Annotated in this window: 109 protein-coding genes, 1 pseudogene and 1 riboswitch (2 of these 111 cut by a window edge); of the genes and pseudogenes, 55 read left to right on the top strand and 55 right to left on the bottom strand. The window is 64.6% G+C overall.

The annotated features are described in order from the left end of the window. From E5162_RS06430 to E5162_RS06405, 6 genes and pseudogenes are all read right to left on the bottom strand, one after another. Window positions 1-1,021, bottom strand: partial view of a dicarboxylate/amino acid:cation symporter gene (locus E5162_RS06430; protein ID WP_135944087.1) — the 5' portion only. 338 nt of this gene lie to the left of the window's left edge; only the first 1,021 of its 1,359 coding nucleotides appear in the window; its start codon is at window positions 1,019-1,021; its stop codon lies beyond the left edge, outside the window. A 108-nt stretch (window positions 1,022-1,129) separates the two neighbouring features. Continuing rightward, window positions 1,130-2,080 (bottom strand): GGDEF domain-containing response regulator, encoded by a 951-nt coding sequence (locus E5162_RS06425; RefSeq protein ID WP_233342164.1) that lies wholly within the window; start codon window positions 2,078-2,080, stop codon window positions 1,130-1,132. A 168-nt stretch (window positions 2,081-2,248) separates the two neighbouring features. Further along, window positions 2,249-3,751 (bottom strand): UbiD family decarboxylase, encoded by a 1,503-nt coding sequence (locus E5162_RS06420; RefSeq protein WP_135944086.1) that lies wholly within the window; start codon window positions 3,749-3,751, stop codon window positions 2,249-2,251. A gap of 31 nt (window positions 3,752-3,782) precedes the next feature. After that, on the bottom strand, window positions 3,783-4,355 hold the full coding sequence (locus tag E5162_RS06415; protein WP_135944085.1) for a hypothetical protein: 573 nt from the start codon (window positions 4,353-4,355) through the stop codon (window positions 3,783-3,785). A 105-nt stretch (window positions 4,356-4,460) separates the two neighbouring features. After that, window positions 4,461-4,595, bottom strand: a pseudogene (locus tag E5162_RS15185) (hypothetical protein); the annotation flags it as partial. Window positions 4,596-4,665: 70 nt separating this feature from the next. Further along, window positions 4,666-6,147 (bottom strand): amino acid permease, encoded by a 1,482-nt coding sequence (locus tag E5162_RS06405; protein ID WP_206751052.1) that lies wholly within the window; start codon window positions 6,145-6,147, stop codon window positions 4,666-4,668. 277 nt (window positions 6,148-6,424) lie between these two features. Here E5162_RS06405 and E5162_RS06400 point away from each other — a divergent pair, with 277 nt between their 5' ends. Then, the gene (locus tag E5162_RS06400; RefSeq protein WP_206751051.1) at window positions 6,425-7,750 is read left to right on the top strand and encodes a PQQ-dependent sugar dehydrogenase; all 1,326 of its coding nucleotides are present in this window, start codon (window positions 6,425-6,427) and stop codon (window positions 7,748-7,750) included. 105 nt (window positions 7,751-7,855) lie between these two features. Further along, on the top strand, window positions 7,856-8,149 hold the full coding sequence (locus E5162_RS06395; RefSeq protein ID WP_135944083.1) for a hypothetical protein: 294 nt from the start codon (window positions 7,856-7,858) through the stop codon (window positions 8,147-8,149). A 117-nt stretch (window positions 8,150-8,266) separates the two neighbouring features. Here the strand turns inward: E5162_RS06395 and E5162_RS06390 are convergent, their stop codons facing one another. The 10 genes from E5162_RS06390 to E5162_RS06345 form a co-directional block, all read right to left on the bottom strand. Continuing rightward, entirely contained in the window at window positions 8,267-8,575 is a 309-nt protein-coding gene (locus E5162_RS06390) for a GNAT family N-acetyltransferase (protein ID WP_135944082.1), read from the bottom strand. Further along, entirely contained in the window at window positions 8,572-8,868 is a 297-nt protein-coding gene (locus E5162_RS06385; RefSeq protein ID WP_135944081.1) for a GNAT family N-acetyltransferase, read from the bottom strand. The genes E5162_RS06390 and E5162_RS06385 overlap by 4 nt, the downstream gene beginning before the upstream one ends. Window positions 8,869-8,899: 31 nt before the next feature. After that, on the bottom strand, window positions 8,900-9,676 hold the full coding sequence (locus E5162_RS06380; protein ID WP_135944080.1) for an enoyl-CoA hydratase: 777 nt from the start codon (window positions 9,674-9,676) through the stop codon (window positions 8,900-8,902). A 90-nt stretch (window positions 9,677-9,766) separates the two neighbouring features. After that, window positions 9,767-10,804, bottom strand: coding sequence for a strictosidine synthase family protein (locus E5162_RS06375; RefSeq protein ID WP_135944079.1), 1,038 nt, complete (start codon window positions 10,802-10,804; stop codon window positions 9,767-9,769). A gap of 79 nt (window positions 10,805-10,883) precedes the next feature. Then, window positions 10,884-11,315, bottom strand: a complete 432-nt coding sequence (locus E5162_RS06370; protein ID WP_135944078.1) for a MarR family winged helix-turn-helix transcriptional regulator — start codon at window positions 11,313-11,315, stop codon at window positions 10,884-10,886. Between the two features lie 49 nt (window positions 11,316-11,364). Then, entirely contained in the window at window positions 11,365-12,021 is a 657-nt protein-coding gene (locus E5162_RS06365) for a class I SAM-dependent methyltransferase (protein WP_233342162.1), read from the bottom strand. A gap of 4 nt (window positions 12,022-12,025) precedes the next feature. Further along, a complete protein-coding gene (locus E5162_RS06360) occupies window positions 12,026-12,604 on the bottom strand; it encodes a beta-class carbonic anhydrase (RefSeq protein WP_135944076.1) in 579 nt (192 codons plus the stop codon). 29 nt (window positions 12,605-12,633) lie between these two features. Further along, the gene (gene msrB / locus E5162_RS06355; protein WP_135944075.1) at window positions 12,634-13,209 is read right to left on the bottom strand and encodes a peptide-methionine (R)-S-oxide reductase MsrB; all 576 of its coding nucleotides are present in this window, start codon (window positions 13,207-13,209) and stop codon (window positions 12,634-12,636) included. Between the two features lie 979 nt (window positions 13,210-14,188). After that, window positions 14,189-15,562 (bottom strand): glutamate--cysteine ligase, encoded by a 1,374-nt coding sequence (locus tag E5162_RS06350; RefSeq protein ID WP_135944074.1) that lies wholly within the window; start codon window positions 15,560-15,562, stop codon window positions 14,189-14,191. Window positions 15,563-15,644: 82 nt separating this feature from the next. Continuing rightward, window positions 15,645-16,421: a 16S rRNA (uracil(1498)-N(3))-methyltransferase gene (locus E5162_RS06345; RefSeq protein ID WP_135944073.1), complete on the bottom strand. Its 777-nt coding sequence runs from the start codon at window positions 16,419-16,421 to the stop codon at window positions 15,645-15,647. A 91-nt stretch (window positions 16,422-16,512) separates the two neighbouring features. Between E5162_RS06345 and E5162_RS06340 the strand changes: the two genes are divergently transcribed. The 3 genes from E5162_RS06340 (at window position 16,513) to E5162_RS06330 (ending at window position 20,782) form a co-directional block, all read left to right on the top strand. Then, the gene (locus tag E5162_RS06340) at window positions 16,513-17,877 is read left to right on the top strand and encodes an NAD-dependent succinate-semialdehyde dehydrogenase (protein WP_135944072.1); all 1,365 of its coding nucleotides are present in this window, start codon (window positions 16,513-16,515) and stop codon (window positions 17,875-17,877) included. A 56-nt stretch (window positions 17,878-17,933) separates the two neighbouring features. Then, the gene (gene ubiA, locus E5162_RS06335) at window positions 17,934-18,863 is read left to right on the top strand and encodes a 4-hydroxybenzoate octaprenyltransferase (protein ID WP_135944071.1); all 930 of its coding nucleotides are present in this window, start codon (window positions 17,934-17,936) and stop codon (window positions 18,861-18,863) included. Between the two features lie 107 nt (window positions 18,864-18,970). Further along, window positions 18,971-20,782: a peptide MFS transporter gene (locus E5162_RS06330; RefSeq protein WP_233342161.1), complete on the top strand. Its 1,812-nt coding sequence runs from the start codon at window positions 18,971-18,973 to the stop codon at window positions 20,780-20,782. A 76-nt stretch (window positions 20,783-20,858) separates the two neighbouring features. Here E5162_RS06330 and E5162_RS06325 read toward each other — a convergent pair whose 3' ends face one another. From E5162_RS06325 to E5162_RS06310, 4 genes are all read right to left on the bottom strand, one after another. Next, the gene (locus tag E5162_RS06325) at window positions 20,859-21,728 is read right to left on the bottom strand and encodes an aspartyl protease family protein (RefSeq protein WP_135944070.1); all 870 of its coding nucleotides are present in this window, start codon (window positions 21,726-21,728) and stop codon (window positions 20,859-20,861) included. Between the two features lie 61 nt (window positions 21,729-21,789). Next, entirely contained in the window at window positions 21,790-23,907 is a 2,118-nt protein-coding gene (locus E5162_RS06320) for a TonB-dependent receptor plug domain-containing protein (protein ID WP_135944069.1), read from the bottom strand. 153 nt (window positions 23,908-24,060) lie between these two features. Beyond that, window positions 24,061-25,473, bottom strand: coding sequence for a metalloprotease TldD (tldD, locus tag E5162_RS06315; protein WP_135944068.1), 1,413 nt, complete (start codon window positions 25,471-25,473; stop codon window positions 24,061-24,063). A gap of 91 nt (window positions 25,474-25,564) precedes the next feature. Further along, on the bottom strand, window positions 25,565-26,227 hold the full coding sequence (locus E5162_RS06310; RefSeq protein ID WP_135944067.1) for a hypothetical protein: 663 nt from the start codon (window positions 26,225-26,227) through the stop codon (window positions 25,565-25,567). 247 nt (window positions 26,228-26,474) lie between these two features. Between E5162_RS06310 and coxB the strand changes: the two genes are divergently transcribed. The 10 genes from coxB (at window position 26,475) to E5162_RS06260 (ending at window position 34,791) form a co-directional block, all read left to right on the top strand. Further along, window positions 26,475-27,344, top strand: a complete 870-nt coding sequence (coxB, locus tag E5162_RS06305; protein ID WP_135944066.1) for a cytochrome c oxidase subunit II — start codon at window positions 26,475-26,477, stop codon at window positions 27,342-27,344. 12 nt (window positions 27,345-27,356) lie between these two features. Further along, complete coding sequence (ctaD, locus tag E5162_RS06300; protein WP_135944065.1) at window positions 27,357-28,991, top strand: cytochrome c oxidase subunit I; 1,635 nt, start codon at window positions 27,357-27,359, stop codon at window positions 28,989-28,991. 25 nt (window positions 28,992-29,016) lie between these two features. Next, window positions 29,017-30,057, top strand: a complete 1,041-nt coding sequence (locus E5162_RS06295; protein WP_135944064.1) for a heme o synthase — start codon at window positions 29,017-29,019, stop codon at window positions 30,055-30,057. Next, the gene (locus tag E5162_RS06290) at window positions 30,054-30,290 is read left to right on the top strand and encodes a hypothetical protein (protein WP_135944063.1); all 237 of its coding nucleotides are present in this window, start codon (window positions 30,054-30,056) and stop codon (window positions 30,288-30,290) included. The genes E5162_RS06295 and E5162_RS06290 overlap by 4 nt, the downstream gene beginning before the upstream one ends. Before the next feature lie 5 nt (window positions 30,291-30,295). Then, entirely contained in the window at window positions 30,296-30,877 is a 582-nt protein-coding gene (locus tag E5162_RS06285) for a cytochrome c oxidase assembly protein (protein WP_135944062.1), read from the top strand. Between the two features lie 120 nt (window positions 30,878-30,997). Next, window positions 30,998-31,891: a cytochrome c oxidase subunit 3 gene (locus E5162_RS06280; RefSeq protein ID WP_135944061.1), complete on the top strand. Its 894-nt coding sequence runs from the start codon at window positions 30,998-31,000 to the stop codon at window positions 31,889-31,891. A gap of 3 nt (window positions 31,892-31,894) precedes the next feature. Further along, window positions 31,895-32,266 carry a DUF983 domain-containing protein gene (locus E5162_RS06275; protein WP_135944060.1) on the top strand — a complete coding sequence of 124 codons (372 nt, stop codon included), beginning with the start codon at window positions 31,895-31,897 and terminating at the stop codon, window positions 32,264-32,266. Window positions 32,267-32,275: 9 nt separating this feature from the next. Then, entirely contained in the window at window positions 32,276-32,965 is a 690-nt protein-coding gene (locus E5162_RS06270; RefSeq protein WP_135944059.1) for an SURF1 family protein, read from the top strand. A gap of 87 nt (window positions 32,966-33,052) precedes the next feature. Beyond that, window positions 33,053-33,631, top strand: a complete 579-nt coding sequence (locus E5162_RS06265; protein ID WP_135944058.1) for a GNAT family N-acetyltransferase — start codon at window positions 33,053-33,055, stop codon at window positions 33,629-33,631. After that, window positions 33,580-34,791, top strand: a complete 1,212-nt coding sequence (locus E5162_RS06260) for an EAL domain-containing protein (RefSeq protein WP_135944057.1) — start codon at window positions 33,580-33,582, stop codon at window positions 34,789-34,791. Before E5162_RS06265 ends, E5162_RS06260 begins: the two co-directional genes overlap by 52 nt. Window positions 34,792-34,804: 13 nt before the next feature. Here E5162_RS06260 and E5162_RS06255 read toward each other — a convergent pair whose 3' ends face one another. Beyond that, complete coding sequence (locus E5162_RS06255; protein WP_135944056.1) at window positions 34,805-35,386, bottom strand: YqgE/AlgH family protein; 582 nt, start codon at window positions 35,384-35,386, stop codon at window positions 34,805-34,807. A 146-nt stretch (window positions 35,387-35,532) separates the two neighbouring features. On the opposite strand from E5162_RS06255, the gene E5162_RS06250 reads away from it, so the two are divergent. Together E5162_RS06250 and E5162_RS06245 are read left to right on the top strand one after the other, a co-directional pair. Further along, window positions 35,533-36,015, top strand: a complete 483-nt coding sequence (locus tag E5162_RS06250; RefSeq protein ID WP_135944055.1) for a peroxiredoxin — start codon at window positions 35,533-35,535, stop codon at window positions 36,013-36,015. A 189-nt stretch (window positions 36,016-36,204) separates the two neighbouring features. After that, window positions 36,205-37,578 (top strand): MBL fold metallo-hydrolase, encoded by a 1,374-nt coding sequence (locus E5162_RS06245; protein WP_135944054.1) that lies wholly within the window; start codon window positions 36,205-36,207, stop codon window positions 37,576-37,578. 8 nt (window positions 37,579-37,586) lie between these two features. On the opposite strand, the gene rnhA is transcribed toward E5162_RS06245, so the two are convergent. The 4 genes from rnhA to ispH are packed head-to-tail and all read right to left on the bottom strand — an operon-like array spanning window position 37,587 to window position 39,832. Next, the gene (rnhA, locus tag E5162_RS06240; RefSeq protein ID WP_135944053.1) at window positions 37,587-38,042 is read right to left on the bottom strand and encodes a ribonuclease HI; all 456 of its coding nucleotides are present in this window, start codon (window positions 38,040-38,042) and stop codon (window positions 37,587-37,589) included. After that, on the bottom strand, window positions 38,039-38,413 hold the full coding sequence (locus E5162_RS06235; protein WP_135944052.1) for a nuclear transport factor 2 family protein: 375 nt from the start codon (window positions 38,411-38,413) through the stop codon (window positions 38,039-38,041). Before E5162_RS06235 ends, rnhA begins: the two co-directional genes overlap by 4 nt. After that, complete coding sequence (locus E5162_RS06230; protein ID WP_135944051.1) at window positions 38,410-38,838, bottom strand: DUF1801 domain-containing protein; 429 nt, start codon at window positions 38,836-38,838, stop codon at window positions 38,410-38,412. Before E5162_RS06230 ends, E5162_RS06235 begins: the two co-directional genes overlap by 4 nt. 49 nt (window positions 38,839-38,887) lie before the next feature. Further along, window positions 38,888-39,832 (bottom strand): 4-hydroxy-3-methylbut-2-enyl diphosphate reductase, encoded by a 945-nt coding sequence (ispH, locus tag E5162_RS06225; RefSeq protein WP_135944050.1) that lies wholly within the window; start codon window positions 39,830-39,832, stop codon window positions 38,888-38,890. Between the two features lie 137 nt (window positions 39,833-39,969). Between ispH and E5162_RS06220 the strand changes: the two genes are divergently transcribed. The 7 genes from E5162_RS06220 to gcvPB all read left to right on the top strand — a co-directional run bounded on the left by E5162_RS06220 (window position 39,970) and on the right by gcvPB (window position 47,791). Further along, window positions 39,970-40,542, top strand: a complete 573-nt coding sequence (locus E5162_RS06220; RefSeq protein ID WP_135944049.1) for a hypothetical protein — start codon at window positions 39,970-39,972, stop codon at window positions 40,540-40,542. A gap of 18 nt (window positions 40,543-40,560) precedes the next feature. Beyond that, a complete protein-coding gene (argS, locus tag E5162_RS06215) occupies window positions 40,561-42,324 on the top strand; it encodes an arginine--tRNA ligase (RefSeq protein ID WP_135944048.1) in 1,764 nt (587 codons plus the stop codon). A 97-nt stretch (window positions 42,325-42,421) separates the two neighbouring features. Then, window positions 42,422-42,512: riboswitch (glycine riboswitch) on the top strand. Between the two features lie 190 nt (window positions 42,513-42,702). Then, window positions 42,703-43,800: a glycine cleavage system aminomethyltransferase GcvT gene (gene gcvT / locus E5162_RS06210; RefSeq protein WP_135944047.1), complete on the top strand. Its 1,098-nt coding sequence runs from the start codon at window positions 42,703-42,705 to the stop codon at window positions 43,798-43,800. A 35-nt stretch (window positions 43,801-43,835) separates the two neighbouring features. Continuing rightward, a complete protein-coding gene (gene gcvH / locus E5162_RS06205) occupies window positions 43,836-44,207 on the top strand; it encodes a glycine cleavage system protein GcvH (RefSeq protein WP_135944046.1) in 372 nt (123 codons plus the stop codon). A gap of 6 nt (window positions 44,208-44,213) precedes the next feature. Continuing rightward, complete coding sequence (locus E5162_RS06200; protein WP_135944045.1) at window positions 44,214-44,855, top strand: FMN-binding negative transcriptional regulator; 642 nt, start codon at window positions 44,214-44,216, stop codon at window positions 44,853-44,855. A gap of 9 nt (window positions 44,856-44,864) precedes the next feature. After that, window positions 44,865-46,208 carry an aminomethyl-transferring glycine dehydrogenase subunit GcvPA gene (gcvPA, locus tag E5162_RS06195; protein ID WP_135944044.1) on the top strand — a complete coding sequence of 448 codons (1,344 nt, stop codon included), beginning with the start codon at window positions 44,865-44,867 and terminating at the stop codon, window positions 46,206-46,208. A 2-nt stretch (window positions 46,209-46,210) separates the two neighbouring features. After that, window positions 46,211-47,791 (top strand): aminomethyl-transferring glycine dehydrogenase subunit GcvPB, encoded by a 1,581-nt coding sequence (gcvPB, locus tag E5162_RS06190; protein WP_135944043.1) that lies wholly within the window; start codon window positions 46,211-46,213, stop codon window positions 47,789-47,791. Between the two features lie 3 nt (window positions 47,792-47,794). Here gcvPB and E5162_RS06185 read toward each other — a convergent pair whose 3' ends face one another. Further along, window positions 47,795-48,898 carry an acyltransferase family protein gene (locus tag E5162_RS06185; RefSeq protein WP_135944042.1) on the bottom strand — a complete coding sequence of 368 codons (1,104 nt, stop codon included), beginning with the start codon at window positions 48,896-48,898 and terminating at the stop codon, window positions 47,795-47,797. A gap of 213 nt (window positions 48,899-49,111) precedes the next feature. Between E5162_RS06185 and E5162_RS06180 the strand changes: the two genes are divergently transcribed. Further along, the gene (locus E5162_RS06180; protein ID WP_135944041.1) at window positions 49,112-49,414 is read left to right on the top strand and encodes a hypothetical protein; all 303 of its coding nucleotides are present in this window, start codon (window positions 49,112-49,114) and stop codon (window positions 49,412-49,414) included. 192 nt (window positions 49,415-49,606) lie between these two features. On the opposite strand, the gene E5162_RS06175 is transcribed toward E5162_RS06180, so the two are convergent. The 8 genes from E5162_RS06175 to E5162_RS06140 all read right to left on the bottom strand — a co-directional run bounded on the left by E5162_RS06175 (window position 49,607) and on the right by E5162_RS06140 (window position 57,226). Beyond that, entirely contained in the window at window positions 49,607-50,101 is a 495-nt protein-coding gene (locus E5162_RS06175) for a F0F1 ATP synthase subunit B family protein (protein WP_135944040.1), read from the bottom strand. Window positions 50,102-50,104: 3 nt separating this feature from the next. After that, window positions 50,105-50,659 carry a F0F1 ATP synthase subunit B gene (locus E5162_RS06170; RefSeq protein WP_135944039.1) on the bottom strand — a complete coding sequence of 185 codons (555 nt, stop codon included), beginning with the start codon at window positions 50,657-50,659 and terminating at the stop codon, window positions 50,105-50,107. Window positions 50,660-50,762: 103 nt separating this feature from the next. Continuing rightward, window positions 50,763-50,996 (bottom strand): F0F1 ATP synthase subunit C, encoded by a 234-nt coding sequence (locus E5162_RS06165; protein ID WP_135944038.1) that lies wholly within the window; start codon window positions 50,994-50,996, stop codon window positions 50,763-50,765. Window positions 50,997-51,043: 47 nt separating this feature from the next. After that, window positions 51,044-51,820 carry a F0F1 ATP synthase subunit A gene (locus tag E5162_RS06160; protein ID WP_135944037.1) on the bottom strand — a complete coding sequence of 259 codons (777 nt, stop codon included), beginning with the start codon at window positions 51,818-51,820 and terminating at the stop codon, window positions 51,044-51,046. 40 nt (window positions 51,821-51,860) lie between these two features. Further along, on the bottom strand, window positions 51,861-52,208 hold the full coding sequence (locus tag E5162_RS06155; protein WP_135944036.1) for an AtpZ/AtpI family protein: 348 nt from the start codon (window positions 52,206-52,208) through the stop codon (window positions 51,861-51,863). A 121-nt stretch (window positions 52,209-52,329) separates the two neighbouring features. Then, the gene (locus tag E5162_RS06150) at window positions 52,330-55,767 is read right to left on the bottom strand and encodes an AAA family ATPase (protein WP_135944035.1); all 3,438 of its coding nucleotides are present in this window, start codon (window positions 55,765-55,767) and stop codon (window positions 52,330-52,332) included. Between the two features lie 73 nt (window positions 55,768-55,840). Then, complete coding sequence (locus tag E5162_RS06145) at window positions 55,841-56,572, bottom strand: DsbA family protein (RefSeq protein WP_135944034.1); 732 nt, start codon at window positions 56,570-56,572, stop codon at window positions 55,841-55,843. Window positions 56,573-56,677: 105 nt separating this feature from the next. Then, complete coding sequence (locus tag E5162_RS06140; protein WP_158291220.1) at window positions 56,678-57,226, bottom strand: DciA family protein; 549 nt, start codon at window positions 57,224-57,226, stop codon at window positions 56,678-56,680. 121 nt (window positions 57,227-57,347) lie between these two features. Between E5162_RS06140 and E5162_RS06135 the strand changes: the two genes are divergently transcribed. After that, complete coding sequence (locus E5162_RS06135; RefSeq protein WP_371872220.1) at window positions 57,348-58,436, top strand: A/G-specific adenine glycosylase; 1,089 nt, start codon at window positions 57,348-57,350, stop codon at window positions 58,434-58,436. Here E5162_RS06135 and E5162_RS06130 read toward each other — a convergent pair. The 3 genes from E5162_RS06130 to E5162_RS06120 all read right to left on the bottom strand — a co-directional run bounded on the left by E5162_RS06130 (window position 58,433) and on the right by E5162_RS06120 (window position 61,500). Further along, window positions 58,433-59,575, bottom strand: a complete 1,143-nt coding sequence (locus E5162_RS06130) for a diaminopropionate ammonia-lyase (RefSeq protein ID WP_158291219.1) — start codon at window positions 59,573-59,575, stop codon at window positions 58,433-58,435. The two genes, E5162_RS06135 and E5162_RS06130, sit on opposite strands and share 4 nt — an antisense overlap. Before the next feature lie 20 nt (window positions 59,576-59,595). Then, entirely contained in the window at window positions 59,596-60,687 is a 1,092-nt protein-coding gene (locus E5162_RS06125; protein ID WP_135944031.1) for a site-specific DNA-methyltransferase, read from the bottom strand. Between the two features lie 174 nt (window positions 60,688-60,861). Further along, on the bottom strand, window positions 60,862-61,500 hold the full coding sequence (locus E5162_RS06120; protein ID WP_135944030.1) for a ribonuclease HII: 639 nt from the start codon (window positions 61,498-61,500) through the stop codon (window positions 60,862-60,864). A gap of 170 nt (window positions 61,501-61,670) precedes the next feature. On the opposite strand from E5162_RS06120, the gene E5162_RS06115 reads away from it, so the two are divergent. Beyond that, entirely contained in the window at window positions 61,671-61,910 is a 240-nt protein-coding gene (locus tag E5162_RS06115; RefSeq protein ID WP_135944029.1) for a DUF2188 domain-containing protein, read from the top strand. Between the two features lie 15 nt (window positions 61,911-61,925). Here the strand turns inward: E5162_RS06115 and E5162_RS06110 are convergent, their stop codons facing one another. After that, entirely contained in the window at window positions 61,926-62,759 is an 834-nt protein-coding gene (locus tag E5162_RS06110; RefSeq protein ID WP_233342172.1) for a PA0069 family radical SAM protein, read from the bottom strand. Between the two features lie 374 nt (window positions 62,760-63,133). Here E5162_RS06110 and E5162_RS06105 point away from each other — a divergent pair, with 374 nt between their 5' ends. The 5 genes from E5162_RS06105 (at window position 63,134) to E5162_RS06085 (ending at window position 70,076) form a co-directional block, all read left to right on the top strand. Then, window positions 63,134-63,493: a hypothetical protein gene (locus tag E5162_RS06105; RefSeq protein WP_158291218.1), complete on the top strand. Its 360-nt coding sequence runs from the start codon at window positions 63,134-63,136 to the stop codon at window positions 63,491-63,493. A 46-nt stretch (window positions 63,494-63,539) separates the two neighbouring features. Continuing rightward, entirely contained in the window at window positions 63,540-64,850 is a 1,311-nt protein-coding gene (locus E5162_RS06100; protein WP_135944026.1) for a TolC family protein, read from the top strand. Next, window positions 64,847-66,136, top strand: a complete 1,290-nt coding sequence (locus E5162_RS06095; RefSeq protein WP_135944025.1) for an efflux RND transporter periplasmic adaptor subunit — start codon at window positions 64,847-64,849, stop codon at window positions 66,134-66,136. The genes E5162_RS06100 and E5162_RS06095 overlap by 4 nt, the downstream gene beginning before the upstream one ends. Further along, a complete protein-coding gene (locus E5162_RS06090) occupies window positions 66,120-69,275 on the top strand; it encodes an efflux RND transporter permease subunit (protein ID WP_135944024.1) in 3,156 nt (1,051 codons plus the stop codon). The genes E5162_RS06095 and E5162_RS06090 overlap by 17 nt, the downstream gene beginning before the upstream one ends. Window positions 69,276-69,350: 75 nt before the next feature. Then, window positions 69,351-70,076 (top strand): ZIP family metal transporter, encoded by a 726-nt coding sequence (locus E5162_RS06085; protein WP_135944023.1) that lies wholly within the window; start codon window positions 69,351-69,353, stop codon window positions 70,074-70,076. Window positions 70,077-70,099: 23 nt separating this feature from the next. Here E5162_RS06085 and E5162_RS06080 read toward each other — a convergent pair whose 3' ends face one another. The 5 genes from E5162_RS06080 to E5162_RS06060 all read right to left on the bottom strand — a co-directional run bounded on the left by E5162_RS06080 (window position 70,100) and on the right by E5162_RS06060 (window position 72,966). Then, the gene (locus E5162_RS06080) at window positions 70,100-70,453 is read right to left on the bottom strand and encodes a SpoIIAA family protein (protein WP_206751050.1); all 354 of its coding nucleotides are present in this window, start codon (window positions 70,451-70,453) and stop codon (window positions 70,100-70,102) included. A gap of 162 nt (window positions 70,454-70,615) precedes the next feature. Beyond that, complete coding sequence (locus tag E5162_RS06075; RefSeq protein ID WP_135944022.1) at window positions 70,616-71,968, bottom strand: dihydrolipoyl dehydrogenase family protein; 1,353 nt, start codon at window positions 71,966-71,968, stop codon at window positions 70,616-70,618. A 10-nt stretch (window positions 71,969-71,978) separates the two neighbouring features. Continuing rightward, window positions 71,979-72,203, bottom strand: coding sequence for a GDCCVxC domain-containing (seleno)protein (locus E5162_RS15125; protein ID WP_135944158.1), 225 nt, complete (start codon window positions 72,201-72,203; stop codon window positions 71,979-71,981). Window positions 72,204-72,227: 24 nt separating this feature from the next. Then, on the bottom strand, window positions 72,228-72,563 hold the full coding sequence (locus tag E5162_RS06065; protein WP_135944021.1) for a cation transporter: 336 nt from the start codon (window positions 72,561-72,563) through the stop codon (window positions 72,228-72,230). 10 nt (window positions 72,564-72,573) lie between these two features. Further along, the gene (locus E5162_RS06060) at window positions 72,574-72,966 is read right to left on the bottom strand and encodes a mercuric transporter MerT family protein (protein ID WP_135944020.1); all 393 of its coding nucleotides are present in this window, start codon (window positions 72,964-72,966) and stop codon (window positions 72,574-72,576) included. An 80-nt stretch (window positions 72,967-73,046) separates the two neighbouring features. Between E5162_RS06060 and E5162_RS06055 the strand changes: the two genes are divergently transcribed. After that, window positions 73,047-73,487: a MerR family transcriptional regulator gene (locus E5162_RS06055; protein ID WP_135944019.1), complete on the top strand. Its 441-nt coding sequence runs from the start codon at window positions 73,047-73,049 to the stop codon at window positions 73,485-73,487. 414 nt (window positions 73,488-73,901) lie between these two features. Here the strand turns inward: E5162_RS06055 and E5162_RS06050 are convergent, their stop codons facing one another. Together E5162_RS06050 and E5162_RS06045 are read right to left on the bottom strand one after the other, a co-directional pair. Continuing rightward, window positions 73,902-74,468 (bottom strand): RNA polymerase sigma factor, encoded by a 567-nt coding sequence (locus tag E5162_RS06050; RefSeq protein ID WP_158291217.1) that lies wholly within the window; start codon window positions 74,466-74,468, stop codon window positions 73,902-73,904. Beyond that, a complete protein-coding gene (locus E5162_RS06045) occupies window positions 74,455-74,883 on the bottom strand; it encodes a Spy/CpxP family protein refolding chaperone (RefSeq protein ID WP_135944017.1) in 429 nt (142 codons plus the stop codon). Before E5162_RS06045 ends, E5162_RS06050 begins: the two co-directional genes overlap by 14 nt. Before the next feature lie 562 nt (window positions 74,884-75,445). Here E5162_RS06045 and E5162_RS06040 point away from each other — a divergent pair. The 9 genes from E5162_RS06040 to E5162_RS06000 all read left to right on the top strand — a co-directional run bounded on the left by E5162_RS06040 (window position 75,446) and on the right by E5162_RS06000 (window position 85,724). After that, entirely contained in the window at window positions 75,446-77,308 is a 1,863-nt protein-coding gene (locus E5162_RS06040) for a copper resistance system multicopper oxidase (RefSeq protein ID WP_135944016.1), read from the top strand. Continuing rightward, complete coding sequence (locus tag E5162_RS06035; protein ID WP_135944015.1) at window positions 77,308-78,090, top strand: copper resistance protein B; 783 nt, start codon at window positions 77,308-77,310, stop codon at window positions 78,088-78,090. Before E5162_RS06040 ends, E5162_RS06035 begins: the two co-directional genes overlap by 1 nt. Window positions 78,091-78,100: 10 nt before the next feature. Continuing rightward, window positions 78,101-79,201 (top strand): DUF2231 domain-containing protein, encoded by a 1,101-nt coding sequence (locus E5162_RS06030; RefSeq protein WP_135944014.1) that lies wholly within the window; start codon window positions 78,101-78,103, stop codon window positions 79,199-79,201. A gap of 35 nt (window positions 79,202-79,236) precedes the next feature. Next, window positions 79,237-79,797 carry a DUF305 domain-containing protein gene (locus tag E5162_RS06025; protein WP_135944013.1) on the top strand — a complete coding sequence of 187 codons (561 nt, stop codon included), beginning with the start codon at window positions 79,237-79,239 and terminating at the stop codon, window positions 79,795-79,797. A gap of 55 nt (window positions 79,798-79,852) precedes the next feature. After that, a complete protein-coding gene (locus tag E5162_RS06020) occupies window positions 79,853-80,071 on the top strand; it encodes an SHOCT domain-containing protein (protein ID WP_135944012.1) in 219 nt (72 codons plus the stop codon). Between the two features lie 33 nt (window positions 80,072-80,104). Next, a complete protein-coding gene (locus E5162_RS06015) occupies window positions 80,105-81,325 on the top strand; it encodes a permease (protein ID WP_135944011.1) in 1,221 nt (406 codons plus the stop codon). Between the two features lie 99 nt (window positions 81,326-81,424). Continuing rightward, the gene (locus tag E5162_RS06010) at window positions 81,425-83,644 is read left to right on the top strand and encodes a copper-transporting P-type ATPase (RefSeq protein ID WP_135944010.1); all 2,220 of its coding nucleotides are present in this window, start codon (window positions 81,425-81,427) and stop codon (window positions 83,642-83,644) included. Then, a complete protein-coding gene (locus E5162_RS06005; protein ID WP_135944009.1) occupies window positions 83,641-84,363 on the top strand; it encodes a class I SAM-dependent methyltransferase in 723 nt (240 codons plus the stop codon). Before E5162_RS06010 ends, E5162_RS06005 begins: the two co-directional genes overlap by 4 nt. A gap of 83 nt (window positions 84,364-84,446) precedes the next feature. Next, complete coding sequence (locus E5162_RS06000; protein ID WP_135944157.1) at window positions 84,447-85,724, top strand: APC family permease; 1,278 nt, start codon at window positions 84,447-84,449, stop codon at window positions 85,722-85,724. A gap of 573 nt (window positions 85,725-86,297) precedes the next feature. Here the strand turns inward: E5162_RS06000 and E5162_RS05995 are convergent. Both E5162_RS05995 and E5162_RS05990 read right to left on the bottom strand, forming a co-directional pair. Then, window positions 86,298-87,404: an acyltransferase family protein gene (locus tag E5162_RS05995; protein WP_135944008.1), complete on the bottom strand. Its 1,107-nt coding sequence runs from the start codon at window positions 87,402-87,404 to the stop codon at window positions 86,298-86,300. 336 nt (window positions 87,405-87,740) lie between these two features. Further along, window positions 87,741-88,016, bottom strand: a complete 276-nt coding sequence (locus E5162_RS05990) for a DUF5676 family membrane protein (RefSeq protein ID WP_135944007.1) — start codon at window positions 88,014-88,016, stop codon at window positions 87,741-87,743. A gap of 158 nt (window positions 88,017-88,174) precedes the next feature. Between E5162_RS05990 and E5162_RS05985 the strand changes: the two genes are divergently transcribed. The 7 genes from E5162_RS05985 to E5162_RS05955 all read left to right on the top strand — a co-directional run bounded on the left by E5162_RS05985 (window position 88,175) and on the right by E5162_RS05955 (window position 97,160). Next, window positions 88,175-89,260, top strand: a complete 1,086-nt coding sequence (locus E5162_RS05985; RefSeq protein ID WP_158291216.1) for an acyltransferase family protein — start codon at window positions 88,175-88,177, stop codon at window positions 89,258-89,260. Between the two features lie 62 nt (window positions 89,261-89,322). After that, on the top strand, window positions 89,323-89,769 hold the full coding sequence (locus E5162_RS05980; protein ID WP_135944005.1) for a hypothetical protein: 447 nt from the start codon (window positions 89,323-89,325) through the stop codon (window positions 89,767-89,769). A gap of 104 nt (window positions 89,770-89,873) precedes the next feature. Further along, window positions 89,874-90,269 (top strand): hypothetical protein, encoded by a 396-nt coding sequence (locus E5162_RS05975; RefSeq protein WP_159227577.1) that lies wholly within the window; start codon window positions 89,874-89,876, stop codon window positions 90,267-90,269. Window positions 90,270-90,338: 69 nt separating this feature from the next. Next, on the top strand, window positions 90,339-91,589 hold the full coding sequence (locus tag E5162_RS05970; protein ID WP_158291215.1) for a TolC family protein: 1,251 nt from the start codon (window positions 90,339-90,341) through the stop codon (window positions 91,587-91,589). Next, window positions 91,586-93,091 (top strand): efflux RND transporter periplasmic adaptor subunit, encoded by a 1,506-nt coding sequence (locus tag E5162_RS05965; RefSeq protein WP_135944002.1) that lies wholly within the window; start codon window positions 91,586-91,588, stop codon window positions 93,089-93,091. Before E5162_RS05970 ends, E5162_RS05965 begins: the two co-directional genes overlap by 4 nt. Then, the gene (locus tag E5162_RS05960) at window positions 93,091-96,237 is read left to right on the top strand and encodes an efflux RND transporter permease subunit (RefSeq protein ID WP_135944001.1); all 3,147 of its coding nucleotides are present in this window, start codon (window positions 93,091-93,093) and stop codon (window positions 96,235-96,237) included. The genes E5162_RS05965 and E5162_RS05960 overlap by 1 nt, the downstream gene beginning before the upstream one ends. Window positions 96,238-96,590: 353 nt before the next feature. Next, window positions 96,591-97,160 carry a hypothetical protein gene (locus E5162_RS05955; protein ID WP_135944000.1) on the top strand — a complete coding sequence of 190 codons (570 nt, stop codon included), beginning with the start codon at window positions 96,591-96,593 and terminating at the stop codon, window positions 97,158-97,160. 166 nt (window positions 97,161-97,326) lie between these two features. On the opposite strand, the gene E5162_RS14740 is transcribed toward E5162_RS05955, so the two are convergent. From E5162_RS14740 to E5162_RS14735, 4 genes are all read right to left on the bottom strand, one after another. After that, window positions 97,327-97,494 (bottom strand): hypothetical protein, encoded by a 168-nt coding sequence (locus E5162_RS14740; RefSeq protein ID WP_158291214.1) that lies wholly within the window; start codon window positions 97,492-97,494, stop codon window positions 97,327-97,329. A 156-nt stretch (window positions 97,495-97,650) separates the two neighbouring features. Then, window positions 97,651-99,729 carry a recombinase family protein gene (locus E5162_RS05950; RefSeq protein ID WP_135943999.1) on the bottom strand — a complete coding sequence of 693 codons (2,079 nt, stop codon included), beginning with the start codon at window positions 99,727-99,729 and terminating at the stop codon, window positions 97,651-97,653. Window positions 99,730-100,663: 934 nt separating this feature from the next. Continuing rightward, a complete protein-coding gene (locus tag E5162_RS05945; RefSeq protein WP_158291213.1) occupies window positions 100,664-102,433 on the bottom strand; it encodes a recombinase family protein in 1,770 nt (589 codons plus the stop codon). Continuing rightward, complete coding sequence (locus tag E5162_RS14735; protein ID WP_158291212.1) at window positions 102,339-102,758, bottom strand: radical SAM family protein; 420 nt, start codon at window positions 102,756-102,758, stop codon at window positions 102,339-102,341. Before E5162_RS14735 ends, E5162_RS05945 begins: the two co-directional genes overlap by 95 nt. Window positions 102,759-102,843: 85 nt before the next feature. On the opposite strand from E5162_RS14735, the gene E5162_RS05940 reads away from it, so the two are divergent. Further along, window positions 102,844-103,542, top strand: coding sequence for a glycosyltransferase (locus E5162_RS05940; protein WP_135943997.1), 699 nt, complete (start codon window positions 102,844-102,846; stop codon window positions 103,540-103,542). Beyond that, window positions 103,539-104,204: a TIGR04282 family arsenosugar biosynthesis glycosyltransferase gene (locus E5162_RS05935; RefSeq protein ID WP_135943996.1), complete on the top strand. Its 666-nt coding sequence runs from the start codon at window positions 103,539-103,541 to the stop codon at window positions 104,202-104,204. Before E5162_RS05940 ends, E5162_RS05935 begins: the two co-directional genes overlap by 4 nt. Here the strand turns inward: E5162_RS05935 and E5162_RS05930 are convergent. After that, window positions 104,201-105,049, bottom strand: a complete 849-nt coding sequence (locus tag E5162_RS05930; protein WP_135943995.1) for a uracil-DNA glycosylase — start codon at window positions 105,047-105,049, stop codon at window positions 104,201-104,203. The genes E5162_RS05935 and E5162_RS05930 overlap by 4 nt on opposite strands. A 165-nt stretch (window positions 105,050-105,214) precedes the next feature. Here E5162_RS05930 and E5162_RS05925 point away from each other — a divergent pair, with 165 nt between their 5' ends. From E5162_RS05925 to E5162_RS05910, 4 genes are read left to right on the top strand one after another with little or no spacing between them, the layout of a single operon-like run. After that, window positions 105,215-106,888 carry an electron transfer flavoprotein-ubiquinone oxidoreductase gene (locus tag E5162_RS05925; protein WP_135943994.1) on the top strand — a complete coding sequence of 558 codons (1,674 nt, stop codon included), beginning with the start codon at window positions 105,215-105,217 and terminating at the stop codon, window positions 106,886-106,888. 41 nt (window positions 106,889-106,929) lie between these two features. Further along, entirely contained in the window at window positions 106,930-108,600 is a 1,671-nt protein-coding gene (locus E5162_RS05920; RefSeq protein WP_135943993.1) for a tetratricopeptide repeat protein, read from the top strand. Then, window positions 108,597-109,484, top strand: a complete 888-nt coding sequence (locus E5162_RS05915) for a 4-(cytidine 5'-diphospho)-2-C-methyl-D-erythritol kinase (RefSeq protein WP_135943992.1) — start codon at window positions 108,597-108,599, stop codon at window positions 109,482-109,484. Before E5162_RS05920 ends, E5162_RS05915 begins: the two co-directional genes overlap by 4 nt. After that, entirely contained in the window at window positions 109,481-110,503 is a 1,023-nt protein-coding gene (locus E5162_RS05910; protein WP_135943991.1) for a glycosyltransferase family 4 protein, read from the top strand. Before E5162_RS05915 ends, E5162_RS05910 begins: the two co-directional genes overlap by 4 nt. 6 nt (window positions 110,504-110,509) lie before the next feature. Here the strand turns inward: E5162_RS05910 and E5162_RS14940 are convergent, their stop codons facing one another. From E5162_RS14940 to E5162_RS05895, 3 genes are all read right to left on the bottom strand, one after another. Further along, window positions 110,510-111,142 carry a hypothetical protein gene (locus tag E5162_RS14940; RefSeq protein WP_206751049.1) on the bottom strand — a complete coding sequence of 211 codons (633 nt, stop codon included), beginning with the start codon at window positions 111,140-111,142 and terminating at the stop codon, window positions 110,510-110,512. A 2-nt stretch (window positions 111,143-111,144) separates the two neighbouring features. Continuing rightward, window positions 111,145-111,375, bottom strand: coding sequence for a DUF2188 domain-containing protein (locus E5162_RS05900; RefSeq protein ID WP_135943990.1), 231 nt, complete (start codon window positions 111,373-111,375; stop codon window positions 111,145-111,147). A gap of 68 nt (window positions 111,376-111,443) precedes the next feature. Next, window positions 111,444-112,378, bottom strand: partial view of a polyprenyl synthetase family protein gene (locus E5162_RS05895; RefSeq protein ID WP_135944155.1) — the 3' portion only. Its footprint extends 16 nt past the window's final position; 935 of the gene's 951 nt are visible here — the last part of the coding sequence; the start codon falls outside the window, past its right edge; its stop codon occupies window positions 111,444-111,446.

The raw sequence follows: 112,378 nt of genomic DNA, 5'->3' as shown, positions 1-112,378 counted from the left end.
TCACGGTGGCGGCCAGCGGGATGAGAAAGCTGGCCACCGAGGAGGGCACGCGAAGCTTCTCCACCGCGGTCTCGATCGACAGCGGCATCACAGCCGCCGAGGAGGAGGTGGAAAAGGCGAGCAGTTGCACTTCGCCCACCGCGCGCTGGAAGCGCATCGGGGAAATCTTCCCGAAAACCGCCGCGAGGGTGATGTAGAGGGCGAGCAGGATGGCCAGTCCGATCAGGACGGTTGCCACGTAGGCGCCGAGAGCGGCGAGCGACTGCACGCCCAGACGGGCCAGGAGCTGAGCGGTGAGGCCGAAGACGGCGTAGGGCGTCAGGTACATCGCCCATTTGACCACGGTCATGGAGACTTCGAGCAGCGCTTCGAGCATTCCCATCAAGGGCGCGAGCTTGTCCTTGCTGGAGCTGGCCACGTAGGCGATGCCGACGAAGATCGAGAACACGACGATGGCGAGCATTTCATTGCCGACCGCCGCGGCGAGCGGGTTTTCCGGGACCAGCGAGACGAGCAGATCGGGCACTTCGGCCCCGATCTCGCCGAACCGGTCGACGGGTGAAGCCGGGGCGGAGACTGCATCCGGCTTGAGCCGGGGCACCGGAACGGGGCTGAGATTGACCAGCGCGCCGGGGCGCAGGAGGAGGGCCAGCCCCGCGCCAAGCACCGCGGCGAAGACAGTGGTTGCGCCCACGAAGACGGCAAACCGTCCGCCCACCCGCCGAAGCTTGGCCGGATCGGACGCGCCGGCGGCCAGACCCAGGATGATCGAGGACGCCACCAGCGGCATCAGGACCATCTTGATGAGGGAGAGGAAAAGCTGACCGGGCAGGGCAAGCCAGCGCCCGATCGTGTCGGCCAGAGCCGGATCGATCAGCCCGGTATCGGGACCGAGCGCCATGCCGACGGCGACGCCGGCCACGAGGCCGGCCAGGACCTGGGCCCAGAGCCGGGATCTGAGCCAGCTTTCCGCACGCGAAACCAGGCTGCGGTAGTGAATGCGCTTGACGTCGGGGGTCATGGCGGGGCGGGTGCCGTTCCAGGAAGTTGCAGCCGCGAGTGTTCCGCCGAGTGCCCGGCCGCGTCAAGGCAAGCGGGCCGGGCACATGCGCGCAGGGTGCGCGCTTGCCTAGCCGAAGGCGATGCGGTTGCGGCCCGAGGCCTTGGCGCGATAGAGCGCGCTGTCGGCGCGCGAGAGCAGCTCGTCGGGGGTGGCCATGTATTCCTGCGGCATGAGCACGGTCACGCCGAGACTGGCCGAGACCGGCACCGTGTCGCCAGCATCGTTCTCCACGACAAGGCTTTCGGTCGCCCTGCGCAGGCACTCCGCGCGCTGTTCGGCCTCTTCGCGGCAGCAGCGCGGCATAATGACACCGAATTCCTCGCCCCCGAGGCGGGCCAGCATCTCCTGCGACGCCAGCGCCGAGCGCATGGCGGAGACACACTGGACCAGCACCCGGTCGCCGGTTGCGTGACCGTGCGTGTCGTTGATCGCCTTGAAGTGGTCGAGATCGGCCATGATCAGGCTGAGCGGCTGGGTCTGGCGGTCGGCTTCGAACACGGCGCGCTCGAGCGATTGCATGAAGGCGCGCCGGTTGGCGGCACCGGTCAGGGAGTCGGTCTCGGCCTGGCCGCGAAGATCGCGTTGCAGGCGCACGATGCGGGCCGCGGCGCGGATACGCGCCTTCATCTCCACCGGGTTGAACGGCTTGGGGATGAAGTCGTCCGCGCCGACATCGAGCGCTTCGGCCACCTGGACCTCCTGGCCCAGCGCGGTCATCACGATGGTGTGGATATGGCTGGTTTCGGCCTCGGCCTTCAAACGCCAGCACAATTCCAGCCCGTTGACCTGGCCGACCTCGATACCGGTGATGAAGATGTCGCAGCCGCTATAGCGCAACAGGTGAAAGGCTTCCTGGGAGCCCCCGGCCTCGATGACGGTAAACCCGCCATCCTCCAGGATTTCGCGCAGGATGCGCCGCTGTACGCGGCTCGTCTCGCAGATCAGCACCGACAGGCGTGCACCTGCCAGGCCGGGACTGTCGATCGAACCCGCCATAATGGAGACGTGCTGGTTCACCGCGCGCCTCTCCCCCGTGTGTGTTCGTTGCCGAAATGCGCAGACTTTTTGTCCGCGTCGTGTTGTGTGAGGGGGTATGAGCCCAAGGCCTTAAGGAAGGGTGAGAAGCGGGCGCGAAAATGGCTTTTATAACTAAATAATGCGTGCGGCGGGGCCAGGCGTTGTCCGCTAGTCCAGCCCCAGCTCGTCCCACATCGCGTCCACCGCCGTCTTCGTCGCGTCGTCCATGTCCAGCTTCTCGCCCCATTCGCGGTTGGTCTCGCCCTCCCACTTGTTGGTGGCGTCCAGGCCGATCTTCGAGCCGAGGCCGGAGACCGGCGAAGCGAAGTCGAGATAGTCGATCGGCGTGTTTTCCAGCATCGTGCAGTCGCGCGCCGGATCCATGCGGGTGGAGATGGCCCACCAGACATCGTCCCAGTCGCGGGCATCGATGTCGTCGTCCACGACGATGACCCATTTGGTGTACATGAACTGGCGCAGATACGACCACGCGCCCAGCATCACGCGCTTGGCGTGGCCGGCATAGGCCTTCTTCATGGAGATGACGGCGATGCGGTAGCTGCACCCTTCGGGCGGCAGCCAGAAATCGACGATCTCGGGAAATTGCTGCTGGATGAGCGGGATGAAGACCTCGTTCAACGCTTCGCCCAGCACGCTCGGCTCGTCCGGCGGCCGGCCGGTGAAGGTCGTCAGGTAGATCGGGTTCCGGCGCATGGTGATGGCGCTGATCTGGAAGACCGGGAAGCGCTCGACCGAGTTGTAATAGCCGGTGTGGTCGCCATAGGGCCCTTCCGGCCCATCCTCGTCGAGCAGGACATGGCCTTCCAGGACGATCTCGGCCTCTGCCGGGACCTTGAGAGGGACGGTCTTGCAGTCGACCAGCTCGGCCTTCTTGCCGCGCAAGAGCCCGGCAAACTGGTATTCGGAGAGCGTGTCGGGGACCGGCGTCACGGCGGCCAGGATGGTGCCGGGATCGGCGCCCAGCACCACCGCGGCGGGCAGGGGCTCGGGCTTCTTGTCCTTCCAGCGCTGGTAATGCTGCGCGCCGCCGCGATGTTTCAGCCAGCGCATCAGCGTGCGGTCCTTGCCCAGCTTCTGCATGCGGTAGATGCCGAGATTGAAATCGTCTTCCTTGCCGTCACCCGGCCCTTTGGTGACGACGAGCGGCCAGGTGATGAGCGGGGCGGGTTCGCCCGGCCAGCAGCCCTGGATGGGCAGGCGATCCAGATCGATATCCTTGCCGGTGAGCACGACCTCCTGACAGGGGGCCTTCTTCACCGTGGCGGGGCGCATGCTCATCACAGTCCGGGCGAGCGGCAGCATGTCGAGCGCATCGCGAAAGCCGCGCGGCGGCTCGGGCTGGCGCAGGAAGGCGAGAAGCTCGCCGACCTCGCGCAATTGCGCAGCCGTGCGGCGCGGTTCGCCGCCCAGCGTGACGGCGCGGGCGACGCGCTCCACCGTGCCGAACAGATTGACGAGGGCGGGCATTTCCGACGGGCGGCCATCTTCATGGACCGGGTTCTCGAACAAGACCGCCGGGCCACCTTTGGCCAGCAGGCGGCGCTGGATCTCGGTCATTTCCAGGTGGGTGGAGACCGGGCGGGTGACGCGCACCAGATCGCCGTCGGCTTCGAGCTGCTCGATGAAATCCCGAAGTGATTTGTAGGCCATAGAAGACTTTCAGGACAGGAAGGAGATCGGCTCAATTCGCGCCCGGGAGCCGGACTACCTCGTAATCTGGATCGTTTCTAATTTCGTCAAGGCGCTCAAATGCTTCATTGAACGCCGAGACGTCATATTGGTTAACTTGCATGACTGGATGCTGACTGAAACTCAAGCGGTCGTACCGAGCGGTGAGGACCTCGCCGCGGCGCATCTGTTCCACAATGTCTTCATCTGCCAAGCCGCTGATATCTGGTCCGGAATCGATGTCTACCGCCATTTCAGTGACGCGCCGGCTGCCATTTCGCAGCTCGATGACGGGGCCCTGATCGTTGTAGAATGAGATGTGAAGGATGTCTGACGACCCAGTGCCGGAGATTGCGGCGAAGCACCGGATGGTGTCCTCTCGCTCCTCGCTCTCAACGCAATCAACCCGCCATCCGCTCTCCAGGCGTGTTTCGTTATCGCGCTGATAGGCTCCGCCGAGTCTGGCCCAATCTTCGGCGGTTCCTTCCCAGCCTCCAACGCGGATACGATCCTGCTGGGTTGCTTCGCACGCCGAGAACCCGAGGGCGGTAGAGATTGTAAGGCATGCACAGATAATACGATGCATCACCGTGTCTCCTCGTTTTGTCTATTCAGTCCGTTCGCAAAGCCATTATCCGCTTCTTCGGGAACATATCCGGAGGCTAAGCCTCTTATGCGTCAACGCCAAGCGCGGGCCCTTCTTCGCCAGCAGGCGGCGCTGGATCTCGGTCATTTCCAGATGGGTGGAGACCGGGCGGGTGATGGGTACCAGATCGCCGTCGGCTTCGAGCTGCTCGATGAAATCCCGAAGTGATTTGTAGGCCATAAGCGCGTCTCCCTTCGCCCGCCGGGAAACTAGGCCGGACGGGCGAAGGGGCCAAGCGTTCAGATGCGCGTCAGATGGACCCGGAGATCCGGCTGTGGCGCAGGCCGTAGAGGAAATAGACGATGATCCCGACCACCAGATAGCTGCCGATCAGCATGAAGTTGTGCAGCGGCATCTGGAGAATCAGGAAGGCGCAGGTCAGCACGCCCAGGATCGGGGTGACGGGATAGAAGGGCACCTTGAAGGGGCGGTGCAGTTCCGGGTGGCTGACCCGCAGATACATCACCGAGATACAGACCATGGCAAAGGCGGCGAGCGTGCCCAGGCTGACCAGGTCGCCCAGCACCTTGATCGGCGTGGTGGCCGCGGCGGCCGCCACCGCTCCGCCGACGATCACGGTGTTGATCCAGGGCGTCTTGCGTTTCGAGTGCAGGCGGGAAAAGAGCGGCGGCAGCAGCCCGTCCTTGCCCATCGTGTAGAAGATGCGGGTCTGACCGTAGAGCAGCACCAGCATGACAGAGGACAGGCCGAGGATCGCACCCGCCTTGATGAGGAAGGAGAACCAGCCCAGCCCGATCGCGTCGACCGCGGTGGACATCGGGTCGGGCACCGCCAGCAGGGTGAAGGGCACGATGCCGGTCAGGACCAGCGCGGTCAGCATGTAGAGCGCGGTGGAGATGCCCAGCGAGCCGATGATGCCGATGGGCAGGTCGCGCTGCGGGTTCTTCGCCTCGGCTGCGGCGGTCGAGACCGCTTCAAAACCGACATAGGCAAAGAAGATGATCGCGGCGGCCCGGAAGACACCCTGGATGCCGAATTCGTCGCCGCCCTGGTGGGGCGGGATGAAGGGCGTCCAGTTGGCTTTGTCGACATAGAAGAAGCCGATCACGATGAAGGCGAGCAGGACGGCGACTTTCAGGATGACGAAGAAATTGTTCGCGCGCGCCGATTCGCTGACGCCCAGCACCAGAAGGCCGGTTACCAGACCGACGCCGAGCAGGGCGGGCAGGTTGAGCAGGGCGGTCACGGTCGTACCGTCGGCCAGCGTCACCAGGCTGCCGGTCGGCGCGGCGAGCGTGGGCGGGACGACCACCCCTAGATCGGCCAGGAAGCTGACCAGATAGCCTGACCAGCCGACCGCCACGGTTGACGCGGCCAGTCCGTATTCGAGCACGAGCAGCAGGCCCATCACCCAGGCGACGATCTCGCCCAGCACCGTATAGGCATAGGTGTAGGCCGAGCCCGAGACCGGCAGAACGCTTGCCAGTTCGGCATAGCAGAGCCCGGCGAAGGCGCACACGAAGCCGGCGATGATGAAGGACAGGATGATGGCCGGGCCGGCATGGGCCGCGGCGGCCTGTCCGGTGATGACGAAAATCCCCGCCCCGATGATGCAGCCGACGCCGAGACTGGTCAGGTTGATGGGGCCGAGGTGTCGGTGAAGTTCTTCGCCATGAAACTGGGACTGGACGAGCGCGACCGATTTGCGCGCGAAAAGCCGTTGCCAGAGACGGCCGGGCCCGACGGAGGGGCCGATAGGTGTGTCGGTCAAGGATTGACCCTTAAAGAGCCCTCCCACGGCGGCAAGGCTTCAACGTGAAACCAATGTCGCCGGGTCGATCCGTGGGCCCGCCGCCGGCAAATCGTTACATCGGGCCGAAGCATTTGAAAACGGGATTTTTCTGTGCGCCTCGCCAGTCCGCCCTAGATCAAGACGGTGCGCTCACGGGACGTGCCGGGACGGGATCTGGACCGGCGGGGAACCAGAACACGCTTTGCGTGTTGGAAGCGCGACGACTTACTCATTCACTGCACCGGGACCTCTCATCATGCGACTCATGCTTCTTGCCTCCACCGCCCTGTTTGCCGTGGCCTGTCAGCCAGCCGACGAGCCGGCCGACAACGACACCGGCATGGCTGCCGGCTCGACCGAAACCGGCGCGATGACCGACGCGGACTCCGCCCCGGATACGGACGGCACGGACATGGCGTCGGCCGGCACCGGGTCTTCCATGGACGGCGATGCGCCCGAATACGAGGATTTCGGCCAGAAGCAGGTGCCCGAATTCGAGCCGGCCTTTGAAGGCCAGACGCGCGCGCCTCTTCCCGATGAAACCCACGACTGGACCATCGAAGAGGTCGCTGACGGTCTGGGCGAAGTCTGGGGCTTCACCTTCCTGCCTGACGGCACGATCCTGCTGACCGAGAAGGAAGGCACGATGCACACGCTGGCCACGGACGGGACGCTGTCCGATCCGATCAGCGGCGTTCCCGAGGTCTTCAACGACGACCAGGGCGGCCTGCTGGACATCGTGCTCGGTCCCGATTTCGCCGAGACCTCCATGGTCTACTTCTCCTACGCCGAGCCGCGCGGGAATGGCGAGAACGGTACGGCTGTGGCTCGCGCCCGCCTGTCGGACGACCGCACTGCGCTTGAAGACGTGGAAGTCATCTTCCAGCAGATGCCGTCCTGGGATTCGGGCAAGCACTTCGGCTCGCGCCTGGTGTTCGCGCCGGACGGCACGCTGTATGTGGGCCTCGGAGAGCGCTCGCTGCCCGAGCCGCGCCAGCTCGCCCAGGATCCGACCAATCACATCGGCACGGTCGTGCGCATCAATCCGGACGGTTCGGTGCCGGACGACAATCCGTTTGTCGGCAGCGACGAGGGCGCCGACGAAGTCTATGCCTACGGCATTCGCAACATCCAGGCCGCGGCACTTGGCCCGGACGGTGCGCTCTGGGAGATCGAGCACGGCCCGCGCGGCGGTGACGAGCTGAACCGCATCGAGGCCGGCGCGAATTATGGCTGGCCGGTGATCGGGTACGGCATGCAGTATGACGGCACGCCCCAGCACGAGATGACACAGCAGGACGGCATGGAGCAGCCGGTCTATTACTGGGACCCGGTGATCGCTCCGGCCGGCATGATCTTCTACACCGGCGACGCCTTCCCGAACTGGCAGGGCGACATCTTCGTGGGCGGGCTGGCCACCCAGAAGGTGGTGCGCCTGACGCTGGAAAACGGGCAGGTGACCGGCGAGGAATGGATCCCCGCCAATGGCCGCATCCGGGACGTGGTCCAGGGCCCGGATGGCGCGATCTACCTGTCCAACGAATCCGACGGCACGATCGAACGGATCGTTCCGGCAGACTAGGGCGAGCTGGCGCTGCGTCCGGATCGTCCGGGCGCAGCGCGCTCACCGCGGAACGTCATTGCGCGCCCCGCCGTTGTCTAGCCAGCTATGCAAGCGGGAGCCGGAATGAGTTTCGTCTACCAGTTCATCGGGATCGTGCTGATCGTGGCGGGCCTGCCGCTATTCTGGACCCCGATCCCCGTCGGTGCCGTGATGATCGCCACGGGGCTGGCCCTGCTTGTCTCCAATTCGAGCCTGGTGCGCGGCTGGGTCATTGCGGCGCGCGATGCGCATCCGCGCTTCGACCGCTGGATGCGTCAGGCTCAGAAAGCGATTCCCGGCCCGTTCTCTCGCGTCCTCTCGCGTACCGACCCGGACACTGACAGCGAGAGCGCCGATCAGAGCGACAAAATGCGCTGAACACATTCAGTTACCGAATTTAAAGAAAAGAGCGACAGGATGCTCGTGTGTTTACCCCTCGTGAGCACGCGAAAGCCGTAACTTGAAGGACCGGGCAACCCCAAGCCCGGTCCTTTTTTATGGCTTGCGGGGAGTGAGCACGTCCTGCCACTCGGGGTGCTTCTCGATCTGAGCCTTCGCGAACGGGCATAGCGGCACAATCTGAACGCCGTTGGCCCGCGCATCGAGCACCGCGCGTTCCACCAGGGCCTGCCCCACGCCTTGCCCGCGCCATGCGTCCGGCACGCCGGTGTGATCGATAATGATCAGGTGCGCATTGGCGATGGAGAAGGTGAGTTCGGCATCCGGCTTGCCGTCCGCCTGCACGAAATAGCGGCCCTTGGTCGGTGTGCGCTCTTCGAGGATTTCAAACTCGGCCACGCTCATGTTCCGGTCTCCCGCACATCGTTCATGGCCGGAGTGCGGTCCATCTTGATGCGCACATAGGGACAGACCGGATTGATGGTCCACCCGCGTTTTCTCGCGTCTTCGACCGCGCGCTCGACAAGGCGGGCGGCGATCCCGTGTCCGCGAAGGGCGGGCGGGGTGAAGGTATGGCCGATGACCATGACCTGACCCTGCAACGTGTAGGTCAGCTCGCTCTCGCCGTCTTTCCCATGAGAGACGGCATAGCGCCCGAGTGCCCCGTCACGCGTTTCGGTAATCGTCGTCTCGCCCATCCTGTCACCTCGCGCAGCTTGAGCCGGGACTTCAGCCGAACTTTGAAAAGTCCGGCTTGCGCCGCTCCATGAAGGCGCCGACCGCCTCCTCGAACTCCTCGGAACGCAGCAGCTCGGCGAAGAGTTCGCCTTCGCGCTTGATCCGCTCCATCAGATCTTCGGATGGCGAGGTCATCAGCGACTTGGCAGCGCGGATGGCGGAGGGCGCCTTGGCGGCCAGGGCGCGGGCGCGGGTCATGACCTCGTCCTCCAGCGTTTCGGCCTCGAAGACATCGCTGACCAGATGGCGCGCCTTGGCCGTTCCGGCATCCCAGCTTTCGCCCAGCAGCAGAAGCTCGCTCGCCACGCTGCGTCCGAGCAGGCCGGGCAGGATCTGGCTGGAGCCGAATTCCGGCGCCAGGGCAAGATCGACGAACGGTGTCTTGAACACGGCGCGGGTGGACGCATAGGCAAGGTCGCAGTGCAGGAGCAGGGTCGTCCCGATCCCGATGGCCATGCCGTCGACCGCCGCGATGACCGGCTTGCTGCAGCCCATCAGGGCGCGCATGAAATCCTCGACCGGCGGGGTATCCGCGCCGCCGATATGAGGCGGGGCCTCCATGAAGTCCACAAGGTCGTTGCCGGCGGTGAAGACACCGTCCTGCCCGGCGATCACCACCACGCGGATGGCCGTGTCGCCGCTCGCCTCTTCCAGGGCGCGGGCCATGGCCGAATACATGGCGCGCGTGATCGCGTTCTTCTTGGCTACACGGTCAAAGCGGATGACCCGGACCGGGCCGGTGTCCTCGACGCGAATATCGTCGCTCATGGGCAATGTCCTTGTTGAGTATTGACTGGCGGCGATCTGAACGGAGACCGGGCCTGCCGGTCAAGCGCGCGAGGTGTCACGCCTCGTCTGTCAGCTGCGCGGGCAGATCAGCACGCGATCATCGAACACGGCCCCGACGATGAGGTGGGTGCCGCTGATCGCGCCGACGCTGGAGGCATTCAGCTCGCCGTTCAGCGCCACCAGCTCGCGCGACACCGCGCCGGTCTCCGGGTCGACGCGGATGACCTCGGACGGCGCGATGGAGTCCGGGTCTTCGGCGTGGTCGAGGAAGGCGAAGACATCGGGATGGGCGCCGATCCACAGATCGCCCTGCGGTCCGATCTCGATATTGTCCGGGCCGGTGTGAACCGCGATGCGGTCGATGTGTTCCAGCCGCCCGTCCGCGCCATCGCGCCGGTAGACATTGACCCGGCGTGTGAGGAGCTCGGCGACATAGATCGTCCGCCCGTCCGGCGCCATGGCGATGCCGTTGGCATAGACCAGCCCGTCGGCGGCGATCGATCCGGTCTGGCCGTCAAAGAAGCTGACGCCCCCCAGCGGCAGGCCAAGAAATGCCTCCAGCGTGGACAGAACGCCGGTCTGATAGCGCCGGTCATTGGTGGCGTAAAAGCTGCGTGGCCCGACCGCCAGCAGGTCGTTGGGCGAAGAGAGGTCGGGGTAGGTGATGGATTCGATATGGGAGAGCGCGCCGTCCGTGCCGATCTCGAAAATCTCCACACGGTGCCCGCCTGCGCGCGGATGGTTGATCACGAAAAGGCGGTCTGGCGCGTTGTCGCGCGTCAGCAGCGAGATGCCGTGCGGGCGGAAATCCTCCGGCCCGTCGCTCACCTTGCGCAGGGTCGTCTGCGGATCTGCCGGGGCGAATGCCCAGATGCCGTTGGCGCCGCCATCGCCGCCGCGCCGCTCGGCCGCGGAGACATAGGCCAGGCCGGTGAACGGGTGGATCGTCACGTCCTCGGTGCCCGGCGCGATGGTGAGCGCCTCGCACCCGTCCAGCCCGGTTTGCTCAAGATCGGCGAAAGTGCCCGCCGCAGGCAGCACGATCCAGGCCGCGCGTGCCGCGAGTGCGATAACGATAATGACGAGCGCGATCAGCAGTGTGCGCATGTCGGCGTCCCCCAGACCCTTCAAGTCTTCAAGGGGAGCTTACACCCGCATTAACCTTTTCGCCAATGGCCTGGTTGGGTCAGCCGCCCGTGGCGATGCGGGTGAGGGCGCGGTGCACGGTGTCCGCATCCTCCTCCCCGAACAGAGCGGTCAGCTCGCTGTTGAACTCGCGCAGCACTGCGTCGGCGCGTTCGCCGGCTTCGCGGCCCGCCTCGGTCAGGGCGACGACGGCGCCGCGCCGGTCTTCCGGGTCGGGATGCTTGGTGACCATCCCGGCGGCCTCCATGCGCGTCACCAGCCCGGTGACGGCCGGCGCGCCGAGCGCCAGAACTTCGCCGATCGCGCCCATGCGCCGCTCGCCCCGGCGCAAGAGGAGGAAGAGCACGGCGGCCTGGCTGGCGCTGACCGTGGCGTGCTTGCGCAGCCGGGCGTCCGCGTCGCGATGGAGGCGCCGAGCGGCAATTTCGATCAGAAGGTAGAGCCGCCGGTCGACGGCGCGAACACGAGCCATGGCCAAACCCTGCGCCGATTCTTTCGGACCCGAAAGATTGGCGGCCGGCTCAGCCCTTGAAGCGCCAGACCCGGGCCAAGCGCACATCGCGGTCTTCAAGGTCGCGCGTGACCGGCGTGTCGTAGCGCGCCAGGGCCTCCAGGCGGTCCTTCGGCATGAAGGTGCGGCCAGGATCCCCGATCAGGACCAGAGCCCCGCGTGCGTGCAGGTCCGAGAGCCAGGCGGCGATGCGTGCCGCGCCGGGGCCTTCGTAGAAGACGTCGCCGGCCAGAACCACGTCCCAGCCTTCGTCCACGCCGACCAGGTCGACTTCGCGCGCGTGCAGCGCGACATCGTTCAGGCGCGCATTGGCGTGGGCTGCCTCGACGGCGAAGGCGTCGATCTCGCTGGCATCCACACGGGCCGCGCCGGCCCGGGCCGCGCCGATGCCGGCGACCGCGCAGCCGCAGGCGAAATCGAGCACGCGCTTGCCCGAGACCAGCGCCGGGTTGTCCAGACAATAACGCGCGAGCGCCTGACCGCCCGCCCAGGCGAACGCCCAGAAGGGCGGGGGCAGGCCCATCCGGCCCAGCGCCTCCTCGGTCTTCTCCCAGATCGCGATCGTTTCGTCGGCGAGGTGGAAGGAGAGCTCCGGCGTCAATGGCGCGCTCTGCACGCGGGTATTGTCCGCGATGAAGCGCGCCGGATCGAGCGCCGGAGCCCGCACGTGTCTAGCGGGCGCGCCCTGCGGCGCTGGCCGCTTCGATCTCGGCGAGCTTTCCGGTGTCGACGTCATAGATGAAGCCGTAGACGGGAATGCGGCCGGGCACCAGCTTGTGGTTGCGGATGCGCGTCACGTCCTCGGTCACCGCCTCGGCCGCGTCGGAGAAGGTGAGCCATTTGATGAAGCGGCCCTCTTGAGAACCATCGTCGCCGCCCGGGTCGGTCCAGCCGTCCGCGCCCGGTGTGGCGGTGTTCAGGCTGCTCTCCAGCAGGGTCTCCATCGTGGCCTGGTCGAACATTCCCATGCCGCAATCGGTGTGATGGATGACGTAGAATTCCTTCGTGCCGAGCAGCTTGTGGGAAATCACGAGCGAGCGGATCGCGTCGTCGCTGGCGCGACCGCCGGCATTGCGGATGACGTGGACATCGCCCAGCTCGAAGCCCAGCGCCTCGGCCGGCATGATGCGCGCATCCATGCAGGTCAGCACCGCAGCCTGCTTTGCCGGCGGGATCGGCTTGCCGCCCCGGTCGAAGCTCGCGGCATAGTCGTCATTGGCGCGCTTGATATGGTCGTAATTTCCGGACATGGGCGTGTTCCTCTGTGAAATCTAAGCGTTCAGGTGGCCGTGTCGGGCACGAAGTCCAGCGCGACGCCGTTATTGCACCAGCGCTCGCCGGTCGGTTCCGGCCCATCCTCGAAGACGTGGCCCTGATGACCCTCGCAGCGCACGCAATGATACTCGGTTCGCGGCGTCCACAGGCGCAGATCGGTCTTGGTCTCCAGCGCGCCCTCGATATGGGTATAGAAGCTCGGCCAGCCCGTGCCGGACTCAAACTTGGTCTCGGACCGGAAAAGCGGCAGGGCACAGCCCGCGCAGATATAGGTCCCCGCGCGGCTCTCCTCCAACAGGGGCGAGCTGCCCGGCCGCTCCGTGCCCTCGCGGCGCAGCACGTCGAACTCGGCCTCGGTCAGACGCGCGCGCCAGTCCTCGCGGGTAAAGCTCGCAAAATCCTCGCTCGCCTCGCCCATCGCGACGATGCGCGGCGCGCCCTCGCGGCGCGAAGGCGCCCCCGGCGCTGGCGTGCTGGCCGTCGTGCCGGCCGAGGTGTCGGGCTGGGCCTCGCTGGCCGAAGGACGCCCGCAGGCGGCGACGGCAGCGGCGGAGGCAAGGAAAATCCGGCGGTCGAGCATGGGGAGAGAAACTCCGTGAAGCAGCTTTCTGCCTAACCTAGTTTGACAGGGCCCGGCGTCCAATCACGCCTGTGTGTGCCCGCAGCGAGCGGATGTGAGAATGGGGAAGGCGCAGGGGTGACTCCTACTACTACCACGACTCTCATTCGGCCCCGGTGCGGGCTTGATGGCGCGGTGAATGAGCGTGAGGCGTCATGGCTGGCTCCGCTGACAGGACACAGGCGAGAGTAGGGCCGCGGGTGGCGGGGGCGGAGAAAGGGGGGTGAGACCCTTCATGTCCCCACTTTCGTCATCCCCGGCCTGACCGGGGATCCAGAGGGGTTGGGGCGCCGTCATCCAATGAAGGCGCCCTGTCCTTATTCAGGTCCCGGGTCCGCTTCGCGGCCCGGAATTTCAGGACATGTAATCTGATGAAACCCCGGCCGACCGAAGGGAGTGCCGGGGCCTCGGGGCGGTTTGGCTTCGAGAGGTCCCGGGTCTGCCCTGCGCTCCGCCCGGGATTTCAGAGCCTGTGATTGAGTACAGGGACTCGTGTCGTTCCGGTCGGCCCCGGCTCGGTTTTGGAAGGACTGCATCGGCGCTCCCCGGCGCAGGCCGGGTCCAGGGGAGACCCGAGCGGCGTGATCCGATGAGGGCGTTCCACGATCTCTGGATCCCGGCTTTCGCCGGGAGGCGATTGTTTTTATGTGATTTGTTGGTCGTCGATTTGGGATCGCGGAAGCCAGGGAACGTAGGGTGCCCCACGCTCTCTGGGTCCTGACTTTCGTCAGGAAAGAGAGGTGTTTGTTCTCTTGTCTGGACGAACTTGGCTGGACGCCGTCATCCGATCCTTCGAGGCCCGGTTTTCAACCGGGCACCTCAGGATGAGGGTGGGCTCGACATCAAGCTATTGTAATTAAAAAACATCGTAGGCCCCGCCTGCACCCTCATGCTGAGGTGCGAGCGAAGCGAGCCTCGAAGCATCGGACGGCAAGCGCCCCTAATACGCGCAGGCCTTGAACACCGGCTCCACGCTGTCATTCCACTCATTGTGGAAGCGTTCGATGAGGAGGTCGGCGGGCGAATGGCCGCTTCTGGCGATCTCGAACAGATCGTCGAGGAAGAGGGCTTCGTGTTCGCCGTGGGCGTTGACGCGGGCGCGGGCCTTCAGGCCTTCACGGGCAATGTCGAGCGCCTTGAGCGCCACGTCCTGGACCTTGCCGCCGCGGAAGGGGGCCTGGAGCGCGAGTTTCGCGGTGTCAGTGCGCAGGGCGATGCGTTCCTCGCTCGTCCAGTCCTTGACCAGGTCCCAAGCGGCATCGAGGGCGGTGTCGTCATAGAGCAGGCCGACCCAGAAGGCGGGCAGGGCGCAGAGCCGGCTCCAGGGGCCGCCATCGGCGCCGCGCTGTTCCAGAAAGGTCTTCAGGCGCACTTCGGGGAAGAGGGTGGAGAGGTGATCCTCCCAGTCGCTCAGCACCGGGACGGCGCCGGGCAGGGCGGGCAGTTCGCCCTTGAGGAAATCGCGGAAGCTCTGGCCCGAGGCGTCGATGAAGCGGCCCTCGCGCTTGACGAAATACATCGGCACGTCGAGCGCCCAGTCGACATAGTGCTCGTAGCCAAAGCCCTCCTCGAAGACGAAGGGGAGCTGGCCGGTGCGGTTGTTGTCGGTGTCGGTCCACACATGGGCGCGGTAGGAGCGATAGCCGTTCAGCCCGCCATCCTTGAAGGGCGAGTTGGCGAACAGGGCCGTGGCGATGGGCTGGAGCGCGAGCGAGACGCGGAATTTCTTCGCCATGTCCGCTTCGCTTCCAAAGTCCAGATTGGTCTGGACGGTACACGAGCGGAACATCATCTGATGGCCCATCGTGCCGACCCGGGCCATGTAGTTGCGCATGATCTGATAGCGCGCCTTGGGCATCATCGGGGTCTCTTCCAGAGACCATTTGGGCGAGAAGCCCAGCCCCAGAAAGCCGGCGCCGATCTCGTCGGCGACGCTCTTGACCTCGCGCAGATGGCCATTCACCTCCGCGCAGGTCTCGTGCAGGGTTTCCAGCGGCGCGCCGGACAGCTCGAACTGGCCGCCGGGCTCCAGAGTGATCGATCCGCCATCGCGTTTGAGCGCGACCGGCTTGCCGTCTTCCTCGATCGGGGTCCAGCCAAAGCGCACCAGGCCCTCTAGCATCTTGCGCACGCTCGGACCGTCGCTCTCGTAGGGCAGCGGGTTGTGGCCATCCAGGGTGAAGCCGAACTTCTCGTGCTCAGTGCCGATGCGCCAGGCCTCGCGCGGTTTTTCACCCGCCGCGATGGCTTCCACCAGCTGGGATTTGTGTTCGATCGGGGCGCCTTCGCCGCCAGCGTTATACGTGCCGCTCATGTCTCGCCCCGTGGTTTCAACCCTTTGGTGGGCAGACAGGTATGCGGGCAAAGCCCCTGCCGCAAGTGGGCGTATGCGCCAATCACAGGCTCGTGTTCCAGTCGCCCAGCACCGCCTGGTAGACGGTCAGGGCGGCCGCTGCCGCAGTGTCGGCGCGCAGGATGCGCGGGCCCAGCGTGACCGGCACGACGAAATCCTGATCGCGCAGTATGTCGCGCTCGGCCGGGTCGAACCCGCCCTCCGGCCCGATCAGGATGGCGAAGGGCGTGCCGCGCTCGAAGCGCTGCAAGGCCTCCAGAATGGGCCGGGCCCGGCCGGCCTCGCCTCCCCAGGGCTTGCCGCCCTCATCGCCCGCCTCGTCGCAGAAGAGGAGGGGGCGGTCCTTCGCCCAGCCATCGATCAGGGCGGCCAGCGTGCACGGCTCGCCGATCTGCGGCAGGTCCAGGCGCTCGGTCTGCTCGGCCGCTTCGCGCGCATGGGCGGCCAGCCGGTCGAGACGCACGGTCTCGGCCATGGTGCGCCGTGTCATCACGGGTGCGATCCGGGCCGCGCCAAGCTCGGTTGCCTTCTCCACGATGAAGTCGGTGCGCGCGCGCTTGACCGGCGAGAAATAGAGATGGACGTCCGGGCTCTCGCGCTGTTCGCGCAGACGGGTCTGGACTGAGAGACGGGCCGCGCGCTTGCCCGCATCGGCCACCTCGGCGCGCCATTCGCCGTCGCGCCCGTTGAAGACGCGCACGCCGTCCCCGGCTTTGCGCCGCATCACCGTGAGCAGGTAGTGACTCTCCTCCTTGCCCAGCGCAAGCTCGGCGCCGGCGGACAAGTCGGTATTGAGATAGAGGCGCGGTTCGACAGTCATCCTGCTCCTCTAGCGCGTTCGCAGCGGCCGGGAAACTGTCGGACGCGCCGGAGCGTTGTCGCCGTGACGGGCGAAGGAAAGGGAATATCCCATGGCGTTTGAATCGAGGAATCCGGCCAATGGCGAGGTCTTTGCGACCTATGAAGGGTCGGACAAGGACCAGATCGACAGCGCCCTGGAGCAGGCGGTCACGGCCGTCGGCACGCTGACGCGTCTCGGCTTCAAGGGCCGGGCCGAGCGCATGCGCCGGGCCGGCGACATCATGGAGAACGAGGCCGGCGAGCTGGCAAAGCTGATGTCGCGCGAGATGGGCAAGCCGGTCGCCCAGGCCAGGGCCGAGGCGGAGAAATGCGCTTGGGTCTGCCGCTATTACGCCGACAATGCCGAGGACTTCCTCAAGGACGAACCGATCGAGGCTGGCGACAAGGGACGCTGCGCGCTGCGCTACCTGCCACTGGGGCCGGTTCTGGCGATCATGCCGTGGAATTTCCCCTTCTGGCAGGTCTTCCGCTTTGCCGCGCCAAACCTGATGGCGGGCAATCCGGGTCTACTGAAACACGCCTCCAATGTGCCGGGCTGCGCGAAAGCCATCGAGGACGTGTTCAAGCGCGCCGGCTTCGAGCCGGGCAGCTTCACCAGCCTGCTGATCGACGGCAAGACGGCGAGCGGGCTGGTCGGCGACGCGCGTATTCGCGGCGTGACGCTGACCGGGTCTGAGGGTGCCGGGCGCAAGGTCGGCGAGGCGGCCGGCCAGGCGATCAAGCCCTGCGTGCTGGAGCTGGGCGGCTCGGACGCCTTCGTGGTTATGCCCAGCGCCGATCTGGAGACCGCCGCAAAGGTGGGCGTGAAGGCGCGCATCCAGAATAACGGCCAGTCCTGCATCGCGGCCAAGCGCTTCATCGTGCACGAAGACGTCTACGAGGCGTTCAAGGACCGATTCGTCCAGGAGTTGAAGGCCCAGACGGTGGGCGACCCGCTCGACGAGGACACCGATATCGGCCCGCTGGTCGGTCCTGACGCGGCCGAGGAGCTCGACGCCCAGGTGCGCGACACGATCAAGGCGGGCGCCAGGGCGGTGGTCGAGCCCGGACGGCGCGAGGGTGCGTGGTTCACGCCGGGCGTTCTGGAAGACATTCCCGAAGACAGCCCCGGCTACAAGGACGAGCTGTTCGGCCCGGTCGCGCTCTTCTTCAAGATTGGCGATCTGGAACAGGCGATCCATCTGGCCAATGACCATCGCTACGGGCTCGGTTCGTCCTTCTGGTCGAAAGACGAGGGCGAGATCGAAGAGGCGTGCAACCGGATCGAGGCGGGCTCGACCTATGTCAACCAGATGGTCGCCTCCGACCCGCGCCTGCCCTTTGGCGGTGTGAAGGCGTCCGGCCACGGGCGCGAGCTGGCCCGGGCCGGCATCCTGGAATTCACCAACCGCAAGACGATCGCGGTGAAAGAGTGAGGCGCGAACGGCGGCGCGAACTTTCGCGCGGGCGAGCGCTCGGCTAAGGCTACGCCATGAGCCTTGCCCGAGATCGCCGCGTCGCAGACAGCCTGCCGAAAACCTGGGTCGACCGGGCGCCCGGACCGGTGCGCCCGTATCTGAGGCTGGCGCGCTATGACCGGCCGGCCGGCTTCTGGCTGCTCGCACTGCCCTGTTTCCAGGGGCTGGCGCTGGCCGGGATCGGGTCCGGCTTAGGCTGGGTCGATCTCTACTACGCGCTGCTCTTCGCCATCGGGGCGGTCGCCATGCGCGGGGCGGGCTGCACCTATAACGACATTGTCGACCGCGATCTGGACGCGCAGGTGGCGCGCACCGCCAACCGGCCGCTTGTGGCCGGGACGGTCAGTTTAAAGCGCGCCTGGGTCTTCCTGGTGGCGCAAAGCCTGGTGGGCCTCCTGGTGCTGATCCAGCTGCCGCCGGTGGCCATAGCGACCGGGCTGGGCGCGCTGGTGCTCGTGGCCGGCTACCCCTTCATGAAGCGCATCACCTGGTGGCCGCAAGCCTGGCTGGGGCTGACCTTCAACTGGGGCGCGCTGGTCGCCTTCGCCGCCGGGGCGGGGGGATTCGCGCTGGAAGCCTTCCTGCTCTACGCCTCCGGCCTGTTCTGGACGCTGGGCTATGACACGATCTATGCCTGCCAGGATATCGAGGACGACGCGCTGGTCGGAGTGAAATCGTCCGCACGCGCGCTCGGCCCGCGAATCCTGCCTGGCCTGTGGATATTCTATGCCCTGAGCGCGCTTCTGGCGGTCGCGGCCGGCGTGGTGGCGGGCGCATCGCTTGTGTTTGCGGTGCTCGTTTCGCTGTACGCCGCCCATCTCTTCTCCCAGCTCCTGCGCGTGGACCTGAAGGATGGGGCGTCCTGCCTGTCCGCGTTCAAGTCCAACCGCACGAGCGGGCTGCTGCTGGTGCTCGCCTATGCTGCGGCAGCGTTCGCGATCTAGACCCGCCAACCGAAAAGCCCGCTTGGCCGCAGCGCGCCTGCATGCTCTATTGCGACCAAATTTTGACGCCCTGCGCGCGGGCGGACAAGTAAACGGGGGAGACCTGCGTGAGCGATACCACCACCCATGACCCGGTCCCGAGCGGACTGAAAGACACGAGCTTTTTCGGTCACCCGAAAGGGCTCGCCATCCTGTTCCTGACCGAGATGTGGGAGCGCTTTTCCTATTACGGGATGCGCGGCCTGCTGATCATCTACCTGACCCAGCATTTCCTGTTTTCCGATTCCCGGTCGACCCTGATCTACGGGGCCTACACCGCGCTGGTCTACGTCATGACCATTATCGGGGGCACGCTGGCAGACCGCTATCTGGGGCAAAGGAAGGCGGTGACCTATGGCGCCATCCTTCTGGTGCTCGGCCACGGCATGATGGCCTTCGAGGGCTCGGGCTCGCGCGAGATCTACACCTATGAAGGGGCCGAGTACGAGATCACGCTGGACGGGCGCGGCGGCGACGCGAACCAGATCCTGGTATCGGATATCGGCGAGTCGCAGATCAGCTTCGCCGAGGGCGGTCAGGTGATGCAGATTGCCGATCCGGACGCGGTCGGCCTGCCGGCTGAAGTGCCGTTCTCCAACGAGATGACGCGCATCGAGCAGCAACAGCTTTACGTCAACATTCTCTACTTCGCCCTGGCGCTCATCATCGCCGGTGTGGGCTACCTGAAGGCGAATATCTCCACCATTGTCGGGGAGCTCTACGAGCTGGGCGATCCGAGGCGGGATTCCGGTTTCACCCTGTTCTACATGGGCATCAATCTGGGCTCCTTCCTGTCCTCGGTACTCGTGGGCACAATCGGCATCGTCTATGGCTGGAAATGGGGGTTCGGCCTGGCCGGCATCGGCATGCTGATCGGCCTTTTGACCTTCCTGTTCTTCCAGGGCTGGCTCAAAGGTCTGGCCGAGCCGCCCAATCCCGCCAAGCTGAAGGAAAAAGTGCTCGGCATCGTGACGGTCGAGCAGGCCTGCTACCTGGCGGGCCTCGTGATCATCGGTGTCGCCATGCTGGCGGTGATGAACCCGCAATATGTCGGCGGCATTCTCGGCCCGATCGGCCTCATCATGCTGGCCTTCCTGGTCGGCTACGCGGTGTTCTTCACCAAGGGCCAGGAACGCGGCCAGATGCTGGCGGCGACCTATTTCATCCTGGCGCAGATCCCGTTCTGGGCGCTGTTTGAACAGGCGGGCTCCTCGCTCAACCTGTTCACCGACCGGCTGGTGGACCGCACCATGTTCGGCTGGTCGGTTCCCGCCCCGGTCTTCCAGGCGCTGAACGCGGGCTTCATCATCATCTTCGCGCCGATCCTGGCCTGGCTCTGGGTCTTCCTGTCCAAGCGCAGGTGGAACCCGTCCACGCCGGTGAAATTCTCGTTCGGCGTCTTCATGGCCGGCCTCGGCTTCTGGGTGCTGGTCGGCGGGATCCAGCTGTCCGGCGCGGCTCTGGTTCCGGTTTACTTCGTCTTCCTGATCTACCTGATCCACACGCTGGGCGAGCTGATGCTCTCCCCGGTCGGATTGTCGGCGGTGACCAAGCTTGCTCCGGCACGCGTGGTCGGTATGACGATGGGCGCCTGGTTCCTGTTCTCCGGCCTGTCCAACTTCCTGGCCGGCGTCATTGCCTCGACCACCGGTGCGGAAACGCTCGGCGGCCAGCTGACCGATCCGGCAGCGGCCAAGGCAGGCTACGCGGCGGTCTATTCCCAGGTCGGCCTGTACGCCATGGGCATCGCCGTGGTGATGTTGCTCATCAGCCCGCTCATCAAGAAGGCGATGGGCGATGCGGCCAAGGAGCTGCACTACCATCCCACCGAGACCGAGGCTTCCGGCCCGTCCATGGACCGAGAGTCCGACGCGCCATAAAGGCCGTCAGGTCTGACTTGAACGAGAACGGCCGCGGGGCATTCCCCGCGGCCGTTTTCTTTGGATGAAGCGCCGGTCAGCAGGCGAGCGCGTCGCGCCCGGTAATCTGGAAATCGCCGCTGTCGTAATCGATCACGAAATCGGTGAACTGAAGCAGGTCCATGCCCATGATCATGGCCGGCTCGTCCTGCCATCCCATCGCCTCGAACACGTAGACATCGGCGACGGGAAGCAGGAGGCGGCGCACGCAGGTTCCGCCCATCTCGAACTGATTGAGCCGGGCGTAGTCGTCGGTGCGGTCGATGCGGCTGGCAACCCCGCCCAGGCTGACGGGCCAGCCAGACTGGCGAACCGAGGCGTAGAGCTCGGCCAGCCGGCTGTTGGCGACCGACCGGGTTGCACCTGTGTCCACGAGCACGCGGACCGGCCGATTGAAATGATAAAGGGAGGCGTTCGCGATCAGCACGCGGCTCAGCTCGTGACGTGTGCCGTCGCGCGGCGCGGTCAATGCGTCGGTGATACACAGCGCGCCGCGGCTGAAATCCATGTCGATCGTGTCACCGCTGAAGAAGTCCGCGCCCAGCAGGCCGAGAATGGTGGAGCTTTCCTCCAGATCGGACTCCACGATGACCGCCTCAACCTCGCGCGCCTCGCCGGGGAAGACCGAGAGCGATACATCGACTGTGCCCGTGGCGAATAATTCGGTCAGGGTGATGACCTCGCGCGCCGTCACATCCTGCGCGTTCAATGCTTCCACGACGGAGCGCGCAAGGGCCGTGTTACTGGCCCCGGTATCGATCAGGAAACGGGCCGGTCCGAAGCCTTCGATCTCGACGGTCACGGCGGGCCGGTAATCGGCCGTCAGAGCGAGCGGGACGCACTGCCCGGCCTCTGCGGGCGCCTGCACGGCGGCGGCGAGTAAAGACAGGACGGGGAAGAGAGCCATGGCGAAACGCTCCGGACTTAGAGGATCGGACGATAACCCTACTCCTCCCGCCCGGATGCGCCTAGAGCGTGCCGCGAAGCTGGATGTAGACGCGCGCGCCCTCTGTAAAGTCACGCCGTTCGATCAGCGCGACCGGGCCGGCCGAGCGTGAACGGGCGTAGATGATACGTTCCCTCTGCGAGGGATCCTCGATGATGAAATCGGCGCCCAGGCGCGCCGTCAGACCGCGAAAGCGCGAGGTTTCCACATAGACGTCGAGATCGCCCTTGGTGAAGACCTCCTCGCGCAATTCGCGGGCGCGATAGATGCTGCGGTCGCTGAGCCAGTAATAGTCCCAGCCCCACGCCCATTGGGCCTCGGGGAAGGTCTGGCGGAAATCGAAGCTGAGCTCCCATTCCGCGGTATCGGAGAAGGGACGGTCCTCGCCGGTCAGCGGATCGTCGACATGGGTGTCGTACCATTCCACGAAACCGTCCAGCACCGCGTTGGACATGCCGAACAGGGCCAGGTTGGACGACCAATCCAGCGTCACGCGGTTACGGATTCCGTCACCGATATTGCCCGGCGCATCGAAGACGCCCCGGGGCGTGACGACGGGAATGTAGTCGTCCAGATCCTGGACCCAGTCGCGCCCGACGACGACCGAAACGGTGGCGTCATCGCCGAACCGGCGCTCCCATTCGGCTTCCAGCGTCCAGGTGTTTTCCGGGCGGTAGTCAGGATTGCCCAGTACGGCGACATCGTCGGTGAGATTGACCGAGCTGGCGAATTTGGAGAATTCCAGCTGGTCGACATCGCGAAGACCGGCCAGGCGCCAGCGCGTGACGCCGTCCGGGGTCCAGATAAACGCCATGGACGGTTTGAGAAAGCGGAACTGGCGTTCCTGCACCGCGTCGCCGCTCTGGCTGATTTCGGAGACCTCGTAACGCAAACCGCTTTCCAGCGAATAGGCCGTACCCATCGACCAGACATGGTTGAGCGAGGCTTCCCCGCGCACTTCCTCGACCCGCGTGTCGGAGACGGGCAGCTCGACCGGCGAGACGCTCATGCCGTCGTCGAAAAAGAGATCGAGCGCGGTCTCCCGGAAATTGAAGGCGCCTTCCAGCGCCGCATCGAAGGAATGGTTCGCGTTGGCGGTCCAGGAGATTTGCTGGCGCAAGGCGCGCTCGCCGCTCGCCCCGTCCAGCAAAAGCAGATCGGCGCCCTTCAGCCCGCCCGCATCGTAGATTTCATAGCGCTCCGGTCCGACATCCCAGGCGGATTCGCGCACGAAGGCGGTACTTTGAAGCTCTACCGCATCGGAAAGGCGGTGCGAATAGGCCAGCGTTGCCGACCCTTCGCGCTCGAGCTCCTTCGTGGTGAACAGCTCCAGTCCGATCACCTCCTCCGGATTGAGGCCGGATCTCACGCGTGTGGTGAAGTTGCGGCGCCAGTTGGAAAATTCGCCGCGCAGATCGAGGCGCACCCGGCCGTCGGCACCCACGGGGGTCGCGATCGACGCAGTGGGTGTGTACTCGTAATAGCGGCGCTGATCGATCCCGTCCTCGAAACGAAGGCGTTCGCCTTGCCCGTTGAAGACTGTCTTGTCCTGGCGGAATTCGGGTCCGTTCCAGTAGCCTTCCAGCCCGACCGTCACCTCGACTTCGCCGAACCGGTCGGTCAGGAAGATTTCACCATGGGGGACAACCCGGTGGGACCGAGTCTGGTAGAGGGCGCGGGCGGACCAGTTGATCGAGCGGCCCGCGCCGGCGCGCAGGATCACATTGGCCAGCTGACCGTGACCGCGCATGTCGAACTCGGCGACGGCTTCGCGCACGAGTTCGATGCGTTCGACATCGCCGGCCGGAATGCGGTCGAGAATATCGTGCAGCTCCTGGGACTTGTCGCTGGGCCGGCGGCCATTGATGAGCAGATTGCCGAAGGCGTCAGCCAGGCCCCGGCGGTCCGTATCGCCGCCCGAGAGCGAAAAGCCGGGCAGGCGCGTGACCATGTCGGCCGCGGTGACGGGCGTGAACTGATCGAAGAAGCTGCGCCGATACTGGACGATCGCCTCGCTGGTCGTGACTGCCGGCACGGCAGAGGCGGCACTGACACTGTCTTCACCGATCTGCTCCTCTTGCGCCAAGGCAGAGGCGCTGAAGAGCAAACAAATCCCGATCGGCGCGGTGAATCGCGTCAAGTGCATGATGATCCCCGAATGGCGAATTTTCCCGTCGGCGCCGCTGTCTATTGTGCCAATCGGCCAGCGAGCACGAAGTCAGGTCTAAACGCGCAGATCACCACGTCCAAGTTACTACACGGTAAGCTTTCGACAATTTCATGCAGGGGAAAGTCAGCCCGCGCCGCCGACGGTCAGGCCCTTGATCTTGATCGTGGGCTGGCCGACGCCCACCGGCACGCCCTGACCGGCCTTGCCGCAGGTGCCGACGCCGGGATCCATCATGAAGTCGTTGCCGACCATCGAGACCTGGGTGAGCGCGCTCGGCCCGTCGCCGATGAGGGTTGCACCCTTGATCGGTTCGACCACCTTGCCGTTCTTGACCCGGTAGGCCTCGGTGCAGCGGAAGACGAATTTGCCGGAGGTGATGTCGACCTGGCCGCCGCCGAAATTCTTCGCCCAGATGCCGTCCTTCAGGCTGGCCACAATCTCGTCGGGATCGTCATTGCCGGCGGTCATGATGGTATTGGTCATCCGGGGCATGGGCGCGTGGGCATAGTTCTCCCGGCGGCCATTGCCGGTCGGCTCCACGCCCATCAGGCGCGCATTCTGGCGATCCTGCATATAGCCGACGAGCACGCCGTCCTCGATCAGCGTCGTGCGCCGGGTCGGGGTGCCTTCGTCATCGAAGCTCAGCGAACCGCGGCGCTCGGAGATCGTGCCGTCATCGATGACGGTGACGCCCTTGGCGGCGACCTGCTCTCCGACGCGGCCGGAAAAGGCGCTGGTGCCCTTGCGGTTGAAATCGCCTTCCAGACCGTGTCCCACCGCCTCGTGCAGAAGAATGGCCGGCCAGCCGGCGCCGAGCACGACTTCCCATTCGCCCGACGGCGCATCGACGGCCTCGACATTGACCTTGGCCACCCGCAGGGCTTCGTCGGCGAGCGATTTCCAGGCATCGGGCGCGAGCCAGCGCTCGAATTCCGCGCGTCCGCCGGCTCCGGCCGAGCCGGTTTCCCGGCGCCCCTTGCGTTCCACGGTGACCGAGACGTTCAGGCGCACCAGCGGGCGCACATCGGCGCGCACATCGCCATCAGCGCGCACGATGCCGATCACGCGGCGTTCGCTGGAGAGCGAGCAGGAGACCTGGACGACCTCGCTGTCGCGGGCGCGGCAATAGGCATCGATTTCGGCAAGCAGCTTTGCCTTGGCCTCGAAGCCGGGCTGGCCGATCACATCGACATCGTCATAGAGCTTGATATTCGTGCCCGGCGGGGGCGGAGCCATGATGGCGCTTCGCCCCTTGCGCGCGGCCGCAGCCGTCTCGCCGGCGCGGCGCAGGGCGGCCAGGCCGCTATCGTTGGAATGGGCAAAGCCGGTGGTCTCGCCGAACACGCCGCGCAGGCCGTAGCCGCGCTCGGAATCGAAATTGGCGATCTTCAGCCGGCCATCGTCGAATGCAAGCGATTCCGATGTCGCCGTTTCCAGGAAGAGTTCGCCGTCATCGGCGCCGTCCAGATTGTCCGCCAGAACCTGGCGGGCATCGTCGGCGTCGAAATCGAAGGCGGCGAAGGGATTGGCGGTCATGGAAGGCTCCATCCTTGAGATTGCTCAAGACATAAAGCCTTCACACCCCCGATGCGAGGGCACGCCCTGTATTTTGCCGGTCGCGGCGAGGCTAGCGGTCTGTGTCTGCCGGGGGGAGCGCGTCGAAGCGGGCGGGCTGGCGGGCGATGAGCGCGTTCTGGCCGCCATCGAGCTCGGCGGCCTCGAGATAGGCGTCGCGCGCCTCGTGAAACCGGTCCTGGCCTTCGAGCGCGATCGCCAGGTTGAGCCAGGCCAGCGCCGGTTCGTTCAGCGTCTGGGAGAGGGCGGTGTTGGCGGCCTCTTCGGCGTCCTGGTAGCGGCGAAGCTCGATGAGGGCCGCGGCGCGGTTCAGCGCAACAGCGCCTGACTGGGGCAGCAGGTCCGCGGCCTGGTCGAGATCGGTGAGGGCGGCGGGCGCATTGCCGCGGCGAATCTGATTGACGGCGCGATTGACGAGGACCTGTCCGCGTTCGCTTTCCGAAAGTCTCGTGTCGCGCAGCAGGATATCGCAGGCGCCCAGCGCCCGCGCATCGCCGCGCTCGGTGCGTGCCCCCGATTCGCACTCCGTCCGGGGTCCGTCGGGCGCGGGTTGCGCCTGGTTCGTGGCCGAGACCGGCTGGCCGTAGCCTCGACCGGAGACGATCAGGACGAGGACCGCGGCCAGTACCAATGCGCTGAGGAGACCGCCTGCAGCGCCGATAACCGTTTCAGAAAAGACTTTAAAAGACCGTAGCTTGCGCTCACGCGTCGTCATGGTTATGCCCCTCGTTCAACAACCCGGCCTCACTGTAACAACAGGAGGCGGCTCGAACCAAGCGGGTAAAGACCTAGTTAAGACTGCAACTGAAACCCGAGGGTCCGGCAATGCTGCTGAAAAAACCTTGCGGGTTGCGACAAAAAGGCGCTTAAAGCGCCCTGACAGCCAGCGGTTGGCGCTCTATATTCCGCCGCAATTGACGGGAAGTACCGCCGTCGTCCTGTATCAAACCTTCGGGGGAGTCATGCGCTTGAAGGCCGCTCTTGGAGCACTCGCTTCGCTTTTCGTCCTGGTGACCGGGTCCGCATCCGCGACGCCGAATCAGGTTTATGCCCGCGACGGGCAGATCGGCTTCCAGCAAGCCGTGACCCCGATCATGGAAAACATCACCGCCTTCCACTCAATGGTGTTCTGGCTCATCGCGGCCATCACCCTGGTCGTGGTGGCGCTGCTGGCCTGGGTGATGATTCGCTACAACGCGAAATCGAACCCGACGGCGGGCCGGTTCAGCCACAACACGCTGGTCGAAGTCGTGTGGACGGCGGTGCCGGTCATCATCCTCGTGGTGATCGCCGTTCCCTCCTTCCAGCTTCTGTATTTCCAGGACGTGATCCCGGAGAGCGATTTCACCATCAAGGCGACCGGCAACCAGTGGAACTGGAGCTACGAGTATCCCGACCACGGCGGATTCTCCTACGTGGCCAACATGCTGCCTGAAGAAGAGCTGGCGCCCGGTCAGCCGCGTCTGCTCGCCACCGACCTGCCTGTCGTCGTTCCGGCGGGCGCCACGGTGCGTGTGGAAGTCACTGCCTCGGACGTGATCCACAACTGGGCGATGCCCTCCTTCGGCATCAAGATGGACGCCATTCCCGGCCGCCTGAACGAGACCTGGTTCGAAGTCGGCGACGAGGATATCGGCATCTATTACGGCCAGTGCTCGGAGCTGTGCGGCCTGCGCCACGCCTTCATGCCGATCGAGATCCATGTCGTTCCCCAGGACGTATTCGACGCCTGGGTCGCTGCGGCGAACGAGGATCCGTACGAAGCACCGAGCGTGCTCGCGGCCCACTACGATGCAACGGCGCGCGAGACCCGTCTCGCCGCGGCCGAGTAAGGAGAGGCAATCATGTCAGCTGAATCTGCTGTCCAACACGATCACACGCCGTCCATGTGGGACTGGAAACGCTGGGTCTTCTCCACCAACCACAAGGACATCGGCACGATGTACCTGATCTTCGCCATCGTGGCGGGGGTCATTGGTGGCGGCCTCTCCGGCCTCATCCGCTGGGAGCTGATGGAGCCGGGCCTCCAGGTCTTTACCGGTGAGAATACCGGCTGGGGCGCCATTTTCGGCAACGAGCACAACTATAACGTCGTGACGACGATGCACGGCCTGATCATGATCTTCTTCATGGTCATGCCGGCCATGATCGGCGGTTTCGGCAACTGGTTCGTGCCGCTGATGATCGGGGCGCCGGACATGGCGTTCCCACGCATGAACAACATCTCGTTCTGGCTTCTGCCCTTCTCCTTCGCGCTGGCGCTTCTGTCGATGTTCGTGCCGGGCACGGGGGGCGAGAACGGGTTCGGCGGCGGCTGGGTGCTCTACCCGCCCTTGTCGACCACCGGCCATAACGGGCCGGCCATGGACCTGCTGATCCTGTCCCTGCACATCGCGGGCATCAGCTCGATCCTGGGCGCGATCAACTTCATCACCACGATCTTCAACATGCGCGCGCCGGGCATGACCATCCACAAGATGCCGCTCTTTGCCTGGTCGGTGCTTGTGACGGCCTTCCTCTTGCTGCTCTCGCTGCCGGTTCTGGCCGGTGCGCTGACCATGCTGCTGACCGACCGCAATTTCGGGACGACCTTCTTCGATCCGGCGGGCGGCGGTGACCCGGTCATGTTCCAGCACCTGTTCTGGTTCTTCGGTCACCCGGAAGTCTACATCCTGATCCTGCCGGGCTTCGGCATCATCAGCCACATCGTGTCGACCTTCTCCAAAAAGCCGGTCTTCGGCTATCTGGGCATGGCCTATGCCATGGTCGCCATCGGCTTCATCGGCTTCATCGTGTGGGCGCACCACATGTATACGGTCGGTCTGAACGTGAACCTGAAGGCCTATTTCGTGGCGGCGACGATGATCATCGCGGTGCCCACCGGCATCAAGATCTTCTCGTGGATCGCGACGATGTGGGGCGGCTCGATTTCCTTCCGCACGCCGATGCTGTGGGCGATCGGCTTCATCTTCCTGTTCACCGTGGGCGGTGTGACCGGCGTGATGCTGGCCAATGCCGGCGTCGACCAGTCCCTGCACGACACCTATTACGTGGTGGCACACTTCCACTACGTGCTGAGCCTGGGTGCGGTGTTCTCGATCTTTGCCGGTTTCTACTACTGGTTCGAGAAGATCTGGGGCGTGAAGTACAACTCGGTGCTGGCCCGTATCCAGTTCTGGCTGTTCTTTGCCGGCGCGAACATCATCTTCTTCCCGCAGCACTTCCTGGGCCTGGCCGGCATGCCGCGCCGCTACGTGGACTATCCGGACGGCTACGCCTTCTGGAACATGGTGTCCTCGTGGGGCTACGTGATCATGGCTGTCGGCATGGTGGTGTTCTTCGTCCTGCTGATCGAAGCGGCCATCCGCCGCCGGCCGGCCGAAGCAAATCCGTGGGGTGAAGGCGCAACCACGCTGGAGTGGACGCTGTCCTCTCCGCCGCCCTTCCACCAGTTCAACGAGCTGCCGAAAATCAAGTAGGCGGCGCTCAAGCCAGAGGGCTTTTTTGACCCCAAGCTCTGTCGATAAAAGCGAGGGCGGCGCTGCACATGCGGCGTCGCCCCCGCCGTTTCAGGACGAAACGAAATCGGGCCCGTCCGCCGCGATCGCGGGGCCGCGCGACTATTTCGACCTGATGAAGCCGCGCGTCATGACGCTGGTGGTCTTTACCGGGCTGGCCGGCCTGGTGGCGGCGCCGGGTGAGATCAACCTGTTTGCTGCCATCATTGCCGTGTTCGCGCTGGCCGTCGGGGCCGGGGCGGCCGGGGCCATCAACATGGCTTACGATGCCGATATCGACGCGGTCATGCGGCGCACACGTCTGCGCCCGGTCGCGCGCGGGATCGTGCCGGTCTCGGAGGCCTATACCTACGGCATCGTCTTCGCGATTATGTCGGTGCTGGTGATGGCCATGGCGACGAACTATGTCGCGGCGGGCTTGCTGGCCTTCTCCATCGCATTCTACGGGCTGGTCTACACGGTCTGGCTCAAGCGCAGCACGCCGCAGAACATCGTGATCGGCGGCGCGGCCGGGGCGTTCCCGCCGATGATCGGCTGGGCCGCGGTGACTGGCGGGGTCGAGCTGAACTCGATCCTGCTCTTCGCGATCATCTTCCTGTGGACGCCGCCCCACAGCTGGGCGCTGGCGCTCTACAAGTCGGGCGACTATGCCGCGGCCGGCGTGCCGATGATGCCGGTGGCCAAGGGCGCCAGATCGACCCGCATCCAGATCATGATCTACACGCTGGCCTATCTGGCCGCGACCGCGGCGCCGCTGGTGACCGGGCTCGGCGGCATCGGCTATGGCGTGGCCGTGATCGCCGGGGGCGGGCTCTTCTTCCTGCTCTCCCTGCGCGTGCTGATGTCGAAAGCGGGCGAGGCGAACGCCGCAGAAGACGAGCTTTATGCCGTGCGGGCCGGCGACAAGGCTGCGCGCGACCTGTTTGCCTACTCGATCGCGCACCTGTCGCTTCTTTTCGCCGCATTGCTCGTCGAGCACGGAGCTGGTCTATATGTTCCGCTCAGCCGTATTGGATGGATTGGATGACACACCCCGGCGATTCGCCAGAGACCCACGGGAGCGATGAGACGCAGACCGGCGCGCACGCGGACGGTCCGGGCGCCGTCAATCCTGTCGAGCGCACCGATCTGAGCGCGCAGGACAAGGCTCAGCGCAACAAGCGCAATCTCGCGATCGCCTTTGGTTTGGTCGCGTTCGTGGTGCTGATCTTCTCGATCACCGTGATGCGCCTGGCCTCGAACATTTCCGCAGGGGGCTGAGAGCGATGCGCCTGCTTCCTGCCGACAAGAATTTGCGCGTTCTGACCGTGTGCGCGGTTGCTGCGGTCGGCATGGTCGGTGCCGCCTATGCAGCGGTGCCGCTCTATGACCTGTTCTGCCGGGTGACCGGTTATGGCGGGACCACGCAGGTGGCCCAGTACGACGCCGGGCAGATCATCGACCGCTCGGTGACGGTGCGGTTCGACGCCTCCATGGCGCGCGGTTTTCCCTGGGAGTTCGAACCCCAGCAGCGCTCGATGGAGCTGCAGCTGGGCGAGACGGCGCTGGCCTTCTACCGGGCGACGAATACCTCGGACCGCCCGATCACCGGCGTGGCCACCTATAACGTCACCCCGTTCAAGACGGCGCCTTATTTTTCCAAGCTGGAATGCTTCTGCTTTACCGAGCAGACTTTGCAGCCGGGCGAATCGATGGACATGCCCGTCCTCTTCTTCGTCGATCCCTTGATGGATGAAGAAGAAAGCCTGGACGATGTGCGCACCATCACCTTGTCCTATACGTTCTGGGAGGCAGGCCGCGATCGTGACCGCGCCGCGCCCGAAAACGCGGCAGGGCAGACGCGCTGACGCGCCAGAGAAACTGCTGACCCGGCAAAGCCGGACAGCGCGAAGGAATTGATAGGGGGCAAGGGCGCCGCTATAGGTGCGGTCAAACCCCCGTAAGACTGGGACTTGCAGGAGAGCACCATGGCCGGCGGAGCCGTTAAACACGACTATCACCTGGTAGAACCGAGCCCGTGGCCCTTTACCGGCTCGCTCGGCGCCTTTGTCATGGCTCTGGGCGCTGTCGTCCAGATGAAGGGCCTGTCCAGCAATGAAGAGAGCTGGGCCTATTTCTTCCTCCAGGACGGATCCTGGTGGCTGCTGGGCCTCGGCTTCCTGATCGTGGCATACACGATGATCGGCTGGTGGACCGACGTGATCAAGGAATCACGCCGCGGAGACCACACGCCCGTCGTCGATATCGGCCTGCGCTACGGCATGATCCTGTTCATCGTCTCCGAGGTGATGTTCTTCGTGGCCTGGTTCTGGGCCTTCTTCGAGATGGCGCTGTTCCACGAGGCGCGCGCGGGCGCGACCTGGACCGGCGAGGCGATCGGCGTCGACTTCTCGGCGTGGGAAAGCTGGCCGCCGCCGGGAATCGAAACCTTCGATCCCTTCCACCTGCCGCTGATCAACACGATGATCCTGCTCCTGTCGGGCACGACGGTCACCTGGGCGCACCACGCGCTCCAGCACGGTGACCGCAAGGGCGCCAAGATCGGCCTCCTGCTGACGGTCCTGCTGGGCCTGTGCTTCACCTCGCTGCAGGTCTACGAATACGCCCACGCCCATTTCGGGTTTGGCGGATCGCTCTACGGCGCATCCTTCTTCATGGCGACCGGTTTCCACGGGGCACACGTGGTCATCGGGACAGTGTTCCTGCTGGTCTGCCTGCTGCGCCTCATGGCCGGCCACTTCACGCCGCAGAAGCATTTCGGCTTCGAAGCCGCCGCCTGGTACTGGCACTTCGTGGACGTCGTCTGGCTGTTCCTGTTCGCCTTTGTCTACGTGGTCTTCGCCGGACAGGTCGCTCACTAGACCATGACCGAACCCAGCCCCTTCTCTGCAGGTCTCGCGGGACGGTGTCCGCGCTGCGGGGAAGGGCGCTTGTTCGAGGGCTTCCTGACCATTGCGCCGGAGTGCGAGACCTGCGGGCTCGATTTTTCCGGCGAGGATGCGGGGGACGGGCCGGCCGTCTTCATCATGTTCCTCGTCGGTGCAATCGTGGTCCCGCTCGCGCTTCTGCTACATCTCTGGCTCGCGCCGCCGACCTGGGTTCATCTCATCATCTGGATTCCGGTGGTAATCGGGTTGAGCCTCTGGTTCCTGCGCCCGTTCAAGGGCGTGATGTTTGCCCTCCAGTACAAGCATAGCGCCCGGGAAGCCCGGCTGGACGAGGACGGAGATGAGTAAGGGACCGCGATGAAGTTTCGTCCGCTCCTCGTGCTCACGCTGTTCACCCTGCCTGCGCTCGCCCTCCTGGTCTGGCTGGGAAGCTGGCAACTGGAACGCGCCGCCTGGAAACGCGCCGAAACCGACTCCTACCTTGCTGCGGGCCTGCGCCCGCCGGCCGATCTCGAGACGCTGTTGTGCGGCGATGAGGTGGTGGCCGGTCAGCGGGTGGCGCTGGAGCAGGAGCCGAGCGGCGAGGCCGTGCGTCTGTACGGCGTGGACGCGGGCAACCGCCCCGGCTGGCGCCTGCTTCGCCCGGTGGACGCGCCGGACTGTGCCGAGGGCTACGATACGGTGCTGGTCGAAACCGGCTTTGAACCCCTGAACGGGGAAGAGCGAGCGGCGACCGGCGAGTTCAGGCTTTCCCGCGCCCCGGGAACGGGCATGTTCACACCCGCCAATAGTCCGCAGGCCAACGAGTTCTATACGCTCGCCCCCGAAGCGATGGCCGCCCGTCTCGCGCCGTCGGGCACGCCCAGCGGCGACGTTCTGGTCGCGCGTGGTGCGCAGAGCCTGCCGCCCCACCTGTCCCAGACCCCGCCCTCGCGCCATTACGGCTATGCCATTACCTGGTTCGGTCTCGCCGCCGCGCTGATCGGGGTCTACCTGGCATTGCACATTGCGCGCGGCCGGCTGATATTCACGCGATCGAAAGACTGAACGGGTACAGTCATTTGCCTGAGCCGGTTTTCCGCGTGACTGCGTGCTGCGAAAACCCGATGATGGGAATAAAGAGGGAGGCGGGTCGTGGCACTGTGGCGGGACGACAATCCGGAAACAATTCTCTACAGCGAGAACATCTGTCTGCGCCATCCCAGCCTGGACGACTATGACAGCTGGGCCAAGCTGCGCTTTGCGAGCCGCCGCCATACCGAGCAGTGGGAACCGGCCTGGGCCGAAGACGAGCTGACCCGCTCCGCCTTCAAGCGCCGCCTGCGCCGCTACCAGAGCGATATCGAGAGCGGGCAGGGTTTTCCCTTCTTCATCTTCCGCGCCAGCGACGATGTGCTTCTGGGCGCCTGCAATCTGAACAATGTCCGGCGCGGCGTGCTGCAGACGGCGGATCTGGGATACTGGATCGGCATGCCCTATCAGCGCCGCGGCCATACGCGGGCAGCCGTGCGCCGCGTATTGTCCTACGCGTTCGAAACGCTGAAGCTGCACCGGATCGAGGCGGCGACCCGGCCGGAGAACGAGGCCTCGCGCGCCCTGCTCCTGTCGATCGGTTTCACGCCGGAGGGGGTCGCGCGCAAATACCTGAAAATCCACGGCGAATGGCACGACCATCTGAAATTCGCGATTCTGAAGGACGACCCGATCCGCTGATGACCCAGGGCGCGGACCTGTTCGCCGCCGCCGCCAGGGCCGCGGGCGCCATCGCGCTAAGGGCGGATCTGGACTCCGGCGCGCTCGGAATCGAGGGCGATGCAGCGCCGTTCGGTATCACTGCCACTCAACGCGCGGCGCATCTTTCCAGTCTCAGGGCCCAGATCGCCCAGACCGACGCCCACGCCTTCGACGGGCTGTACAGTGCCGGGCCGGTGGATGTGCGCCTGCGCCTGGTTGGCGAGGACCGCCATGTCCGTCATGTGCGCCTGACCGGGCGCACTCGCGATGGCGTCTTCGAGGGAATGCTGCTGATTGCCGGCGCGGCGCCGCGCGGCGGGACCGAGAAGCTCGACCGCGAAGCGGATCTGACGCGCGACCTGCAGGCCGGCCGCGTCATACCCTTCTACCAGCCCATCATCGACCTGGACTCGGGGCGTCTGGCCGGGTTCGAGGCCCTGGCAAGATGGCGCCGGCCCGGCGAATCGCTCGTGGCGCCGGATGATTTCCTGCCGCTGGCTGCGGAGATGAATCTGATCGCCGAAGTCGGCGCGCGCATCCGCGAAGGCGCGATCCGCGACCTGGCGGCGTGGCAGCAGGCCGGGCTGGAGCTGGGCGGGCTTTACATCGCCGCGAACGCCACGGCGGGCGAGGTCTCCGCCCCCGGTTTCGTGCGCGCCCTGATCGAGACAATCGATGCGGCGGACATACCGCGCGACCGGTTCAAGCTGGAAATCAACGAGAGCGAGCTGATGCTGGCCCCGGAGGCCGTCGTGCTGGCCTGCCAGGCGCTCAAAGAGGCCGGTATCTGCCTGGTGATCGACGATTTCGGAACGGGCTATTCCTCGCTCGCGCGTCTGGACCAGCTGCCTTTCGACGTGCTGAAGATCGACCAGTATTTCATTCGCGCCCTGGGCAGCGCCCCGGACCGCAATCCGCAGGCGCGCTCCATCGTCACCTCCATCGTGGAGCTGGCGCGCGCCTGTGAGATGGATGTGGTCGCCGAGGGCGTGGAGAGCGCGGCGAGCGCGGACGCTGTGCGCCAGCAAGGCGTCCGGTTCGCGCAGGGCTTCCAGTTCGGCAGCGCGGTGCCCGCCGACGAGGCCGAAGCCTGGATCATTGGAGGGGCCAGCGGGCGCTTCGCGGGCCCGGCGGCCTGATCGGGCGCCGTGTTCAGGCGTGTCCGCTCGACGCGCTCAGAAACTCCGGCGCGATGCCCAGCTTGCCCAGCGCCTTCTCCCACTTGCGGTCGAAATCCTCGGCAAAGAGCAGGTCCTCGTCCGGATCGACGACGAGCCAGGCGTTCGAGCCGATCTCGTCTTCCAGCTGGCCCTCGGTCCATCCCGCATAGCCCAGAGCCAGAAGGCAGCGGCGCGGCGGTGTGGAAGAGGCGATCGCCTCGAGAATATCCTTGGTGGCCGTCAGGCCGACGCCGGGGCCGATGCCGAGCGTGGTCTCGTCGCTGGCATAGTCGTCGGTGTGCAGGACAAAACCGCGGTCGCGATCGATCGGCCCGCCGAAGAGCACGGCCTGATCGGGGGCTTCGATTTCGGAGGTGACACCCAGCTGCTCGAACAGGGTCGGCAGGCGCAGCGCGTCCATCGGCTTGTTGACCACGAGCCCCATCGCGCTGTCATTGGAATGTGCGCAAACCAGCACGACGGACCGGTCAAAGCGCGGATCGCCGATGGCCGGACTGGCAATCAGCAGGCGTCCGGTCAGATAGTCGGGCTTGTGGTGCGTGTCCTCTGTCATGGGTCCAGTCTCGGCACGCGGCCCTGTCTTGTCCAGAGCCGGTGCAGTGCGCCGTGGCTTGGCGCGGAGGGGGCGCGCCTCTATCTGTGGAGAGACATCCCGTGCCGCCGGTTCGGGAAAGCGATGTTTCAAGCGGAGTTTTGACGATGGTGATCCAGGTAGGCGATACGCTTCCCGACGTGACTTTCATGACCATGACGCCCGACGGCCCGACGCCGGCCAGCACAGATGACGTCTTCAAGGGCCGCACCGTGGCGCTGTTCTCGGTTCCGGGCGCGTTCACCCCGACCTGCTCGGCCAAGCACCTGCCGGGCTTCATCGAGAAGGCCAGCGAGCTCAAGGCCAAAGGAATCGACCGGATCGTGTGCACGGCGGTCAACGACGTCTTCGTGCTCGATGCCTGGGCGAAGAATCAGAATGCCTCCGATCAGGTCATGATGCTGGCTGACGGCAATGCCGACTTCGTGCGCGCGCTCGGTCTCGTGATGGATGGCTCCAAGTTCGGCATGGGCGTGCGCGGTCAGCGCTTCTCGCTCGTGGTCGAGGACAAGGTGGTCAAGCAACTCCATGTCGAGGAAGCGGGCGACTTCAAGGTCTCCAGCGCCGAACACATGCTGGATAGCCTCTAGCGCCCCCACTACAGGCGTGACGAGACTGCCCCGGGCCGGATGCGGCCCGGGGTTTTTCGTGTCTGGACACGGCTCCGGGAATGGTTCCCGGGAATGGCTCTGGAGGTGTGCGGTATTGACCGGGAACGTTCGCCCGGCGGTTCGGGTTCTCGGCGTACCGGCTATGCTGAGAAGGGAGCTGCCCCCGCGATGTTCGTCGAGACCGTCAAGACCGAAGGACTGGCCCATCTCTCCTACATGGTGGGCGACGGCCAGTGCGCCGCCGTGATCGATCCGCGCCGCGATGTGCGCGTGTACGAACGCATCGCCCAGCGCCGCGGCGTGACCATCACCCACATCTTCGAGACCCACCGTAACGAGGACCTGCTCACCGGGTCGCAGAACCTGGCCAACCGCACCGGGGCCGAGGTGCTGCGCGGAACGACCGACGAGTATGACGTGCCCTACGCGCAGATGGTGCGTGAGGGCAAGCGGGTCGAACTCGGCCAGGCCAGCCTGACCGTCGTGGAGACACCCGGCCACACGCTGGATTCGATCTCGCTGGTGCTGCGCCACCACGAAACGGGCGAGAGCGCACTCGGCGTGTTCACCGGCGATGCGCTCTTCGTCAACGATGTGGGCCGCACCGACTTCTACCCGGACCGGGCCGAAGAGGTGGCCAACCTGCTCTACGATAGCCTGCACGAGAAGCTTCTGCCGCTCGGCGACCAGACAGTGGTTTATCCCGCCCACGGGGCCGGCTCCGTGTGCGGGCAGGGCATGGCGACGCGCGATTTCTCCACGCTGGGCTATGAGAAGGCGCATAACCCCCGTCTCCAGCTATCGCGCGAGGCCTTCGTCAAAGCCAAGACGGGCGAGCATCACGACTACCCGCCCTATTTCCGCAAGATGGAAGAGCTGAATGCGAGCGAGGGCCCTGGCTTGCGGGTCTGCCCGGTCCTGCCGGGACCGATCCCTGTCGATGCCTTCGCCCGCAAGCAGGAGGAAGGGATGCTGGTGGTCGACCTGCGCATGGCCGAAAGCTTTGCGGGGGGCCATGTGCCGGGCTCGATCTGCCTGCCGGCTGACATGATCGCCAGCTTTGCCGGCTGGGTGCTGCCCTACGATACGCCGCTGGGACTGGTCGCCGCGAGCGCGGAGCAGGCCGAACGCGCGGCGCTCGACCTTGCCCGCATCGGTTATGACCGGATCGAGGGCTATCTGAACGGCGCCGTGATCGGCTGGGCCAAGACCGGACGGCGGGTGGAGACTTTCGGGGCGATTGACGGGCCGGACTTCAAGGCGGCGCTCGATGGCCAGACGGACTTCACCGTGCTCGACGTCCGCTCCAAGCCGGAAGTGGAGGAGGCGCGGGTCGAAGGCTCGACGCATATCTTCATCGGCGAGCTGACCGGCCGCCTCGATGAGCTGGACAAGACAAGACGCGTCGTCACGTTCTGCGGCTCGGGCCAGCGCGCCGCCATCGCGGCCAGCCTGCTTCAGCGCGCCGGCTTTGAGGATGTGAGCGTGAACTGGGGTTCGATGGCGGCTTGCCAGGCCTTGGGGTGCCGTCTGGAGCGCTGAGCGCGACCCTAGCCGCCGTTCGCCGCCTCGGCGCGCATCGTCACAATGGCCTCGCGGGCCAGCGCGTCGGCGCGTTCGTTCTCCGCGTGGCCGGCATGGCCCTTGATCCATTCCCACTTGATGTCGTGGCGCTTCGCGGCCTCGTCCAGGCGCTGCCAGAGGTCGGCATTCTTGACCGGCTTCTTCGCAGACGTCTTCCAGCCATTGCGCTTCCAGTTGTGGATCCACTTCGTCACGCCGTCGCGGACATAGACGCTGTCGGTGACCAGACGGACCTTGCTCGCGCGCTTGAGCGTCTCGAGCGCCTGGATCGCCGCCATCAGCTCCATACGGTTATTGGTCGTCTCCGGCTCCGCGCCGGAAATCTCCTTCTCGTGACCGTTCCATTCGAGCAGCGCGCCCCAGCCGCCCGGACCGGGATTGCCCGAGCAGGCGCCATCGGTGTGAATCGTCACCAGAGTCATTCTTCAAGGGCCTTTTCCAGCGGCAGGCCCTGGGCCCGGTAGAAGCTGAGCTTGTCGAAATAGCCGCGCTGATGGACGATCCTGCCGTCTGCGACATGGAATATCCCGCAACCGCGCAGGCCGAGCGGATCGGACCATTCGAGAATGGCCCGGTCGCCATCCACGAACAGGTTCTCGATCACGCAGACCATTCGGGCGCGGGCAAATTCGCGCTCGAACAGGGCGCGGATGGCGCTGCGTCCGTGCAGGGGGTCGTACGCGACCTGGTGGTTGACGGCGTCTTCGGCGTAGAGCTGCTCCAGCGCGTCGACATTGCCGGCATTGAAGGCATCGACCCAGGCGCGAACGACCTGTTCAGGGCTGGCGCTCATGTCGGCTTGACCTCGTACTTCCCGGGAAGATCGCGAACGCCCGCTTCGATCAGTTCGGCCAGGATTTCAAGGTCGATATCGGCCAGCGTCTTCACATAAAGGCACGATTTGCCATGGCTATGCTTGCCGAGCCGGTCCAGCAGGGGCTGAAAATCGGCATAGCCGGGAAGGATGTAGATGGAGTGAGCGCTCTTGCGCGGCGAGAAGCCGGTCGCCAGGAAGTCGCCTTCGCGTCCGGACTCGTAACGGTAGTGATAGATGCCATAGCCGATCAGAGACGGGCCCCAAATCTGCGGCTGCCATCCCGTGACACGCCGGAAGAGCGCGTCCAGCGTGCGCGCTTCCTCGCGTTTGCGCTCAGGCTCCACCGCGTCGAGAAAAGTGTCCACGCTCTGCGCCGTTGGCTGGGTCTTGTTCCCTGACATTGCCGACATCCTCCCGAGGTTCAGGCGCCGCGCCGTGGTCCCGGCCTCGTCACGCCACTTCCTTGGGAAGCTTGAACACCACGTCTTCCTCGGCAACGCTGACGTCTTCGATCCGCACGGTGAAACGTTCGGCGACCGCGGCGAGCAGGTCCTCGACCAGATCTTCCGGCGCGCTGGCGCCAGCGCTGACGCCCACACGCTCGACCCCGTCAAACCAGGCCCAGTCCACATCCTCGGCCGAGGGGACGAGATAGGCCGCCCTGGCCCCGGCACGCTTGGCCACTTCGACCAGGCGGACCGAATTCGAGGAGTTCGCCGCGCCGACCACGAGTACCAGGTCTGCGCGCGCGCCAATGGCCTTCACCGCCTGCTGGCGGTTGGTGGTGGCGTAGCAGATGTCTTCCTTGTGCGGTGCCGCCATGTTCGGGAAGCGGCGCTGCAGCACCTCCACGATGGCGGCCGTATCGTCGACCGAAAGCGTGGTCTGGGTGACAAAGGCGAGATTGTCGGGATCGGCGGGGGTGAAGGCCTCGGCATCCTCGACGGTCTCCACCAGATGGATCGCGCCTTCGGGCAATTGGCCCATCGTGCCGATCACTTCGGGATGGCCGGCATGGCCGATCAGGATGATCTCGCGGCCGGTGCGGTCATGGCGCTGGGCTTCGACATGGACCTTGGACACGAGCGGGCAGGTCGCGTCGACGTAGAGCATGTTGCGTCTGGCCGCTTCCTGGGGCACGCGCTGCGGCACGCCATGCGCGGAGAAGACCACGGGCCGGTCGTCCGGGCACTGGTCCAGCTCCGACACGAAGATGGCCCCCATCGCCTTCAGCCGGTTGACCACATGCTTGTTGTGCACGATCTCGTGGCGCACATAGACGGGAGCGCCATAGCGTTCCAGTGCGCGCTCCACGATCTGGATGGCACGGTCCACACCGGCGCAGAAGCCGCGTGGGGAGGCGAGAAGGACAGTCAGGTCGCGCGTTCGGGTCATGATTTCTCAGCTCGGCGGAGCGCTTGGCGTTGCCCTTGGGACAGTGCCATCGTAGAGACGATGTAACAGCGCACGGGCGCGCCGCAAGGGGCGTGTCCGGCTTTGAGCATTCACGTTACGTCTTCGGGAGACGCTTCATGCGCCGCATTGCCGCTCTGATCTGCCTTTCCATGCTCGTTACGGGCTGCCAGTCGGTGCGTGGCGTGGTCGAAGGCGATCAACCCAACCCAGGACCGTGCCCGACGGCGCTTTCCCTGTACGACGCCCACCGTGTCGTCAATTTTCACGGCGACGGGGTTGTCTATTCCAATGTCGGGTTTACCGGCGAAATCCTCAACGTGGTCAGCTTCTGCGAATATACCGACCGCGATGCCAGCCCGATCTCGATGGATATGGGCATCCGGATGGCGTTCGGCCGCGGCCCGGCGGCCAGCGGCCGTTCGCACACCTATCAGTACTTCGTCGCCGTGACCCGGCGCGACCAGGCTGTGATCGAGCGTCAGGTCTATCCCGTCACCGTGGAGTTTCCCGCTGGCGTGGACCGGGTCGAGCTCGTGCAGGAATTCGAGAACATGGTGATCCCGCGGGCCGACGCCAGCACATCGGGTGCGAACTTCGAGGTGATCGTGGGTTTCGAACTGACCGAAGAGCAGCTCGAATTCAATCGCTCGGGCCAGCGTTTCCGCGTGACTGCGGGCAGCGGCAGCTAATAAAACGATACGCTTGATATGACCTCCATTACTGACACGCTGAGCGCCTCACTCGGGGCGTCCTTCGCCGCTATGGGGCTTCCGGCCGATCTGGGCCAGGTGGCCGAGAGCGACCGCCCCGACCTGGCGCCCTATCAGTGCAATGGCGCGATGGCGGCCGCGAAGCTCGCGAAGAAGGCGCCGCGTGCCGTTGCCGAAGAGGTTATTGCCGATTTCGCGCAGCGCGAGCCGGGGATCGAGGTCGAAATCGCCGGGCCGGGCTTCATCAACCTGACGCCGGCCGCCGGACTGTACAGCGCCCGGGCCAACCAGATCGCTGCCGACGACCGGCTGGGCGCGAGCCGAGTCGAGCGCGAGCGCATGGTGATGCTCGACTTCGGCGGACCGAACGTGGCCAAGCCGATGCATGTCGGCCATCTGCGCTCCTCGGTTATCGGCGACAGCCTTCAGCGCCTGTTCCGCTTCCGCGGCGACCGCGTGGTCAGCGATATCCATCTGGGCGACTGGGGCTATCAGATGGGTTTGCTGCTCACTGAGCTTCAGGACGAGCAGCCGGACCTCGTTTATTTCGACGAGACCGCCGAGGCGCCTTTCCCGGATGAGCCGCCGGTGACCATCGAGGATCTGTCGCGCCTCTATCCGCAAGCGGCCGCCCGGGCGAAGGAAGACGAAGCCCGCGCCGCGCGTGCGCGGTCCGCGACCGCCGAGCTTCAGGCCGGCCGCGCGGGCTATCGCGCGTTGTTGCGCCATTTCATCGAGGTCTCGATCGCGGCGCTGAAAGCCGATTTCGAGGCGCTGGGTGTCCATTTCGATCTGTGGAAGGGGGAAAGCGACGTCGATCCCCTGGTGCCGGACACGATCGCACTGTTCGAGGAAAAGGGGATACTCGAAGAGAGCGAGGGCGCGCGCATCGTCCGCGTGGCGCGCGAGGACGACAAGAAGGAGCTGGCGCCACTCATCCTGGTCAGCTCGAAGGGCTCCGCGCTCTACGCGACCACCGATCTGGCGACCATTCTCGACCGGCGGCGCGACTACGATCCCGACCTGATTCTCTACGTGGTTGATCTGGGTCAGTCCGACCATTTCGAGCAGGTCTTCCGCGCCGCGGTCCTGGCCGGCCTCGCCGGCGAAGGCGAGCTGGAGCACGTGAAGTTCGGCACGGTGAACGGGCCTGACGGCAAGCGTCTGCGTACCAGGGCAGGCGGAACGTTCCGCCTGGCCGACCTGATCGAGGAAGCCTATAGCCGGGCCCGTGCGCGCCTGAGCGAAGCCGGCCTGGGCGCCACGCTGGACGAGGCCGAGTTCGACCGGGTGGCGCGCATGGTCGCCAATGCCGCGATCCGCTTTGCCGATCTGCAGAATTACCGCACGACGAATTATATCTTCGAGCTCGACCGCTTCGTCTCGTTCGAGGGGAAGACCGGTCCCTACCTGCTCTACCAGGCCGTCCGGATCAAATCGATCATGCGCAAGGCCGCCGAGCAGGGGCTCGAGGCAGGCGAGATCGTCGCGGGCACGAAGGAAGAGACGGCGTTGATCCGGCGCCTGGACGGCTTCGACGCGGCGCTGACGCGCGCCTACGAGCTGCGCGCCCCGAACCATATCTGCGATCACGCCCACGCGCTGGCCCAGACGTTTTCCAGCTTCTATGCGGCCTGCCCGATTCTGCCGGAAAAGGACGAGTCTGTGCGCGCCAGCCGGCTCGCGCTGGCCGAGACCGTGCTCAAGCAGCTGGAACTGACGCTGTCCCTGATCGGACTGGAGACTCCCGAACGGATGTAGTGGCGCGTCCGCATCCCATCGCGATTGACTCCGCGTCCGGGCAAACTACCCTGCGGCGCAGCATCCGGGCCGTTCGCGGGCCGGGTACGAAAACTAAGGCCTCCTTGCGGGAGAGACCGGCCGAAGACGCCGGCGCCGAAGGCGCAACCGCCCCGGAAACGCTCAGGCAACAGGACCGCGAGGTATATGGCTGACGCTGGAAAGTGGATGCGAGCGGGTGACCGTCCGCCTCCCACCGAAGGAGCATGCGGCGCGGGCTGGTGAGCCCCCGGCCGAGGAATCTCTCAGGTCGATCAGACAGCGGGGGCGCGCCAACCGGATTTCCGTCACGGAATCCGGTTCGCCCCTGCGTGAACACATGTCTGGACCGGAGATGCCATGACCGACCAACCCCTGTTGCGAACCCCGCTATACGACCTGCATGTCGAACTGGGCGGGAAGATGGTCCCGTTCGCCGGCTACGAGATGCCGGTCCAGTTCGAGGGGATCATGGCCGAGCACAATCACACGCGTGAGGGTGCGGGCCTGTTCGACGTCTCCCACATGGGCCAGGCGCGCGTGACCGGTGAGGCCGGGGCGCTGGAAGCGCTGATCACCGCCGATCTCTCCGAGCTGGAGCCGGGCACCCAGAAATACACGCTGCTGCTCAATGACGAGGGCGGCATCATGGACGATCTGATGGTGTCGCGCCCGGACGAGGACGGCTTCTTCGTCGTCGTCAATGCGGCCACCAAGGGCGCCGATTTTGCCCATATGCGCGACCGGTTCGGACGCCGGGCCGAACTCATCGAGCTGAACGACCGCGCGCTGCTGGCCCTGCAGGGGCCGAAGGCGGGCGCGGTGATGGAAGCCCTCTGCCCGGACGCCGCCAAGCTGGTCTTCATGGAAGCGGGCCGCTTCACCCTGAACGGCGCCGACGTCTTCGTGTCGCGGTCGGGCTATACCGGCGAGGACGGGTTCGAGATTTCCATTCCCAACCACCAGGCCGAAGAGATTGCCCGCCTGCTGCTGGACGACGAACGGGTCAAGCCGATCGGGCTCGGGGCGCGCGACAGCCTGCGCCTGGAAGCCGGGCTCTGCCTCTACGGCCACGACATGGACGAGACCACGACGCCGATCGAGGCGTCCCTGACCTGGGCCGTGGCCAAGTCGCGCCGCGCCAGCGCCGATTTCCCTGGCGCGCGCAAAATCCTGAAACAGATCGAGGATGGCGCCTCGCGCAAACGGGTCGGATTCAAGCTGAAAGACAAAGCCCCGGCCCGCGAGGGCGCCGAGATCGCGCATGACGGCACGGTCGTGGGCGTTGCGACCTCGGGCGGGTTCGCCCCGACCGCGGGTGCGCCCATCGGGATGGGCTATGTGCCTGCCGAGCTTGCCAAGCCGGGAACCGAAATCGAGCTGATCGTGCGCGGCAAGGCGCGCCCGGCCGAAATCGTCAAAATGCCTGTCGTGGCTCACCGCTTCTATCGCGGCTGATCCCTTCGACGTTCACATTCTCACGGGAGAGTTTCATGAGCCAGACCCGCTTCACCGAAGACCACGAATGGATCAAGACCGAGGGCGACGGCCCGGCCACGGTCGGCATCACGCCCTACGCAGCCGAGCAGCTGGGCGACGTGGTCTTTGTCGAGCTTCCTGAAGTCGGCAAGTCCTTCAAGAAAGGCGACGAGATCGCGGTCGTGGAATCGGTCAAGGCCGCCAGCGAGATCTATGCGCCGGTTTCCGGCAAGGTGGTCGAGGTCAACGGCGCCCTGGAAGACGCCCCGGGCAAGGTGAATGAAGACGCGCACGGCGCGGGCTGGTTCTTCAAGCTGGAAGTCGCCGACGCCTCCGAGCTCGACGCGCTGATGGACGAAGCAGCCTACCAGAAACACGTCGACTAGACCGCGATGTTCAGCCCGCACCCCGCCTATGTCTGCGATAGCGCGGAGGCGGCTGCTTTCATGCACCAGCATCGCTTCGCGACGCTGGTGGTGCAGGGGCCGGACGGGCTGATCGCCGCACGCACGCCTATGCTGGTGGAATGCGGCGCTAAGGGCGAGGTGAGGGCGCTACGCGGCCATGTCGCCCGGGCCAACCCGATCTGTCCGGTCCTCGACGGTACATCTGAAGGACTGGTTCTGTTCTCCGGGGCCGACGCCTACGTCTCTCCGGGCTGGTATGCGAGCAAGGCCGAGACAGGCCGCGCCGTACCGACCTGGAATTACAGCTCGGCTGAGGCGCGCGGCATCGTGTCGCTTGAGACCGGGCGCGATCAGATCATCTCTGTCATCGACGCCTTGAGCGATGAGATGGAGGCCGACCAGAACCCGCCGTGGCGGCGAACCGACGCCCCGCCGGACTATATCGAGCGCCTGCTCAACGCGATCGTGGCGGTTCGCGTGCAGGTCAGCGAGGCGGCGCTGGTCAGGAAGCTGAGCCAGGACAAGACGCAGGCCGACTTTGCGGGCATCGCGGATGCCCTGGCCGGCCGGACCAACCGAATTGCGCGGCAGGTGGCCGCGGACATGAATGAATTGCCGAGAAGGTGAGAGTTGACGATGCGCTATCTGCCCCTGACTCCGGACGACCGGACCCAAATGCTCGAAACGATCGGTGTGTCGTCTATCGACGCGCTGTTCACCGACGTGCCTGAAAGCGCGCGTCTGGACGGACCGGTCGACCTGCCGCGCAAGGCCACCGAGCTGGAGGTGGAGCGGGCCTTCGCCAAGATGGCCAGGAAGAATCTTTCGGCCGGGGAAGCGCCCTTCTTCGTCGGCGCCGGGGCTTACAAGCACCATGTGCCTGCCACGGTGGATCACCTGATCCAGCGCTCCGAATTCTTGACGGCCTACACGCCCTACCAGCCGGAAATCAGCCAGGGCACGCTGCAGACCCTGTTCGAATTCCAGACCCAGGTCGCGCGCCTGACCGGCATGGCGGTCGCCAACGCCTCGATGTATGACGGCTCGACCGCCTGCGCGGAGGCCGTGCTGATGGCCAGCCGCGTGACCAAGCGCAAGAAGGCGGTGCTGTCCGGCAATCTTCATCCGCACTATTCCGCCGCCACCGCGACGCTCGCCAAATACATGGACATCGAGGTGGAGACCGAGGGCGCCGCGCCGGGCAGGGCCGACGACCTCGTCAAGTATATCGACGACGACACTGCCTGCATCGTGGTGCAGAACCCGGACGTGTTCGGCCATGTGCGCGACCTGACCGCGCTGGCCGAAGCCGCCCATGCCAAGGGTGCTCTGCTGATCGCGGTAGTGACCGAAATCGTGTCCCTGGGCCTGATGACGTCTCCGGGCGAAATGGGCGCAGACATCGTGGTGGGCGAGGGCCAGTCGCTGGGTGTCGGTCTGCAGTTCGGCGGGCCTTATGTGGGCCTGTTCGCCTGCCGCGACGACCGCAACTTCATCCGCAACATGCCGGGCCGCCTGGCTGGGGAAACCGTGGACGCGGACGGGCGCCGGGGCTTCGTGCTGACGCTTTCCACGCGCGAACAGCATATCCGGCGCGACAAGGCGACGTCGAATATCTGCACCAATTCCGGGCTGATGGCGCTCGCCTGGACGATCCATATGAGCCTGCTCGGCGAGAAGGGGCTGACCCAGCTTGCCCGCCTCAATCACGAGCGCGCCATCGAGCTGGCCGATCGCCTGGCCGGGATTAAGGGCGTGGAGCTGGTTACCGACGCCTTCTTCAACGAATTCACCGTGAAACTAACCCGTCCGGCCACAGAGGTAGTCGAGGCGTTGGCCCAGCGCGGCATCCTGGCCGGCGTCCCGGCCAGCCGGCTCTATCCGGGCCAGTTTGAGACCCATCTCATCCTTGCCGCGACCGAAACCAATACCGACGGCGATCTCGACGCGCTCGAAGCTGCTCTCAAAGAGGTGCTCTAACCATGGCCATGAACACGCAAGGACGCCCCTCCCGCCCCGTGCATGCCCCCGATCCGGGTGCGTATAGCGAGACGTTTTCCGGCTCCAAGGGGCTGGACCAGGCCGAGCCGCTGATCTTCGAGCGCGGCGATTTCGACAATTGCGGCGTCGACCTGCCCGAACCCAAGGGCCTGAAGACCCGGCTCGACGGGCTGGAGCGCAAGTCGGCGATCGGGCTGCCCGGCCTCTCCGAGCCGGAAACGATGCGCCACTATGTGCGTCTGTCGCGCAAGAATTACGCGATCGACCTCGGGCTCTACCCGCTCGGTTCGTGCACGATGAAGCATAATCCGCGCCTGAACGAGAAGCTGGCGCGTCTTCCCGGCCTGTCCGACATCCATCCGATGCAGCCGCAATCGACCGTGCAGGGTGCGTTCGAGCTGATCGGCGAGCTCGCTCACTGGCTGATGACGCTGACGAACACGCCGTGCGTGTCGATGAGCCCGAAGGCCGGCGCGCATGGCGAGCTGTGCGGCATGATGGCGATCCGCGCCGCGCTGGATGCGCGCGGGGAAACCGGGCGCCGCCGCGTGCTGGTGCCGGAATCCGCGCACGGCACGAACCCGGCCACAGCCGTGCAGTGCGGCTTCGTGACCGATGAAATCCCCGCCGATGCGTCGGGCCGGGTCGACATGGAGGTCTTCAAGTCGAAGCTGGGCGACGACGTCGCCGCGATCATGCTGACCAACCCGAATACGTGCGGCCTGTTCGAGCGCGACATCAAGGAAATCGCGGACCTCATCCACGAGGCCGGCGGCTATTTCTACTGCGACGGTGCGAACTTCAACGCGATTGTCGGGCGCGTGCGTCCGGGCGATCTCGGCATCGACGCGATGCACATCAACCTGCACAAGACCTTCTCCACGCCCCATGGCGGCGGCGGGCCGGGCTCTGGCCCCACCGTCTTCTCCGAAGCGCTCGCGCCCTTCGTGCCGGTGCCCTACGTGATCCAGGACGGCGAGACCTGGGCCATGGTCGAGCACGAACAGGAGGCGAGGGACCTGTCCGGCGGCGAGCCGTTCGGGCGTCTGGTCGCCTTCCATGGCCAGATGGGCATGTTCACCCGCGCGCTGTCCTACATGATGAGCCACGGCTCGGACGGGCTTCGCCAGGTAGCAGAGGACGCGGTCTTGAACGCCAACTACATCCTGGCGCGCCTGCGCGGTGAGATGACGGCCGCGTTCGAGGGCACGTGCATGCACGAGGCGCTGTTCGACGATACCTTCCTGAAGGATACCGGCGTTTCCACGCTCGATTTCGCCAAGGCGATGATCGACGAGGGCTATCACCCGATGACGATGTACTTCCCGCTGGTCGTGCACGGGGCGCTGCTCATCGAACCGACCGAGACCGAGAGCAAGGCTGGGCTGGATCGTTTCTGCGACACCCTGCTCAAGCTCACCGAGGCCGCCCGGGACGGGGATACTGGACGTTTCCTGAATGCGCCGGTCCACGCCCCGGCCAAGCGTCTTGACGAGACGCGCGCGGCGCGGTCCCCGGTCCTGACCTGGCGCGAGGACGAGACCGCGCAGGCGGCCGAATAGGCGCTACCAGATCCGGGCCGCAATCGGCGGTTCGCGCAGGAATGGGGCGGCCGGGAAGACCCGGTCGCCCCATTTTCGTGTCAGGGCCAGAACGGGCCGCTCGAACAAGCGGTAGGTGAGCCCGGCCACAGCGATGGAGGCGAGGCTGGCGGTCGCAATGAAGATCAGATTGGGCAGCGGGCCTGTGTCCGGCACGAAACGGTCGACCAGGCGCACCAGCAGCGCGACCACGGGCAGGTGGGCGAGGTAGAGCGCGTAGGACCAGTCGCCGAGCGCTACGAGGGGGCCGGGCGTCCTCATCCGGTGATCGATCTCGAGCGTGACGACGCCATAGGTCGTCAGCGCCGCAGGCACGCCCCAGATCCCCACACGCAGCCATCCCATGGGGATATCGGCAGGACCGGCCGGAGCGAGCCAGGCGAAGGAGCCGGCCCATAAGGCAAGCCCGGCCACAAGCGCCGCCGCGCCGAACCGGCGCCGTCCCGAGCAGACCAGCAAGCCGATTGCGCACCCTGCGATGAACTCGAGCGTGAGCGGATGGAAGGCCAGACCGGCGACCGCGCCCGAATAGGCCAGGCCGCTCCAGTGTGCCGCCAGGATGGCGGCGATCCAGACGACGAGCGCCGGAACAAACAGCCGGCCCGGCAGGAGAAGCAGCCCGGCGAAGACCAGGTAGAAATACAGCTCGTGAATGAGCGTCCAGGCGACGAGGAGCACGGGCGGGCTGCTGACCGGCCACAAGGTCAGCGAGGCGAGCAGGTTCAGCTCGTCGAGCCCGCGCGTCAGGCTGCCCGGCATGACGAGATACCCGATCAGCACGAGCCCGGTGAACAGCCAGTAGGCCGGATAGATACGCGCCGCACGCTGGTAGAGGAAGCGCGCGCTTTGTGCGGGTGCCGCGCGGCCCATGCCGCGGGTCACATAGACCATGACGAAGCCGGAGATAACGAAGAAGAGGTCGACGCCGCTGGCCCCGGCCTGCAACCAGGCGGGAAGGAGCGGGGCGTCGAGGAAGCGGATCTCGTTCTGGGCCAGATGTCCGGCCAGCACAGCGAGCGCCGCCACCGCCCGCAGGGCCTGGACTGAGTAGAGGCGCGATACGATCAAGACTGTCTCCCGAACCGAGGACCGCGCAGCTTAGCGCCGCGATGAGCCGGAACAACTGAGCTCTTTTTGCATCAATGCGATACGATTCTCACGGCCTGTGTGATTGGCCTCGAATTCGACACGCCCGGGTCTTTCTTCTTTCATCCTTGATCCCCATCTTCGCGGAGGTGGGTTCGCGGCAAGAGCGCGCGTAATACCGAAGGACTGAAGTGCGTGGCGATGAACGAACCCTTCAAGGACAGGTGGTCCAATCCACTCGCTGGCGTGCTTCTCGTGCTTGTGCGCGGGATTGGCGCGGTCGTGGGCCTGTTCCTTCTGGTGATCTCGATTCCGTTGACGATCAGCCCGATTCCTCTGGGCATTCCGCTTTTTCTGGTTTCGATGATCCTGCTCGCGGCGACGTCCCGGCGCGCGCATCGTCTGATTACCGGCTTTCTCAAACGTCACCCCAAGCTCTGGTCCCGCGTCAAACATGTGTTCGGCGGCGATCACGACGATGAGGCCAAATCGGGCTAGCGCATGACGCTGGTCCTGAGCCTGTTCTCTTTCTATCTCCAGTTCATTTACAAGGTTCGCCAGCCAAGATGCCGCCGGGTGCGGCCATTTGGCAGGCCTGGGTGAGCTCCGCCCCGTGCCTTGGCGCGCGACCCATGAAAAAAGCCCGGAGCGATTGGCTCCGGGCTTTTGTCTTCGGCGGGATCATCAGATCTAGTTCAGCCGGTCTTTCAGTGCCGCGAGGTCGTCTTTGACGATCGCGTTGCGCTGGGCCTTGCTGAGCTTGGACTGCATCAGCTGGCCGGCGGCATCGACGGCCAGATCGGCGGCCCGCTGGCGGATTTCCTTGATCGCGCTGGCCTCGGCCTGCTCGATCCGGCGTTCGGCGAGCGCGCGGCGGCGCTCGATCCGCTGGGCAATTTCCTTCTTCGCGTTATTGCGAAGATATTCGGCTTCCTGGCGGGCCTGCCGGATGATCTCCTCGGCCTCGTCAGCCGCTTCCTGCTGGCGCCGCTCGTAGGAGGCCAGACGCTCCTGCGCTTCCTCGCGCAGGCGGCGGGCTTCGTCGAGTTCCTTGCGGATCGTCTCGGCCCGGCTGTCCAGCGCGTTGCCGACCGTCTTGTGCACGCCCATGAAGAAGAGCAGGGCAAAGAAAGCGATCAGGCCCAGGAAGGACCAGAAAGTTGTATCGGCCAGAAGCGACATCATAGCTTACTCCTTCGCTCCGGCGAGGACTTTGCGGGCCTCGTCGTCGGTGACGTCCAGACCGGCCAGATGCTGAGCCACCGCCACCGCGGTTGTCGCGGCAATCGTGTCCAGCTCGCCCAGCGCCTTCTGACGAAGTTCGCCAATGCGGGCCTCGGCTTCGTCCTGCTCGGCCTGCAGCTCGGCATCGACGCGGCTCATTTCTTCGGAAATGGACGCATCGGCGTCGGCCTTGGCCTCGGCACCGACAGACTGAGCGCGCGCCCGGGCATCGGCCAGGGAGCGTTCGTACTGCTTCACAGCGTCGTCGGCCTGCGACTTCATCTGCGAGGCGGCATCCAGATCGTCGGCGATCCGGTCGCGGCGTTCCTCGATCGCACCGCCAATGCGGGGCAGGACCCAGCGTGACAGCAGGAAGTAGAGAACGCCGAACGTGATCGCCAGCCAGAAGATCTGGGACGCGAAATAGGTCGGATCGAACGGCGGGAAGGCTCCCTCGGCGCCCGAATGGGCGGCGTCGGCAGCGTATTCAGCCGTCTCGGAATGGGTCTGCGGCGCCATACTGGCGAGCTCCATTCGAAAAAGTCGTCAGATAATTCCGGGCCGGGCGTCCGCCCAAGGACGGATCCCGGCCAGGAACAAGGCTATCACACGAGAGGTGCGATTAACCGACGACGTTGAAGATCAGCAGAAGCGCGATCAGCAGCGAGAAGATGCCCAGGGCTTCCGTCACGGCGAAGCCGAAGATCAGGTTACCGAACTGGGACTGGGCTGCTGCCGGATTGCGCAGGGCACCCGTCAGGAAGGACGAGAAGATGTTGGCCACACCGATGGCGGCGCCGAGCATGCCAAAGCACGCCAGGCCGGCACCGATAAAACGAGCTGCATCCGCTTCCATGGTTTGCTCCTTGAACTTGGATTTGCGGTTGAAAGGATGGTCTGGTGTTAGTGCCCCGGATGGAGCGCATCGTTGAGATAGATACAGGTCAGGATCGCAAAGACATAGGCCTGCAGGAAGGCAACGAGGAACTCCAGCGCCGTGAGCGCCAAAAGCATGAAGAAGGGCAGGACCCCGATGACGGCGTAGCCTGCGCCCGCGGCGCCCAGCATCACGATGAAGCCTGCAAAGACCTTCAACAGGATGTGGCCGGCCAGCATGTTGGCGAAGAGACGCACCGACAGCGAGATCGGACGTGACAGGAAGGAGATGATCTCCACCGGAGTCACGATGATGTAAAGCGGAAGCGGGATGCCGGACGGCGCGAACAGTTTCAGGAATTTGAAGCCGTTCTTATAGATACCGTATCCCACAACGATGGCCATGACCAGCAGAGACAGGGCGAAGGTGACGATGATGTGGCTCGTCACCGTGAAGCCGTGCAGGCCCGGAGCGGGGAAATAGTGGAACATCCCCAGAAGGTTGGCCATCAGGATGAAGATGAAGAGTGTGAACACGAAGGGGAAGAAGCGCAGCCCTTCGGTGCCCGCCGTGTCGCGTATCATGCCCGCGACGAATTCGTAGAGCATCTCGGCCACGGACTGGCCGCGGCCCGGCACCAGCGCGCGGCGCGACATGGCCATCATCAGGCCTGCCACGGTCAGCGCGACGGCCACGACCATGAAGTAGCTCGAGTTGGTGAAAGACAGATCGAGGCTGCCGATTTTCAGCGGGAAAACCGGATGAATCTCAAACTGTGCAATCGGGTTGGTTGCGTCAGCCACGCCCGGCCCCTTGTCACGGCCCTTAAGAGCCGCCCTTCTGCTAATCCCGCGGGTCCTGACGCGATTCCGCGTCCTTGTCCCCTGCGGCGTTCACCTCTTGCGCCGCCCGCACCACATTCAGCGTGCCGGCCGCGAAACCCAGTAACGTCCCGACCATAATGCCCAGCGGCGCGGTACCGACAAACCAGTCGAAGGCAAAGCCCAGACCGATCCCCACCAGGACCCCCGCCATGAAGTCCGATCCATACCGAAGCCCAACAGCCCAGCCGCTCGCGCGGTTGCGGGCCTCTTCCTCGCTCCGGCGCGCATCGAGTTTGGCCTGAAGGCGTTGCTCGAAGTCGTCAGGATCTTTTGGAGCGTTGGACAGCGGTTTGTCTCGACAGGACATTGCAATCTGCGGCCTGCCGAGGGGGTCCCCGACAAGCGCGCGCACCGTATAAGCGAGGTTTGGCCAAGTCAAGCAAGGCCTGTGTGGAGCCAAATCTTTGATTTGAAATGTCTTTTTTAGTCTACTCGGCGGCCAGCATCTCTTCGGCGCGTGTGAGGTTCACCGAGACGAGCTGAGAAACGCCGCGCTCGCCCATCGTCACGCCGAAAAGCCGGTCCATGCGGGCCATGGTGACGGGGTTGTGCGTGATCACCAGGAAGCGCGTATCGGTCTGCTTGCGCATCGCGTCGAGCATCTTGCAGAAGCGGTCGACATTGGCATCGTCAAGCGGCGCGTCGACTTCGTCGAGCACGCAGACCGGGGCGGGGTTGACCAGGAAGACGGCAAAGATCAGCGCCGCGGCGGTCAGGGCCTGCTCGCCGCCGCTCATCAGGGCCATGTTTTCAAGTTTCTTGCCCGGCGGGCAGGCCATGATTTCCAGGCCGGCCTCCAGCGGATCGTCGCTCTCGGTCAGGCGGAGCTCCGCGCGACCGCCCCCGAACAGGGTGGAGAAGAGCTCGCGGAAATGACCGTCCACGATCTCGAATGCCTCCAGCAGGCGCGCCCGGCCTTCACGTGACAGCGTATCGACGCCCTTTCTCAGGCGCGCCACGGCCTCCATGAGGTCATCGCGTTCCTTCGTGAGCTCGTTGCGCTGGGTCTGCAGGGCCTCGGATTCCTCGTCGGCGCGCAGATTGACGGCGCCGAGACGTTCGCGTCCGAGCCGGGCTTCATCGAGACGGCGCTCGACCTCGTCGGTGCTCAGCTCGCCGTATTCGCTCTGGGAGACGCGCTGGGCCAGCGCCTGAGGTGTCTCGCCGGTGGCGTCCTCCAACCGTTCGGCCGTCTCGGTGCGCCGTTCGAGCGCCGCGGTCAGGCGTGCCCCCGCCGCCGCGCGGGCTTCGCGCGCACTGCCCGCTTCGCGTTCGGCTGCGCGCAAGGTTGAGTCGGCTTCACGCTGGGCGGTTTCGGCCTCGGCCACCTTGTCTCGCGCCAGGCGGGCGGACGACTCGGCCTCGGCGAGCTTGCCCAACAGAGCCTTGCGCTTTTCCTCGATGCCGGCCGGCAGGGCGCGGGCCTCTTCCAGCTGGCGTTCGGCTTCGCTGCGTTCGGTATCGATTTCCGTCAGGCGCTTGGCGGCCGATTGGGCCCGCCGTGTCCAGTCGGCATGTTCGCGTTCGATCGAGGCGATGCGATGGCGCCGGCCCTGACTGTCGCGCTTCACGGTATCGAGCGCCGCCCGCGCCTCGGCCGCCTGGGAGCGCGCGGTTTCGGTCCGCGCCCGGGCCTGGTCCAGGGCTTCCTCGCCGGCATCGCCGGTTTGGACGGTGCTCAGATGATCGCGCGCCTCGGTCAGCTCGGCGCGGGCCTGCTCGGCCTGTTCGGCCAGCGCCTGCGCGTTCTCCACGAGGCTCGCGCGCCGCGCTTCGTCGCGCACGGCCGCTTCGCGACCCTCCGACAGCGCCCGGTCAGCATCGCGCACGGCCCGTTCGCTGTTCTGGACGCTGCTCCGGGCCGAACCGAGCGCGGCTTCCGCTTCCTGCAGCCGTCCACGGCTTTCCTCTGCCTGCTCCTGCGCCAGTTTGGCGGCTTTGGTCGCAGCGCCCAGCTCATGTTCGATCTCGCGCAGGCGGTTCAGATTCTCCAGCCGCGCCGCGGCCGGGGAGGGCGCTCCGGCGCTCGCCGCAAAACCGTCCCAGCGCCGCAGGGCGCCGCTCCGCGTCACCAGGCGCTGGCCGGGCTTCAGTTCGGCGGCCAGGCGGTCGAGATCGTCGTCCTCGACCACGCCGATTGCGGCCAGGCGCAAGGCCAGGGCATCGGGGCCGTCCACTACGGCGTTGAGCGGAGTTGCGCCCTTGGGCAGCGCGCCGGCGCGCACGCCGGCCCCGCTCCAGCGGCGCGCGGCACCATCCTCCAGACCAGCTTCAAGATCGTCGCCCAGAGCAGCGGCCAACGCCGTCTCGAAACCGGAATCGGCGCGGACCGCGTCGAGTGCCCGGTCTTCGGATTCGCCGGTATCCAGCATGCGTTCCAGGCTCTGCGCCTCGCGCTGCAGCGCCTTGACGTCGCCCTCGGCCGCGCGCGCCACTTCCCGCGTCTCGTCGGCCCTCGTGCGTGCGGCGTCCAGCGCGGCTTCGCGGGCTTCAAACCCGGTGCGGGCCTTGTCCAGGGCGGACGAGGCAGACTTCACCCGGCCTTCCAGCTCCTCCAGAGCGGGACCGCCACTGCCGGTAAAATTCTCGACGCGCTCGCGCGCGCTCTCCAGGTCCTTTTCGATCCGCTCCAGGCGGCGTTCGGCCTGCTCGACATCGCGCTGTGCGCCGTCGCGGGCGGCACGTGCTTGGGCGACCCGGTTGGATTCGCGGTCCAGAGCGGCTTCGGCGTCGGCGCGTTCGGCCTCTGCCTCCTGAAGCCGGGCCTCGGCGGCGTCGACCGCCTCGCGATCACCACTGGCGGCGTCCTTCACCTCGGCCAGCGCGGCGTCGAGTCTTTCCAGCGCGGCTCTCGCTTCGCTCTCCAGCTCGCCTTCGCGGGTCTTCGACCCGGCCAGTTCGCTCAGCCGGGCGGTCAGGCGGGCCATCGTCGCCTCCAGCGTATCGAGCTCGCGCTCCAGCTGGTCGCGTTCGCGGTCGAGGCGGCGTTCCGCGGCGCTGGCTTCGGCCTCGGCCTCGCGCAGGGGCTGAAGCCCGGCCTGAACCCGCTCGGCATTGGAGGTGGCCGAAGCGGCCAGGCGAATCGCCTCTTCGGCGACGGCCTCGACCTGTTTCAATTCCTGCTCGGCTTGGTCCACGGCCTCGCCGGTATCGCGGTAGCGGCGCAGCCAGACCAGGGCCTCGAACTCGCGGATCTCGGCGGAGAGCTTGCGGTAGCGCGAGGCGTGGCGAGCCTGACGCTGGAGGGACTGGAACCGGCTTTCCAGGTCGTCCACGACGTCCTGCAGCCGGTCGAGATTGGCCTCGGCGGCGTTCAGGCGCAGCTGGGCTTCGCGTCTGCGCGCGCGCAAGCCAGCGACCCCGGCGGCTTCCTCGAGCACGCGGCGGCGGTTTTCCGGCTTGGCGGCAATGAGTTCGTTGATCTGGCCCTGACGGACCAGGGCTGGTGAGTTGGCCCCGGTGCCCAGATCGGCAAAGAGGAGCTGCACGTCTTTCGCGCGCACCTCCTCGCCATTGATCCGGTAGTCGGAGCCCTTGCCGCGCGTGATGCGGCGCACGACTTCCAGCGTGTCGGCGTCATTGAAGCGGGCCGGCGCGGTCTTGTCGGTATTGTCGACATGGAGGGTGACCTCGGCCTTGTCACGGGCAGGACGGCTGTCCGTGCCGGAAAAGATCACGTCTTCCATGCCGCCGCCACGCAGGGATTTGGCGGACGTCGCGCCCATCACCCAGCGCAGGGCTTCGAGAAGATTCGACTTGCCGCAGCCATTCGGACCGATCACGCCGGTCAGACCCGGGTCGATATGCAACTCCGCCGGGTCGACGAATGACTTGAAGCCGACCAGACGCAGCTGGGTGAACTTCAATCAGACCTCCAAGCGCACCGCCGCCGGGTTGACCCGGTCATGTCTTGCGGTGCCACATCCACGCATTTCGCGCCTAGCTTTCGGCGCGAGCCTTGAAGTAGGCAATGATTCGGTCGAAGGCGTCGCCTGTAAATTCGGCCGGGATGGTCCCGTCCGCGTCCTCGATCGGATCGCCGTCGACGGCGAACACGCTGCCATCGCCCTCGGGTGCGCGCATCATCTCGACGCGATCGCCGTTGATCACAAAGCTCGGTGTTGCGGTGATGCCGTTATCGACGGCGGTCTGGTTGGCGGCCTGAACCTCGGCCAGCAGGGATTCGTCCTGCATGCAGCCCAGGAATTCCTCCTCGGAAAGCCCGACAGAGCGGGCAATCGTGACGAGCTGGCTTTGCGCCGTGCCGTTCTGCATCGCGGTGAACAGCGCGCGCTGTTGCTCGAACAGGATGTCGAGCACGTCGAAATAGCGTTCTTCGGGAGCACACCGCGCCAGCATGAAGCCGGCCACGGCCAGTTGCGGCTGGCCGGTAATCATTTCGCGGAAGACGAAGCGGACATCGCCGCTTTCGACATGCTCCTCGATGGCCGGGTAGACGCTTTCGTGCCAGGTCGCGCAATGGGGACAGGCGACCGAGGCGTATTCGACAAACACGACCGGCGCGTCGGCATTGCCGATGGCATGGTCGCTTTCGGTCTCATAGCTGCTGCGCCCGGCCTCGTCGGAGCCGTTCGCGCCTCCGCCACACGCTGAAACAAGAAGGCCGGCGCCGAGAAAGGCTCCGGCAAAGAGGCGGCGGGTCAGGGTCATCGCGTCAACTCCGTTGGCGTCTTGGATCGTTCGAACCGTGAATATCGGACCGGACTTTAATCAAGCCCGAGCGGTCGGCGCCACCTCTTTGGTCACGCGAGCCGCTCACGTGCGGGTCGGGCCGGGCCCGGGCCAGTCGCCTTCCCGGGCGGTGATCTCGCTTTCCCAGCGGTTTAGCAGCGCCGAGAGCCGCGCCTTGGGGTCCTGGGGCAGGGCGGGACCCTCCACCACCTTGACCACGCGGGTGATGCGCGGCGCGCGCCGGCCCGGAGCCGGCGCCAGAGAGCCTTGAAGGATGCGCAGGCGGGCCGGCCGGCGCCCGGTATATTGCGCGACCCGGTCGAGAATCCGCGCCGATTGCGCCTCGATCAGGGCTGCCGCCGGGCCGCGCGCAGTAATCACCAGGGTCGACCCGGCCGCGCCGCCCTGGAATTTCTCCGGCTGGCTCCACTGGGCGAGCTTCTCGCCAACGATTTCCTTCCAGTGACCGCTCAATTCGTTGGCCGCTGTTCCAAACTGCTTGGCCAGCGGCTTTGCGATCCGTGCGGCCGCCCGTCCTGCGCTGGGTGTGAAGCCGCGCACCGGCTTGCCACGGTGTTCCTGCGCCCAGTCCAGGGCCTCGCGCGCGGCGTCGGCCTCGCGGCTGACGCTCACGCGGTGCCTCGCGCCGGTGCGCGCCGTGATTGATGGACGTCGTGACTTCATGCTTTCCAGTGTGCGGGTGCGCGGGCGCACTGGCAAGATGGCGGAGCGGCACGGTGGGACGCAACGAATGATGACGGACAGGCTTCATCGCGACCGCCCCGCCGGGATGCATGACGCTTTGCTGGACTGGTATGATCGCGAGGGCCGCAGCCTGCCCTGGCGGATCCGTCCCGAAGACCGCGCCCGGGGCGTGCGCGCCGATCCTTACGCGATCTGGCTGTCGGAAATCATGCTGCAGCAGACGACGGTGCCGCATGCGACGCCCTACTGGTTCAAGTTTCTCGAGCGATGGCCGACCGTTCACGATCTCGCCGGCGCCGACCGCGAGGCGGTCATGGCGGCCTGGGCCGGGCTTGGCTATTACGCCCGGGCCCGCAACATGCATGCGTGCGCGATTGCGGTCAGCCACACGCTGGACGGCGTGTTCCCGAGCGAACTGGATGCGCTGAGGGCTCTGCCCGGCATAGGCGACTACACGGCGAACGCGATCCGCGCCGCCGCGTTCGATGCTCCGGCCAGCGTCGTGGACGGCAATGTCGAGCGCGTCATCGCCCGGGTCTTCGCGATCGAGACACCGCTGCCGCGCGCCAAGCCGGAGATCAAGACACAGGCGGCCGCCCTTGCCGGGGCCGGCCCGCGCCCGGGCGACTATGCCCAGGCCATCATGGATCTGGGCGCGACGGTCTGCACGCCGCGTTCGCCGGCCTGCGCGCTTTGCCCCTGGAGGCCTGCCTGCACGGCCTTCGCGGAGGGGCGCCAGGGGGAGCTTCCCCGCAAGGAGAAGAAAAAGCCCAAGCCGGTACGCAAGGGGGTCTGCTTCCACCTGACCCGGACCGGACCGGGCGGCGAGGAAATACTGCTGCGCCGGCGGCCCGATAGCGGCCTGCTCGGCGGGATGATGGAATTGCCCGGGACGACCTGGACGGAAGATCCCCCGGATGCCGAGGCGATCCGGGCGGCGGCGCCGTCCGATGCGGCCTGGCTAAGCGCGGGCGAGGTGCGCCACGTCTTCACCCATTTCCAGCTCGAGCTGGAAGTGAGGACCGCGCACCTGACCGGAGCCGCCGACGCGGCGCCGGGTGAGTGGGTGGCGGTCGAAAGGCTCGACGAGGCCGGCCTGCCCTCCGTGATGATGAAGGCGGCCCGGCTGGGGTCCTAGCCTGCGGCGCCCTCGGTGCCGATCAGCACGATTTCGCTCCCGGCACCGAGCCCGGCTTTCTTGCGCAACTCTTCATCGCGAAGCAGCGCCACGAGGCCCGCCAGCCCTGCCGCAGCCGTGGCGCTGGTCTCGATCACCGGATCCTCGTCATGGCCTTCGGCCAGGAGTTTGACGGCCTTGGCCGCGTCCGCGTCACTGACGGTCATGAAGGCGTGTGCGCAACGCGCCAGAGCCTCGAAGGCCAGGCGCGAGGGCGCATGACAGTCGAGCATGTCCATCACGCTGCCGCCCACATCCTCGGCGCGCTGGGGGCGTCCGGCCTGCAGGCTCGCAAACAGAGCCGGGGCGGCCTCCGGCTCGACGCAGATGCCGAGCGGAGCGTCGTCTTCGCGGCGCGCCTTGAGCCCGGCAATCACGGCCGCGGCCATGCCGCCGACGCCGGCCTGGCAGAAAACATGGCTGGGTTCGGCCCCAACCTCGCCAAGTTGACGGTCCAGCTCATCGGCCAAGACGCTATAGCCTTGGACCACATCGCCGCTTGCCAGGTCATCCAGGCTTTCCGACGTGTCCGCGATCAGGTGCCAGCCCTCCCGCTCCGCGACGCGCTGCGCCTCCGCGACCGCATCGTCGAACACGCCCGGGACCACGCGCACCTCGGCGCCCTTGGCCTCCAGGCGCTTGATACGGTGCGGCTCCACGCGCGAATGGACGAAGATCACGCATTTCATCTTGAAGATGGCCGCCCCGGCCGCGACCGACAGGCCGTGATTGCCGTCGGTGGCGGTCGTGACTGTCATGTCCTCGGCAATCGAGGACGCGGCGCCGCCAATGAGCGCCTGCGGTTCGGGATCGGATTTGAGTGCCGCCGCGACGCGTCGCTCCAGCAGGCGGGCGACCGCAAAGACCCCGCCCAGCGCCTTGAAGGAGGTCAGCCTCATCCGCGCGCTTTCATCCTTCCACCAGATCCGGCGCACGCCCAGCCGGCTGGCCAGCCCGTTCAGCTGGATCAGCGGAGTCTCTGCGTCCACCGGGCAGGCTTCCAGCAGCCGGCGCGGAGCCTTCACCGCGTCGAGGCCGAAGCGCGCCTCAAGGCTGTCGGGCCAGTCATCGCGGGGCGTGTCGTTGATCCAGAGGGCCACTTGCGGGTGTCCTTTGCGCTTCAGACTTCCATCTCGGCGCGGATCTTGGAGCGCAGGACGTCGATCGGCATCAGATTGCCATGGCGGCGCACGTGCCAGAAGGTCCAGCCATTGCACGAGGGCGCGGCCTGGACGCGGGCGCCGACCTGGTGGATGGACCCGCTTTCGGTACCGCTGGAGACCGACCCGTCAGCGCGGACCCGCGCGGTGCGGCGGCCCTGGCTGCAATACAGCGTGTCGCCCGGCTTGATGAGTCCGGCTTCGACCAGCGCGCCGAACGGAATGCGCGGCAGCGAGCGCTTGGACTGTGTCACCGCGATCGCATCGCCGCGGCCCGGTTCGATGGCGGCCAGGCGCCGGCGGGCCACGTCGATATAACCTTCATCGGCCTCGATCCCGATGAAATGCCGCCCGAGCTTCTTGGCGACCGCGCCGGTCGTGCCGGTGCCGAAGAACGGGTCGAGAATGGTCTGGCCCGGATCGGTGCTCGCCAGGATCACGCGGTGGAGCAGCGATTCCGGCTTCTGGGTCGGATGGGCCTTCTTGCCGTCGGCCGCCTTCAGCCGTTCTCCGCCGCCGCAAATCGGCAGCGTCCAGTCGGAGCGCATCTGCACCCCGTCATTGAGCGCCTTCATGGCCTGGTAGTTGAAGGTCGGCTTGGAGTGCTTGTGCTTGGACGCCCAGATCAGCGTCTCGTGCGCATTGGTAAAGCGGGTCCCGCGAAAATTCGGCATCGGGTTGGACTTGCGCCAGATCACATCATTGAGGATCCAGAAGCCCATGTCCTGCAGGAAGGTGCCGACGCGGAAGATGTTGTGATAGCTGCCGATGGTCCAGATCGCGCCGTCATCCTTCAGGACCCGGCGCGCCTCTTCCAGCCAGCCGCAGGAGAACAGGTCATAGGCGTCGAAATCGCCGATCTGGTCCCATTCGTCGTCGACCGCATTGACCTTGGAATTGTCCGGCCGGTGCAGATCGCCGCCCAGCTGGAGATTGTAAGGCGGGTCGGCGAAGATCAGATCCACGCTCCCCTCTGGCAGGGACGCCATGATCTCCACGCAGTTTCCGTGCAAGATCTCGTCTTTGGGCAGAGCGTTTGACACCGCAATCATCCTTCGCGAACCAACTGATTCTCCATCGATGAATCGATGCGGCTTTCCAGATGGTTAAGAGCGATTCACCGTATCTGGCCGCGCGTTGCGGCAACCGGACGGGTTGCACGATAGCGCGCCGCGCCGGGGTCTGGCCAATTTTTCGAATCAGTTGAATCGCTTAGGTGGCCCGCCTTATTCGGCGACCGGCTCGAAAAGATCGCGATGGGCGCCTTCCAGCGCCTGCCTGACAGGTGCAAAACTATATCTGTGGATGGGCGTGGGTCCCAGAGTTCGCAGCCCGTGTTGGTGGGCGGGCGCGCCATAACCCTTGTTGCGCGCGAAGGCGTAGCCGGGATAGCGCCGTCCGGCGCGGATCATGATGGCGTCGCGCACCGTCTTGGCGATGATCGATGCGGCCATGATTGCCGGGTCGTAGCTGTCGCCTCCGACCAGCGCGGTCGTCGGGCAGGGCAGGCGCGGGGTGCGGTTGCCATCGACATAGCAGCGCTCGACCACGCAGGGCAGGGACAGCACCGCCCGGCTCATCGCCGCCATCGTGGCGTGCAGGATATTCAGCCGGTCGATCTCTTCCGGCTCCGCAATTCCCACCGCGACGAGCGCGCGCTTGCGGATCTCCACGGCCAGCTCGACCCGGCGTGCCTCGGTCAGCGCCTTGGAATCGTTGAGATCGTCCAGAAACCCGCAACGTCTGGGCAGGATGACCGCGGCCGCGACCACGGGGCCGGCGAGCGGGCCGCGTCCGGCCTCGTCCACGCCGGCGTGCAGCTTGTTGGTCTTGGCAAAGCGTTTCGGACAGGAGGCAGTCTGCATGCGATTACCCTGTCAGCGGTCCGGGCAAAATTCCAGCGTGCGCGGCTATGCGTACGCATCAGGATGCATCTGACAAAGTTTTGGCCGGCCTCGAAACCCGATCGCCTCGCACCCGTTGCCTAGGACACCGGCTTGCCGGTTCTTCAAGAAGCAAACGGAGTATTCGTCAGATGGCTCAAGCAACAGCTCGCTTTGTCTCGCCGCGCGAGGATGGCAGCTGGGACAACAAAGCCGCGAACGCGTCCCGCGCCTCCAGCGTCCATGAAACCCAGGCCGATGCCGTCGAGGCGGCGAAGACCACCCTGCGCAACCAGGGCGGCGGCGAACTCTCCATCCAGGCCAGCAACGGCCAGGTGCGCGAAAAAGTCAGCGTGCCGGGCAAGCAGCACGCCCGCGTGCTCAATCAGTAACGGCCCGGACGGGGTCTAGAACAGGCTCATCTGCGCGCCGGTCTCCAGCGGCACCTCGAACAGGTCCGTGCGCAGGGGCTGGCGCTCCCCGTCCAGCCCGTACCGGCGTCTGGCCTTCTCGAAACGCTGCGCGATCAGCTCGGCAATCGGGCCTTCGCCGCGACCGCGCTTGTGGAAGGTGGCGTCGTAATCCTTGCCGCCGCGCGTCTGGCGCACGAGCGACATGATCTTGCCTGCGGCGTCCGGACGCTCGCTTTCCAGCCATTCGCGGAACAGGTCGGCGATCTCCAGCGGCAGGCGCAACACGACGTAGCTCGCGCTGCGCGCTCCGGCCTCGGCGCCCGATTTCAGCAACGTCTCGATTTCCCGGTCGGTCAGGCCGGGTATCACGGGCGCGGTCATCATCGTGACCGGAATGCCCGCCGAGGACAGCTGCGCGATCGCCTCCATCCGGCGTTGCGGCGTGGACGCGCGTGGCTCCATCGCCCGCGCGAGCTTGCGGTCCAGCGTGGTGACCGAGAGGGAGACGCGAACGAGCCCCAGCTCGGCCATCTGCGAGAGAATGTCGATGTCGCGCGTCACGCTTGCCGACTTGGTAATCAGCCCGACCGGATGCTTGAATTTCAGGCATGTTTCCAGGATGGAGCGGGTGATCCGCAGGCGCTTCTCGATCGGCTGGTAAGGGTCGGTATTCGCGCCGATGGCGATCGTTTCAGGGACATAGCCGCGTTTTCTGAATGTCTTCTCGAGCAGCGCGGCCGCGTCGGGCTTGAAGAAGAGCTTGCTCTCGAAATCCAGCCCCGCCGAATAGCCCCAATAGGCGTGGCTCGGCCTGGCATAGCAATAGATGCAGCCGTGCTGTCCTGTTGCACACTTCAGATATAAGCGTGAACGGTAATGATCGTTTCATCGCTCGCAAGCTCCAATGTCTCAAAGCAAAAAACTATCTCGGCACCTTAAGCAAGAGAGCGACGCCATTGTCTGATGCAGTTTTTTTTGCGGGTGGCGCTGATCTACTGGCAGCAGACCCAAACCCGTCAACCAGGCCAGTAGGAGCAGAAAGTAGCTTAAAAAGCGCCAGAAACTGTCCAACGGAGGGGGAGAGTAGCTCAGAGGGCGGCAAGGAGCGCTGACGTGATCTGGAAGATTATCCGGGCGCTTTCATTCTGAGCGTCTTGGAAAACGGGCTAACTAACTGGCCGCCATGATCGAGAAGGGCTAGGATGCGGCTGGCAAACACTTTCACGATGGACTATGTACACCGCATGGCCGTTCTTCGCGCATTGCTGATCGTGTTGACTCTGCTGGCGCTCGCCGGCGCGTCTGCGAACGCGTCGGTCGCGCATGACGATCATCACTCTAGCCATCCTGCGGCCGAGGCCGAAGCGTCCGGTCCGTCAGGAGCCGATGAGCGCTCCGATATCCACGCCACGCATCCGTGCGGGGTTTGCCACCACATGACGGCATTGCCGGGTATAGGCCCTGGCCTGTCTCAGGTTTCCGCGCCGCTCGCCTTCAGACTGGAACACCAGTCTCTGACCGGACGGCGCGCTTCGCCTCCGCACCAACCTCCAATCGGGTGATCAGACGCATTTCGTCCTGACCCTTCCGACTGGAGAATTCTTGTAAATGTCCAAACCAAATGACGCTCGGCGTGTATCGCCGGGCCGCTGGATCGTGGCGCTGCTTGTCGCAGGCGCGGTCCAGACCGGCGGTGCGCATGCGCGTGGCGATGAACCGGTCCGCCTTTCAGTGTCAGACGCGCTTAGCCGCGCGGTCTCGGCACATCCCGAACTCGACGCCCAGGCCGCCGAAATCGAGGCCCGTGAGGGCGAAGCGCGGCAGGCGGGCCTGTGGAGCAATCCCTCGATCGAACTGGAAGCCGACGAGATCGGCGGCGATCGCGGTGGTCTCGGTGATGGCGAAACGACCGTGTTTCTGCGTCAGACGATCCCGTTTGGCGGAGACCGCAGCCGGGCCCGAAACGCCGGGCTCGCAGCGACCCGCGTGGCGCAACAGACGCTTCGCCAACGCCGGCTCGATCTGCTGGCCCGCACGGCGACGGCCTTCGTCGAGGCCGATGCGGCTCAAGACCGGGCCGAGGTTCGCCAGGAACTTCTCGACCTCGCCCGGGAGGCGGCCGACGCCATCTCCGCACGTGTCGAAGCCGGACGTGCCTCGCCGATCGAAAACAACCGGGCTCGCGTGCTGCTGGAGACAGCGAGATCGGCAGCGACGCGCGCCAGGCTCGAAGCGAATGCTGCAACGGGAGAGCTGGCCGCAATCCTCGGCGCACCCGGACTGGAGGCATCCCTGGGCCATCCGCAACCTCTGTTCGGCTTCAATTTCTCCGAGGAGACACCTCAAGGCGCGATCGAGGCCAATGCCCGTCTCGCGGTGCAGCAGGCCGAGATCGCCCGCCGGGCAGCCGTCCTTCGTGCCGAGCGAGCCGGGGCCATCCCCGATGTGACGGTCGGCGCCGGGATGCGACGGTTCGGGGCCAGTGACGAAACCGCCTACCTCGCCTCGATCGAAATCCCCATTCCCGTGTTCGATCGCAATCAGGGAAATATCGCGGCGGCGGCGGCGCGAGAGACTGTCTCGCTTCTGGAGGCGGATGCGTTGCGGCGCGAGCTCATGCGCGAGTTTGCCCTGAATTACGGTCGCTGGCGGCGTGCCGGAGAGCATTACGAGAGCCTTCGAACACAGATTCTCCCGGCATCAAGAGAGGCCTATGAGGCGTCGCGGGAAGCCTATCGGGAAGGCGAACTCGATCTTCTCAACCTGCTCGACGTACAGCGTGAATATTTCGATTCGCGGATCGCGCTGATCGATGCGCGCTCCCGCTTCGCGGCATCTGCCATCGACCTTGATCTCGTAACCGGCGGACGCCGGCTTGTGGCGCTGCTCGAGGGCGCGCCGATGGAGGACATCCAATGAAACCGAACTCCTTCTTGCTTCTCACAACCTGCATGCTGGCGCTCTCCGCCTGTGGACAGGACAGCAGCCCGGCACCGGTCACGGACGATCATGGCGAGGAATCCGGGCAACACGCCGGCGAAGGCGAAACGCATGCGCCGGATGATCATGCCAGAGACGAACATGCGCCAGGCGAAGATGGCGATGACGAACACGCGGCCGACGGGCACGAAACGGAGTCCCGTTCGGTCCGTCTGACCGAAGCCCAGCAGGCCGAGCTTGGAATCCAGATGGCCCCGGTCTCGTCGGGGCCTGTCGCCGCGACGGTCGAACTGCCGGGTGAAGTCGTTTTCGACCAGACCCAACTGGCTCACGTCGCGCCGCGGGTTTCAGGCATAGTCCGCCAGGTGAATGCCGCCGAAGGCGACGAGGTCGAAGCCGGTGAGGTCCTGGCCGTCCTGGAAAGCCGCCCATTGGCTGACGCCAAGGCCGAGTATCTTTCGGCCCGTGAGCGCCTGGCTCTAGCCGAAGCCTCCTTCAACCGCGAACAGCGGCTCTGGGAGCGGCAAATTTCCGCCGAGCAGGACTTTCTCGACGCCCGTCAGGCGCTGGAAGAAGCCCGCATCACGCTACGGCGGGCCAGTCAGCAACTGGAGGCGCTCGGTGTCGATGCGCAGGAGCGCAGGGATATCGCAGCCTCGCCGGAAGCCTCTCTGACCCGGTACGACCTGGTTGCCCCGATCACCGGGACGGTGATCGAGCGTCACGCGGTGCTCGGCGAAACGCTGGAGTCCCAAGGCGAGCAGCCCGCCTTCATCATCGCCGACACCAGCACTGTCTGGATCAACGCGGCGATATATGGCGAGGACCTTGCCCGGGTAAATGCCGGGGACTCGGTACTGATCGAAGTCGGGGAAGGCATCCCTGCGATAGAGGAAACGATCGAGTTCGTGAGCCCTCAGCTCGGCGAACGAACCCGAACGGGGCGAGCCCGGATAGTCGTGGAGGATGCCGGTGAGCGTCTGCGCCCAGGCATGTTCGTCACGGTGTTTTCCACCCCGGCAGACGCCCTGCCGGCGCTTCGCGTTCCAGTCAGCGCACTACAGACCATCGAAGGCGAAACAGTCGTCTTCCGCGCCGAAGACGATGCCTTTCACGTTCAACGCGTCGAAGTCGGTTCCCGCTCGTCCCAGTTCGCCGAGATCACCAGCGGGCTGACGCCAGGCGCGACCGTCGTCACCGAGGGCGCCTTTGCGCTGAAAGCGGAATTGCAAAAAGGAGAGTTCGGCGATGGCCACGCGCACTGAACATCACGCGGGCTCGCAGCCTGCACTCGCAAGATTGCTGTACCGTATCGCGGGCGGACGCATGCTCGCCCTCCTTGCCTTCATAGGGATCATCGCGGGAGGTATCGTAACGTTCCGGACCATGCCTGTTGATGCGTTCCCGGACGTGACCCCGACCCTGGTCCAGGTTTTCACCGAAACCGAGGGCCTCGCACCCGAAGAGGTGGAACGTTACGTCACCTTCCCGGTCGAAACCTCCATGAACGGGTTGCCGCGGATCGAGGAGGTCCGGTCCACCTCCAATTTCGGGCTCTCGGTCGTGACGGTCTATTTCGAGGACGGCACGGACATTTACTGGGCCCGCCAGCTCGTCGGAGAACGCCTCCAGCAGGCGCGCGAAGAAATCCCGGAAGGGTTTGGCGAGCCCAAGATGGGCCCGATCACCACCGGTCTGGGACAAATCCTGTTCTACTTCCTGGACAGCACGAACGGAGAACATGACGGCATCGAGCTGCGCACCATCCAGGACTGGATCGTGAAGCTCGACCTTCAGACCGTACGCGGGGTTACCGAGGTGCTTTCGCTCGGCGGCTTCGAACAGCAATACCAGATACATGTCAGGCCGCAGGCCTTGCTGCGCTTCGACCTAACGATCGAGGATGTGGTGGAGGCGGTATCGGCTAACAACGCCAATGCGGGCGCCCAATTCCTGGTCGAAAACAGCGAGCAATACACCGTGCGTGCCGTCGGTCTTGCCGAAGGCGAGCACGATCTGGAGGACATTGTCGTCAAGGTCGCCGACGGCGTGCCGGTTCGGGTCGGCGATCTCGCGCGGGTCGAGGTGGGCGGAGCCCCGCGCCAGGGTCTGGCCACCATGAATGGCGAAGGCGAGACCGTTGCCGGCCTGGTGTTGAAACTCATCGGGGCCAATACCAACGAGGTGATCGCGAGCGTCAAGGATCGGCTCGACCGTATCAACGCGGCGCTTCCCGAAGGCGTCGTGGCGACGCCGTATTACGATCAGTCCGAACTGGTCGGCAAGGCGGTCTCGACCATGACGACGGCACTCTGGCAGGGCGCTCTTCTGGTGGTGATCGTCCTGATCGCGTTCATGCGGGGATGGCGCCCCAGCCTGATCGTCGCGGCGTCCATCCCCTTCTCGGTGGCATTCGCACTCCTGGCCATGCGCATCTTTGGCGTCTCGGCCAATCTGATGTCGCTAGGCGGCATCGCGATCGCCATCGGCATGATGGTCGACGGCGCCGTGGTGATCGTGGAGAACGCCAACCGGCGCCTGCAGGAGGCTGCGGCAGACGCGAACAAGCGCAGCGTCGTTGCCGCCGCCTGTGCGGAGGTCTTGCAGCCGCTCATCTTCGCCATCCTGATCGTGGTCGTCGTGTTCGTGCCGATCCTCACCCTTCAGGGCGTGGAGGGAAAGACGTTCCGGCCGCTTGCCTTCTCGGTGGTCTTCGCCATGGCGGGGTCGCTCGTCTTTGCGGTCCTTCTGGCGCCGGTCGCATCCTTCTTTGGTCTCAAGCACACCCGGAAGGAGGAACACCAGCCCGGAGAGGGCCTCTTCGAACGAACACTTGCGCCGGTGATCGGCTTTTTCGTCCAGAAGCGCTGGGCCGCACTCCTGCTGGCTGCAGTCATGCTGGTTTCGGGCGGGGCGATCTTTCCGCGCCTCGGCTCGGAATTTACGCCGCGGATGAATGAAGGCGATCTGCTTGTGCGGCTGACAATGGCGCCCTCGATCTCGCTTCCCGAGGCGCGCGAGACGGTCACGCGGTTCGAGCGCGAGTTGCTCGCGCAATTTCCCGACGAGGTCGAACGGGTCGTCACCAGGGTGGGCCGGGGCGAGGTGGGCGCACACGCCGACCCGGTTAATAGCGGTGAGGCTTTCGTCGCGCTCGCCCCGCGTTCGCAGTGGACGGGGGCGCGTAGCCAGGAAGCGCTGCTGGCGGAGATGAGCGAGGCGTTCGAGGACTTTCCCGGCGCCCAGTTCAATTTTACCCAGCCGATCGCTGCGGCGACCGATGAGCTTCTCACCGGCACCAAGGCGGCCCTGGCCATCAAGCTGTTCGGGCCGGACATGGGTGTGCTCGAAGAGCGTGGCAACGAAATCGCGGCCGTGGTTCGCGAGCTTGAAGGGGCGGCCGACGTCCAGGCCGACCAGGTCAGCGGCGCACCCCAGCTGCGCATTACGGTGAACCGCGAGGCGATCAGCCGTTTCGGCCTGAACGTGGAAGACGTGCTTGCGGTCGTGAGAACGACGATCGGAGGCGAACAGGCCGGACAGGTCTTCGAGGGTGTGCGGCGTTTCGATATCATAGTGCGCTACCAGGAGGCCGCGCGCGCGAGCGCCGAACGGATAAGCCGTATCATCGTGACCGGGCCGAACGGTGAGCTGATCCCGCTTGGGCAGCTTGCCAGCGTTGAACGCATCGAGGGGCCGCGCCAGGTCACCCGCGAGAACAGTCAGCGCTTTCTCACGGTTCAGGCGAATGTGCGCAATCGCGACATCGGCTCCTTCGTCGAAGAGGGCCGTGCCGCAGTCGCCGAGGCCGTGGACCTGCCGCCAGGCTATTTCGTGGAGTGGGGCGGCCAGTTTGAGCTCCAGCAGGAAGCCAATGCGCGCTTTGCCGTGGTCATCCCGGTCACGCTCGCCATCGTCTTCCTGTTACTGCTGTTCAGCTTCGGCCGTTTGAAGAGCGCCCTGCTGATCCTGGCCAACATCCCGCTGGCGCTTGTCGGCGGCATCGCCGCGCTCTGGCTGACCGGACAGAACCTGTCCGTGCCGGCTTCGGTCGGCTTCATCGCGCTCTTTGGTATCGCGCTTGGAAACGGAATGGTGCTCGTCTCGTTCCTCGATGGCTTTGCCCGTGAGCGGCGCGATATCGACCGGCTCTCCATTGAGGCCGCCGCGCGGCGGGCCAAACCGGTCCTGATGACGGCCACCACGACCGGGCTCGGCCTGATGCCGCTGCTCTTCGCGAGCGGTGTCGGGTCCGAAGTGCAACGCCCGCTCGCCGCAGTCGTTATCGGAGGGTTGGTGACATCGACGATCCTGACGCTTCTGGTCATGCCGGCGGTGTACAAGTGGTTCGCGCCGGCCCCGCCATCGGATGCCGGTGTAGAGGACCTGCCCGCCCCGGTTTAGTCTGAGGCCTTCCGCGGCGTTCATTCGCCGCGGAAGGGCCATTTCTTCGTCAGCGATGTCCGGAGGATCCGACCCATGCCGGAACTGGCCAATGTCCTGTTCTTCGCCCTGCTGCCGGTCCTCGGCAACTTCATAGGGGCGATAAGTATCGAATTTCACGTCGCGTCATCGCGCATGGTCAGCCACGCGCTCCATGCTGCGGTTGGGCTGGTGTTGGCGATCGTGACGATCGAGCTCATGCCGCGCGGGCTGGCAGCGATGGAGAACTGGCAGGTAGGCCTGGCGTTCGGGCTGGGCGGGCTTGGCTATATCATGCTCATGAAGGCGGTCACCTTCGTCCAGAGCCGGACGCGCTCGGACGCCGGTTCGAGCACATGGATGGTCTATATCGCCGTTGGTGTCGACCTTTTCGCCGACGGGCTCATAATCGGAACCGGCAGCGCGGTTTCGCCGGGTCTCGGATTGCTGCTTGCTCTCGGCCAGCTGCTCGCAGACTTCCCTGAAGGCTATGCTGCCTTCGCGAACCTCCAAGCCAGGAACGTGTCACGCAAGACCCGGTTCGCCCTTTCCGCCGCCCTCGTCCTGCCTGCAACAATCGCGGCGCTGGTCTCTTTCCTCTTACTGCGGGATATGGCCGAATGGGTGCAGACCTCGGCACTAGTTGCGGTGGCGGGACTTCTCACGATCGCCGCGATCGAAGACATGATGGGCGAGGCTCATGAAAGCGCCGAAGACCGGACCGGCTCCATCCTGGCATTTATCGGCGGGTTCGTTCTGTTCAGCCTGGTTACGACGGGATAGGAAGGGGGCGCGACGGTCGGCTGTCAGGCCTGAAGCCAGGCTTCTGCGGCCGCGCGCTCATCGGTTTCGAAAAACTTCAGCTCGGCCTTGAAAAACGGATCGCTCAACGCGGTGCCCCAGTCCTCCCAGCGCTTGTCGCCAAGGATTGCGATGCGTTCCATCTGGTCCTGATGGCTGACGTCGAACCTCAGGTCGGCCCAGAGGCCCTTGAAGTCCCAACCTTCGAAATCTTTCAACTCGATCAGCATCCGAACCTTTTCCTGGTCGGAGGCCGCTTTTTCGAATTGCTCGGCAAATTGCTCGATGTCGGATTGCGAGACCGTGCCGGTCACAGTGACCCTGAGAATGCCGTCTTCGCCCATCGAATTCGTAATCATGATGCATCTCCCGCTTCAATTGGCTTCCAACCCGCCAATCGAGAACGCTACGCCGTGGTTCCGTACAGGGGTGAGGATGACCAGCTTGTCGGGGCGAGTTTCTCAACGAGCAAGCGTTCTCATCGCTGTGTAAATCGCGCAGCTTCTGCGGCTGTCTTGAGGTTAGAGAAGCGAGCCGAGGTCAGAGCCCAGCGTGGGATAGGCGGCGATCATGTCCTTTAGATCGCGCGCGCCAAGCCGGTGACGAATCGCAAGCGCGAAGATATTGATCAGTTCGCTATAGCTGTCGCCGAGAAGATGAGCCCCCACAATACGGTCCCCGTCCTCGTCGATGAGGACTTTCGCCGCGCCGCAGGATTCGCCGATCCGCCGGTTGGAAAACCAGCCGCCGGTGTCGTTGAAGGCGACCCGCAGGTTTGAGGTCGCTTTTTTCGCCTCCTCCTCGCTCATGCCGACGGAAGCGAGTTCGGGCAGGGTGAAAACCACGCTCGGCACGCCGCGATAGTCCGGCGCCTCGCCCGGCTCGTCGAGCATGTTCTTCGCGGCCCGCTTACCTTCCAGTACGCCGACCGGAGTAAGCGGCGCGCCTTCGGTGTCGGCCGCATCGCCTGCGGCATAGACGCTCCGATTCGACCGGCTACGCAGACGTGCATCAACGTGCACGCCCTTCTCGCTCCAATCGATGCCCGCCACATCGAGGTCCAGCCTCTCCAGATTGGCGATACGGCCCGCGCCGTGAACGACGAGACCGGTTTCGATGTGACGCGACTTGCCGGCCTGCTCGACGAGCACTTGGTATTCCCCACCGTCCTTTTTCACGGCCTTGAGTTCGGTTGTGCCCTCGAACTCGATGCCGGCCTCTCGGCCACGCTCGACGAGCCTGGCGACCAGGTCGGGGTCGAACGCCTCAAGAGGGCGCTCGCCCCGGTCGATCATGTGAACCTTCGCACCGGTCCGCGCTGCGATATGGGCGAACTCAGAGGATACATACCCTCCGCCGACAAAGAGAATGCGGGACGGGAGCGCCGTCAGGTCCATGAATTGCGTGCTCGTCGTGAGGTATTCCTCACCAGGTATGCCGAGCGGGCGAGGACAGGCACCGGTGGCGATCAGGATGCGCCCCGCTTCGAGATGGTCTTCGTTCACCGCAAGCGTGGACCCTCCGGTAAAACGCGCGGAGCCGTGCCAGGTCGCGATCCCCTTGTCTTTCAGTCCGCTCTCGATGCGACCGGGCATGTCCTCGACGAAGGATTGCTTGAACGCGACGAGATCGGCCCAGTCTATGCTCAGGCCGTCGTCCCTGATCCCCTTTCCCCTCATCAGGCGCGCTGCTTCGACGATCTCGGCGCCTCGCCGAAGCATCTTCTTTGGATCGCAGCCTCGTAGGGCGCAGGTGCCGCCATAGGGCCGCTCGTCCACGATGGCGACCGACCAGCCAGCCGAGGCGCAGACATGGGCCGCCGTTACGCCGGCCATGCCCGCGCCAATCACGATGAGATCGAAATCTTTCGTCATGGGGTTCTCGCTAGCAGCTGCGGCAGGCGCCGGCGGTCCCGTTCGCCCGCGCTTCCTGTATCGGCGGACAGGGCTGGGTCCCGTAGGAACAGAACACGCAGCAATCGCCCGACTTGGGACGGAGCAGCGTCCCGCACCCCTTGCAGTCATAGAAGAACTGGCAGGCATCGACCGGCATCGTCTCGGTCTCGCTGTGAGAACACTCCGGGCAGGTCAGCGTCGAGGTCGGTATAATGGTTTTCTCCCGCAAGGTCGTGGTTCAGTCTTGACGAAGCGCCGCAGGATAACCCGCACTGGTCGAGGCTTGGGCAATTGCGACGGAACTTGTCCGCCGGGGATCGAATGTGACGCTGGCCTCCCTGGTTTGGTAGTCAATCTCGACCTGCTCGACCCCGTCGACACGGTTCATCGCCGCCTTCACCGCGATCGGACAGGTGACGCAGCTCATGTTCTGCACCTCGAACACCACGGTGCGCCGGTGGGTTTCCTGGTTGGTTTCACCCGTCGTTGCGGAGGAGATGGCCACCTCCGGCGCCGCCGCAGTCGATAGACCGAGAAATGCCGCGCTCAGCGCAGATGCAAACAGTGTGATCATGATGATCCTCCTAGTAGAAAAGCGGCGCCCAGACGCCGGCGGTCAGGGCCAGTGCAACGAGTAGTGTCGAAGTCCAGAGAGCGAGTTTAACGGTCAGGCTCGACACGGTGCGGCCACCCTGCCGATCATCGCACTTGGTCCGCCGTCCGTAGACCTGCCAGAAACCGAGGCCGATCAGGCCGATCGCGATGACCGCGAAAATCGGCTTGTAGGGTTCGAGCGCAGTCAGGGTCCCGATCCAGGCGCCGGAAACCCCGGCCAGTACGAGGGCAAGAGGCAACACACAGCAGGATGTAACGCCGAGCGCTGCGAGCAGCGAGCCTCCAGCGAGCCAGCCCGTGTGCTGCCGCCTGACTTTAGAGCGTGAGGAACTCGCGTCGGCTATATCGTCGGTCTGGTCCATGGGCGTGCTCCGGGGTCGAAATCGCTATGGAACCGGGATACAATCTGTACCGGCTACAGCTTCAAGGGTGTTCTCTGAGAATGACGATCACACAATCGCGAGGCGGGCTGAGGCGCGGCGCGCTGGCGCGCAAGATCGGCTGCAATGGTGAGACGATCCGCTATTACGAGAAGATCGGCCTGCTCAGGGAGCCGGACCGGACACAAGGTGGACACCGGGTCTACTCCGTCGAAGATCAGCGCCGGCTCGGCTTTATCCTTCGCGGCCGGGGGTTGGGCTTTTCGATTGAGCAATTGCGCGACCTGCTCTGCCATGTCGATGCGGGCGACTACACCTGTGGCGAAGTTTCGGCTCTCACGCGGCGCCACCTTCACGCCGTTCGCGAGAAGATCGCGGAGCTTCACAAGATGAAAGTCCGGCTCGTCCAAATGACGAATGCCTGTGAGGGAGGCAGGAAGCCCTCGTGTTCGATCATCGATTTATTGGAGGAGAGGGAACAGGTTGCTGGCTCTGAGAAATAAGTAAGTTCGACTGCCCGCGCCAAAAAATGGAGGACTTCAAGGCGCGCTGACAGCACCCCCATACCATGTACGGCAATCTCGCATGCTGGTTGGTTGTCCCTCGATCGATTTCCTTTGCTAATCGTCTCTGCTGCGCTCGTGACGAGTCCCGGCAAAAGAGCCTTGGGGCTCATGCCATACGAACAAGAAGCCTTCCAGGCCAGCAATCCGGGCGTCTACCCAGAGCACAGAATTTCAAGTGTGAGGCGGCTACACGACGTGCGTGCGAGTGGCGGCAGCCCTTGGGCGCCGCTGATACTACGCGTCGCCCTGCTTATGTGGGCCCGCCGCGTCGTGGCGGTCCGCCTTCCGGTTTCGGCGATGCGTAGCGAGTATTCTACGTGAAGTGCCGTAGCGCACCGCGCATAATCTCCATTATCCCATATCTGACTTGATCTTGCGCCTTGCCCGGTAGACGCGCACCTCGGCCGCCTTTGCCGAGATGCCCATGATTTCACCGATTTCGGATAGGGAAAGACCTTCGATTGAAGCGAGGAGGAGCGGGATCCGAAGGCCCTCTGGTAACTTGGCTATAGCCTGTTCTGTCGCGTCCAGGGCTTGCCGATCGGAGGTCTGGCGCTCCGGTGAAGGCGCGTCTGTCGGTATTTGTTCAAGTGTGTCCTCGGCGCCGATCCATTTCAGTACGCTTCGGCGGCGGAAATGGTCGCGCAGCTTGTTACGGGCGATGGCGAACAGCCAAGTTTGAAAGGGCCGCGACGGGTCATAGCGATGCAGGTTGCGGTAGACGGCGACGAAAGTGTCCTGCGCAACATCATTGGCGTCGTCTTCGCTCAGCCCTTGGCTAATCGCAAACCGCACCAGGCGCGGTGCGTCGCGCGTCATCAGCCGGTCGAAGGCGTACCGGTCGCCATGACGGGCTGCGGCTACGAGGGGCTCGCCAGCAGTCACCGCTGAGGCAGCTGGCTTATCAGCCTTGGTCATCAAAAGCGCGACCGAGTATATCGTCGAACTCCTGCGCCTGCTCCGGCGAAAGCTCGGCGCGCATCGCCAGGAGATGATCGAGCGTGGCAAGCTGCAGCTCGACCATGGCATCGTGGTAGCGCGCGGTTGCGGCCGTAACATCCTCAGACAACGCTTTATCACGCAATAACGCCTCACCGATCGCCTCGCGCGCCTCTCGCAGTTCGGCTTCCTTCGCGTCTCTGATGGCAGCGAAACGGGCTTCGATCTCGTCGATGCGTGTGTCCTGTTCTGCATCAAGTTCGAGTTCTTCATGAACCAGAGCGTGAAAATTGTCGCCTTCCTGGCCGCCGCTTCCCAAGCCGATGCCGAGCCAGACGCCAATGAGACCGCCGGCAAGGCCGAGAACCGCCGCGACCAATCCCGAACGGATCATTGCTTGCGTCCTTCTCTCAACGAGACAAGCGCGTACGGCCCGGACGGATCGAACGCGTCCAGGACGTCACGATCGTGGGCATGGACAGCACTTAGCCCAGCGAAGCTTCCGACTATCAGGGCAAAGGCTGCCGGCGCCACGCGCCAGGACAGGGCCGGCACTAGCCCGCCGAGTGAGCGTAGCGTCGCCCCGCTTCGCCTCTCGATTCTCGCCCAGACAGCCTCCCGAAAGTCAGGCCGTACCGGTCGAGCCGATTGTCGGCCAAGTTCATAAAGACGGGTATCGAGATCATGGTCGTTCATGGCGCTCTGGATCCGGGAAGAGGTCGAAACACGAGATAGTACGCGTATCGTCAGGTGTTCCCTCAAGGCGAAATATGAGAGCGGCCCGGTGCGACGCTCCCTGCTGCGAATGATTTGAGGGCGCGAGGCCTCTGCGTCGTAATCTCCGTGTGCCGGCTGCCACCGGGGCCCAGCTCTCCCGCCCCCGGATGTGCCATGGGTACCCCGGAGGCGGTCGATGCGAGGGCGAAGTTCGATAGCAGCAAAGGGTCCCCCCATCCATGACACGCATTGACAGGCGCGGGTTTCTGACGGCCGGTGCCGCGAGTGGGCTCGCCGCTTCCGGTTTGCTGCCGGCCTGGGCGCGGAGCCAGAGCGTGATTGCGCCGCAGAGCGGGCTCAGCGGGACCGAATTTGATCTCACGATTGGGCGGTCCCCGGTGAGGATTGACGGACGACCCGGACGCGCCATCACCATAAACGGTACCATTCCCGCCCCGCTCTTGCGCTGGCGCGAGGGCGACGATATCACGCTGCGGGTCACCAACACGCTGGACGCGGACACCTCGATCCACTGGCATGGCATCCTCATCCCGTTCCACATGGACGGCGTGCCCGGCGTCAGCTTCCCCGGCATACGGCCCGGCGAGACCTTCACCTACCGATTTCCTGTGAGGCAAGCTGGAACCTACTGGTATCACAGCCACTCCGGGCTTCAGGAGCAACTTGGCCATTACGGGCCAATAGTCATCGATCCGGCCGGCTCCGATCCGGTCGCGTACGACCGCGAATACGTGATCGTGCTGTCGGACTGGACCTTCATGGATCCGCACCGGCTTTTCGACGAGCTGAAGAAGAGCGCGGACAGCCTGAACTATCAGAAGCGCACCTTCGCCGACTTCCTGGCCGATGTGCGTGAAGAGGGCCTCGGCGATGCGATCGCGCAGCGCGACATGTGGGCGCGCATGCGCATGATGCGCACAGATATATCCGACGTCACAGGCGCAACTTATACCTATCTGATCAACGGGCACGGGCCGCAGGACAACTGGACGGCCCTGTTCAGTCGCGGCGAGCGGGTCCGGCTTCGGATCATCAACGCCTCTGCGATGAGCCTGCTCAATTTCCGCATCCCGGGACTGGCAATGACTGTCGTCCAGGCCGACGGGCTCAACGTCCAGCCGGTCGAGACCGACGAGTTCCAGATGGGCGTCGCGGAAACCTACGACGTGATCGTGGAACCCACAGAGGACCGGGCCTACGCGATCGTGGCCGAGGCGATCGACCGCTCGGGCATGGGCGTCGCAACGCTCGCCCCGCGGCTCGGCATGCGCGCAGAAGCCCCGCCGCTTCGCGAGCGCCCGCTGCTGACCATGACCGATATGGGCATGGGCGGTCATGCCGGCCACGACAGCGCCATGGCCGCTGGCGCGGGCATGGCGATGGATCATGGCTCGAACGGCAATCATGCGGCTATGGAACATGACGGCCCGGCTCTCGGGACGATGAACCATGACTCGATGGATCACGGCGCAATGGTCGGCGGTGGCGCTGCCATGGTCGAGCACAACCATCCGCAGTGGCCGGGCGTTGCCAATGTCGCGATGGCACCCATCAGCCGGCTCGACGAGCCGGGGATCGGGCTGGAGGACGTGCCCCACCGCACGCTCAGCTATTCCCAACTGCGTAGTCTCGACCCCAACCCGGACTCCCGTGCGCCGGGACGCGAGATCGAGCTTCATCTTACCAGCAACATGGAACGCTATATGTGGTCGTTCGACGGGGTGCGCTTTTCCGAAGTCGTCGAGCCGATCGTCTTCCGCCAGGACGAGCGGCTGCGCCTGACGATGGTGAACGACACCATGATGCCCCACCCGATCCACTTGCACGGCATGTTCTTCGATGTGGTAAACCACGAGGGCGACCATCTCCCGCGCAAGCACACCATCATCGTGAAGCCGGGCGAGAGGCTCTCGGTGGACATCACAGCAAACGAGGTCGGCGACTGGGCTTTCCACTGCCACCTGCTCTACCATATGCACGCGGGCATGATGCAGGTCGTTTCCGTGCGCGCAGACGCGGAGAGCCACCTGAACGCCCACGCCCATTCCGGTCATCACGCTCACATGACGGGGAGGGATTAATGGCTCGTCTCATCACCTCTGCCGCACTGGCCCTGGCGCTGAGCGCGCCCGCCTTCGCCCAGGAGGGACAATGGTCGGCGGCCGATGAATATTACGATACCGTCGAAATGGACGAGGCGCGCCGCCAGCTCCAGCATGAGGGCGGCGGCACGCGTCACCTATTCCTCCAGGCCGACCGGCTGGAATACCAGTCCAACGACGGAGCACCGCTGCTCGTCTGGGACGCGCAGGGCTGGTATGGCGGCGATCTGAACCGGATCTGGGTCAAGACCGAGGGCGAACACAGCCTTGCCGAGGACTCTATCGAGGGCTTCGAGGTCGAGGCACTCTACAGCCGCGCGATCACGCCCTATTTCGACCTGCAGGCGGGTCTGCGCCAGGATTTCGACCCTGATTTCGAGACCACCTATGCGGTCGTCGGTCTGCAGGGCCTTGCGCCCTACTGGTTCGAAGTCGACGGTGCGGTCTATCTCAGCGACCTGGGCGACCTTACCGCGGGCTTCGAGGCCGAATACGAGCTCCTGCTCACCCAGCGTCTCGTCCTGCAGCCGCGCGCCGAGTTGTCGTTCTCCGCGCAGGACGTCCCGGAACTCGGACTGGGCGCGGGGCTTTCCTCTGCGGAGGCTGGCGCCCGCCTGCGTTACGAGATCGATCGCCAGTTCGCGCCCTATATCGGCGTGAGTTGGCAAGAAAAGTTCGGCAAGACGGTCGATTTTGCACAGCTTGAAGGGGAGGATACGCACAGTGTCTCCTTCGTCCTCGGCGTGCGGCTCTGGTACTAGGGGGATTTTCATGGATAATCTGATCGAGCCGAACCTGCACCCGATCTTTGTGCACTTCGTCGTCGGGCTATTGTTCACCAGCGCGCTCGCTCTGGCGATTTCTGCCTTTGCGCCCGCCGACACGCGCTGGCGTTCGACCCTGCAAGCCGCCGGCGATTGGATGCTGGGTCTCGGCATTCTCGCCGCGCTCGGCGCTGTAATCGCGGGGTTCGACGCTTACTACTCTGTCGCCCATGACGGTCCCTCTCACGAGGCCATGACGACACACCGCAACTGGGCGCTGCCGACCGCGGCCGCGTTTATCAGCCTCGGCATCTGGCGGTGGTTGAAACGCAGCGAGCGTCCGGGCGCGCTTTTCGGCCTGGCCGGTCTTGCCGCCGCGGCGCTTCTGACCGTGACCGCCTGGTGGGGCGGAGCGCTCGTCTTCCGTCATGGGCTGGGCGTAGAGAGCCTGCCGGCCGCAACCGGTGAAGGCCATGACCACGATCACGGCGATGGCGGACACGGTCATGACGAGACAGCCGCCGCCGAGAGCGAGAGTGAGCACGCTCATGACCAGAGTAGTGGCGATCAGGAGCACGCGCATGATGGGGGAACCCCCAGCGACCATGCCCGCGCCTCCGAAGAAGGTCGTTCGCCGACAAGCGCCCCGGCGCACTCGGCACCGGGTACGCCCGAAGCAACAGCTCTTGCCTTCCATTCTGCCTTGGCCAGCCAGGACGAAGCGCAGGTGCGGAGCCTGCTTGCGGAAGATGTCCTGATCCTGGAATCGGGCAGCGCGGAACGCTCCCTGGAGCAATACGCTTCCCATCATATGATGTCCGATATGGCCTTCCTGTCGAGCGTATCCCGCGAGACGCTGTCTCAGACCGCTGAAATCTTCGGCGACATGGCCTGGGTCGCGACGGAGACGGTCCTTCGCGGGCGCTTCAATGAGCGCGAAATCGCGGTGAAAAGCCAGGAGAGCCTGGTGATGCGCCGTGAGGGCGAGAGCTGGATCATCGAGCACGTGCACTGGTCGAACAGCTCGCTGCAGAACGGTCTGTCGGTTGAAGAGTCGGATCGGCAAGGATCCGAGGATGAGCACGACCACGCCGATCACGATCACTAGGCCTTGAGCGGGGGCTCACAATAGAAGAGGCGACAATGACTGACGAAACGAAAGGCTATCTACGCTTCGGCGCGATGATCATCACAGGGATGATTGTCATGTTGGGTGTGATGTATCTCAACACCTACGCATGGGAGCATGTCCGTTGGAGCGAGACCCGCTTCTACATGATGTTCCTGATGGGCGCGACGATGGCAGTCGTGATGCTGAGCTTCATGCTCGCAATGTATAAGAATACGCGGATCAACATTGCTATCTTCGCCGGTAGTGTCCTGATCTTCGTCCTGGCGCTGTGGCTGGTGCGCAGTCAGGCAACGGTTGAAGATCGATCCTACATGAAAGCGATGATCCCGCATCATTCCATAGCCATTCTGACCAGCGAGCGGGCAAATATCGAAGATCTACGAGTGCGCGAACTCGCCAATGAGATCATCCGGGCACAGCGCCGCGAGATCAAGGAAATGGACTGGCTGATTGACGACATCGCCGCGAATGGGGCGGCGACAACCATGGAAGACGCGCAGGCCCGGCCGGTCCCGGCATTCGAAGGCCAGGTAAACCCGGACACACGCACTCCAGATCTGCAAGACAATTGATCTGCGATCGCGAGCTGGTTCCCGGCCGCGCTGAAAACGTCTGCTGGAGGAAGAGATGATGAACGGTTGGGGACACGGCATGTTCGGCGGCCTCTGGATGATCTTGGTATGGGGCGTCATCATCGGCCTCCCAGCCTTGCTCGTCTGGTTCGCGGTTCGACGCGGCGGCGGCAGTGAGAGGCAGGCCAACCCGCGCGAAATACTCGAAAAGCGCTATGCCCGAGGCGAGATCGACGAGGAGGAATTCGAGCGGCGCAAACGCAATCTCGACTAACCAGAGCCGAAAAAGGGCCATGACGGCAAGCTAATGGATATTCTGGTCAGCTATGGGGAAGCCGCCAAGACGACGGCTGGCTTTTTCTGGAAATCCGGCTGGGCATTCGTGCTTGGCTACGCGGTCAGCGGGATGATCCAGGCCTTCGTGCCGAAGAGGCGCCTGACGCGCCATATGGGCGATCCCGACGCCAAGAGCGTGAGCCTGTCGACCCTGTTCGGCATGATTTCCAGCTCTTGTTCGTTCGCCGCGCTCGCCGCGGCGCGCGCCCTCGTGCACAAGGGCGCTCATTTCGTCTCGGCCGTCGCCTTCATGTTCGCCTCGACCAATCTGGTGATCGAGCTGGGCATCCTGATCCTCATCTTCCTGGGCTGGCAGTTCCTGGTGGCCGAGATCATCGGCGGGCTGATCCTGATCGCCATCAGCACGATCCTGATCCGGCTCACCTATCCCAAATCTTGGATGGAGGCTGCGCGCGAAAAGGTCGAGGCCGAAGGCGACGCGGAAGCCGAGAGCTTCGATCCGATGGACCGGATTACCAGCCTGAAGGGCTGGGCGAGGGTGGGAAACAATTTCGTCGATGAATGGCTGATGGTCTGGCAGGAGATCCTGATCGGCTTCACCGCCGCGGGTTTCATCGCCGTCTTCGTGCCCGACAGCTTTTGGAAAGCGCTCTTCCTGTCCGATTTCGCGGTGGACAATCCCGGCAATTTCTGGGTTGTACTTCAGAACGCCATGGTCGCGCCCTTTGTAGCGGCAGCGACCTTCATCGGCTCGATGGGTAATATCCCGCTCGCCACGGTCCTGAGCTCGGGCGGCGTGCTGTTCGCCGGTATCATGGGCTTTATCTATTCCGACCTGATGGTGCCCCCGCTGGTGAAGGTGAACGCCAAATACTATGGCTGGCGCGTCGCGCTCTACATCGCGGGGGTCATGTATGCCAGCATCGTGGCGACCGCGATCATCCTGCATTACGGCTTCTACTGGTTCGGCGTCATGCCCGAGACCGGGCGCGCGGTCTCCGACGTCGCCCAGTTTAAGCTCGACTACACGCTCTTCATGAACATCGCCGCGCTCGCCATCGTCGCCGTCATGCTCTGGCTGCGCGGAAAGCATCACCGGATGGCCGAGGATGAACCTGGCCACGACCACGCCGGGGGCGAATTCGGCGTGCAGGACTGGGTGACAACGCTCTTCATCATCGGTCTTGCCGGCGGGGCTGTGGCCTTCTTCACGACAGGTGGAACCAACTAACTCGGAACGGCCAATTTCCAAGCAACTTGCATACCCCCCAGGGGTATTGTATTCATCTAGTCCGGCCTAGAACCGGCCGACCGGCGAGGAGGCCGCGCAATGAGCAATGATCACAACCATTCGAGCGAAAACGCTTGCTGCGCAGGAGGCGCCAAGTCTGCGCCTGACGGAAAGTACGACACCGTGCCCGAAGGCTATTCGGGCACGGTCTACACCTGTCCGATGCATCCCGAGGTCCGTCAGCCCAAACCCGGCCCGTGTCCGCTGTGCGGCATGGCGCTGGAGCCTGAAGGCGTCGTCGTCGGCGAGGAGGACCAGAGTGAGCTGAGAGACATGAGCCGGCGCTTCTGGATCAGCGCGGCGCTGACCTTCCCACTCTTTGTCTACGCCATGGGCGACATGCTGCCGGGCCGGCCCCTGCACGGCCTACTCGACAGCACCCTCGCCCAATGGATCCAGCTGGTGTTGGCCACGCCCGTGGTGCTGTGGGGCGGCTGGCCCTTCATCGTGCGCGGCGTGCAGTCGGTACGCACGATGAATCTCAACATGTTCACCCTGATCGGGCTCGGCATCACGGTGGCCTATGCCTTCTCGGTGGTGGCCACGATCGCGCCGGACCTCTTCCCGGACTCCTTCCGCGATGCGCAGGGGCGGGTCGGGGTCTATTTCGAGGCCGCCGCGGTGATCACGACGCTGGTCCTGCTCGGTCAGGTTCTGGAGCTGCGCGCGCGCAGCGCCACCTCCGGCGCGATCCGCGCTTTGCTCGAACTTGCCCCGCCCCATGCCCGCCGGATCGAGGCGGATGGAAGCGAAACCGACGTGTCGATCGAGGACCTCCAAGAAGGCGACCGGCTGCGCGTGCGTCCCGGCGAGAAAATCCCTGTGGACGGGGAGATCGACGAGGGTTCCAGCACGATCGACGAATCCATGATCACCGGCGAGCCTATGCCGGTGCAGAAATCGACCGGCGACAGCGTCACCGGCGGCACGGTCAACCAGTCCGGCGGCTTCGTGATGCACGCCACGCGCGTCGGCGAGGACACGCTGCTGTCCCAGATCGTGAAGATGGTCGCCGAGGCGCAGAGGAGCCGCGCTCCCATCCAGCGCCTGGCCGACGTGGTCGCGGGCTGGTTCGTGCCCATCGTCGTGGTGATCGCGATTCTCTCCTTCATCGCGTGGACCCTCTTTGGGCCGGAGCCGGCGATGGCCTTCGGTCTCGTCAACGCAGTGGCCGTGCTCATCATCGCCTGCCCGTGTGCGCTGGGTCTGGCGACCCCGATGTCGATCATGGTGGCGACCGGAGAAGGCGCGAAGAACGGCGTGCTCATCAAGAATGCCGAGGCGCTCGAGACGCTGGAAAAGGTCGATCTGGTCGTGGTCGACAAGACCGGCACGCTGACCCAAGGCCGTCCCGAACTCGTCACCGTCGAGACCGAGGACGGGGTGGAGGAAAACGAGCTGCTCTCGCTTACGGCCTCTCTCGAGCGCGGCAGCGAGCACCCTCTCGCGGCAGCTATCGTGAAGGGTGCCGAGGCGCGCGGCGCGACATTGTCCGATGTCTCCGGCTTCCAGTCGGTCACCGGCAAGGGTGTCTCGGGCAAGGTCGAGGGCCGGGACGTTGCGATCGGCAATCGTGCGATGATGAGCGATCTCGGGGCGCTTTCCCCGGCATTGGCCGAACGCGCGAATTCGCTGCGCGCCGAGGGCCAGACGGTGATGTTCGTAGCGGTCGACAATCGGCCAGCGGGGCTTATCGGCGTCGCCGACCCCATCAAGGACACCACGCCGGAGGCCCTGGAGGCCCTGCACGCAGCCGGCATAAAAGTTGTCATGCTCACCGGTGACAGCCGAGGGACGGCCGAAGCCATTGGCCGGCAGCTAGGGATCGACGAGATCCACGCCGATGTTCTGCCTGAGGATAAGAACCGCATCGTGGGCGAGCTGCGCGAGAAAGGCCATGTCGTCGCGATGGCCGGGGATGGCGTCAACGACGCGCCCGCGCTCGCCCGCGCCGATGTCGGCGTTGCGATGGGCACCGGAACCGACGTCGCCATGGAAAGTGCCGGCGTGACGCTGGTCAAGGGCGATCTCAGAGGCGTGGCCAAGGCGATTCGCCTGAGCCGGGCCACCATGGCCAATATCCGCCAGAACCTGTTCTTCGCTTTCGTCTACAACACGGCCGGTGTGCCGATCGCGGCCGGCGTGCTCTACCCGGTCTTCGGTCTGCTTTTGAGCCCGATGATCGCCGCCGCCGCGATGGCGCTCAGCTCGGTCTCCGTAATCGGCAATGCCTTACGCCTAAGATCGGTCAAGCTATGAGCGGCCAGCGGGACGAGGATGGAAAAGGCTATACGCCGCTGCTTGGAATCGCCGCATTGACGCCTTTCTACGACGCAGTAATAGCGATCTTTACACGGGAGGGACGATGGCGCTCCCTGTTGATCGCGGAACTTTCTCCTAAGCCTGAAGATGTAATAGTAGACATCGGCTCGGGCACCGGCAGGCTGGCCGAGCAGATCTGGCGTGTGCCGCCCTTCACAACCTATCTCGGCGTCGATCCGGATGAGCAAGCTGTGGCTATGGCTCGCAGGCGTGCCCGGCGGATGAGTGAATCTTTCACGTTTAGGACCGGCTTTTTTACCGGAAGCGAACTGATCGCTGGACGATCGCCCAACCGCATCGTCACCTCGCTGGTCCTGCACCAGACACCGCTGGCCGAGAAACGCAGAATCTTGCACGCGGCCTATGAGGGGCTCCAGCCCGATGGGGTATTGCTCATTGCAGATTACGGTCTTCAGAAGACCCGGTTTATGCAGCTCTTGTTCCGATTGACTGTACAGGCCTTAGACGGCGTCCAGGACACCCAGCCCAATGCCGACGGTGTTCTTCCCACCCTCCTGAATGAGGCCGGATTTGCAGCCGTGGACGAATTGGCCCGGGTGGACACGCTCACCGGGACGATAACCATACTAAAAGCTGCCAAGACCCCCACGTCTGCAGCTACAGGGCTCCATCCGGCCCCCGGCTCGGTCCAGTAGTTCTCTGCAGCAGCACACAGAAGGAAGTGCCGGTGAAAAACTCAAGCCGTGTTACTCAGTACGCCCAGAACAGCCTGACGTTGATGGGCGCGGTGGCAATGGGCACCGGCGTCATGATCGGGGCGGGTATTTTCGCCCTGACCGGGCAGATCGCCCAGTTCGCCGGACCCCTCTTCCCGCTGGCCTTTCTGGTGGCCGCCGTGATCAGCGCGTTCAGCGCCTATACCTATATCAAGGTCTCGAACAAATACCCCTCCGCCGGCGGGATCGCGATGATCCTGAACAAGGCCTACGGGCCGGCCACGATCACCGGCGGTGCTGCGCTCCTGATGGCGTTCTCGATGATCATCAACGAGAGCTTGGTGGCGCGCACCTTCGCCACCTACACCCTGCAGCTCTTCCCCGGCGATCCGCACCCGGTCTTCGTGCCGATCCTCGCGCTGGGACTGATCGTGTTCGCCTTCCTGGTTAATATCGCGGGCAACCGGCTTGTCGGCGGGATATCCAAGGCGGCCGCGATTGTAAAGATCGGCGGCATCCTTGTCTTCGCACTCGTCGCGCTGGCTGCTGCCGGGTTCAGCTTCCAGCCAGCCCGGGCGAGCGATGGCGCGGACGCCTCGATCATGGGCTTCCTGGCCGGGGTGGCGCTGGCCATCCTCGCCTACAAGGGCTTTACCACGATCACCAATAGCGGCGCGGAGATCGCCAATCCCCACCGCAATGTCGGGCGCGCGATCATGATCGCGCTTGTCATCTGCCTGGTGGTCTACATGCTGGTCGCCTGGGCGGTGGGCTCGACCCTCTCCATCGACGAGATCGTGGCCGCGCGCGACTATTCCCTGGCCGAGGCGGCGCGTCCGGCCGTGGGTGAAGCCGGGGTCTGGTTCACCGTTCTGCTCGCCATCGTCGCGACCGCGTCCGGCGTTATCGCCAGCATCTTCGCGGTGTCGCGCATGATCGCGATGCTCACCGACATGAAGCTCATCCCGCACAGCCATTTCGGCATGCCGGGCCATATCCAGCAGCACACCCTGGTTTACACGGTCGTGGCGGCCGGCGTGCTCGCGGCCTTCTTCGATCTGGGCCGCATCGCCTCGATGGGCGCGATCTTCTATCTGGTGATGGACGTCATCATCCACTGGGGTGTCTTGCGCCGAATGCGCGAGGATGTCGGCGCCAACCCGGTCGTCCTGGTCGCCGCCATCCTGTTCGATCTGATCGCGCTGGGCGCCTTCGTCATCATGAAGCTGCTGAGCGATCCGTTCATCATCGCGGTCTCGGCCGGCGGCATCGCCGCGATCTTCGTCTTCGAGAAGGTTTATCTCGTCCGACGCGCGCCGCCGAATAGAACCGAGACCTAGGCAGACCCACTAAGCATCTGACTTAGGCTCCTCATTCATTGCCAGTAGGCAATGAGGGTCGCCAGGCGCGACAGCCAACAGGAATGTGGCTGAGATGGGCGGGCAAGCCGGCGTATGAGATCAGGGCGGGTGTGGCTCGGGTGTCCGGCACGTTGCCGACGGTAAGTACGAGCGCGTAGGGCCGGCCTAGCGTGTCGGTGAGTGCATGGATCTTGGAGGTCTGACCGCCCCGCGATGGCGCGATCGCCTAATTTTTCGCCCCCCCTTTTCCGCAATGTGCCACTGGAGGCCAGCACTGCAAGAAGGCCTGTCCAGAAGCGGCGCCGGGACCATCGGTCGAAGCGGTTGTAGATGGTTGTCTACTGCCCGTACTCGGGCGGGGCAATCACACCACAGGCAACCCGATTTGAGGACATGGAAGATGCGCGAGATTACCCGCCGGGTCACTTACGCGTGGAAAGGTGCGGCCGGACCGCCGGCCATTGATCGTCATCAAGACAGAACAATCCCGCCATAATCGGCTCCGTTCGCTGCGCGACCGCCTCACCCCTGGGATCGGATTTTAAAGCTACTTCACCACGATATCATAGGTTTTGTGGTTGGAGGCTTCTCCACCGAGAATCCCTGCGATTTGCTCGACGGAGGTTCAATCGCGGCGGCAGCCCCCTGCTTCTCTCTCCAACTTGCAGAACGCAATCCCAGCAGCATGAAGGACGCGCCTCCGCCGAGGCGTAGCACAATTTCGTGCAGTAGAATCGGTATCGCTATGCCGGCAGCCAAGCCAAGCGCGAGGCCAATATACGGATCGGGCCGGGTAAGCAGCTGATAAGCTAGCTGCAGGCTCATCACTGCGAACAGGTGGTAGAGATAGATGCTGAACGAATAGGTCCCGATCCGGGCAAACGGACGAATGGTGAAGCGAAAGGCGAGTAGCGTGCCGCTGAGCGTGAGACCGAGGCCCAGTGCCAGACCCGTTCGCCGGGCAATATCGCGATCCGGTCCGGCAAAGACCGTTAGGGCGTGAAATGCAAACAGCACAAGTGCGAGCGCTACGCCGACAAGCGCGACGCGCCTTACCGAAGGCGATTCCAGCCGGGCCATAATCAGTCCGAAACCGAAGAACGGCGCGAGATAGATGGCTCGGTCCAGCGACATCCACTCCACCCCGCGCCCCAGCGGCGAGAGGAAGGCCGACGCGCTCACCGCCAGGAAAACGAAGGCTGCTGTTTGAGGCCGACGCGGCAAAGCGAGGTCGACGAATGCGACGGCGCAAAAGATCAAGATCAGAGCCTGCAGGAACCAGAACTGAGCATAGGGCTGAAGATAAATTGTCCAGAAGCGTGCCGGCTCGATGGCCCAGGACCCGCTCGTTACCGTCATGATCAGGGCGAATGTCGTTGCAGCGAATACGAACGGAGCGACCAAACGGCGCGCCTTTCCCCGTGTGAATGTGCCTACTTGGCCCGGCTGTACCGGCCGCGCCGCATAGACAAAGCCGGACAACATTGCAAAGAGTGGCATGCGAAGGTGAAAGAAGAGCTGTGCGAAAAGCGCTAATGGGTGATCGTCGAGGACCCGGAGCCCTTGACTGGGCGCCTCTCCGATCACGTGCAGCGCGACAAGCAGCAGGCAGGCTAGGCCCCGCAGGGTATCGATGGATGGGTCGCGAGAGTTACGCAAAGCCGATCATGTCCCTTGGTGGCGCATATCGTCCCGAGCGGACGGTATATGATGGGCTTCCAGCAAATCTTGGGCCATCGGAGCCAATGCGCGTCGGGCCTCAGGATTGAGATGGCGTGCCGACACATTCTTCTGTGCCCTCGGAAAGGCGATGAATTCGCAGGCTCATTGTCGGCTATTGACGCCGCGGATTCTTAATGCGGTCGAAGCATGGTTCAGAAACGCATTTTTTGGTGGGCGGTCTCGGAAAGACGATTAATGACGGACCAGGGGCGAGCATTTTTCAATGCCTCCCGCGGTAGCAACCACAAAGATGAACTACCTAGTCAACCGCGCCTAAGTGCGCCTTGAGAAAAAGCGCCAGAGTGGAACAAACACGACCGCGATATACCAGCCATAGAGATAGGCGCCGGCTGCGCCGAAGAAGAAACCGGTCCAGGTCAGCCATTCAAAGCCGGGAAGCAAGGGCGCCCACGCTTCGTGCATATGAAAGCGCTCCGGCATGACGAGCCCGAAGCCAATACAAAGCAGGTAGGTCACCAGGAGGAAGGCCGACAGTGAGAGGCCTGTTACCTTCATGCTCAACGGTTTCGCGAGGTCGGTATCCTTCATTTCGAAATCTCCATCCAGATTCGATCTGCCATGATCAGTGACAGCCACGACCCGGATACGATCCGGCGCAGGAAATCCCTCGGTTTGACATGAGGCCGTGAGGGAACCGGGCGCCGTGCGCGTAGTCGGTCGGTAACCGGATTTGCGGGGGGCATTCCTTGAGAACGATCGGTGCGGCTTTCACCGGGCGGGACAATCGCTTCACCCTGATCCGTCTTGCTCTCGCAAGTGCCGTGCTCCTTGAGCACGCGGTGATCGTGACGCAAGGACCACTTCCTCCACCACCTATGGCGATCAACGCATGGTCCATAAGCTATGCCGCGGTGAACGGCTTCTTCGTTCTATCCGGGTTCCTGATTGCCAACAGCCTCGAGCATCGCGCGGATCCCTTCACCTATGCGGCGTCGCGCATTCTGCGCCTCATGCCGGCTCTGGTATTTCTTTCAGCGATCGCGGTGTTTTTTGTTGGCCCTGTAGCGACCGGCCTGTCTCAGGCAGCCTACTGGACGGCTCCGCAGACCTGGACGTACCCGTTCCAGGTGTTGGCATTTCTCGACACATCGCAAGGTCCGGCCGGCATCTTCCCGGATCATCCCTGGCGGGGTGAGTTCTCGGCCACGCTCTGGACGCTGCGTTATGAGGTTATCGCCTATATCGCCGCCGCCCTGTTGTTCTTCACGCCTCTTCCCTGGGGCCGTGTCGCCGCGCTCGTATACTTCGCGATCGCCAATCTTGCGTATCTGCTCATCCAGACAACCTGGCCAGAGGCTCCGGCCCTGTTTACGAGCGCGGCGCGCCTGTCGGCGGCTTTCACTTTGGGCATGGTCGTATATTTGTGGCGCGAGCGGCTTCCTGTTCTGCCATGGGCCGCGATCGCGGCCCTTCCGCTTTGGCTGTTCCTGGGGGAGGCGCCTCTCGCCGAACTCTTTCTCAACCTCGCGATCGGCTCGCTCCTTTTCTGGGTAGCGTTCGCGCGGTTCGGCGGGGCGCCGACATGGAGCGCCGTCCCAGATTGGTCGTATGGCATCTATATCTGGCACTATCCGATCATGCAGCTCGTGCTGCTTGCCGAGCCCGAAGCGGACCCCTGGACCGTTGGGGCCTTCACGATCCCTGCCACCGCGGCGATCGCCGCGATCTCCTGGTATTGGATAGAAAAGCCGAGCCTTGGCCAGAAATCGCTACTCGGCGCGCTGCTGCGCGAGCCCAGAACAATTTTCAAGCTGATGCACCGCATCCGGTGAGGGAATGACGGCTTCAGTGCGTACTGAGTTTGAAGCAAGCGATCTCGACAGGAGACGATCCGATGAAACAGATTTGGATAACTGCCATCGCCGCCTCCGCCCTGCTTGGCGGAGCCGCATTCGGCCAGCAACCCGATGCCGATGGGGATCATGGCGCGCACCACGGCGCGGAGAGCACGACACAGAGCTCCCATGGCGATCGCGGCGCACATCGGCCCATGATGATGGGCGAAATGGACATGACCGGTCACCACGAGCACATGACGCGCATGCGTAGCCTGATGGACGAGGCACGCAATACCGACGATCCCGAAGAACGCCGTCGCTTGATGGCCGAGCATCGCGAGCTGATGCAGAGCCGCATGGGCGCCATGATGGACCACTGCGATCACGGAGACATGATGGAGCGTTGCAGTCAACGCATGTCGATGATGCAGGACATGATGGAGCAGATGATGGCGCGCCAGGAGATGATGGAAGGCTCCGCCAACGCCGGCGGCGGGGAGTAGCCAAGGTCGATTGCCGTCGCGAAAACAGGTAGCAGCACTTCATTTAACGCTGACAGCGCGCTATATATTGGGTGACGAGCCGCAACCGCGATCAGGACAGTGCTTTGACGCATGTCGCATGGATTAATGTGAGATCGAGCATCGCCGCATTTGCGCTGGCGGTGATTTCGCTCGCCCTGGTCCTGTCCTCGCCCGCGCTCGCGCAGGTCGGACATGAGCCGGAGGCCTGCGGCCCGGCCCATCATGACGAAGCGTGCTGCATGGACGCCATGTCCGCAGAGATGGAAGAGCAGGCCGCCTCCATGGGTGCCGGTGCTGACCATATCTGTGACGAGGCGAGCTGCACGATGATGATCTCCTGTGCGCCCGCAACCGCCATTCTGACATCGGGTGGCGAGGACGCCGCCCTTGCGATTCCTCTGGATCACGGGGCAGCCCGCTACACCTCCCCGCATGCGTCAGCCTCGGTCGACGGGCTGAAACGACCTCCGCGCGCCTAGCTTTTCGAGCCGGTTGCGGTCTGACGACCGGAGCCGTTTTGCGAAAAGCGAATGCGTGGAGACATCCCAGTGAAATTCCCAATTTTTGCGGCGGCGCTTGCAGCCGTAGCGACTGCGTCGGCAGGCGCTCAGCACGGCCCCCAACCGGGCGCGCCGCTGAGCCTCGCCGAGGCGGTCCTCATTTCCGAACGAAGCGAGGAACCGGGCGTGCTCGCCTGGCGGCAACGCTCGGCCTCGCTCGAAGCGCTCGGCGAGTCGGAGAATTCCCGACCCGATCCCTCGATCCGGATCGCCGCCAACAATATGCGGCTCGACGATTTCGACCTGAACCGCGAGGCGATGACGCAGGGCGAGGTGCGGGTACGCCAGAGTTTCCTGCGCGGCGAGACCGGCGAACTTCGCCAGGCCCGCCGCGCTGCGCAGGCCGACGGTGCCGAGGCTCGCGGCGTTCTGCGGCAAAGCGAGATCCGGCGCGAGGTTCGAGAGAGCTGGCTCGACGCCTTTTACTGGGAACAGGCCGGACAACTCACAAGCCAGCGCCGCGACGAGCTGCGCCAGCTCGGCGAGATCGCGCTCGCGACCTTCGCCACCGGCCGGTCGAACGCGGCCGACGTGATCCGCGTCGACCTGGAAACCGCGGTTCTCGATACCCGGCTGGTCGACATCGAGCGGTTCGCCCACCATGCGCGTACACGGCTGGCCCGCTATCTCGGTGAAGCCGCACACCGCCCCTTGGCCGGCAGACTTCCGCACCTGCCCGCCCTGCCGCAGGCCGAGGCCATCGAAGCCGTGTTTGCCCGGCATCCTTCGGTCGCCGTTCAGGACGCGGAGATCCGCGCCGGCGAGCGCGAGATCGATCTGGCCCGCCAGGCCTTCAAACCGGCCTGGTCGGTGGATGCCGGATATGGCGTACGTGACAGCCGGTCGGACTTCGCGAGCGTCGGGGTGAGCGTCGAAATCCCGCTCTTCAACCGCGATGCGCGTGAGGCGGGGGTGACCAGCGCACGCGAAGCGCGCTCTGCCGAGGAGCTCGAACGCCGCGCCCTCTTGCTGGACCTGCGCCGCGAATGGGAGCGACTTTTGTCCGACCGTTCCAGCCGCGAGGCGTCCATCGCCTTGTACGAGCGCAATGTCCTTCCCAATGCGCGCGAGACCGCCGAGGCGGTGATGACCGCCTACGAAAACGGACAGGCGGACTTTCCCGAACTGGTGCGCGCCGAACTTGCCCTTCTTGACGCCGAACTCGCGCTTCTGCGCCTGAACGTCGACGCCCTCAAGGCCGAGGCCGGCCTCCTCTATCTCGCCGGAGATATCCAATGAATATGCGTAATTTCATCGCAGGCGCCGGGCTTCTTGCCGGCGGTGTTCTTCTCGGGGGCCTGGTCGTTTTCTGGCTTGCGCCGGGCGGGGAGGCACCTTCGTCCGATGGCGGCGAACAGGATATCCTCTACTGGGTCGCGCCCATGGACCCGGACTACCGCCGCGACCAGCCCGGCCAGTCGCCCATGGGCATGGACCTCGTCCCGGTCTATGCCGGCGAGGAGGCGGGGGACGCCGAGGAGGGCGTCGTTCGCATCGACCCCACCGTGGCCAACAATATCGGCGTGCGCACCGCAGAAGTGGAACAGGGCGCGCTGTCCCGGCGCGTCGAAACCGTGGGTTATGTCCGCCCGGTCGACGATCTGACCAGCGTCGTGGACGTACGCGCTGGAGGCTGGATCGAGCGTCTTCCCGTCGCGGCTGTCGGCGATGTCGTGGAGCGCGGCGATCTTCTCTTCAGCATGTATGCGCCGGCCATTCTGACCGCGCAAAGCGAGTTCCTGCAGGCGCGCCGGCTCGGCCGTGAAGCGCTGATCCAGTCGGCCCGCGCTCGCCTCATCGCGCTCGGAATGACGCGAGGCCAGATCGAGGCGGTGGCACGGTCCGGCGAGCCGAGCCGGCTCGTCGATGTGCGCGCCGGCCAGGATGGAACGGTGTTGGAGATCGGCGTGCGCGAGGGCCAGCATGTCCAGCCCGGCAATCGCCTGATGACCATCGCCGACCTGTCTCAGGTCTGGGTCGTCGCCGACCTGTTCGAAGACGAGGTCCAGGCGGTGTCGCCCGGCCAGGCGGTCGTGATGCGCACTCCCGACCAGCCCGGCCGGGTCTGGGAGGGCGAGGTGGAATATGTCTACCCCACCGTCAATCCCGACAGCCGATCGGTGCCGGTGCGCATGCGCTTCGACAACCCGGAGCGCACGCTTCGTCCCAACAGCTATGTCAACGTCGCCATCGAGGCGGCCCCGCGCCGAAACGTGATCCACATCCCGCGCGAGGCACTGATCCGCACCCGTCAGTCCGACCGGGTGATCCTTGCGCTGGGCGAGGGGCGCTACCGTCCGGCTCGCGTTGTGCCCGGCATCGAGACCGGTGGCCGGGTGGAAATCATCGAAGGCCTTGCCCCCGGCGAGCGCGTCGTGGTGTCCGCCCAGTTCCTGATCGATTCCGAGGCGAGCCTGCAGGGCGCGATGCTGCGCATGACTGCGCCGCAGGACGGGCAAGAATCGGAGGAGCCCGCCGAACCGGTAGCCATACAGGGCGTCGGCACGGTGGCGTCGGTCATGCCCGGTCACGGGATGATCCGCCTCGACCACGAGCCCATACCGGATATCGGATGGCCGGCGATGACGATGTCGTTCGACGTCGTGGAAGGGCTTGATCTTCAAGCCGTCAGTGAAGGCGAGCGCGTCGAATTCGAGATCGTCGAGATCGATGGCGGAAGCTGGATGGTGACCGATATCGCCCCGCTCGATGACGAAGCCGGCAATGAGGGAGATCGCTGATGATCGCCTCCATCATCCGCTGGTCGATCGCCAACCGGCTGATCGTCCTTCTCCTTGCTGCGATCCTGACCGGTTACGGCGCGTATTCGCTCACGCGTACCCCGCTGGATGCGCTCCCCGACCTGTCCGACGTCCAGGTCATCGTGAAGACGACCTATCCCGGCCAAGCGCCGCAGGTCGTGGAGGACCAGGTCACCTATCCGCTGACCACCGCCATGCTCGCCGTGCCCGGCGCGGTGACGGTGCGCGGCTATTCCTTCTTCAACGACAGCTTCGTCTACGTGATCTTCGAGGACGGGACCGACCTCTACTGGGCCCGCTCGCGCGTGCTCGAATACCTTTCCCAGGTCGCCCCGACCTTGCCCGACAGCGCGACGACTGCGCTCGGTCCCGACGCGACCGGGGTGGGCTGGATCTACCAGTACGCCCTCGTCGACCGCACCGGCGGGCACGACCTTTCCGAACTGCGCTCGATCCAGGACTGGTTCCTCAAATACGAGCTGCAGACGATCGAGGGCGTGTCGGAGGTCGCCGCCATCGGCGGCATGGTGCGCCAGTACCAGGTCGTCGCCGATCCCGAGCGCCTGCGCGCCTATTCGATCCCGCTCTCCCAGGTGCGCACCGCCATCGAGCGGGGCAATCAGGAGAGCGGTGGGCGTGTCATAGAGATGGCCGAGGCCGAGTACATGGTGCGCGCTTCGGGCTACATCACCGGCATCGAGGATCTCGAGGCCATCCCGCTCGGCGTCACAGACACCGGCACGCCGATCCTGCTCGGCGATGTGGCCGAGATCCGCGCCGGGCCGGAGCTGCGCCGCGGCATCGGCGAACTCAATGGCGAGGGCGAGGTCGCCGGGGGCGTCGTCATCATGCGCTTCGGCGAGAACGCGCTCGCCACGATCCGGCGCGTCGAGGAACGCCTGTCAGAACTGGAAGCCTCCCTGCCCGAAGGCGTGGAGATCGTCACGACCTACAACCGTGCCGACCTGATCGAGCGCGCGGTCACTTCGCTCGGCAAGAAGCTGATCCAGGAATTCATCGTCGTCGCCCTGATCTGCGCGATCTTCCTGTTCCACCTGCGCTCCTCGCTGGTGATCGTGCTGAGCCTGCCCCTCGGCATCCTTGCCGCGATCGTGATCATGAACGCGCAGGGCATCAATGCGAACATCATGTCGCTCGGTGGTATCGCCATCGCCATCGGCGCGATGGTCGATGCGGCGATCGTGATGATCGAGAACCTGCACAAGCACATCGAGCGAGAACCGCTCACCCGCGAGAACCGATGGCGCATCGTCGCCAAGGCCTCCACCGAGGTCGGCCCCGCACTCTTCTTCTCCCTGATGATCATCGTGGTCAGCTTCCTTCCCGTCTTCGCGCTGGAAGCTCAGGAGGGGCGGCTGTTCCGTCCGCTGGCCTTCACCAAGACCTATGCGATGGCGGCCGCAGCCGGATTGGCGATCACCCTGATTCCGGTGCTGATGGGTTACTTTGTCAGGGGCCGGATCACGCCGGAACACAAGAACCCGGTCAACCGGCTGCTGATCGCCGCCTATCGGCCGTTCATCGGCCTGGCGCTCGCCCGGCCCTGGTTGATGATCGCGGTGTCGGCGCTCGCCATCGCCAGCGCAGCCGTGCCGCTCTCGCGCATCGGTAGCGAGTTCATGCCCGATCTGGATGAGGGCGATCTGTTGTACATGCCGAGCGCCTATCCGGCCGCCTCGGCGGGCAAGATGGCCGAGCTTCTCCAGCAGACCAACCGGCTCATCATGACGGTCCCCGAAGTGCTGACCGCGCACGGCAAGGCGGGCCGGGCCGACACGGCGACAGACCCGGCGCCGCTGACCATGATCGAGACCACGATCCAGCTGCGCCCGCGCGAGGAATGGCGCCCGGGCATGACGATCGATGATATCCGCGCGGAACTCGACGCGGCGGTCGAGGTGCCCAGTCTAAGCGATGTCTGGATCATGCCGATCCGCAACCGGATCGACATGCTGGCCACCGGCATCAAGACTCCGGTCGGCATCAAGGTCGCCGGACCCGATCTCTCGGTGATCGCCGAGATCGGCCAACGAATCGAGGACGCCATCGAAACCGTGCCGGGTACCAGCTCGGTCTATGCCGAGCGCGTCACCGGCGGGCGGTTCGTCGATATCGACGTGAACCGCGCCGAGGCCGCGCGCTTCGGACTCAACATCGCCGATGTCCACGACGTGATCCGTACCGCGATCGGCGGCATGACCATCACCGAGAGTGTGGAAGGGCTGCAGCGCTATCCGGTGAACCTGCGATATCCGCAGGACTATCGCGGCTCGGTTGCCGATCTGCGAGCGCTTCCCGTCGTCACCCCGTCGGGCGAGGAAATCCCGCTCGGGCGCGTCGCCGACATCACGATCGATGACGGACCCGGCGTGATCCGCAGCGAGAACGCCCGGCTCAACGGCTGGATCTATATCGACATCGCCGGTGTCGATATCGGCTCCTACGTGGCAGAGGCTCGCCAGGCCGTGGCCGACCAGGTCGATCTTCCTGCGGGCTATTCGCTCAACTGGTCGGGCCAATACGAGTACATGGAACGGGCCCAGGCCAAGCTCGCGCTCGTCGTTCCGGTGACGATCGCGGTGATCCTGCTGCTCCTTTTCCTGAGCTTCCGCCGGATCGTCCCTGTCCTGATGATCATGGGCACGCTGCCGCTCGCACTCGTGGGCGGGCTCTGGCTGCTTGATCTGCTCGGCTACAACCTGTCGGTCGCGGTCGGGGTCGGCTTCATTGCACTCGCCGGTGTCGCGGTGGAGATCGGCGTTCTGATGATCGTCTATCTCGAACAGGCGCTAGCGCGCCATCGCGAGACCGCAGCCGGAAAGGGCCGGTCACTGAGCGGGCAGGATATTCGCGAGGCGGTGATCGAGGGCGCACTCTTGCGCGTTCGTCCGATCATCATGACCGTTGCGACTGTCATCGTCGGTCTCTTGCCGATCATGTTCGGTACGGGAGCCGGTTCGGAAGTGATGCGCCGCATCGCCGCTCCCATGGTCGGCGGCATGGCCAGCGCGACCGTGCTGACTTTGCTGGTCCTGCCGGCGTCGTTCCTGATCTGGCAGCGGTTGGCGCTAAGATCACAAGATCGGCAGGTGGGTTCCGTTTGAAGTGGCCAACCAAGCGATCTTGAGGCCAACCGCAATGCGAGGGGACTTGCCTGCCTCGCAATTGCTGCGAGCTGAAGAGCCTTTGTTGCGCTCCAATGGTGTTTAGACCCCCAGACTGGACATCTGGGGTCTACCCGGAGCACCAGACTCCAAGTCTGGTGCTTGAACAGCCGGGTCTCCCGCCCAAGGGTGCCAAATAGAAATTTTGTCGGCCCCTGACCGCTTGGACAGCAAAGGCAATGACGGCTTAGGAACAACTCGCCCTTATCTAAAGGTGCTTGATTTTATTGAAACTTATGAGGATTTACGCTAGAACAAACTCCACGAAACCTCTTTCCACGAGCCCCCACAAAATGAATATCGAATCCTTCATTCTGCCCGACCGGGCCGAACTAGCCGCCTATTTGCCACGCTTGCTCGGAGCCAAGGTGAGTTTCAGCAATGTTCCGCACTGGCGTACGGGCGAAGAACGCTCAATCAAGCTACCGATGCCCTCGGTTCTGAGGACCTCCTTCGGCTTTCACGTGGAGCTGCTCCAGCTCGACCTCAATTCCGATATGGGCGGAGGCGAGGTTTCTCCGGTGCGCCCCATCGGAGCCAATTACGCATTGCTGCCTGTTGCCGGCATCAAGGGCTCTTACTCCGGCTATTTGACCCCCAAGGGCACGGTAAAGGCTGTTCCACAGCAATCCCTCATTCTCCTGGGCGGCACCTACTCGTTGCAGCCAGGCGGCAGCCACAAGGCGGATCGCTTCCAGCCGATCCTCACGCGAGTCGGTGAAGACTTCTCCAAGCTGTCGGGGCGAGAGCCCTACGTCGTTCCTGAAGGCCTCGCCGTGCCGTGGTTGAACACGACGCAGACTCCCTACCCACTCCTTGTCGGCGCACCCGGTGGAACGTACTCTCTATTATTTGGAAGCTGAGCCACTTGTGGGCCGAGGTCACCATCTCCCTAGACGTGACGTCGTGAGGCAACCACTGAGGCACTCCCACAGTCGGCGGTGATGATGGTTCTATCGCTCCGATAGAGAGTTCTAGCCGAAATGGGCCTGTCCCTGCCCAGGCGCCGGCAAAGCGACCCAATATTCTTCAATCGGGCTGCGTGACCCGGGTCTCGTTCCACTGATCGAACAGCTTTGCCGCTTCGGATTTGGGAAGCCCGAATTCCAGCGTGATCCGAAGCGGCGCCTTTGCCGGATCGAGTTCGCCGGATTGCTGCAGCCGCGTCAGAAACTCAAAAACATCTTTTTCTTCCATCCATCCACCGTAGAGTGCGTCAGGGTCGCAGGCAATCTGGCGGGCGGGGTCATGAACTACTGGGGCTGAGCTTGCCCCCTGGCGATGGTCGGATTTCAGCAGCTCGGTGAATGCACCCAAAGGATGGCAGCTATTAACCGATGAGGGCGCACAACGCTAAGTGTGGGACTCGTCACTGGAGGAGTGCTGGGGACCGACGACCACGATCACAGCTTCGGGAGCGCTTACTCTGATTGGGGGGATGGACTTCGTCATCGGAGGCTGGGCGATGCGCGCCTTCCACTCAGCGTCGGTTAGGCCCCGCTCGTTCCAAACATAACCGGTGTCGGAGGTGCGCATGTTGATGCAGCGCGTGTAGCCTTGCTCCTGGAGATAACTCACGGCGTTCCGGGCTCGCTGGTCCGGTGATCGGTCGGTATCGATACCGATCGTCGGACAGGCTTCACCGAGGGCTTCCGCCATCCTCTCCATAGAAACCGGTTTGTCGGCATGATCCAGCAGGTGCGCGATAATAGGCAGGTCGGCGCGCACCGTTGCTAAGCGAGGATCTTGCCAAGCCAGCACGTAGGAGAAGGTCCAGACGATGTTCGCGTTACCCAGTTCGAACATCGGCCGATGTCCATGCTTGGTAACGCGATCAATGTCCATGTTGGCGAGATCGATCAGATTGGCGATCGGACCCTCGACCGTAACCCTCATATCGCCGGCGCCACGACCGTCGGTCTCCGATCCTACCGGGTTCAATACGACACGTGAAATCAAACCGCGTAGAAGCTCCTTGGCACGTGAGGCCTCGGAATCCTCAGCCTGCAGGTGCTCACTCAAAGTATCGAGCGTGCGCGAAATCGAGGCGATGATTTCATTAGTGCCGCCAGCGACGACCATCGGCGGTGCCCGGTTGATCTGCGTTTCAAGCCGGCGCTTCTCGGCGCCGAGGCGGTCGAGCTCCTCCAGCAGCATCTGACTTGCGAAAGACGTCTCGCTGGCATTGGAGAGCTGGCTCATCAAATTCCCGATGTGCTTCTCGGTATCCTTCAGGTGGCCGGTCTGCGTCTCCAACCTTGCCGAATGGTCTTCCTGAGCGCGGTCGACCTCGTCGCAAAAAGCGTCCAGCGCCTGTCCAAGAGTTGTCGTGTCCAAGACATGGGTTTTCAGCTTCTGATAAATTGTTGTTTCGACCGCAACACGATTCACGCGCCGTGAATTAGTGCAAATGCCTTTATCCCTACGACCGGTGCAAACGTACTTTCCATCGCTGACGACGGCGGTGGATCCACACACGCCGCAGTGAACTCTGCCGCTAAAGGCGAATTGAACCTTCCGTTTTTGGTGGAAGGGCCGGTCGAGATGCTCGGCCAGACGCGCCTGATTGCGGTCCCATACGCTCTTGTCGATAATTTGAAGTTCGGGGTGCTGTGTTATGATACGCTCCGCCTCCGCTGTGAAAGCCGTCTTGATTTGGCCTTTACGGCGCCTGCGCTTGGTCTTTCTGAAATGATATTCGCCTACGTATATTGGGTTTCGAAGAATTCCCAAGCCGCCGTTACGGTTGCCAAGCAGGCCGCCCGGGCGCCACTGCTTTCCTTTGGGGCTAGGCACGCCCTCGGCGTTCAAGGTCTTACATATTTCGAAAGTGGTGCGACCAGCGTCGAATTCCGCGTGAATCCGCTGCACGATTGCTGATTGCTCAGGGTCGATTTCGCGGAGCCCGTTTATCGCCTCTCCGCGCGTATCCACCTTCAAGACTTTTCGATACCCATACGCAATGGAGCCGGACATGCGCCCTTGGCTAATCGCCAGCTCCTGCCCGCGCTTGGATTTCTGGATGTTTTGTTTAATAAATTGCTGGTTTTGCACGGCTTTAAACGCCAGTTCGATGTCGCTGACGACCCCGTTCACTACCGTGCACAGAACGATATCAAGCTCATCCAATTCCTTCGCAATCTGGTGCATGTCCGCTGCGTCGCGGCTGGTGCGGTCAATGTCCTCGACAAGCAGCACGTCGAATTCGCCGCGCTCAGCCGCCGCCAGCATCTCAAACAGGCCGGACCTGCCCATAGTCGTGGTGCCGGACCGCTCCGCGTCGCTGAACCGCTTGTATTCCTCCCACTTGCGCGCCTTGCTGTAGATCGCGCACAGCCGCTCCTGGCCGTCGATGGACGTCTGCTTCTGCCGGTCGGTGGAGAAGCGGCTGTAAAATGCTACCCGACTACCGGGCGGGGGCAAGCTTGGCATTAATTCTGATCCGACTTGTTAGCTTCGGCGCGAGTTTCTGCGGGCCGCACGCGAGCGGACAGCCGAGCTACCGCGAGAGTGAAGGGTAAAAGCATGGCATCCAAGTCACTCATACCTTCGCTGAGCTCAGCCTCGTGGCGTCTGCGGCGGTCCTTTCGCAAGGTCTCGGCCATATCGTGTCCGCTTACATCGATCTCCGTGGTCAATCTCTGTTCTCCAGCTGCCAATCTTGAATGCGACAAAAGGCTATCACGACGGCAAAAAGACGTCAAGTTAGACTAATTGACTTAGTTGGTGGGTTTGATAGCAGCTAAAGCATATGAAAGCGCCAAGGTTCTGAGATGCACTTAAAATTCCAAGTTGAAGAAACTCTTCATGGGCCGGCACGGATATCCGATATGACCGGCCTTTCAATGGACGGGCAGAGGAATTGGCGTCAAAGGGGCCATTTGGGCCCGAGTGATGGGCCACGTGGCAAAATGAGCACCTCAGCCGTGGCTGCTTTGGCGGTGAGAGCCTTCGCTGCCGAGCTTGGCTATCCGGCGCGGGACAGCGAGCAACTTGGTGTCGACGCTGGTCCAAGCGTCATATACCCCTCGTTGTTAGATTCTCCTTGGGCGGCGATAAAACTGGAAGGCTCACCGGCAGCGAAACAAGCCTTCCGAGTTGCACATGAAGGCAGCACTCAAATCGCTAGCGCGATCTCTGGACTTGGAGATTGTAGGCCAGCGACAACGATCAGCTGGTTTGATCAGGATCCGCCGACGCTTACCGCTTCTCCAAACTTGGAGCCTTGGGAGGGGTATGAGATAACCTTGCGACGCATTAACCTCATCGGCATTGGGGCAAGGCTGATTCAGTATGCTGGAAAGCCACTATTCACAGTTGCGATATGTGATGTAAAATAATCTTCAAATCATGCGATCAAATGATGTTATTTATTTTCTTGGTATCGCTCGATGAAGCGATTGAGCCAAGCAAGTGTCGTTGGTTCTGGTCCGGTCCACTTTTCTTCGGTCGCTGAAGCTTGTGCGAATGTCGCGAAGACTTTTTCCGCTAGCTCGGGGCCGGATAGATCAGGGAAAATATGCCGCGCAATTTCGAGTCCGTCGTATCGGAGCATCACCGTGCCGTCATTGCTGAACGCACAAACAAGCATGTTAGCCGGAAGCACCAATCCTATTTCTCGACGGTCTTCGTCGTCTACGCCGCAGACTACCTTGCAGCCTAATCCCAATATGGCGTTGTGGACGCGCAGTCGTGCCGCAGTACGCACCGCCGTGTCGGCATCATCAAGCGAAACGCGGACATCTCGAACCCGGTCCAGATGTTCGGCTGGGCTAACGGCGCCTTTGGCTGCGTCAAGAGCCTCGGCGCTCTTGATCCGCGTGGCATGTAAATTCCGTAGGGACCTCTCAGCCTGAATAAGGCGCTCCTCAATCGCATCCGATGCCCCTATGCGAGCAAGGGAGTCAACTAGGCGGTCAATCACCTCCTTCTTATCGGCAATCGTTTTCTCGATATCGGCAAGCTCATTCGCCAGCGACGCCGTCTTATCCGGGGCAGAAAAATAATTATCTTCTAATGCCAGATGGAGGATCTCGTCGAGCGCGGCCTTTTCGAAAGGCTCGTACCGAAACATTTCGGTCTGTGTGCAGCCTCGCTTTCGAGCGGCAAAGCTGCACTGCCAATAGCGTTTAGAATGAGGTTTTCCGCTTGTTCTGAGGTGCATGCGATTTCCGCATGACTCACAGACCACGACGCCGGCGAAAAGGTTTGCCACCCCGCGAGTATGACCACCACCCTTACGAGGCCCGGTTTTTCTCGCGTTCACCTGAGCACGAGCGCGTGCGACAAGGTCAGCATCAACGATCCGCGGGTAATACCCCACAATCCGCTGGTCGAACTTGGTCCGCTTGGCGCTGGTGTTTGAGAAGCCTGGTACGTAGTCACCCTCAACGGAGGGTTGGCTAAGGATCAACTTGATGGAAGTAATTTCCCAAGTCGGCGTCGTTTCGGTCTTACGCCATTTTCCCCATGCTGGGCTACCGCGCTCATTTAGCTCTTTTGCAATCCACCGCGCGCCCTTGCCCTCTGCGGCCATTTCGTAAATTTCCCGAACGAGCTGGGCTCGTTCCTCGACAATCTCGAAGCCACTACGGTCTTCTTTGGCGACCAGCCAACCGGGCGCTTTAGCAGTAATGATCTGCCCGGTCTCTTGAGCGCGCTCCATGTTTCGCCGTATGCGATCAAGCACGCGCTCTGACTTCTGCTGGCTCTCATCATTTGCCAGCTTTGCGCGCATCAGTATTTCGATGACGCCCATAAGATCAGCGCGCAATCCCGCATCATTATAAACTCTACCGCCGTCGACCGTCGCGATCGTCAGGCCTGCCGAGCACAAGTCCTCCATCCATCGCAGCGTGGTCCGCGTTTCTTGGCGAGATAGGCGATCCAACTTTTCGACAACTAAGACCGTGTCGGTTCCAGCCTCGCCGCTCCGGACGCGATCGGCAAATTTTCCGAGTTCGCCGGTAGCGATATGGTTCCCCGTCCAGGCAGATTTCCCTAGATCTTCAATGACTTCATCGACAGGCCAGCCTTGTCGTTCACAGAACTGCTGACACAGCTCCAATTGCCGGTCTCGGCTTGCTCCACGCTCTTGTTTCGGCGTCGAAAAGCGGATGTAGATGGTGGCGCGCATGGTTGATCGTATCCTCTGTTGCTCTGATGTGTGCAACAGAGGAATACAGCCAGCCGTGCTCGCATCCGCGATACGGATTGATCGAGCGGTTAAAGCCGATATCGGGACTGTCATTGGTCGACACGATGGAGCGCGAGGCATCGCGGATCAGCGTGGTGTCGAGGCGCGGCGCCGGCTTGTCGCCTGTTTCCCACCCATCGTCGAAGGGTTCGGCCGTATGCCGTTCGAACCGGCCGGCGGCGTTCGATTTCGCACCGCGTCCCTTCTGCTGAAGGTGCTCGGGCAGCGCAACCGACTGGCGGGGGGAGAGGATACGCGTGCTCATGGCGCTGATCCTGTTTCCGCGAACAGAACAAAGCAAGAACTTTTTCAGTTTGACTTCCGGTCGCGGACCGGCTTTGACAGAGCTCATGAGCCGCCTCGTCGTTATCATTCCCGCTCTCGACGCCGCCTGCCACCTGCCCGCCACGCTGGAGGGGCTGGAGGAGGGTGTGCGCTCGGGTCTCGTCGCCGGCTGGGTGCTGGCCGACGGCGGATCGGCGGATACGACGCGCGAGCTTGCGCGCCGGGCCGGTTTCCATCTTGTCACCGGTCCACGCGGGCGCGGGCCGCAGCTCATCGCGGGCGCTCAGGTGGCGGCCGGCCTTGCCGGGCGCGATGACTGGTATCTCTTCCTGCACGCCGATACCCGGCTGGAGCCGGGCTGGTCGGCCGAAGTCAGGCGCGTTATGGGCGGCAACAGCCTGCGGGCCTGGGCCTTCCGCTTTGCGCTTGATGCGCAGGGTGCACCGGCCAGGCGCCTGACGCGCGGCGTGAACTGGCGTTCTGCCGCGCTGAAACTTCCTTATGGCGATCAGGGCCTGCTTATCTCGCGCGAGTTCTACGAGCAGCTCGGCGGCTACAGGCCGCTTGCCTTGTTCGAGGATGTCGATCTGGTCCGGCGGATCGGACGCCGGCGGCTCTCCATTCTGAGGAGCCGCGCGGTCACAAGCGCGCAGCGCTTTGCCAGGCAGGGCTATGCGGCGCGGTCCGCGCGCAATCTCACCTTGCTGGCACGCTATTATCTCGGCGCGGATCCGGCCCGTCTGGCGAGAGCTTATTCCAGATGACCGCGCGTCTGGTCGTGTTCGCCAAGGCGCCCCTGATCGGCGGTGCCAAGACGCGCCTGGCGCGCGGCGTCGGCCAGGTCGAGGGCTGGCGGCTCTACCGCGTGATGACGGCGCGGGTCTTGCGCCAGGTGACCGGACCCTGCTGGCAAACATGTCTGGCCGTCAGTCCGGATGAGGCGGCCGGGCGGCACTTTCCCGGCGTCTGGCCGCAAGCGATGGCGCGAATCGCGCAAGGGCACGGCGACCTCGGTACGCGCCAGGCGCGCGTGTTCGGCGCGGCGCCAGATCGCACAGGACGCGCAAAGCGTCCGGGGTCGGGTCCGCGGGCATCGTACTCGCAAGTCGGTGAGCAAGGACGGGGCCCCGTCATCGTCATCGGCACCGACGCGCCCCAGATCGCCCGCGCCGACATTGCGCGCGCCTTCACCCTGCTCAGGCAGAACGACGCGGTCATCGGTCCGGCCGAAGACGGCGGCTACTGGCTGCTCGGCTTGAACGCGCCCGCACCGGCGGCCCTGTTCGAGGGCGTGCGCTGGTCCCACCGCGAAACGCGCCGCGATCTTGAAGCGCGCCTGATCGCGTGCGGGCTGGGCAGGATCGCCTATCTGCGCATGCTGCGCGACGTGGACGAGGTGGCCGATCTGCGTGCGCTCGGCGGCTAGAGTGTCTCCAGCCGCTCCTGCAGGCTGAGCATGTCGGCCCAGGCGCGGCGCTTTTCCTGCGGGCGGCGCAGGAGGAAGGCCGGGTGGAAGATCGGCAGGGCCGGGATCGAGCCAGCCTCCTCGAAGGCCTCGTCCTTGACCCGGTATTCGGTCCAGCGCCCGCGCAGGCTCATGATCCCCGACTTGGCCCTGAGCAGGGTCTGCGCGGAAATACCGCCGGCAAAGACCAGCAATTTCGGTTTTGCCAGCGCGATATGGCGCTCGGCAAACGGCAGGCACGCCGCGATCTCCGCGTCGGTCGGCTTGCGGTTTCCCGGCGGACGCCAGTTGACGATATTGGTGATGTAGAGCTGGCTCTCGTCCAGGCCAATGGCAGCGAACATCCGGTCAAGCAGCTGACCGGACCGCCCGACAAAGGGCTGGCCCTGATCGTCTTCCTCGCGGCCGGGCGCCTCGCCGACCACCATGATGGCGGCTTCAGGGTTGCCGCGCGCGAAAACGGTACTCTTCGCCGTCGTCTTGAGCGGGCAGCCTTCGAACGCATCCAGCGCGGCTTTGAGCGCGTCGAGAGACTGGGCCTGTCCGGCCATTTCCCGGCCATCCTGCTCGGGCGGCTCCGCGCCGAATCCCGCTTCTCTGGCGCGCGCGGCCGTGGCGGCAGGACGCGCGGGTGCGGCGCTCGGCGTCTGACGCATGACGGCTCCCGCGGCCTCGCGGCCCGGACGCGTACTCGGCTCGCTTCGCGCCGCTGCCGGGATGTCGGGCATCTCGACCCCGGCCTCTTCCCACCAGGACAGCAGGCTTTTCAGGATGCGCGTTTCGTCCGGTGAAAGCGGTGCGGTCATGGTGCGGGTCCGGTGGACTTTGAGGTGTGCGCGCGCTGGCCTGCGCGGCGGGCTGCCCTAGCTGAAAGGCAGGAGCTAGGCTAAGACGGGAACGAGCCAACGCAAAGCCGCGTGTTCGGTCGAGACGCCGAAGCGGTGAAAAAGAAGAAGTTGCGAGGAGACGACATGGCCGAAGAGGCGATCGAACGGGAATCGATGGAATATGATGTTGTGATCGCAGGGGCGGGCCCGGCTGGCCTCTCCGCCGCGATCCGGCTCATGCAGCTGGCCCAGGAGTCCGGCAAGGAAATCACCATCGCGGTGATCGAAAAGGGCTCCGAGGTCGGCGCCCATATCCTGTCCGGCGTTGTCTTCGACCCCAAGGCCATGGACGAGTTGCTGCCTGACTGGCGCGACGATCCGGCCAATCCGCTCGAGACCGAGGTGACGGGCGACAAATTCTTCATGCTGGGCGAAGCCGGTTCGGCCGCTTTCCCCGGCTTCATGATGCCCGGATTCATGCACAACAAGGGCTGCTATGTCGGCTCGCTCGGCGAGGTTTGCCGCTTTCTCGCGGCCAAGGCCGAAGAGATGGGCGTTGAGATCTATCCCGGCTTCCCCGCGGCCGAGTACATCGAGGAAGACGGCGCCATCAAGGGCGTGATCACCGGCGATATGGGCGTGGCCAAGGATGGCTCGCACAAGGACATGTATGCGCCGGGCATGGAGCTGCGCGCCAAATACACCCTCATCGCAGAAGGTGCGCGCGGCTCCCTGTCTAAGCAGCTGATCAAGCGCTTCAACCTGGACGAGGACCGCGAACCGCAGAAATACGGCCTCGGCATGAAGGAGCTGTGGCGCGTCAAGCCGGAGAAGTTCAAGAAGGGCTACACCCAGCACACGATGGGCTGGCCGCTCGACAACGAAACCGGCGGCGGCAGCTGGATGTATCATTTCGGGGACAATCTGGTGTCCATCGGCTTCGTGATGCACCTCAACTACAAGAACCCGCACCTCTTCCCCTTCGGCGAGTTCCAGCGCCTCAAGACCCATCCCGATATCGCCGAAGTGCTCGAAGGCGGGGAGCGCCTGTCCTATGGCGCGCGTGCCATCACCGAAGGCGGCTACCAGTCGGTGCCCAAGCTGGCCTTCCCCGGCGGTGCGTTGATCGGATGCTCGGCCGGGTTCGTGAACGTGCCGCGCATCAAGGGCAGCCATAACGCGATGAAGACCGGCATGCTGGGCGCCGAGGCCGCGTTCGAAGCCGTCACCGAAGGGCGTCAGCACGACACGCTGGACGCCTATGAAGCCGCCTACGACAAGAGCTGGGTCAAGGCCGAGCTGAAAAAGGTGCGCAACGTCAAGCCGCTCTGGTCCAAGTTCGGCACGACGGTCGGCGTGATGCTGGGCGGGCTCGACATGTGGACGAACGAGCTGTTCGGCTTTTCCGTTTTCGGCACGATGGACCATGGCGGCGCGGACTACGAAGTCACCAAGCCGGCCAGCAAGTGCAAGCCGATCACCTATCCCAAGCCGGACGGCGAACTCACCTTCGACCGTCTGTCCTCGGTGTTCATCTCCAACACCAATCACGAGGAAGACCAGCCGGTACACCTGAAGGTCGCCGACTGGCAGCTTCAGAAGGAAAGCGAGCTGGAGGTCTATGGCGGGCCGAGCGCGCGCTATTGCCCGGCCGCTGTGTATGAGTGGGTGGAGCCGGATTCCGGTGGCGAGAAGCAGTTCGTGATCAACGCGCAGAACTGCGTCCACTGCAAGACGTGCGATATCAAGGACCCGAACCAGAACATCAACTGGACGACACCGGAAGGTGGCGGCGGTCCCAACTATCCCAACATGTAAGACCACAAGGCGCGCCCGGAGATAATCCGGGCGCGATTGCCATGCGCGCCACGACCTTGACCTGTCTCTCCCTGCTGCTGGCCGCCTCCTGCGCGGCAGGCAGCAATTTCCTGTCTCCCGAGGAGGCCGAGGAATCCTCGGTCTACGGCGCGTTTCTGGCGGCGCGCTATGCCGGGGCGTCGCGCGACATGGATCGCTCCGCCGCGCTCTATGCCGAAGCGCTGGAGCTGCAGCCCGATTTCGAGCTGCTGTCCCAGCGCAGCTTCTTTGCCGCATTGCTGGCGGGCGATTTCGAGCTGGCCGATCAGGCCGCCCTGACCTCGGCGGAAGGCGCGGAAGATCCTCAGCTCGTGCGCCTCTATCTCGATGCGGTCGCGCTGGAACGCGGGGACCGCTACGAGGACTCGCCGGACGATCCCCAGCTCGGCGCATTCGCCCGCGCGGTCCAGACCGTCATGACCGACTGGTCGCGCGCCCAGACCCGCTCCGGCGCGCGCGAAGTCGCCGCGGAAACGCTCGATGTCTCCGCGCAGGTCGCCGACTACGGGATCCTGCACAAGGCGATGCTGTTCGAGGCGGCCGGCCAGTGGGACCGGGCGCTGGACGGGTATACCAGCGCGGCCCTGAACGGGGACATGATCGAACTCGCGACGGTCCTCCAGGGGGCCTTGCTGGAGCGGCGCGGACGCCGCAACGAGGCGATCGCGCTTTACCGGCAACGCGTCGACGAAGACCCTTATCCCGATCCCGAAGTGCTTTACGCTCTGCAGCGCGCCGAGGCGGGCCGCCGCGCCCCGCGCTTTGACGCCAACGAGTATGCCGCCCGCGCCCTCTATGCCCTGACGCGCGCGCTCACGCGCAACTCGCCGGGCGATTACACCGCCCTGTTCCAGCGCCTGGTGGAACGCGTCGATCCCGAGTTTGCCCGCAACCGCTACTCGCTTGCCCAGACGCTGGAATCCATCGACATGGATGGCGAGGCGCTCGCCATCTACGAATCGCTCGACGGCACCGCGTTCGAAACGCGTGCCGAGGTCGACGCGGCCTGGCTGCTCTTCACCACGGGGCGGCGCGAAGAGGCGCTCCTGCGCGCCGAGCAGCTGCAATCTGACAGCATGGACGAGACGGCGCGTCTGTTGCTCGCCGACATCTACCGCCTGACCGACCAGTGCGACCGCGCGCTGCCTCTGTACGCCAGCGTTTCGGAGACGGACCGGAGCGCCCGGCAGCGCTGGCAGCCGGCCTTCTTCGAAGGCATCTGCTACCAGCAGCTTGGCGACTGGGACAGCGCCGAGGCGCGCTATATCCAGGCGCTCGAATACGCCCCCGACGAGCCGCGCGTCCTCAACCATCTCGGCTATAACTGGATCGTCTTCGGCGAGCACGTGGAGGAGGGGCTCGACATGGTCCGGCGTGCCGCCGAGCTCGCCCCGGACAACGGCGCGATCCTGGATAGTGTCGGCTGGGGACTCTACAAGCTCGGGCGCTACGAGGAAGCGGTCGGGTATCTGGAACGCGCCGCCGTGGCTTCGCCCGGCAATGCGACGATCAACTGGCATCTCGGCGACGCCTATGCGCGTCAGGGCCGCGCGCTGGAAGCGCGCTTTTCCTGGGAGCACGCGCTGGAGCTGGACCCGCAGCCGCGCGAACGGACCCTGATCGAGGCGCGCCTCGAGGGCGGAATCGAAACGGGGCCGGACGACATCGAATGACTGGGCAAGCCATACGCGAGTTCGCGCCCGCCAAGGTCAATCTGTCTCTCAATGTCGGCCCGCTCCAGGCCGACGGCTACCACCCGGTCGATTCCCTGGTGGTGTTTGCCGACTGGGGCGATGTCATTTTCGCCGAACCGGCTCCAGAGGGTCTTCACCTATCGGTGTCGGGTGCTCACGCGGCTGCGCTGGAGAGCGAAGCGGAAAATCTCGTCTTGAAGGCGGCCTATGCCCTGCGCGCCGCAGCCGGCCGTCCCGAGCTGTCGGCCAGGATCGTGCTGGAAAAGGCGCTGCCCGTAGCAGCAGGCCTGGGTGGCGGTTCCGCGGACGCCGCCGCGACACTGCGCGCGCTCTGCCATCTGTGGGAGCTCGATTTCGGAGCGCGTCAGCTGGCCGAGATCGGCTCGGTGCTCGGGTCCGATGTGCCGGCATGCGTCTATTCGCGGCCCTTGCTGATGCGCGGACGCGGAGAGCGGGTCTCGCCGCTGCTGGCCTGGCCGGACCTGCATGGTGTCGTCGTCAATCCCGGCGTGCCGGTCGCGACCGGGCCCGTTTTCGCCGCCTACGACAAAACCGAGCCGCAGGCGCTTGTGCCTGGCGCCATGCCGATTGCCGGTCATGGCGACGCAGCGGTCACGCTCACCGCCGCTTTGAAGAACGACCTTCAGACGCCGGCCATCGCTATGGTGCCGGAGATCGGCACGGTCCTGGACGCGCTCGAAGGGCTTCCCGGCTGCCGCGTCGCGCGAATGTCAGGGTCGGGCGCGTCCTGCTTTGGCCTGTTCGATGACGAACCGGACGCCCGCACTGCCGCGGACGAAGTGGCGGCGCAGAACCCGTCCTGGCTCGTTCAGCCGGTCAAGTTCGCCAGCGCGCTGGTATGAGCGTCTATCTCTTCAGCGCCGCCCTGATCAGCGCCGCGGTGAGCTGGCTGGTCAGCGAGCTGTCGCGCCGAGGCGGGGTGCTGGACTTTCCTGAGGCGCGCTCGCTGCACGCGACACCGACGCCGCGCAGCGGCGGGCTCGGCATTCTGGCCGGGTGCGGGGCCGGAGCGCTCGTTCTGCTCGCCGCACCGGTCGGCGCGCCCGGCATGGCCGCGGCGCTGGCCTTTGCCGGGGCGTGCGGCGCGCTGGGCTTTCTCGATGATCTGTTCGCCTTGAACGGACGGATCAAGTTTGCCTGCATGTGCGCGCTCTGCCTCGCGCTGGCCGGTCTCTACCCGGTCGACCGGCTCTCCGTCACGCTGGAATGGTCGATTGCGCTTTTCCCCGTCCTGGCCGTCGCGGGCAGCGCGCTCTTCCTCTTCACGGTGATCAACGCCGTCAATTTCGTGGACGGATCGGACGGCATGCTGGCCGCGGTCCTGATCCCGGCCGGGATCGGTCTGGCCGTCGCGGGGCTCGCCAGTGGCAGCCTGTCGACCAGCTTTCTCGGCGTCCTTCTGGCCGGCAGTCTTCTCGGAATGCTGGGTCTTAACCTTCCCCCGGCCAGGCTTTTCGCCGGCGATGCCGGCTCGCTCGCGGCGGGAGCGCTGTATGGGGCCGGCGCGCTTCTCATGGCCGGCAAGGGCTTTGCCGGGTCGCTCTGGCTTGCCCCGCTCTTCGTCCTGCCGGTGCTGGTCGATGTGCTGCTGACCCTGCTGCGCCGCGCCCGTCATGGCCGTCTCAGCCTTGAAGCGCACAGCGAACATGCCTTCCAGCGCCTGATCAAGACGGGCTGGAGCCATGCGCAGGCCGCCATGGCTTATGGCGGCCTGTCGAGCCTTTGCGTGCTGGCCGGCCTCGTGGCCGCCCAGGGGCCGGACGCTGCGCCCTTCCTGGCGTTTGTCCTCGGGTGCGCGGGACTGACGGGCGCCTATGCCTGGGCCGGCGCCTACGCCCGCCGCCGCGGTGTGGATGCCTAGCCAGGACTAGTAGGAGGCGGGACGCCCTGCCTTGGTCCAGTCGAACATCGCGGTGAGAAGCTCGCTGGTCGGATAATCCAGAATGTCGTCTTCGGAGAATCCGGCCGCGCATTGGCGTTCGTAATTCCACTCCTGGAAATCGTCATAGGCGTCCAGAATTCGTCCGGCCCCGTCGGAGCGCCCCCGCGCTTCATTCGCGAGCCAGTTCCTCACCTTGCGGACGGCCACTTGGTAATCGGCTTCGTGGGTCTCAATATCGAACCCAGCCAAATCCGAGATCGCGGCCTGATAGCGGTAGGGTTTCTCTTCGAGGATCAAGACCTTTTTGCGATCCGCCGCGGGAAAATAGGCCTTGCAGCCATAGTCGAGCCCAAGCTCGAAGGGCATATTCAGCCGGTAATGTTCCCCCGCCGTCCTTGCCTGGCAGCGGCTCAGATCGTGTATTGAGTATCGGGAGCTCTCGATCAGCTCTTTTATCTTGGCGAGGCGGTTTTCGCCGGAGTCCGAACGTTCGGTCGCAATCCGGGGAGTAAACCCCAGGAAGACGATGCAGAACAGCATGGCCTGCAAGATGGGCTCGTATTCGTGGTCAAACGGGCAATTGACGAATACCGATCGATTGAAATCCGCAGACGCCAAGTCTAGCCCCGGGGAGGGAAGGGGTCATTCCCGTAGGAATTGCGTTCCCGGATGCGCCCGTCCCGACCGTGAATGTAGAGCTCGGTTCCCTGGCGTTGGGCAATGGCTTTCGCCCGTGCGATAGCTTCTTCTTGCGTGTCGACAACGACCGTCGCGCGCGAAGCTCCCGCGCGGCGCACCGCCCAGCCCTGGCCTCGCGGGCTGACATGTTGACCGGGCTTCGTCTTCGCCATCGACAGACTCCAGATTCGACCTGAACCTAAGATAGAAGGATCCGGTCGCCAGCGCTAGGGCAGAATGCCTAATAGGCCCGTTCCACGACGAATTCGGCGAGCTGGTCGAGCGCCTGGCTCCAGGGATTGTCCTCGAAGATCGCCAGCGCATCGCGGGCCCGCTGGGCGTGGGCTCGCGCCGCAGCCAGAGTGCCTTCCAGGGCGCCGCGCCGTTTCAGGATCGTCACCGCCTCGTCGAAGGTCGCATCGTCCTGGGGCTGTTCTCGGATCACGCGTGTCCAGAAGGCGCGCTCGGCCTCGTCGGCGGCGTCCAGCGCCAGGACGACGGGCAGGGTGACCTTGCCTTCGCGGAAATCGTCGCCGGTATTCTTGCCGAGATCGGAGGCGAGCCCGCCATAATCGAGCGCGTCGTCGACCAGCTGGAAAGCCAGCCCGAGCTCTCGGCCATAGGTCTCCAGCGCATCTTCTTCGCGCTGCGGACGGTCGGCAATGATCGAGGAGACCTGGGCGGCGGCGGAGAAGAGCGCCGCGGTCTTCGCGCCGATGATCTCCATATATTCGTCCCGGCTGGTCTCGATCTTGCCGGCGGCGACCAGCTGGTGCACCTCGCCCTCGGCGATGACCGCGGCGGCGCGGCTGAGCACGTGCAGCGCGTCCATCGACTTTGAATCGACCATCAGCATGAAGGCGCGCGCGAACAGGAAGTCGCCGACCAGTACAGAGTGGGGGTTGCCCCACACCTGGTTGGCGGGAAGCTTGCCGCGGCGCAGATCGCTCTCGTCCACGATATCGTCGTGCAGCAGCGTGGCGGTGTGAATGAACTCGACCGCCGCGGCCAGGGCGATATGGGCATTGCCCTCATAGCCCAGCATACGCGCGGCCGCGACCGTGATCAGGGGCCGGATGCGCTTGCCGCCGGCTTCCACGATATAGCTTGCCAGTTCGGGGATCAGCGGGACAGGGCTGCCCATGCGCTCACCGATCAGCGCATCGACGGCGCGCA

Source organism: Marinicauda pacifica, assembly GCF_004793635.1.
Taxonomy (GTDB): Bacteria; Pseudomonadota; Alphaproteobacteria; order Caulobacterales; family Maricaulaceae; genus Marinicauda; species Marinicauda pacifica.
This window is presented reverse-complemented; position numbering and strand designations above follow the sequence as displayed.

What these genes read in the sequence shown, in the direction of transcription:
- E5162_RS05925 (WP_135943994.1), top strand. Translation starts at nt 105,215, where the DNA reads ATGGCCGAAGAGGCGATCGAACGGGAATCGATGGAATATGATGTTGTG.
- E5162_RS06310 (WP_135944067.1), bottom strand. Translation starts at nt 26,227, where the DNA reads ATGACGACGCGTGAGCGCAAGCTACGGTCTTTTAAAGTCTTTTCTGAA.
- E5162_RS06105 (WP_158291218.1), top strand. Translation starts at nt 63,134, where the DNA reads ATGCGGCTGGCAAACACTTTCACGATGGACTATGTACACCGCATGGCC.
- E5162_RS05915 (WP_135943992.1), top strand. Translation starts at nt 108,597, where the DNA reads ATGACTGGGCAAGCCATACGCGAGTTCGCGCCCGCCAAGGTCAATCTG.
- E5162_RS06350 (WP_135944074.1), bottom strand. Translation starts at nt 15,562, where the DNA reads ATGAGCGGCACGTATAACGCTGGCGGCGAAGGCGCCCCGATCGAACAC.
- E5162_RS06065 (WP_135944021.1), bottom strand. Translation starts at nt 72,563, where the DNA reads ATGATCACACTGTTTGCATCTGCGCTGAGCGCGGCATTTCTCGGTCTA.
- E5162_RS05940 (WP_135943997.1), top strand. Translation starts at nt 102,844, where the DNA reads ATGAGCCGCCTCGTCGTTATCATTCCCGCTCTCGACGCCGCCTGCCAC.
- E5162_RS05955 (WP_135944000.1), top strand. Translation starts at nt 96,591, where the DNA reads ATGAATATCGAATCCTTCATTCTGCCCGACCGGGCCGAACTAGCCGCC.
- E5162_RS06125 (WP_135944031.1), bottom strand. Translation starts at nt 60,687, where the DNA reads ATGATTGCGGTGTCAAACGCTCTGCCCAAAGACGAGATCTTGCACGGA.
- E5162_RS06325 (WP_135944070.1), bottom strand. Translation starts at nt 21,728, where the DNA reads ATGGCTCTCTTCCCCGTCCTGTCTTTACTCGCCGCCGCCGTGCAGGCG.
- E5162_RS06420 (WP_135944086.1), bottom strand. Translation starts at nt 3,751, where the DNA reads ATGGCCTACAAATCACTTCGGGATTTCATCGAGCAGCTCGAAGCCGAC.
- E5162_RS06145 (WP_135944034.1), bottom strand. Translation starts at nt 56,572, where the DNA reads ATGACCCTGACCCGCCGCCTCTTTGCCGGAGCCTTTCTCGGCGCCGGC.
- E5162_RS06085 (WP_135944023.1), top strand. Translation starts at nt 69,351, where the DNA reads ATGCCGGAACTGGCCAATGTCCTGTTCTTCGCCCTGCTGCCGGTCCTC.
- E5162_RS05990 (WP_135944007.1), bottom strand. Translation starts at nt 88,016, where the DNA reads ATGAAGGATACCGACCTCGCGAAACCGTTGAGCATGAAGGTAACAGGC.
- E5162_RS06025 (WP_135944013.1), top strand. Translation starts at nt 79,237, where the DNA reads ATGACTGACGAAACGAAAGGCTATCTACGCTTCGGCGCGATGATCATC.
- gcvH (WP_135944046.1), top strand. Translation starts at nt 43,836, where the DNA reads ATGAGCCAGACCCGCTTCACCGAAGACCACGAATGGATCAAGACCGAG.
- E5162_RS06285 (WP_135944062.1), top strand. Translation starts at nt 30,296, where the DNA reads ATGCGCCTGCTTCCTGCCGACAAGAATTTGCGCGTTCTGACCGTGTGC.
- E5162_RS06245 (WP_135944054.1), top strand. Translation starts at nt 36,205, where the DNA reads ATGTTCGTCGAGACCGTCAAGACCGAAGGACTGGCCCATCTCTCCTAC.
- E5162_RS06390 (WP_135944082.1), bottom strand. Translation starts at nt 8,575, where the DNA reads ATGAGCGTGGCCGAGTTTGAAATCCTCGAAGAGCGCACACCGACCAAG.
- E5162_RS06290 (WP_135944063.1), top strand. Translation starts at nt 30,054, where the DNA reads ATGACACACCCCGGCGATTCGCCAGAGACCCACGGGAGCGATGAGACG.
- E5162_RS14740 (WP_158291214.1), bottom strand. Translation starts at nt 97,494, where the DNA reads ATGGAAGAAAAAGATGTTTTTGAGTTTCTGACGCGGCTGCAGCAATCC.
- E5162_RS06260 (WP_135944057.1), top strand. Translation starts at nt 33,580, where the DNA reads ATGGCACGACCATCTGAAATTCGCGATTCTGAAGGACGACCCGATCCG.
- E5162_RS06030 (WP_135944014.1), top strand. Translation starts at nt 78,101, where the DNA reads ATGGATAATCTGATCGAGCCGAACCTGCACCCGATCTTTGTGCACTTC.
- argS (WP_135944048.1), top strand. Translation starts at nt 40,561, where the DNA reads ATGACCTCCATTACTGACACGCTGAGCGCCTCACTCGGGGCGTCCTTC.
- E5162_RS06060 (WP_135944020.1), bottom strand. Translation starts at nt 72,966, where the DNA reads ATGGACCAGACCGACGATATAGCCGACGCGAGTTCCTCACGCTCTAAA.
- E5162_RS06040 (WP_135944016.1), top strand. Translation starts at nt 75,446, where the DNA reads ATGACACGCATTGACAGGCGCGGGTTTCTGACGGCCGGTGCCGCGAGT.
- E5162_RS06100 (WP_135944026.1), top strand. Translation starts at nt 63,540, where the DNA reads ATGTCCAAACCAAATGACGCTCGGCGTGTATCGCCGGGCCGCTGGATC.
- E5162_RS14735 (WP_158291212.1), bottom strand. Translation starts at nt 102,758, where the DNA reads ATGAGCACGCGTATCCTCTCCCCCCGCCAGTCGGTTGCGCTGCCCGAG.
- E5162_RS05965 (WP_135944002.1), top strand. Translation starts at nt 91,586, where the DNA reads ATGAATATGCGTAATTTCATCGCAGGCGCCGGGCTTCTTGCCGGCGGT.
- E5162_RS06400 (WP_206751051.1), top strand. Translation starts at nt 6,425, where the DNA reads ATGCGACTCATGCTTCTTGCCTCCACCGCCCTGTTTGCCGTGGCCTGT.
- E5162_RS06235 (WP_135944052.1), bottom strand. Translation starts at nt 38,413, where the DNA reads ATGAGCGCCAGCCCTGAACAGGTCGTTCGCGCCTGGGTCGATGCCTTC.
- E5162_RS06155 (WP_135944036.1), bottom strand. Translation starts at nt 52,208, where the DNA reads ATGTCCTGTCGAGACAAACCGCTGTCCAACGCTCCAAAAGATCCTGAC.
- E5162_RS05910 (WP_135943991.1), top strand. Translation starts at nt 109,481, where the DNA reads ATGAGCGTCTATCTCTTCAGCGCCGCCCTGATCAGCGCCGCGGTGAGC.
- E5162_RS06000 (WP_135944157.1), top strand. Translation starts at nt 84,447, where the DNA reads ATGGGCGCGGTGGCAATGGGCACCGGCGTCATGATCGGGGCGGGTATT.
- gcvT (WP_135944047.1), top strand. Translation starts at nt 42,703, where the DNA reads ATGACCGACCAACCCCTGTTGCGAACCCCGCTATACGACCTGCATGTC.
- E5162_RS06250 (WP_135944055.1), top strand. Translation starts at nt 35,533, where the DNA reads ATGGTGATCCAGGTAGGCGATACGCTTCCCGACGTGACTTTCATGACC.
- E5162_RS06055 (WP_135944019.1), top strand. Translation starts at nt 73,047, where the DNA reads ATGACGATCACACAATCGCGAGGCGGGCTGAGGCGCGGCGCGCTGGCG.
- E5162_RS06280 (WP_135944061.1), top strand. Translation starts at nt 30,998, where the DNA reads ATGGCCGGCGGAGCCGTTAAACACGACTATCACCTGGTAGAACCGAGC.
- E5162_RS06080 (WP_206751050.1), bottom strand. Translation starts at nt 70,453, where the DNA reads ATGATTACGAATTCGATGGGCGAAGACGGCATTCTCAGGGTCACTGTG.
- E5162_RS06360 (WP_135944076.1), bottom strand. Translation starts at nt 12,604, where the DNA reads ATGTCCGGAAATTACGACCATATCAAGCGCGCCAATGACGACTATGCC.
- E5162_RS05930 (WP_135943995.1), bottom strand. Translation starts at nt 105,049, where the DNA reads ATGACCGCACCGCTTTCACCGGACGAAACGCGCATCCTGAAAAGCCTG.
- E5162_RS05950 (WP_135943999.1), bottom strand. Translation starts at nt 99,729, where the DNA reads ATGCCAAGCTTGCCCCCGCCCGGTAGTCGGGTAGCATTTTACAGCCGC.
- E5162_RS06345 (WP_135944073.1), bottom strand. Translation starts at nt 16,421, where the DNA reads ATGACTGTCGAACCGCGCCTCTATCTCAATACCGACTTGTCCGCCGGC.
- ubiA (WP_135944071.1), top strand. Translation starts at nt 17,934, where the DNA reads ATGAGCCTTGCCCGAGATCGCCGCGTCGCAGACAGCCTGCCGAAAACC.
- E5162_RS06275 (WP_135944060.1), top strand. Translation starts at nt 31,895, where the DNA reads ATGACCGAACCCAGCCCCTTCTCTGCAGGTCTCGCGGGACGGTGTCCG.
- E5162_RS06170 (WP_135944039.1), bottom strand. Translation starts at nt 50,659, where the DNA reads ATGGCGCCGCAGACCCATTCCGAGACGGCTGAATACGCTGCCGACGCC.
- E5162_RS06015 (WP_135944011.1), top strand. Translation starts at nt 80,105, where the DNA reads ATGGATATTCTGGTCAGCTATGGGGAAGCCGCCAAGACGACGGCTGGC.
- E5162_RS06415 (WP_135944085.1), bottom strand. Translation starts at nt 4,355, where the DNA reads ATGCATCGTATTATCTGTGCATGCCTTACAATCTCTACCGCCCTCGGG.
- msrB (WP_135944075.1), bottom strand. Translation starts at nt 13,209, where the DNA reads ATGCTCGACCGCCGGATTTTCCTTGCCTCCGCCGCTGCCGTCGCCGCC.
- ispH (WP_135944050.1), bottom strand. Translation starts at nt 39,832, where the DNA reads ATGACCCGAACGCGCGACCTGACTGTCCTTCTCGCCTCCCCACGCGGC.
- E5162_RS06385 (WP_135944081.1), bottom strand. Translation starts at nt 8,868, where the DNA reads ATGGGCGAGACGACGATTACCGAAACGCGTGACGGGGCACTCGGGCGC.
- E5162_RS06095 (WP_135944025.1), top strand. Translation starts at nt 64,847, where the DNA reads ATGAAACCGAACTCCTTCTTGCTTCTCACAACCTGCATGCTGGCGCTC.
- E5162_RS06165 (WP_135944038.1), bottom strand. Translation starts at nt 50,996, where the DNA reads ATGGAAGCGGATGCAGCTCGTTTTATCGGTGCCGGCCTGGCGTGCTTT.
- E5162_RS06370 (WP_135944078.1), bottom strand. Translation starts at nt 11,315, where the DNA reads ATGGCTCGTGTTCGCGCCGTCGACCGGCGGCTCTACCTTCTGATCGAA.
- E5162_RS05920 (WP_135943993.1), top strand. Translation starts at nt 106,930, where the DNA reads ATGCGCGCCACGACCTTGACCTGTCTCTCCCTGCTGCTGGCCGCCTCC.
- rnhA (WP_135944053.1), bottom strand. Translation starts at nt 38,042, where the DNA reads ATGACTCTGGTGACGATTCACACCGATGGCGCCTGCTCGGGCAATCCC.
- E5162_RS06255 (WP_135944056.1), bottom strand. Translation starts at nt 35,386, where the DNA reads ATGACAGAGGACACGCACCACAAGCCCGACTATCTGACCGGACGCCTG.
- E5162_RS06035 (WP_135944015.1), top strand. Translation starts at nt 77,308, where the DNA reads ATGGCTCGTCTCATCACCTCTGCCGCACTGGCCCTGGCGCTGAGCGCG.
- E5162_RS06175 (WP_135944040.1), bottom strand. Translation starts at nt 50,101, where the DNA reads ATGATGTCGCTTCTGGCCGATACAACTTTCTGGTCCTTCCTGGGCCTG.
- E5162_RS06050 (WP_158291217.1), bottom strand. Translation starts at nt 74,468, where the DNA reads ATGACCAAGGCTGATAAGCCAGCTGCCTCAGCGGTGACTGCTGGCGAG.
- E5162_RS06200 (WP_135944045.1), top strand. Translation starts at nt 44,214, where the DNA reads ATGTTCAGCCCGCACCCCGCCTATGTCTGCGATAGCGCGGAGGCGGCT.
- E5162_RS06090 (WP_135944024.1), top strand. Translation starts at nt 66,120, where the DNA reads ATGGCCACGCGCACTGAACATCACGCGGGCTCGCAGCCTGCACTCGCA.
- E5162_RS06020 (WP_135944012.1), top strand. Translation starts at nt 79,853, where the DNA reads ATGATGAACGGTTGGGGACACGGCATGTTCGGCGGCCTCTGGATGATC.
- E5162_RS05945 (WP_158291213.1), bottom strand. Translation starts at nt 102,433, where the DNA reads ATGCGCGCCACCATCTACATCCGCTTTTCGACGCCGAAACAAGAGCGT.
- E5162_RS05980 (WP_135944005.1), top strand. Translation starts at nt 89,323, where the DNA reads ATGAAACAGATTTGGATAACTGCCATCGCCGCCTCCGCCCTGCTTGGC.
- E5162_RS06230 (WP_135944051.1), bottom strand. Translation starts at nt 38,838, where the DNA reads ATGTCAGGGAACAAGACCCAGCCAACGGCGCAGAGCGTGGACACTTTT.
- E5162_RS06115 (WP_135944029.1), top strand. Translation starts at nt 61,671, where the DNA reads ATGGCTCAAGCAACAGCTCGCTTTGTCTCGCCGCGCGAGGATGGCAGC.
- E5162_RS06045 (WP_135944017.1), bottom strand. Translation starts at nt 74,883, where the DNA reads ATGATCCGTTCGGGATTGGTCGCGGCGGTTCTCGGCCTTGCCGGCGGT.
- gcvPA (WP_135944044.1), top strand. Translation starts at nt 44,865, where the DNA reads ATGCGCTATCTGCCCCTGACTCCGGACGACCGGACCCAAATGCTCGAA.
- ctaD (WP_135944065.1), top strand. Translation starts at nt 27,357, where the DNA reads ATGTCAGCTGAATCTGCTGTCCAACACGATCACACGCCGTCCATGTGG.
- E5162_RS06075 (WP_135944022.1), bottom strand. Translation starts at nt 71,968, where the DNA reads ATGACGAAAGATTTCGATCTCATCGTGATTGGCGCGGGCATGGCCGGC.
- coxB (WP_135944066.1), top strand. Translation starts at nt 26,475, where the DNA reads ATGCGCTTGAAGGCCGCTCTTGGAGCACTCGCTTCGCTTTTCGTCCTG.
- E5162_RS06395 (WP_135944083.1), top strand. Translation starts at nt 7,856, where the DNA reads ATGAGTTTCGTCTACCAGTTCATCGGGATCGTGCTGATCGTGGCGGGC.
- E5162_RS06005 (WP_135944009.1), top strand. Translation starts at nt 83,641, where the DNA reads ATGAGCGGCCAGCGGGACGAGGATGGAAAAGGCTATACGCCGCTGCTT.
- E5162_RS06375 (WP_135944079.1), bottom strand. Translation starts at nt 10,804, where the DNA reads ATGCGCACACTGCTGATCGCGCTCGTCATTATCGTTATCGCACTCGCG.
- E5162_RS06135 (WP_371872220.1), top strand. Translation starts at nt 57,348, where the DNA reads ATGACGGACAGGCTTCATCGCGACCGCCCCGCCGGGATGCATGACGCT.
- E5162_RS06010 (WP_135944010.1), top strand. Translation starts at nt 81,425, where the DNA reads ATGAGCAATGATCACAACCATTCGAGCGAAAACGCTTGCTGCGCAGGA.
- gcvPB (WP_135944043.1), top strand. Translation starts at nt 46,211, where the DNA reads ATGGCCATGAACACGCAAGGACGCCCCTCCCGCCCCGTGCATGCCCCC.
- E5162_RS06340 (WP_135944072.1), top strand. Translation starts at nt 16,513, where the DNA reads ATGGCGTTTGAATCGAGGAATCCGGCCAATGGCGAGGTCTTTGCGACC.
- E5162_RS06270 (WP_135944059.1), top strand. Translation starts at nt 32,276, where the DNA reads ATGAAGTTTCGTCCGCTCCTCGTGCTCACGCTGTTCACCCTGCCTGCG.
- tldD (WP_135944068.1), bottom strand. Translation starts at nt 25,473, where the DNA reads ATGACCGCCAATCCCTTCGCCGCCTTCGATTTCGACGCCGACGATGCC.
- E5162_RS05935 (WP_135943996.1), top strand. Translation starts at nt 103,539, where the DNA reads ATGACCGCGCGTCTGGTCGTGTTCGCCAAGGCGCCCCTGATCGGCGGT.
- E5162_RS05960 (WP_135944001.1), top strand. Translation starts at nt 93,091, where the DNA reads ATGATCGCCTCCATCATCCGCTGGTCGATCGCCAACCGGCTGATCGTC.
- E5162_RS06380 (WP_135944080.1), bottom strand. Translation starts at nt 9,676, where the DNA reads ATGAGCGACGATATTCGCGTCGAGGACACCGGCCCGGTCCGGGTCATC.
- E5162_RS06220 (WP_135944049.1), top strand. Translation starts at nt 39,970, where the DNA reads ATGCGCCGCATTGCCGCTCTGATCTGCCTTTCCATGCTCGTTACGGGC.
- E5162_RS05900 (WP_135943990.1), bottom strand. Translation starts at nt 111,375, where the DNA reads ATGGCGAAGACGAAGCCCGGTCAACATGTCAGCCCGCGAGGCCAGGGC.
- E5162_RS06120 (WP_135944030.1), bottom strand. Translation starts at nt 61,500, where the DNA reads ATGCAGACTGCCTCCTGTCCGAAACGCTTTGCCAAGACCAACAAGCTG.